The sequence below is a fragment of the Clostridium nigeriense genome (assembly GCF_900086595.1).
Classification (GTDB): Bacteria; Bacillota; Clostridia; order Clostridiales; family Clostridiaceae; genus Clostridium; species Clostridium nigeriense.
In genome coordinates this window covers 1,046,451-1,161,793 of sequence record NZ_LT575472.1, presented here as the reverse complement: position 1 = coordinate 1,161,793, position 115,343 = coordinate 1,046,451, and the positions used below count along the sequence as shown (strand labels likewise).

The window sequence follows — 115,343 nt, the reverse complement described above, 5'->3', positions numbered from 1 at the left end:
CTTAATAAGCTTACTATCAATTATATAATTTTCTTCACCAATAATTATCTCTATAGGTTCTTGCATTCCTATCCAGTGAGCTGGATAAATTAAATTTATATCATTACTAGAAATTCTAAGCTTATCTCTACTTAAGCTAACTAAAGGATCTTCTAAAATTGAATTTAAAGCATTTTTAATTTCATCATTCTCTCCATTGTATAAGCATATTATTTTATCTTTAAAATAAACTTGTTTGCTATTTCTTAATTCCTCCATATTTATCAAAATATAATCTGTAGCATAAGAAATTTCTCTATAATCATCTTCGTTAAGTAAAGAAATCTCACTTAAGGCAGCTCTTTCATCATTATATTCATAAACTTTCAGTTCTTCATCATTTACTTTTATAGTGTATCTTTTTGCAGAGTATCCATTATCCTTAGTAGTCAAAGTATTTTTACCAACTTCTTCAACTTTTAAGCCAAAATTACCGCCTAAATATTTTGTGAAATTTATATATGAAATCTCTTCTACTGTTTTTTCTACTACATTATTTTCTTGGTAATTTAAATCATTATATATCTTTTTAATATTTTCCATTGTCTTGTTATCGACTGTATATTGAATTCCATCAATATTAATAATATTTCCTACAAAGTAAATATTATATTCTTTATTACCTTTTAAAATAATACTAACTTCCCACCCATTATATATCCCTTGCTTTTTATCCTTTACTTTTATTGAATTAATGTAATCTATTATCTTCTTAATATCCTCAGTATTATCAATTACTTTTTCCTTAGGTGGCGATGGCATAACCCTTATAGTTACTTCTTTAACTTTTGAACTATCAACTAAATTTAATTTCTCACTTGTTAATTTATTTGTTAATAATACTGCTGATAAAATCACTATAGCTATAGCCCCTAAAATTGCAGTCTTATAAGTAAACTTTTTATTTTCTGCAATAAATTTAATTCTATCTTTAAGTGATTTTTTATTTGTAACCATAGAAGTAGTTCCTGGAACAGTACTCCTTATATTAATTAAATGAAGAACATTAAGTATTGTATTTCCATACTTAACATTTTCTTCGTTACTTAGTTTTGATAAAACCATTTCATCACAGGCTGCTTCACAATCGTATGTCATTGTATTTAATCCTATATAAATTATAGGATTAAACCAATTTATAGTTTTTGCAATATATCCTAACCATGATATTACTACATCTTTTCTTTTATAATGACAAAGTTCATGAAGTATTATATATCTCATTTCCTCATTATCAAGATTATTTACCATATTTAATGGAATTAAAATCTTAGGATTTATTATTCCACATAAACTAGGACTATTAATTTCATTAGTAATTCTAACCTGTATATTTTTATTTATATTTAGAATTTCTCTTTCCTTACTAATATCAATTTTGAGATCATAATTTTTATATTCTCTGTATTCTTTGCTTATCTTTAGTTTTAATTTTAAATATGAAATTAGTATTTTAGATGTTATTATAATTACTCCAATACCCCATATAATAAATAGGATTTCTTTATATAAAAAGTTTATATTTTCTTCCTTCAGATTATTGTTCACTTCATTATTTGAAATTAAGTTATTAGATTCTGTATTTAAATCAACTTTATTATCTGCAGGTGAATTTACAATATTAGAAATATTATTATTTAGTTCTTCGTTTTGTAATTTATAATTGTTAACTGATAGATTGGTTTCTTCTTTTGATGTGATACTTATTAAATTAAATAAACTAAACTTGCTTTCAGGTCCAAATGGGATTAATAATTTTATAATTAATATAAACCATAAATAATATATTATAGACTTTTTCATATGTTCTTTCAGTAGTAATCTAATTAATAAAATTAATCCTACTAATATGCTTCCAACTATGGAGGATTCTATAATAAAATTCATTATTTATCCTCCATATCTAACTTGTTATTTAATATATCTCTTAATTCGTTAATATCATCTTTAGTAAGTTTTTCACTTTTAACTAAATTAAGAACCATTTCATTTAGTGACCCATTAAATACTTTCTTTAAAAATGATTGACTTTCTTCTTTTATACATTCCTCTTCTGATATTAAAGGATAATAAAAATACTCTTTTCCATTTTTTCTAAAGCCTATTGCTTCTTTGTTTAAAAGTCTATTAATTAAGCTCTTTACTGTTGTATTTTTCCATTCTTGCTTCCCATTAAGACTTTCAATTATTTCATTAGCCGTTATTTCTTCTTTTGACCATACAATTTTCATTACTTCCCATTCTGCATCTGATATTTTAGGTAACTTACTCATAATACTCTCTCCTTTAATTACAAGTGTAATCTTTAATTAAAGTTTACACTTGTAATTAATAATAGTCAACCACTTTTTTCCATTAATTAAGTTTTCATATATATCTAAAGAATATTACTATTCCAAAGAAATAAGGAGCTGTATTTTACACAACTCCCCATAGTTAATTTTTTTATAATACTCCAAAAGCAAGTATTAACGCACCAAATACTATAGATACCATAGACATTAATTTTATTAAGATATTTATAGATGGCCCTGTTGTATCTTTAAATGGATCTCCAACTGTATCACCAACTACTGCTGCTTTATGACAATCAGATCCTTTTCCTCCTAAAACACCTGACTCAATGTATTTCTTCGCATTATCCCATGCTCCACCTGAATTTGACATCATAATTGCCATTGCAAAACCTGTTACAGTTGAACCTGCTAGTAATCCAGCTACACCATTTGGTCCTAAAATTAATCCTACAACTACAGGTGTTGCTATTGCTATTATTGCTATTGTAATAAGCTCTTTCTGAGATGATTTTGTACAAATATCTACACAAGCTTCATAATCTGGTTCTCCTTTTCCTTCCATAAGCCCTGGAATTTCTTTAAATTGTCTTCTTACTTCAACAACTATCTTAGATGCTGCTCTACCAACTGCATCCATTGTCTTTGCTGAAAAAAGGAAGGTTACCATTCCACCTATAAATAAACCTATTAAAACTTGTGGATTTAATATAGATAAGTTAAATTGAAAATTATACTCTCCGCCTTTAACTATATTTTCAATTGAATCTTTGTATGCTGCAATAAATGCAAGTGCTGTTAATGCTGCTGATCCTATGGCAAAACCTTTTCCCGTTGCTGCTGTTGTATTTCCTAATGAATCTAAAGCATCTGTTCTTTTTCTTACCTCTGGATCTAGTTCTGCCATTTCAGCTATACCTCCAGCATTATCTGCAATAGGTCCATAGGCATCTGTTGCAAGAGTAATTCCTAGAGTAGATAACATTCCAACTGCTGAAATTGCTATTCCATACAACCCTAAATTAAAATCACTACTTCCACCTGATAAATTGAAACTTATTAAAACAGATATAGCTACTATTACTACTGGAATTGCTGTAGATGCCATTCCTAAGGAAAGTCCCCCTATTATTATAGTTGCTGGACCAGTTTTACTCATATCAGCTAATTTCTTTGTAGGTTTATAATTATCTGAAGTATAGTATTCTGTAAAGAATCCTATTAACATTCCTGCAATAAGGCCTGATAATATACTAAAATATACCCCTATATTTTCTGATCCTAATAAGTACTTAACAATAAAAAAAGAGCCTACTGCAACAATTATTGAAGATATATAAGTTCCTCTTCTTAAAGCATTTAAAAGATTTTTTTGACTTGCATCTTCTTTAGCCTTAACAAAGAAACTAGAAAATATAGAAGCTACTACACCTAAAGTTGCAACTAATAAAGGAACAGCAACACCTTCAGTAGACAATCCTGCTGCTACTGCTAAAGCGCAAGAAGAAATTAATGATCCAACATAAGATTCATATAAATCTGCTCCCATCCCAGCTACATCGCCAACATTGTCTCCTACATTATCTGCAATAACCGCTGGATTTCTTGGATCATCCTCAGGTATACCAACTTCAACTTTACCAACTAAATCTGCTCCAACATCTGCAGCCTTTGTGAATATTCCTCCACCTACTCTAGCAAATAGCGCCATTGATGATGCTCCTATACCAAAAGTCAATATGTTAGTTGTAACTTGAAGTAATTTTTCTGCTTCTACTAATTCTCTGTAATACCAATCTAAAAATGAATATCCTAATGCTATATATAAAAGCCCTAAAGAAACTACTACTATTCCAATTATACATCCACTTTTAAAGGAAATTTTTAAAGCTCCATTTAAACTTTTTTTAGCTGCTGTTGTGGTTCTTGAGTTAGCATTAGTTGCTACTTTCATTCCTATAAAACCAGTAAGTCCTGATAAAAAACCTCCAATAACAAAAGAAAAAGGCACAAATATTGAAACATATCCAAAAAAGCTCATAATTAAAAATATAAGAAACATTATTGCAAAGAAAATCGCAACCCCCTTATATTGCCTTTTTAAATATGCATTTGCTCCTTTCCTAATTTTAAGAGAAATACTTTTTACCTTTTCTTCACCTTCATCAGCTTTCATTAGTATGTTTGCTTCGTATATAGAAAAAAGCAAACCTAAAATAGATCCAAGTAAAACTAAAAGAATGAAATTCATAATAATTCCCCCTATATTAAAATAAAATAATTTATTTTACTTTATTATACGTTTGAAATTTCAAGAAATTACCTTAGTCTACTTATTTTTATCTTAGATTTGCTTAACTTTATTATAATTCATATTTATTTCTTTAATGAATGTTCTATTATCATATCTATAAATTCAGTGTAGCTTATTCCCTTTTCTCCTGCACTTTGTGGGAAAAGGCTAGTGGATGTCATACCCGGTAAAGTATTTACTTCTAAAACATATGGTACTCCATCTTCAGTAATTATCATATCAATTCTAGAATAAACTGAACATTTTAAAGCCTTATAAGTTTCTAAAGCCATTTTCTTAACTTCTTCATACACTTTAGGCTCTAAATCTATAGCATAATGCTCTGCTCCATTTGCGGAATATTTTTGCTCATAATCATAAAAATCTGTTTTAGCTTTTATAGCAAGTACTGGGAATAATTCATTTTCAAATACAGGACAAGTTATTTCATCACCCTTTATAAACTCTTCAATCATAACTTCCCTATCCCACTTTAAACCTTCTACAACAGCAGCTTCAACATCTTCCTTCTTAGTTATCTTAAATGTTGCAACGCTTGACCCACCATTAGTTGGTTTAATAAATACTGGATATCCCATTTCTTCTATTGCATTATAATCTATTTCTTGAACTGAAGATACATTAATCCATCTTGCAGTCCTTATTCCCTTAGCTTTTAAAACACTTTTAGTTAAATCTTTATCCATACATAAAGAACTACTTAAGGTATCACATCCTGAATAAGGAACTCCTAAAGTCTCTAATACAGCTTGAACTTTTCCATCTTCCCCAAATTTTCCGTGTAGTGCTAGTAAAGCAAAATCTAATCCCTTAACTTTTTCTAAAACATCTTCTTTACTATCTATAATAACTGGAACTACTTCATATTTTTCTTTATTAATATGTTGTATGATAGAATTTCCACTACTTAAGGATACTTCTCTTTCTGAAGATATCCCTCCCATTAAAACTCCAACTTTCATATATTGCGCCTCCAAAATTACAAATTTGCTATAAAATTCTCAATAACAATTATATCACTATATAAAGTATGATAAAAGTAATAAAAAAGAGATAAATATTATATCCTTCAACCTTGGTAAACTCCAAGTCAGCCTAATATAATATTTATCTCTGTATGATAAAGTTACTAACTTCTCATAATTTAGAATTGTAAACTCTATTTCTTTTTCAACTCTTTATAGTATTTACAATATTGCGTTAAGTTGCAAATTTCACACTTAGGATTTCTAGCTATACAACATCTTCTTCCATGGAATATTAATAAATGGTGTGTTAAACTCCATTCTTTTTTAGGAAGTTCTTTTTGTAATTGTTTCTCAACTTCTAAAACATTGTCTGAATCAGCCATCCCTAATCTATTAGAAACCCTAAAAACATGTGTATCTACAGCTATTGAAGGAACGCCAAAGGCATTTGATAATACTACATTAGCAGTTTTTCTTCCTGCACCAGCTAGAGAAGTTATTTCTTCCATAGTTCTTGGTACTTCTCCATTAAAATTTTCCTTTAACTGATTACACATCATAATTAAATTTTTAGCCTTACTTCTATATAGTCCTATTTGTTTAATTCTCTCTTCTAATTCTTCAATTGAAAGATTTAAAAAAGCATCTAAATCTGGATAGTCCCTAAATAAAGTTTCAGTAACTTCATTTACCTTCTTATCTGTTGTTTGAGCAGAAAGTATAGTCGCTACTAAAAGCTGAAATGGAGACTCATGGTTAAGCTCACACTTAGCATCTGGATAATCCTCTTTTAAAATCTCTAAAATAGCTTTAGTTCTTTTTTTCATTAAATCACCTACTTATATACTCCTTTATATTTTTCAGGAAGTAAGTTTGCAATTGACTTCATTATGTATTCCATGCATCTATCATCATAGTCATGCTTATCTTCATCTTTTTCTTTTGTAGGTAATGATATAGGATCTCCAAATTTAATATTTACATCTGCATAATTAAATTTTTCTCCTCCCATATCTCCATTATCATTTATAGGAAGAAGTATTTCTGTACCTGTCATAGCAATAGGTACTATTGTTGCTTTAGTAAGTCTTGCAATTAATAAAATTCCTTTCTTACCTTCAATCATAGCACCTGTCCTACTTCTAGTTCCTTCTGGAAAAATCATAAGGTTTTCTCCACCTCTAACTAATTTTACTATGTTAGTTATTGCTTCTTTATCAGCTGAATTAGGTTTAATACCTACGTTTTTAACCATCATAGTTCCAAGCTTTGTTACTGGATCGTTTGATAATTTTATTCCAGCTACAAAGGTTGGATCATACTTTTCCTTCAGTACCTTATCTAAAATCAAACCATCTGCATTACTTAAATGATTGCATATAAATATTATAGGCCCTTTAGCATTTCCTACATTTTCAAATCCCTCTATTTTAATATTAGCATATTTTTTAAAATACTTATTTACAATAAATTTTGTTATCTTTACTACTACTGACTCTGGTAAAGCATTTATTACCTTTACTAATGTTGGTGATAACATTATTCTCCCTCACTTCCTCACTTTATATCTAATATTATATTTTATTCCTCTTTAAAAGTCTATTAACATAATCTTTCAAATAAGTGGAATCTGTTTTAATATTACTAATATCGCCATTATCATTATTAATTTTAATTAATGCATTTCTCTTTAAAACATTCTTCCCTCTCCAGCCACAAGAAGTTCTAAAAAAACTTTCCTTAAACTCCTTTGTACTTACATTTATTAAATCAATAGAATTATCTCTATTCATAAAATCATAGGGATAAAAATCTTTTATATTAGAGTACTCTATTTTTTCATTATATGGACAAGAAGTTTGGCAACTATCACATCCAAATACTCTACCTTTTAATAACTTTATATGTTTATCCTCTAGCTCTTTTTTTTGAGTAAAATAAGATACACAAATATTACTATTTTTCTTATAAGAATTAATAGCTTTACTTGGACATGCCTTATAGCAAAGTTCACATTCTCCACATTCCTTAAAGTTTTGAATTTCTCTATAATCTCTTTCCTCTGTTTCAATTTCTAAATTTGTTATAATTTCACCTAAAAAAACATATGAGCCATATTTTTCTGTAATTATTAAATTATTTTTCCCAACGAACCCCACTTTTCCTAAATATGCTATATACCTTTCAGGTAAAAAATTACTATCTACAAAGGATGATGCTTTTCCACCTTTACTTTCTATAAATTCACATATCTTTTCTAAATAAGATTTAACTACTCTATGGTAGTCAGTTCCTCTTGTGTAAACAGAAAATCCATTATCAAAATAATTAACATCATGAAGATAAGGGAAAGCTATTGAAATTATAGTTTTCCCCTCTTCCATATATATATAAGGATTTATTCTCTTTAAGACATCCTTTTCTTCAAATTCATTTTCAAGTCCTTTTTCTTTTCTTTCATAAAAGAAGGACTTTAACTCTGTAAATTCCCTACACTTTATAAATCCTAAAGTATCTAAGCCTAAACCTTCACAGAATTTTATAATTTCATCTTTAATCATAATAACCTCTATATCATCATGTTGTTATATATAGTTTTTCTATTTCCTTCTTTATCTATTACTTCAATTATATCATCTGCATTTTTAATTATATTTCTTCCTGCACAACCAACAACAGTAGCACCTTCTGGAACATCCTTTAAAACAACAGTATTTGCACCAACCCTACTACCTTTTTTTAAAACTATTGGTCCAAGAACCTTTGCTCCTGCTCCTATTATAACATTATCTTCAACAGTTGGATGCCTTTTACCTTTTTCTTTTCCAGTTCCTCCAAGGGTAACACCATGATAAATAGTGACATTATCTCCTATTTCAGTAGTTTCTCCAATAACTACTCCCATTCCATGATCTATAAATAATCCTTTTCCTATTTTTGCTCCTGGATGAATTTCTATTCCTGTAATAAATCTAGCAATTTGTGACACTAATCTAGCACAAAAAAATCTTTTATGATTATATAAAAAGTGTGCCATTCTATATGCTGTTAATGCATGAATACACGGATATAATAAAAACACTTCTATTTTACTTCTGGCTGCCGGATCATTTTCTAATATATTGTTTATATCATATTTTAATTTATTAAACACAACTTTTCCTCCTCTAATCGTATATTCCCATTGATATATACTTTTCTCCTCCATCTGGTGCCATTGCTAATATTTTTTTACCTTCACCTATTTTTTTTGCCATTTCTAAAGCTACATAGATAGCTGCCCCTGAAGATATTCCAAGTAATATGCCTTCCTTTTCAGCAACTAATTTAGTTATTTTAAAAGCATCATCATCCGAAACTTTTACTACTTCATCTATAACTTTAGGGTTATAAATTTCAGGTATAAACCCTGATCCTAGCCCTTGAATTTTATGAGCTCCAGCATTTCCTCCACTTAAAACAGGTGATTTTTTCGGTTCAACTGCTACTATTTTTATATTCTTTATTTTTTCCTTTAATTTATTTCCTACTCCAGTTACAGTTCCACCAGTTCCTACCCCTGCAATAAATACATCTAAATCCTTTAAATCAGAATATATTTCTTCGGCAGTTGTATAATAATGCTTTTCACTATTTGCTAAGTTTTCAAACTGCTGAGGCATAAAATAATTTTCCTTTTTAGAAAGCTCTTTAGCCTTTTCTATAGCTCCATTCATGCCTTCTGCTCCATCTGTTAATATAAGCTCCGCTCCATAAGCCTTAATTAAATCTCTTCTCTCCTTACTCATAGTATCCGGCATTACTATAATAACCTTATATCCCTTAAGCCTTCCTATCATAGCTAAAGCAATACCAGTATTTCCGCTTGTAGGTTCTACTATTATAGAGCCTTTCTTTAATTTACCTTCACTTTCTGCTTTTTCAATCATTCCTAAAGCAGCCCTATCTTTAACACTTCCACCTAAATTATATTTTTCTAATTTTACATAAACTTCAGCACTATCTTTATCCACCAAATTATTCAATTTTATAATTGGTGTGTTTCCTATTAAATCTAATATATTATTATAAATCATAACATCCTCCAAAATTAAATAACTCTTACTGGAGTTTTTTAATTAATTTTTCATTTTTCGACAGTCTCTTTATTCTTTATCTCCGTGTAATCTATATATGCTTTTTCATGCTAAAATCATCAATAATTTTACATTGTATAAACTTTTAAATAATAAAAAAACTTCGTCTCTAAGCCTTATAGAGACGAAGTAACCTCCGTGGTTCCACTCTAATTAGATTAAAAATTTAATCTCACTCTTAATGCAATTGCATTTCATTGTAACGGATGATTCCGGAAAGTTCTACTATTAGTTCAAACTTCAACTCCAAAGGGCACTTCATATAAATTCTAGGTGAAAAGTTCTCATCTACCTTTTCTCTCTGTAACCTTCCTTTATACTACTTTTCTTTTTCATAGTTTTTAATTCCGAGTAATTTACTAAATTTTATATTCTTATTATATGACTAAAATTTTAATTGTCAATATTTAACTTATCATCTTATCTTTTTCTTCCATATTGGATATAAGATTTCATCTATTATATCATGAGCATTTACAGCTCCTATTAACTTATTTTCTTCATCTATAACTGGTACAGTTAACAAATCATACTTTGCAATAAGTTCTATGGCTTCATCTACATCCACATCATTTCTTATAACATCTATATCTTCTACCATTATATCTTTAACTTTAACATCTGGCTTATTTAAAATTAAATCAGAAGGTGTGATAGAACCAATGACCTTTTCTTCTTCATCTGTTATATAAATTCTATAAAGCTCATCTTCTTCTACTTCTTCCATTTCCCTTAAAATATCTATTATTTCACCAACAGTTATATCTAAATTAAAGGAAATAAAATCTGTACTCATTATACTACCTACAGCTTCATCCTCATATTTTAATATTTCTTTTACCTCATCAGCATCTTCTTTTTCTAAATTTATAAGAATTTTTTCTCTTTCTTCATCATCTAGTTCATCTAATACGTCTGCTATTTCATCATTAGACATTATTTCTAAAAGCTCTGCTGCCTTAGCTTCACTTAATTCTTTTATTATACTTCCCTTATACTCTGGATCTATTTCTTCTAATGTATCTGCTGCTAAATCTTCATCTAAGGATTCAAAGATTTGCTTTCTTGAGCTTGCATCTAAATTTTCTAATATATCTGCTAAATCTGCTGGATGTAATGTTGAGAGTTTTTTATATGGAACAGAAATTTGTAAGTTGTTATTTACCATTTCTAAGGATTCAACATCATCCCACATCAATACTCTATCTTCATATTCCTTCCTTAAAACCTTATAAATAAAACTTCCTATCTTTGCACAATTAAGTCTTCTAAATCTAGCATAAGGACCTGTTTCAACTGCTATAACCCTATATTCTCCTGCAATTTCTGCTATCCTTAAATCATCAACTCTTACAACTTGTTTTCCATTTATATCTACAATTTTTTTGTCTAATAAATGTTGTGATAGTAAATAGGAATATGTCCTCGGTAGTATTTCCTTACTACCTCTTGTAACTATCTTTATCCTATTGCCTTCTTGTTGATAAAAATTAATAGTCCTAAACTCATAATGAAAAGTGGAACCATCTCTTTTTACCTTATAACCAATAACTCTAGGATAGCCATCCTCAGTAGTTACATAAATATCCTTAAGTTCTCCAATGCTTTCGTCAAACTCATCATATATCTTTCTTCCTAGGATATTTGTATATAGAAATACTGATAGTTTCTTCATATTTTTCATATATATTCCTCCTTCTTTTTAGAGGAGAAATATTTGAAGTTAATTCATAATGAAGTATATCTCCTCTAAAAATCTAATATTCAATTTTATTAAATCACTACTCTGAGGGACACCCTCCATTTTAAATTCACCCCTTATTTATCAAGAATTATTTTTAAATTTTACATATATTCTATCCAATATTATATTATATTAAAATTAAGTAAAAAGGCAACGTATAAATGAAAATTTAAGTAGAAAATTATAATTTAAATATAAAAAACTCAAGTTAATAACCTTGAGTTTTTATAATAATTATTAAATTAACAATTTTTAGCACCTAAAACTTTTAATCCACCCTTTATACATTTAATATTAAGTGGAAAATCTGGCCCCTTTTCTCCATCTATATCAGTAACAATATTTTCATTTGATTCTACATATAAATTATTTGTTTTAAAATAAATTACGTTATCTGAATCTAAGTGTTCTCCCTTTAGAACCTTTACGAATAAAGGAATTAATTCAATTATAGGAATAGCTTTAAATATTATTACGTCAAGTAATCCATCAGTTGCATTTGCTCTAGTTGCTAATTTAAAGTTTCCTGCTGTTTGTCCATTGAATACTAACATAAAATACATATTTCCTTCGTATTCCATTTCATCTGCTTTAATTTTTATTGCAAGTTTTCTAAAGTTAGGTAGTTCTTCAAGCCCTTTTAAGTAATAGGCTAATTTTCCTATAGTATTTTTTAAATTAACATCTGTTTTTTGAGATACGTCAGTAAATAAACCTGTGCTTGCTACATTAACAAAATATTTATCATTTATGCTACCTAAATCTACTGAGGTAACCTCTGATGATAATATTTGTCTACAAGCTTTGCTTATATCCGATGGCATTCCTAAAAATTTTCCAAAATCATTTGCTGTACCTACTGGTAAAATACCAATTGGAATAGAAATACCACATTTCGCCATAGCATTTACTACATTATCAATAGTTCCATCTCCACCTGCTATTAAAACATAGTAGTAATTGCTATCTTTAAAATCATTAAAAGCGTTTATTACATCTTCTTCCTTATCTATTCTATATGGGACAATAGTGTATCCTGCTTGTTGGTGTATTTTTATAACCTTATCAAGATGATCAAGTATTAAGTTTTCTCCAGAGTATGGGTTATAAATAAATTTAACCTTTTTCACATTACCCCTCCTGCATTATAAATTTTTAATAATTCCATATAATAAAATTATACTATATAGTATATTACTATATTTTACAAATAAATCAAATCAATTATTAGTCCTATTTCTTAAAAATATCTTAAATTATCTTAATAATTAATTTAATATTTAAATCTCTTATATTTCTTTATAAACTATGATATAATATTGATTTGATAATAAGGAAAAGGGAAAATAAATCCTTATAACTTTTAGACCAGGAGTGATTATATGAAAAAAAGTTGTATCCCTAATATTTTTACATTTATAAATTTATCATGTGGAATAATCTCTATTTTATATACTATGAGTGGAAACTACTTATTTGCATGCTTCTTTATTTTAATAGCTGCACTTGTAGATAGATATGATGGAAGAGTTGCAAGATGGTTAAATGTTTCTAGCGAACTTGGAAAGGAATTAGATTCTCTTGCAGACCTTGTATCCTTTGGAGTTGCACCATCAATTCTTACTTTTTTAATGTATGAATTAAAAAATGTAGGACCTGCTGGAATAATCGGAATCGCAGTTTTACTAGCCTTCCCTATTTGCGGAGCATATAGATTAGCTAGATATAATACATCAAGCTTTGATGGAGTATTTACTGGAGTACCTATAACAATTGCAGGAAGCTTTATAGCTATATTTGTATTCTTTACTTTAAATGTTAGGGTAAATCCATTTATTCCAATAATTTTATTAATATTAGGTTCTTATCTTATGGTAAGTACATTTAAATTGAAAAAAGTTTAAAGAGCTGTCCTATGGACGGCTCTTTATTCTTCTTCTTCGTCATCTTTATATTTATGAGGAGAATTTTTAAAATCTAATTCATAATTAATCTCTGTTAATATATTATCCTTTATTGCCTTTTCGTCTATAAAGCTTTTCTTTATCTTACAATACTTAACATAAGAAGTATTGCATTCATCTAAAGCTTTTATTATCTCATCAATAATTTCACCTACATCATCTGCTCTCTTAACAGCTTCCTTAACATCACTTTTCTTTGCTTCTGATATATTGTTAAGTTCATAAGCTCCTCCTATTAATAATCTATAGGAGTTAACTAAGGAATTTAAAAGTGTAGTTAAATTACTTATATCTGTATACTGATCTTTTATTAAATGCCTGTAAGCCAATTAATCACCTGCTTATTTAGCTATTTTTATTTCTCCTAAGAATTCTTCATCTATAAATTTATACATACTTTCACCTTCATTAAAGATATCTTCAACTTGTTTAGGCTTCTTACAAGTTACTTCTTTATTTACTAGTCTGCAATTAATATTTCTTATTTTCTCTTTTAATATTTCTCTAGCATCCTCAAGTAAATTATCTATAGTTTTCTCAACCATATCATAATTTAAATTTTTGCAATTTAATTCTCTTAAGTTTTCATTATATATATCTGCAAGTTTACCTATATACTTATCAATTAATCCGTCCTTGTCAGATGAAGATATTGGCATTCTTACATTAGATATCAATTTATTATAGTCTTCATATAAATCTCTAAAGCTTTTAGCATAATAATTTATTAATTTTATACTTTCAAATTTAGTTTTTCCTAAACAATTTGCATCCTTTAGTTCATCTATAAATCTTACAAAACTTATTATATATTTAATAGTTTGCTCCTCAACATCCTCATCTACTATGTTATTCTTATAATAAGCAATAAATTCTTCCTCTTGCCTAGTATCATTTATAGAATCTAGGTCCTGAAGTTTATCTCTATTAATAATAGCTTTTTCTTGTGTATCATATTCCATAGAATTATTTTCTGTATTATATCTAAAATCTTCACTAAATACTACTGGAACAAAAAACTCCTTTGGTATTGAAATAAACATAAGCAACCTCCTTAAGGGTTAGAAACTTTGCAATAAGGCTTATAGTATGCTCTTGGATATTTACATAAAGGACAAACTAAAGGTGCCTCTTCTCCCTCATGAATATAACCGCAGTTCATACATACCCATAAAGAATCCTTAGGTCCCTTAAACATAGTTCCATCTTCTATCTTATCGTAAAGTTCTTTAAATCTCTTTGCATGACTTTCCTCAACTTCAGCTAACTCTTTATAAAAATCTGCAACTTCAGTAAATCCCTCTGCCCTAGCTTCCTCTTCAAATTTTTTATAAACATTCTCTGTTTCGTTAGTTTCTCCTAAAATACAATCTAATAAATTGTTCTTAGTGCAACCTATTAAATTCAAATATGATCCATAAACTTCTCTTGCATGAGCTAATTCATTATGTGCAGTTTCATCAAAAACTTCAGCTACCCATTGATATCCATCAACTCTTGCCTTTTCTGCATATAAAGTATATTTATTTCTTGCCCTTGACTCACCTGCAAAGGTTCTATAAAGATTTTGTTCAGTTTTACTTCCCTTAAAATCCATACTATTCTCCTAAAAATTTATACACTTATACATTATGCAATGCTACATCCAATTGTGAAGGCAAAAGTTAGCAGAGAAATATTTTATAACGCTACCAATATATAATAAGAATTATCTTAATTTACAAAGATATTTCTATCTTCATTACAAACTAATTCTATAGACTTTTCATCTTTATTCTTAGTTATTAATTTTACCTTATGGCCCCATAAATCTTGTACATACTTTAAAGTTTCCTTAGCATAAGAAAGTTCTAATTCTCTACCATCAAAATAATGTTCTAAAGTAAGGGTTAAATCTCTTCTATTTAAATCAACCACTCTTATATATGGAATAGACGCTATTCCACAGGTATCTGATAAATAATTTCTTATTTCTCTCCATCCTTCCTCATCAGGAACTTCCTTAACTACATAATCAAAACTTTTCTTTGCATACTGAAATAAATTTAATTCCTCACAAAGTTCTCTAGTTAAATACCTTCTTAAGAAAGAACTATCTCTTTCATTTTTTCTAACTTCAAATATTTTTTCTCTACCATACCTTTTTTCTATATCCTCAAAGATCTTAAAGCCTATATAATAAGGATTTAAACCACCTAAAATAGGAGCTACTACATCATTATGTCTTTTTAAAAATTCAAAGTGAAGTCCATCGTCTAAGTTTAAGGACCTTAATATATTGTAATGCCAAAAACTTGCCCATCCTTCATTCATGATTTTAGTTTCAATTTGTGGCATAAAATATTGAGTTTCTCTTTTAACTATTCTTAATATATTTTTTTCCCATTCTTCTAAAGAGCTATATTTTATAATAAATCCTATTACATCATCACAAGGTTCTAAAGGAATCTTAGAAACATCAGGAAATTCAATTTCCTCATGAACATCTAATATACCTTTGTTTTCTTTCTTAGAATTGTAATCTGAAATTATTCTTTCTTTTATTTCTTCGTTAGATAACTCCTTTATTCCAACAACTCTAGGTATTTGGTATCTTATTGCATGAGCTGCATCTAATACCTTTTCAACCCTCTCATAACCTATACTAGGATCATTTATATAGTCTCTAATAATTTCAGCATCTAGCTTAAACATCTCTAAAACGCTTTTTGCTTTAGTACCTTCAGTAAATAATCTATTATTAGCAAAAAAATCGTTATGTCCATAAACATGAGCCATAGTTAATATTTGTAATAACAATGTATTTTCCCTCATTAAATAAGCTAAACATGGATTTGAGTTTATTACCATTTCATATGGCAATCCTGTCATATTTAATGAATACAGTGTTTTATTTTTATCATAGGCCTTACCATAACTCCAATGAGGATATTTTGAAGGCATACCTACATATGCCTCATATCCTAGCATCTCATTAAAACCTATTATTTCAAATTCTTGTGGATAAAAATTAAGTCCAAACTCCCTTGCTTTTTCTTCTATAATTTCATTCCACTCTTCTAAAGTGCTAACATTGTATTCCATAATTATTCCTCCTTTAGCTCTTTAGATAACATTATCTTTAAAGCCCCCCATAAGTCCTTCTTCTCCTTAACTATTACAGAGACAAAGTTCTTATTATTTATTTCCTTATTAAATCTATAATACATGGTAGTTGAATAGGTAGAAGGTAATAATTCCGCATATCCAAACATATTGCTTATATCACAAAGATCCCTAACAGATTTCATTGCACGTTCATTATCTTCACTCCAGTTATCCCCATCGCTAGCATAAACGGGATAAATATTCCACATTTCCGGTGGATATTTTTCTCTTATTAATTTTAAAGCTGTGTTTATACCACTAGATATATAGGTTCCACCAGATTCTGCCTTATGAAAAAATTCAAACTCATTTACTACCTTTGCAACGGTTGTATGAGATATAAATTCAAAAGCAATATTATTATATTTTCTTCTTATAAATCTAGATAAAACAAAGAATAGGGATCTTGCTAAATACTTTTTGCTACTATCCATGGAACCTGAAACGTCCATAATAAATATCATTACAGCATTACTTTCCTTTTTAGGTTTTTTCTTAACCTTGTGATATCTTAAATCCTCTTCCTTAAAAGGAAACCTTTCAATATTATTACTTAATCCTGCTTCTAATAATGCCCTCTTTTTTCCTTGCTTTCTAGCTATTTTTGAAGCAACTGTTTTCTTTTTTGCAAGTCTTGGATTTATTCCATATCTTTGATATCCACGCTTTCTTCCTGAGCTTTCTGTAATTATTTCAGAATACTTTTTCTTATCTAAATTTGGCAACTCTAAATCTTCAACAATATAATCTAAAAGCTCTTCTAAGGTAACTTCTGTCTCATATATATCTTCTCCTGGTGAATTACCTGCCCCTTTATTTCCTTCACTTCCAGAATTTTTTCCACCCTCTCCTATTTTATCTCCACGTTTTTCTTCTCCCGTCCCAGTTGCAACCCCCTTGTTGTTCTTACCAAAAACAAATTGATATTCTTTTATTCCTCTAATAGGAATCTTAAATTTCTTATTTTTACTTTCACCAATTATACTCTCTTCTGAAAGAATATCTCCTAAATTTTCTTTTATAGATTTCTCAACTAACTGCCTATGCCTTCTTCTATCTTCTATAGATCTATCATGCTCTAATGGATTATCAGCATTATCCCTAAAGATTGCCATTTTATCAATCCTTCCACAAGTTGTTTGCAGCATATTTAAGAATTACATCACAGCAGTGTAAGCAATATCCATTATTTTGCATTTCATTAACCATAGAATTATATTTTTCGGCCTGTTCTGAATCTCTAACTCTTGATTTAGTTATTATTCTTGAAAGATCTTTCACAGATGCCATAAGTTTCTTTTCTATCGCTTCTTTTAATGGTTCATAAGAAGTATAATCTATCTTGCTTCCATTTCTAACTAAATAGAACATATAAGAAGTTACATCTGCTCTAAAGCCCTTGCAGGAGTTTTCTGATACTCCAATTTGCTCTTCAATACTTCTCATAAATTCTTCATCTGGATTTAGCTCTTCTCCAGTAGATGTGTCCTTTATCTTACTCTTATTAACAAAGGCTTCTGCATTATCAATATAATTATCAAATAAACTTTCAGCTTGTTCCCTAAATGAATGTATAAATGCCTTAGTAATTTCCTTTTCTAAAATTTTATTATATTCTTTTCTTATAGTATCTTGAATAAATCCTAAGTACTTTTTCTTATCTTCTGAGGCTATATCTAACTCCTTAACGGATTTAACTATGCTTTCCATTATACTTAAAGGATTAATACAATTATGCTCTGAACTAGATAAAGCATTATCTATTGCCTTTATAATAAACCTTGTGCTTATTCCCTTCATTCCTTCATAAGAACCTGCTTCTTCCCTTAGCTCACTAATATCAATTCTCTTTGTTCCACCCTTTTCAACTATTTCTTCACCGTTATATATCTTAAGCTTAGTTATAGGATCAACCTTTGCTGAGGCTGATAATCTAGTAAGAATTGCAAACATAGCTGCTATCTTCATAGTATGTGGAGCAATATGTGCATTAAAATTACTCTTCTTTAATATTTTTTCATATATCTTAACTTCTTCATCTAGCTCTAAACAATAAGGTACTTCTATTTTAACTATTCTATCTAATATAGCTTCATTTGTATGATCTGATTTAAATTTATTCCATTCAGCTTCGTTAGAATGGGCTATTATTAGACCATCAAAATAAATCATTGAGCCTTTTCCTGGGGAAGGAATTGACTTTTCTTGAGTTGCAGTGATAATTGTATGAAGGTATTCAACATCATTTTTAAATACTTCTATAAATTCAACTAAGCCTCTATTACCAACATTAAATGCTCCATTTAGTGAAAATATTCTTGGATCATCTTCAGGGTACATATCCATTTTAGATATATCTATTGACCCCGTTAATATAGAGGTATCTTGATTATTTGGATCAACTGGTGGAACAACACCAATTCCCTTTCTTGATCTAATAGAAAACTCTTTTTTCTCTACTGGGAAATTTTCATACTCTCCATTATAATCATTTAATAATTTGTACTTGCATACTGGACATAGGTCTCCCTCTATTTTTACTCCTAATAATTTTTCAAAATCTGGCCTTAAATGAGTTGGTATTAAATGTAAAGGCTCTTCATGCATAGGGCAACCTTTTAATGAATAAATGGGTTCACATTCTACTAATGCCTTTTTCAATGCTTCAACTAAAGAAGATTTACCCGCACCAACTGGTCCAACTAAATATAATACTTGTCTAGCCTCTTCTCCATTCATAGATGCTGAATGGAAGTAATTTACTAGTTTCATAATTATCTTATCAATACCAAAGAAATCATCCTTAAAGAATCCATATTTTCTTATAGAATCATTGCCATATATTTTTTTAACCTTAGGATTTTCCTCACCCTTTAGCACTTCTACACCCTTACTAACTATCATGTCGTATATTCGACTATGAGAAAGTTTAGCTATATCTGGGTTTTCTCTAACTATTTCTAAATAATCTAAAAATGTTCCTTCAAATTTTTCCTTATTTCTGCTTTCTCTATCACTTTTTATAAATTCCTTGAAATTCAAAATGACTCCCCTCCTTTTTATAAAATATATTCATTGTCCTTGTTTATATATGACAAGTATTTTTACCATAAACAAACTCCTTTTAATTTTCTATAAGTATGTAAAAGAGTAAAAAATGTGAATATAATTTATTTAGTTTTTAATGATATAAAACCTGCATATATAATTTCATTTTGGAAATAATATATTTTATTAATCTAAATAATATTAAATATTACACTCATTGATAATCTAATAACTATCAAGCTTGACAAATTAATAACTATTATTAATTAGTAACTTTTGTTGATAATTTGATTATAATGTAGTATAATAACATTAAGAAAAACATAAAGGGGTGTTATACATGGATGGAATAGCATGCATGCTTAGCAAAAAGTGTAGAAGAGAAAAATCAGAGGAAATCGTAAAAAACATGAATGAAGAACAAAATTCATATGAAGAAATTTACGGTAAAGAAGAAAAGAAAAACTAAGCAGTGAATTAAAAATTAAATAAATATTAATTAATACTAAAAAATCCACGGCAAATATGTATCCGTGGATTTTTTAGTATTTTAAATTAAATATTATATTAATTTATTATGTTATTGTATTCTATATGGATATAAAGAATTATTTAAAAACTCAAAACCACCTTTTGTTGTAATACTTCCTGTAACAGCATTATTTTTTGTTTTATATTTTAAATACTCTATATTATAAGATATTATAATCCTATTTGTATCAAATACTTTTTCATCAAAACTTAATCCCTTTGGTATTTCAAAAAAATATATATTCTTATCATAAGGATTTAAAAAAGGACTGTATACTTCTTCTCCATCTTTATAATTATCAAAATACTCTCTAGACTTTAAATCGTATCCTTCAAATATAGGACCAGTATTATTAGAAAATCCATGTTTACTATCTCTTTGAAACTGTAACTTAGCTTCTCTTATAATTCCATAATACTTACTATTATTTTTAAAACTAATTTTTATTATATAATTTTCTTCATCTTCTTCAAAGCCTTCATATCTTATACTAGAATCTGGCACATTAACTATTCCATCACTATAAATTTTCTTATTACCAAAAATAAACTTAAAGCCTAATAAGGAAAATGCCAAAAACAAAAAAATTCCTAAACTTATTTTCATAAACCTTTTATTCATTTTCCATCCTCCTACTCTATATCTTTTTTCATATAAATCTTTAAAGATATAAATATTGAAGATAAAAATATAAGAACTATTACTAAAAATAAAAATATGCAATACATTTGTTTTGTTGTATTAGTAATATCATGGGTTATTAAATTAAAATGCTTAATTGAAAATATTACTATTTTATTAAATATATCTATCAAAAAATTTTCACCTAAATTATTTCCTAATATAATGTGCTCATATCTAAATCCAATTATATAGAAAATCATAAATACTATAATAGGCCCTATATTTCTTATAACTTTATATCCAAACTTAAATATTAAAGGTATTATTATTGAAAAACTAAATATAATACTATAAAAACTAACAACTACATCTTGTAATACCATTGTTCTTGATAAAGCCAAGAAATTTATACTAAATATAATATAAGTTAACACATTGGATAAAAATAATACTAGCAGTATTAAAATATACTTTGAATAAACTATATCTTCCCTTTTATTTGGAAGACTTAATATATAACTTTCACTTTTATTTAAACTATCATAATAAAAACTATTCATAACCACTACATAAGTTATTATTATGGGAATAATAGTGGGAAGTACATATGATAAAGTCCCCATAATTACTAATCCAATAGCAAATGTAAATATAATATTTTTTAAAGATTTTATTTTTAATGAAACTAATAAATCTTTTTTTATTAACTGAAGCATTGTTTTCCCCCTTATTACATAATATATTTACTTATTCTAAAGTATATGGAGCTATTGAATTATCTATAAATTCTGTTGCGCTGCTAGAAAAAGCACCACCAATTACAGTATTGTTATTAATTTTATACTTATAATATTGAACATTATATATAATAGTCATTTTATCAGTATCAAAACCTTCCTTATCAAAGCTTATTCCCTTAGAAATTTCAAATACATAATTTCTTTCTTCCTTAGGTCCAAAGTATGCACTGAAATTATATTTTTCACCTGGCTTTAAATTCAATATATATTCTCTTTCTGTATTATCATATCCACTAAAGGTAGGTGCCCCTTGCGATCTTCCAGCAAATTGTAAACTTAAATTATGAAAACTAGCATAATAATCCATCGTATTTTTTATACTTACTTTTATCTTATAAAAATTATCATCCTCTTCAAATCCAATATACTTTATTATTGGTTTACCTTGGTCAAAATTCATTGAATCCTCATATAAAACTTTATTATCTAAAATAAATTTAAATCCTAAAATAAAAATTAAACTTAATATAAAAATACTTAAACTCATATAAATAAACTTTTTATTCATTTTAGCAGCCCCCTATCCTATATCTCTTTTTGTATATATTTTCAAAGATATATAAATTGAAAATAAGAATATAATTACTGCTATCATGAATAATAAAATAATATATACAGTTGTTGCTACAACTTTATAATCATAATTATTAAATTTAAATAAATTGTAAAATAAAACCCCTATTTTTCTAGATAAGTTAATTAAAATTGTTTCTTTTCCATATTGAATAAAATTATTAATAGTATTATTTGTATAAGCCAAATATCCAATAAAAATAGTAATAAAAGGAGCTATTAATCTTCCAACTCTATATCTATACTTAAATATAATAGGCAGTGTTATTGAAAAACTTAATAATATTGTTAATGAACTTATAATTACATCCTGTAATACCATAACTCTAACTGAGTTTAAAATATTTAATCCAAACAATAGATACATAAATATATTTGATAAAAATAAAACTAAAAGTATTAAAATATATTTTGAATAAACTACATCTTCTCTCTTATTTGGAAGACTTAATATATAGCTTTCACTATTATTTAAACTATCATAATAAAAAGTATTCATAATTACCATATACGTAATTATAATTGGTAAAATAGTTGGAAATATATACGATAATCCACTTAATAAAAACAATCCAACTATACAAGTTAATATAATAGCTTTTAATGATCGTATTTTTAGTGATACTAATAAATCTTTTTTTATTAATTGAAGCATTACTTCTCCCCCCTTATATAGTGATACATTATATCTTCTAAGGTAGGAATACTTATATTCTCAGAGCTTAAACCATTTTTATTTATGAATAATCCTTCTTCATAATATTTATTTTTCTTATAAGATATAAAATTTAAATTACTATTTTCAAGTTCTTCCTTTGAACCTCTAAAAATTCTAAACCTTTCTTTTATCCATTCCATATCTTCACTAAAAACTAATTTTCCCTTATTAATAAATGTTATATAATCTGCAATTCCATCTAAGTCTGATGTTATATGTGTTGAAATAATCACACTTCTATTTCCATCCTCTATTGATTCTTGAAGAAGTTTTAAAATATCCTTTCTAACTATAGGATCTAATCCTGCCGTTGGCTCATCTAATATAATTAATTTTGCATCATGGGACAAAGCTCCAGCTAACATAACTTTAATAGCTTCACCTTTAGATAAATTTCCTATATAACTTTTACTTTTAATTCCAAAGCTTTCAATATACGAACTAAATAATTTCTCGTTAAACTTTGAATAGGAAGACTTTAATATTTTCTTGTAATCTTTAATATTTAAGTGTTGATAGAAGTTAAAGTTATCAAATACAAAACCAATATTTTCCTTAATATAAACTTCTTCCTGAAAAATATCCTTGTTAAAAATTTCAATTTTTCCTTCATCAGCTTTTATTAAGCCAAGAAGAAGTTTAATTAATGTTGTTTTACCCGATCCATTTGGTCCAACAAGTCCCATAATATATCCTTCTTTTAATTCAAAAGAAATATTTTCAAGCCTAAAATTTTCTCTAATCTTACTTAAATTCTCTACCCTAATCATACTATTCTCCTTCATAAAGCAAATCTATCATATTCTTAATATCACTCTTCTTTAACTTAATTGCTCTTGATATATTTAAAATATCTTCAAGTTTCTCTTCTATTTCCTTTAGTTTTTCTTCATAAACTAACTCCTTATTATAATAAGAAACATAGCATCCCTTTCCACCTACTGTTTCTATAAATCCTTGACTTTCAAGCTCATCATAAGCTCTTTTAGTGGTTATAACACTTATATTCAAGTCCTTTGCTAATGATCTTATAGATGGTAACTTTTCATTAGGCTCTAGATCCCCACTTATAATTGCTTCCTTAATAGAATTTACTATTTGCTCATAAATAGGAAGCTTGGAAGAATTACTAATTAATATTTTCACCTTCTCACCTCACAGACTGTAATTTCTGTAAATACCGTATATGTATACTATATACAGTACGTAGATATGTGTCAATACTTTCCAAATAAATATAAAAAATTAACGTTCTATAGTAAAATGAAAAAACTCCCTTAGGAGTTTTCAAAACTAAATTATTTATTATTAATTTTTCTCCATTCTAATAGTTTTTTCAACCATTCCCATAGATTTATAAAATTCTATTGCACTTTCATTAAATCCCCAAACTCCAAGCTCTAAGCTTTCAGCACCATTACTTTTAACCATTTCATATATCTTATTAAATAAGATTTTTCCAAATCCCATTCTTCTAAAGCCTTCCTTAATACATATTTCATCTATATAAGCAAAATATTTGTCCTTTAATAACTCCATATTATTAATCTCTATATATCTCACTATTGAATATCCCACTATTTTATCATCTAAAGTTACAACTAATATTTCTATTTCCTTATCCTTTAATAATTCATTAAAATATGTCCTATAGATAGTTTTTCTAGCTTCTTTATATATATCAGATCTATTTTTTAAATGATATAAATGTAATTCCTTAGAAATATTGCTTATATTCTTATAATCAGTTAACTTAGCATGTCTAACCTCTACCCCATAAAATCACTCCCAATTTTGATAAAAATAATACTTTAATATATGTAACATTCCTAAAAATTTTACCTATAATAAATTATAAAGTAGTATATTAGGAGTTTATTAATGAATTTTAATGATGATGATTCAATTCTATATCAAGATGACTCTAGCTTAAGACCTCCTCCATCAGAAAACTATAGGCAAATGTTTCCTAATCCTTTCCCAACTTTTCCGGGAACTCAGCCTCAAGGAAGTAATTTAAATATTGGACCTCCACCTAATTTTACTCCATCTAAAGATGCTCCTGGAGTTAAAAGTTTAAATCAAGAACCAAAAGGAAAATCTAAGAATAAGGGAAGTGGTCCTCAAACTAAAGCTGTAAGTCCTGGTTCAATTAGTTTTTGCTTATTTAAATTCACTTATATATGGGAAAGAGGTGGTAGAAATTATTGGGCCTTCTTATTAAATGTAGACAGACGAAGTGTTTCTGGACTCCGTTGGTTTAGAGGTACCTGGGTTTACTTTGGTGTAGACCTAAATAGGATAGATTCATTTATATGCTATAGAACTGAAGCAAGTGCTGATAATAACTTAAGAAAAGAGTCATTAGAACCTACAAAAAAAGAATTTACAACAGATAGTATCAAAAATACTTATTCAAAAGTTTTATCTTCTGTTGAAATTCCTGAAGAACGAAATGACTTTTTAGTTAATTACTTAGGTGAAGTTGATGGAAATGACTTAACTGTAAAAATACCATGCAAGCAAAGAAGAACTATAAGCTATAGAATAGTATTAGAAGTTAAATATCCAGAAAATTTCAATAAAAACTTAATAGAAGAAATTAATAAAATTGCACTTGAATCTTCAAATGAAGCAATTAAATATTTAGATGAATTTAGAGATAGTAATAAGTTTTTAACACCTCTTGAAATATTTAATACATCAACTAAAAATATAAGTAAGACTGTAAAGGTATTTTCTGAAGAGTTTACTGCAAAAATAAAAAAACTTAAGCTTCATAGAGATATTTCGAGACAAATAGAATATAGTATAACTCAAGAAAAAATAGAAGAACCTTGGAGAGTAGTGTAGTGCTTGCTTTGCTCCAACTATGGATAATTTATAATGAATATAAAATGGAGCTACCTTTTTGGTAGCTCCATTTTTTCTATTTTATTAATTTGGGAGAAATTACAATTAAACTTTTCAATTCTAAACAGATTGTTTTTTTTCATTATATATGGTTATTACAAAGGTTAATGCTAATCCTCCCCATAAAACAACTGCTCCTAAAGCAAAAAATCCTAATGCTACACCTGTCATTTTAAAGCCCCCTTTATTTTACTTCTATAAACAAACTCTTATTTTTCCATTTTCTTTTACTTATAATTAGTGCTAAAACTATACCAAAGCCAATTATACTCCATCCATAAGCAAATAAAGCTGATAGTTCATAACCACCGTAAGGTGTCTTTATTTCTGTTAATATACTTTGAACTAGCATAAATATCAATATAGTTGGTGTCACGAACTTAACACAAATATTCCACCATTTACCTATATTAAAATACGATATTTCGTTAGTATGCTCTCTTATTAATTCCGGACTTGCAATCCAACCAATTAAGAATACTTCTAGCAATCCAACAACAACTATTCCGTAATTATTTATAAAGTTATCAATAATATCTAATAAATATAGTCCTGCTCCCGTAGTATAAAGACTTCCTATTAAAATACCAATTAAACAAATAATTCCAACCACTTTATTTCTCGCCCATCCAAACTTATCAATAAAAGGTGCTGATACAGCTTCAATTAAAGATACCGAGGAGGTTATTCCAGCAAATAATAGACAAAGGAAAAATAATGTTCCTAATATATTTCCTAGTGTTCCCATTTCATTGAATACAGCTGGAAAAGCTACAAAAGCAAGTCCAACTCCGCTTGAAACAACTTCATTCATTGGAACACCTTTAATATTTGCCATAAACCCTAAAATAGAAAATACAGCAATAGCTGATAAAAATTCAAATCCACAATTTGCAAAAGCAGTCATAAAAGCACTATTATTAATATCAGTTTTCTTAGGTAAGTAGCTTGAATATGTGATCATTATTCCCATTGCTAAACTTAATGAAAAGAAAACTTGTCCATAAGCTGCTATCCATACCTTAGGGTCCCTAACCTTTGCCCAATCTGGAGTAAATAGTGTATTTAACCCTATAGATGCACCATCTAAATTTACTGCCCTTATTGCAATAATTATCATAATGACTACGAGAGTTGGTAAAAGTACTTTATTTGCCTTTTCTATTCCCGCTTTAATTCCCTTATAGCAAATAAACCAATTTATAATCCATACTAGTATTGTTCCAATTAATATTGGTGTTATAAACCCTCCAAATTCAAAAGGCGATTCTGTAAGTTTTATAAAGTTTACATGAAAAAAAGTATTACTATCATTTCCCCATGATTTTGTTAAGCTAAATTTTAAATAATTTATTGTCCAACTTAAAATCATAGAATAATATGTTAATATTATAAATGCATTTATAGTTGGCCACCATCCAAGCCATTCCCATCTTTTTCTTACCTTTGAAATTGCTAATGGCGTTGATCCCTTATATTTATGTCCAAGACCATATTCTAATATTAATAAAGGAATTCCAGCTGTAAAAATTGCAAAGAAATATGGTATTAAAAACGCTCCCCCACCATTTGTGTATGCTATATAAGGAAATCTCCATATATTCCCTAACCCTACTGCCGATCCTATTGCTGCTATAATAAAACCTAATTTTGAACCCCATTGCTCTCTGTTTTCTTCCATTGTTTTCTCCCCCTATATAATCTAAAGTTTAAATATATATTATATTAAAATGTTAATAAAATCAATATATTTTTAATATAATGTTATATTATAAAAATATTTTTTAATAATAAATAACTTTTTCTTATGTTTTTTTATTATATAATCAATTTATATATTGATTTTTACATAAAAAATAAGCATCTATTAATTTTAGATGCTTATTTTTATGAATATTAATATTTATCTATTATTTGATTTTTCTCTCTATTTTAAATTCTCTATATAGTTTCCAAGTTGAATCTTCCCATTTAAAAATACTTATATTATCAAAATGACAAGTAAAATCAAAGGTATACTGATTAACATAATCCCAAAGCTTACCAAAAATTGGTGGAACTTTCTTAGATGTCAAAGTTACATGAAAAATTTTATTTTTTCCATCTTTTTTATTAAACTTAATATATTCAAAACTACTAAGTAAATCTATTAGCCTATCATGAACTTCTTTTGCCTCTTTAGACATATTAACATCCATATAAATAACTCTATCATCAAAATGATTATATTTATTCATTATAAAAGAATACTTCTCTTCTTCCTTACTAAATTTATATAAGGCAGACTCTAAATCTCGTATGCTTCCTTCATATTCAAAAGGAGATTTAATAGTAAAATGTGCTGGAAGCTTAGATGATTTAGCATTAAACTTTTTAAAAATATCTTTTCTCATTTCATTATTGAACCTTCCAGCTTCTCCCTTTATTACACATACTATTACATATCTCACTATTACTCCTCCTTAAAAGCTATTTTTTATTTATAGGTAAATTTTCTATTCTATATCCAATTTCCTTATTTGCCATTCTATATCCTTCATTTATCATTTCACCAATGCTCATTTCATTACCTAGTAATGCATCTATAGTAAGCTGTGATCTATCTGGAAAATACTTATCTAGAACTCTTTCATCTATATAATCTTGATTTTTAATACTTAAATCATCTAAAATATGCATAACATTAAATCCAGCCTCTTTTAATGCCCTACCAACTAAAATACTCCTGTGACATCTTATGGGATCTTGCATAGCTCCAAGTAATGCAATTCTATACCCCTTATTACAACCATCTTTAAGCCTTTCTATTCCTTTAATAAAATCCTCTTCTTGTACTACTTTTTCAAAATCAGAATATCCTTCCTCATTATAAGAAATTTTATTTATTCTCTTTGCTGCTAGCTCTTTTGCCATATAAATGTATATAAATCCAGCTTTTGTTAAGCTATATTTTATTCTTTCCTTATCAAAGTGAACATTATATTTAGAATACGGAGTTCCTCTAATATCTACAACTGTATCAATATTATAGTATCTTAACATTTGTATTAACTTTTCCATTGAATAATTTGAATGACCTATAGTATATATATCCATATTATTTTACTAACTAAAAAGATTTAGTAATTCCTCCTCTGTAATTGAATTTAATTTATCACCATTTAGTGAATTTCCATCTATTACTTTGCTTATTAACTCCTTCTTTTCTTCTTGTAATCTAACAATCTTTTCTTCTATAGTATCCTTTGAAATTAATTTTATAACCTCTACTACATTTTTTTGACCTATTCTATAAGCTCTATCTGTAGCTTGATTTTCTACTGCTGGATTCCACCAAGGATCAAAATGTACAACTACATTTGCAGCTGTTAAATTAAGTCCTACTCCTCCAGCCTTTAGTGATATTAAAAATACTTTTTTATTACCTTCATTAAATTCTTTAGCTAGCTTTAATCTTTCTTTTGCACTAACACTTCCATCTAAATATAAATATTCTATGTTATTATTATCTAACTTATTTCCTATTTTATTTAAAACAGATGTAAATTGTGAAAATACAATTATCTTTTTATTAACTTCTAAAACTTCATTTATTATTTCTTCTAAAGCTTTTATTTTAGAACTCTCTTCTTTAAAATCTTCTATTAAAAGTGATGGATCTAAACATAATTGACGTAGCTTAGTTAAATAAGAAAATATAAGAATTTTACTTCTTTTACTTTCCTTTAGTTTCTTTTTAACTTCTCTTAAATATCCATTATAAACTTGCTTTTGTTTGCTTGACATTGGAATTATATATTCTTTTTCTATTTTTTCTGGTAATTCATCCAAAACATCTTCTTTTAATCTTCTTAAAATAAAAGGAGAAATAAGCATCTTTAACTCTTTTAAATCTTCATCACTACCTTTAGTAAATTTCATTTTAAAACTTTCTTCTGAATATAAATACATAGGCATTATAAAATCAAATATTGACCAAAGTTCTAATAAATTATTTTCAATTGGAGTTCCTGTTAATGCTATTTTACAGTTAGCCTTTACTAATTTAACTGCTTCTGAAACCTTTGAAGCTTTATTCTTAATATTTTGTCCTTCATCAATTATACAAAAATCAAAATCTTTATCTTCATATAAAGAAATATCTCTTCTTAAAGTTCCATATGTAGTTAATAAAACATCATAAGTATTAAACTCATCTAAAGTATTTATTCTTTCTTTTAAACTTCCATGAATAATTCCAACTTTTAAACTAGGCGCAAATTTTTCAAATTCACTTTTCCAATTATAAATAACCGCTGTTGGAGTAATTATTAAACTTCTTTTTCCTTCCCTGGATAATAATAAAGCTATAGTTTGAATAGTCTTTCCAAGGCCCATATCATCTGCAAGAATTCCTCCAAAGCCTAAATCTTCAATTGTTCTTAGCCAGTTATAACCTACCTTTTGATATTCTCTAAGCTTAGCATTTAAATTATCTGGAACAATATACTCCTTTTCTTTATTTTTTAACTTTTCTAATAAAATATTTATTTTTTCTTCTCCATATATAAAGGGAAGTTTTTTATTGTTTATTTTATTTTCTAAGTGAAGTAAATCAAATTTATTTACTTCTATTTCTTTTTCATATGTATCCTTAAATAAATTTAGTTCTTCTAAAACTCTAAAAAATCCTACTAGCTTTTCATCCTTTAAATCTAAAAAACTACTTCTTCTAGTTTTATAAAAAGGACTTCCTCTCCTAATAGTATTTAAAACTTCTGGAATTTCCTCATACTCTAATCCTTCGATTTTATAATCAAAATAAAATTTTTCTTTAAATTCTCTTAAATTACTAACAATATCAATAGAGTTTATTAAATTAATATCTTTAAAATCCCTAGATAAAATAACTCTTCCTATTTTATTTAAAAATTCTAACCCTTCTTTTAATAAGGTATATTTATCTTCTTCATTACCTATAAAAATAAATTTTTCATTTTTTCTTATAAACTTATATCTTTCAAGGGTCATTTCTAACTTTTCAATAAATCTATTATCTTTAATTCCATGTAAAGAATTAATATAATCTATTTTCAAATCACAAATAATATTAACCCCTTCTTTTTTAATATAAAACTTAGGAGTATTAATTTTATTTATTTCTTCTTTAATTGTTTCATCTATAATAATATCTTTAGATATTTCACCTAATATAAATAATATCTTTTTTAAATTTTCATCTGTACATTTATATAATAAATTTTCTTTGTCTCTTAATTTTTCATAAACACCTTTATAGTATTTTAATTGATTCTCAGATGGTAAATATATTTTCTTTTCATAAATCCATACATCTTTATCATAATTTAAAGGTATTAAATTTTTCTTTTGAGGTTTTACTAATATAGCATCCCCTTTTTTCTTTATAGTAAAAATTAAAGGAATATCTTCATTATAAATTTGAGATGTATAATTCATATAATCATAATTTAAAACAACTTCTTTCTTACTATCTATTAAACTTAAAAGCTCTTTAAGTTCATTATCATAAATCTTAAAGCTTCTTCCATTAACTATTCTCTCTTTATCTTCTTTAAACTTTTTTCTTAATAACTCTACAACTAAATAATCTTTATATTTAAAATTATTATCGTCATAAAATAAAAACTTTCCTAAAGCCTCAACTGCTATTGTATTTTCTTTTCCTGCTCTTAGCTCAAGATAATATTCATTTTTGTTGTTAATCTTAACTTCTTTTAATTTAATATCAATATTTAAAGCTTCTTTTAAATTTTTTGTATTTTTAATTTCTTGTTTTTGAACTTTATTTGAAGCTTCATAATAAAACTTATACATAGTTGCAAGTATATGACTGCAAGTATAATTTTTCACTTCTTTACTATTTTCCTCAAATTGATCACAAGTACATTTAACGTCTTTAACTTCATTATTAAAATTAAATTTTATATGGATACTATATTCATTTTTATTATCTAAAACTCTTCCATATACATGATAAATATCATCAATTTTTTTACTTATAATCTTTTTAACAAAACCTTTTTTAAATAAATTTTTCCCGTTATTTATAGAAATGCTAGAACTTAGCTTTAATAATGAGTTCATCATATTTCTTAAATTCATTCTATCCCTCCTTATAAAAGAGTACTTATTATTATACTACTAATCTTTTATAATTTCTAAAGAATAAAACAACTTAATTATTAGATACTATCATTAGGAGGTTGGTTTAATGAAAAAAATTTTTTTATTTATTTCTGCACTACTAATTTGTGTTTCTTGTTTTTCTTTTAATACTAAAGCCCTTACAATTCCTAAATCTGATGTCTATAAAGAAGGAATATATAGAATTAACGCTTCTGGAAAATACTATGCAACTATATCTCTTTTTTCAAAGGATAAAATGGCATCAGTTGTTGTTATAGATTCTCAAAACCGCGTTAGAATGTATAAAATATTTTTTCCTGATGTGATTAATGATTCATTAAATATTGGATATATTGAATCTACAGACACTATTATTGTAATTGGTCCTGGTGAATTAGCAATTAATTATTATACACAAGAGTCTTAATATATCTATAACTGAATATTTAGCTTCTTAAGCATAAAAGGTTATCTTAATAGGTATCCTTTTAACATTTTTTATATAAAATTAAATATTTTTTATACTCATTTTATAACTAAATAAACTCTTTTATTTAGTTATATTTAACTTAATTTTACATCATTTTTATTTTTTTCTTGATTTGAATATAAATACTTTTTATAATTTAATTTGAAGGGGGGTATTATGGATTATAAAATTAATCAAATTAGAAGCGAACTTGAAAAATTATATGAATCAAAAGGACTTACAAGCGAGGTTTTAAAATTAAGTAGGAAACTTGATAAAGAAATAAATGAAGCCCAAAAGAAAATATTAAAAAATAAATCAATAGATAAATTTTATGGGGATCAATAAAATAAAAAAGTACCTAATTCTAGGTACTTTTTCTACACATTCTTTAATCAGCTTGAATATATTCTACTTATATTTTTATCTTTTAAAAACTTCTTAACCTTTTTACTACTATCAATTCCCTCTGGACTTAGGGGTCTTATTAATTCATCTTTCACTGAAAAATCCGGCTTAGCATGTCTTACAAAATAAACTCTATTCATTTTAACCTCCTCTAATCTATCTTAGTTCCTCCCCATTCAATTACCGAAAAACCTTTTCTGTCAAACTGTGTAAGTTTTTGCTCTTTAATTTCAATAGGCTTGTCTAATGGTTTATATACCATCATTACTCTTAGAATAGAGTCTGGCTTAGGATTTATATTAAGCTTTGCATATTCATCATACTCTTCACCAGCAAAATAAATAAGATTATAATCATTTTCTTCAAGAATAGGTAGCCAATAAACAATAAATTCATTGTACTCTCTTGGAGTTAATCCCATATACTCTAACTTTTCTTGTAAAAAATCTTTAGTGTCTTCTTTTTTTATAACAAATCCCTCTGATATATTATAATCTAAATTTGATATTCCTTCCCAAAATAAGTAAGAATATTCCCTGTTATCATCAAGATTTATTAAAGTCCCATCTGGTTTAGCTGTTATTGTCCAACCATCCTTATACTCAGGATAAGTAAAAGTAAGCTTTCCCTTATAATCAAGTTTCACATCTACAACTTCTTCTTTCGTTGGATATAAATAAATTACAGGCTTAGCATCCTTCGCTTCCGATTTGCATGATACTAAAAATAAAGAAAATAAAATTCCAATACATAGTAAAAAACTTTTTTTATTCAATTTTCAATCCCTCTTTCCCATTATTTTATATATAATAAAGATATAATAAATAGATAATTTTAATATATTAAAATATATTGCTATTATGAAGGAATATAACAAAATGAAAAATAAGAAATGGCTTATAGCCTTTATAATATTTCTAGGAATAATAAGTATTGGTTTATTTAGAGTTTATACTATTTCTACTAATGAAATTATGATGGGTAAACCTACTATGACTAGTTCTTTTACATTTATAGCATATCTTTTTATCGTATCTTAGTATCAATTATATATTTAATAATACTAATGATTAATTCTATAAGTGAAAATATATTAAATAGAGTTGTAAAAAATATATTTATTATAACATTATTAATTATATTTATACCAATATTAATTGGAGTTTTAATAATTTTTCATTAAGGCTAATCAAATTTATTTTCTTAATAAATAATTGGCTTTATCATAATCATCCTTATGAACATAGATATAATACGTTTTTGAGTGCTCCATTTTTTCTCCAAAGGTACCTGTTCTTGCTCTTCTAGATGCTCCCAAAAGGCTTGGACTAGCGTTGTCAACCACTCTATATTTGTAATTAATTCCATTTACAGAAAGTATATCACGTACTTCATTAAATCTTTTTAAAGCAGCTCCCACAAAAACCTCTTTTTGATTCAAAATCATTATCATAGATTTCTCTCCTTCTTAATCCTTAATTTACACTCTTATGAAAATATATTTTTCCTATATAATTAATAGTCCTTTTCATATTTTAAGTTTGAACTCCATTTAGTCTCCAACTTCTTTTTGCATTTTTAAATAATAATTTTTTTATTCTTTACAATAAATATACTAAATACTATAAGGGAAATAACTGTAATTAAGCTTCCATATATTAAATAAATGTTAATATCACTTCTTGTAATGTTATCAGTAATTGAATTTAAATCTCCCTGAAAATAATCTATACAAGTAAGTATCCATGCAATGATATTATTAATAACATGAATTGCTATTGGAACTATAATATTTTCATATTTTTTGTATAATATACAGCAAGCTAATCCAAATATTACTGCACCTAATACTCCTAAAATATCATGTCCAATTCCAAATATTAAAGATGATAAAATAGCAGAAATAACTATTCCTAGTTTTTTTGAAAACTTTACAAACAAAACTTTTCTAAATACTAATTCTTCTATGATTGGAGCTAATATTATTACTGAAATACTCCACATTACTAACTCTATTAAGCTTTTTGGATTTCCAACATCACTATTTATTATAGATAAAGCTTTATCTAAGTTTACAATTGCAATAAAGCCTAGACTTAAGTAAGAAAATCCTATAGATAAAAATACTTGAGTTAATACTACACTAATAATTTCTTTTATATTTAGTTTATTTTTAAAATCTTTAAATCTTTCCTTTATTAACAAAATATTTATTTTCCCACTTTTTATAATTAATAATAACATTCCTAATGAAACTAATACTTCTAATGTAAAGTCACTAATTTCTAAATTAAATATTTCTAAAAATATTCCTACTAATATCCCTACTAATATTGGTGATAAAAACCAAATAAAAATAATCTTTCCTACTTTTATATCTTTCATAGTCTATATCTAACCTCAAAACTTGTTTTCTTAATTATTAATATTTACAATTATAACATATTATGTAATACTATAATATTTGTTTTTTTGTAAAAAATAAGATAGATTTTTTTGCTATATTTCCTTTTAATAGGGAAAATCACATACAAATCTATCTTGCTAACTTTAATTTTGAGATTTTTAATCACTATATTTTATCTATGCAATTAATTCTTTTTGTTAACTTTATTTTGGCATTAATACTGTATCAATAACATGTATTGTGCCATTACTAGCTTTAATATCAACAATAATTATCTTAGAATCATTAATAAAAACATCACCATTTTTTATAGTTATTTTTGCTGTTTTTCCATTCAATAAAGGTAATTCTTTTCCATCTAATTTTGCTACATCTTTTGAAGTTAAATTACCTTTTGCTACATGGTAAAGCAAAATATCCTTAAGTGTATCTTTATTTTCTGGTTTTAGTAAACTTTCTATTGTCCCTGCAGGTAATTTTTTAAAGGCATCATCTGTAGGTGCAAAAACAGTAAATGGTCCTTTTCCTTTTAGTGTATCTACTAAATCCGCTGCCTTTAATGCCTCTACCAATGTAGTAAATCTACCATCACTTACAGCTATATCTACTATATTTTTTTCTTCTTTTATGTATTTAGTATTACTAGCAAATACTTTTGATGTAAATAATATTGAAGCTACTAATATCATAACTGTTGATATAAAAAATTTAATTGTCTTTTTCATATTTTCTCTCCTTTTGTACTATTTTATTAGTTTTTCTTTTGTATTTTTTCTTAGCTAAAGCACTAATATTTTATGTATCTTAGAATTTTATATTCAGAAATTTTTATGTACATTTTTGGTAATAATCTATAAGAATATATATTATAAAAATACCTATACTATATTTGTGATTGTATATCACTATTAAAATATTTTGGAGGTAATATCATGCAACAAAATGCTAAGGATCAATTACAAAATGCTTGCTCACAATTACAAAATGCTCAAACAGCTTTAAATCAAGCTATGAGTTCTGTAGAAAAAGCTAATAATAAACAAGAAATTCAAAATACTTTAAATGCTGTACAAAATGCAGTATCAGTTGCTAATAATGCAATGACTAATTATACAGATTAATAATTATTAAACAAAAGAGGGCTGTTATTTTAACACCCCTCTTGTTTATAAACTTTTAATTACATCTTCTTTGAATTTTTTTATTCCTATTCTATCTATAAAGAAACCAAGCTTTTCACCTGCTTCTGCATTTTCTTTATAGTATTCAAAAATAATATCAACTAAATTTTCTGCATCTTTCTCTTCTAAATCAATTGCTATAATATCTGCCATTCTTGGATTATAACCTGCAGAACCTCCTACAGTTACCATAAATCCAGTTTTATCTGCTATTACTCCAACATCTTTACTATAAACACTACCACAAGCATTTCTACAACCAGCAACACCTATTTTAGTTCTACATGGCATTTCTGCCCAATGATATTTTTTTGAAAGTCTCATTCCTATTCCAATTGTATTATGCTTTGATCTTTTACAAAAACCCGCAGGACAAATTTCTACGTTCTTAACAGAATTTTGTGTTTTAACAGCTGGTACCATTCCAAGTTCTTCCCAAATAGCAACTAAATCACTTTCCTCTAAATTTGTAATCAATATTCTTTGACCTGATGTAATTTTTATAACCCCATTATATTTTTTAGCTACTTTAGCTATCTTTTCAAGGTTTTCAGGAGTTATAAACCCTCCTGGTATATGAGGAGTTATTCCAAATTTTCTTTTTCCATCTACAACCTTTTGCAAATTACCATAATTGCTCATGTGTTCCTCCTAAATTTAAAATATCATAATTATTCCTCAAAATTATTCTCATAGAAGTCAAAAAATTGACTTATTTTTCTACCTTGATTTTTAATTTCTTCATCTGCTTTTGTTAACTGCCATCCATAGGTTTTATATAGCTTCCAATTTAACTTATTTACTGGTAATAAATTAAATTCTTCTTTTATTGCTTCAAAGCCCTCAGAGTAGTCCTTACGAGCTTGTATTAATGCCTTATTTCTATCTTTGAAAATTATCCTATCTCCTTCAGTTACACCCATAGCATAAGCTTCATTATTTCCAAAGTAAATACTTCCATCATAGTCTTTTAATACTTTGCTCGAATAATTTCTACATACAAAAAATATTAATATTATACTTATTACAAAACAACCTAAAATAAAATATTTTTTCATTTAAATTACTCCTTAATAAAATGAAAATTCTTAATATAGTTCTTTTGTTCTTTTCTATTAATATATCCATGCTTTTCATAGAATCTATGGGCATTAACTCTATCTACTCCAGATACTAATCTTATGACATAATAATTATTTTCTTTTGCCTACTTTTCTAAATTATTTATCAAGATATTTCCTATACCAATTTTACGAAATTCTTCTTTTACTACAAATCCTAAAATATTAATTAATGAATACATAATAAAAAATTATTTTCATAAAATCTCTTTGAATTATTTAGTCCAATCTTTAATTATAGATACACTTTTATTTGTAGCATCAAGCCTAACCTTACATCCAATAGGCAAAGTTAACATAGGATGGGTATGACAACAATCAAAGTCTGCTAAAAATGGAATAGTGCTATTGCCTATAACTTCTAATAACATCTCATAAGGCTTTCTACCAGTACCATTATCATTAAATAACTCATGCTTTCCTAATATAATTCCTGAAACTTTATCAAAAATTCCACTTAATTTTAATAATGAAAAACTTCTTTCAATAGTTGCACAATCCTTTAATGAATCTTCTATAAATAATATATCTCCAGCTTTAATTTCAGGCATATATTCAGTTCCCCAAATCCCCATCATTGTATTTAAGTTTCCTCCAATTAACCTACCTTCAGAAACTCCTTCAGTAACAGTAACCCAATTATTATTAAAAGGCTTTTTAGATCTATCTTGTTCTTCCCAATTTATATATTCTTCAGTCCAAAATTTAGGCATTTCTAACTTACATGGATATTCTATTTTATCAATTAGTATCTTCTTAAAATTATTATAAGTTTCAGTTACAAAAGGTTCTAACTCTCCAAAAGATGATACTAAGGCAGGACCATAGTAAGTAGAAACTCCTGTTTTAGCATAAATACCAAGTAATATAGCTGTAACATCTGAATATCCTATTATTGGTTTAGGATTCTTTTTAAATTCTTCATAATCTATATATGGAAGAAGTGAATTAGAATTCATTCCTCCAATAGTTGACATAATACACTTAACCTCTGAATTTCTTATAAGATTATTTAATTCCTCAGCTCTTTCCTTTATGCTTCCTGATCTATAAAAATCACTTTTCCCAGTTAGACTACCTTTAATAATAATAAAACCTTTTTCCTCTAAATACTCTATAGCTCTTTCAGTTCTATTAGGACAAGTTTTAGTTATTGGTGATGAAGGGGAAAAAATACCTATTCCCTCACCTGCATTTATTTTAAATTTATTTTTCATAACCTCACCCCAAATTAATATAAGTATTACATATTATTTCTTGTTAAATAATAATTCTAAATCCCTTAATCCTTGTAGTACTTCTTCTCTTGAAAAATTATTTTCCATTAAATCTTCATCATTTTTTTCTAATAAATCCTCATAAAAATCAACTGCTATTTTATAATTTGCTTCTGATTTGTTTTTCTCAATTTCCTCAAAAAGAAAATTTTCTGCTTTATTATATTCTTTTTTATCTATAAGACTTTTTAAAATTATACGAAGAATCTCAGATGATCCTGAATCTTCTAAATTCATTACTAACATATTATCATCCTCTTTCTTAATTAGAACTTTATTTAATTTATATAGTTAATTATTTACTTTTTCTTTTATATCATTATTATCTCTTACCTAATTCTAATTATTAAACCTATAATACGTCCTTATAGATTTAACAACTTTTCAACTCTCCATTTTACTTCTTTAGGTAATTCTTCTTTTAATCCTCTTTCTAATAAAGTACTATTTTTAATTCCATCTATCATAAAGTAATCTTCTATAAGACTTACTTTATACTCTCTACCTGGTATTAATTGATAGATGATATACCAATCCTCTAAAGAGGAAAAAGGAATATTGACTCCATTTATATTAACAACTTTAGTAATTGACTCTTTATCAAAAGTGTAATTAAACTCTCCTTCATTATGCTTAATTATAAGACCTGCCATTACATCCACATCTATATTATTAACTTCATACTCATAAAAAAACTTTGTTGCATAAATTTTAGATTTTTCATAAATCTTCTTTTTTCCAATTTCTTTTAATATATCATTAACTTTATTAATATCTTTTAAATCTACTAGAATATCAATATCATTAGGACTATCAATAATTCCAAATTGATTTAATAATATTGACCCTCCTACTGCCCATCTTATATTTTCATTATTTAAAAATTCCCCTATATAACTTAAAATATTAAGCAATTAAACCACCCTCTTTTATTTTTATATTTAAAGAAACTCAGCTAATGCTGAGTTCCCTTATGTTTTTCTTATTTTGCGTAAGGCTATATTTAATTTTCAATTTGCATAAGCCTAAGGATTTCTTCCCCATACCTTTCATATTTTTTCTCTCCCATACCTCTTATGTTCAGAAGATCCTCCTTAGTCTTTGGAACTTTATTAGCTAATTCCATAAGGGTTGAGTCTGAAAAAATAATATATGGCTTAATTCCTTGTGAGTTCGCCTTATCTTTTCTCCATAATCTTAGTTTATTAAATAGTTCTTTATTAATTATCTTTTCTTCTGTATCTTCACTAAGCTTACATATAACTTTTTCTTGTGATTTTAAAACCTTAATTGACCTAGGATTTAGCTTTAACATAGAATATGTTCCATCCTTCAAACTCACATATCCTAAATCTATTAATGTTTTTATTAAATCTTTTATAAATTTGCTACTATAATCCTTCATTATTCCAAAGGTTGTTAGCTCATTTAACCTATTTTGTATTATTTTAGGACCTGTAAAACCTCTTAATACATCTATTAATACTGATGTTCCAAATCTCTCTCTACTTCTATATACACATGATAAAATCATTTGGGCTTCTGTTGTATAATCTCTAAGTTCATCATTATTTAAACAATTGCTACAGTTATTACAATAATCCCTTACATTTTTATCACCAAAATATTGTAGTATAAAACTTCTGTAGCATTTATCATATTCACAAAAATCAATCATACTTTGAAGTTTTTTTATTTCAATTTCTTTTCTTGTGTTTCCAGCTGTTGTATAAATTAAATATTCTAAGGTCCTTATATCATCTCTATTAAATAAAAGGTGACATTCTGTTTTTTCTCCATCTCTTCCGCCTCTACCTATTTCTTGATAATAGCTTTCAACATTTTTACAAAGACTAAAATGTAGTATATATCTTACATTTGATTTATCTATTCCCATTCCAAAGGCATTAGTTGCAATCATTACATTTAGATTATCTTTTAAAAATTCATCTTGATAATAATTTTTTTCTTCATCTTTAAGTCCACCGTGATATTTAGCTGAAAATATTCCTCTTTCCTTTAAATAATAATATAAAGCATCTACTTCTTTTCTAGTAGCACAATAAACAATTCCACTTTCTTCTTCATGCTCTCTTAAATAATCTTTAACAAATTCTAGTTTATCTTCTTCTTTATGAATAGATATAGCTAAATTTTCTCTATCAAAACTTCCTAAGTATGTATACGGATTTATTAAGCCTAATAAATATAAAATATCTTTTCTAACTTCTTTAGTTGCTGTTGCTGTAAATGCTGTAACAACAGGCCTAATTCTTAAGCTATTTATAAATGGTAATATATATCTATAGCTTTTTCTAAAATCATGTCCCCACATAGAAACGCAATGAGCTTCATCTACTGCAACTTGACTTACATTAAGTCTTCTTAGCATTTTATTAAAATATTCACTTTCTAACCTTTCAGGGGCTATGTATAAAAGCTTTATTTTACCTTCATAACATAAATTAATTATGTCTTTAATTTCATCTAAACTTTGAGTGCTATTTATATATGCCGCACTTATTCCAATATGATTTATTGAATCTACTTGATCCTTCATTAAAGATATTAAAGGAGAGATTACAATTGTTATTCCATTAAATATTACAGCAGGAATCTGGTAACAGACAGATTTTCCTCCCCCTGTTGGCATTATACAAAGAGTATCTTCTTTTCTTAAAATATTACTTATAATTTCATATTGCCCTTCCTTAAAGGAGTTATATCCATAATATTTTTGTAAAATTTCTATTGCTTTATTTAAAATGCTAATCACTCCTTTCTTCTTAAAATTTTACCATATTTTTTACATACTAAACTACTAATGATATAATTATAATAAATATTTCATTTTAATTTCTATCTTTTTTATTATTAACTTATTTAATAATTTCTGACATTCAATATACAATAAGAAAATAATTTAGGCAGTAAATATTAAATATATTTACTGCCTAAATAACAAGACTCTTAAGTTAACCTTTACAAAATTATTTATTTAAATTACTAATTAAGTTTTCAGTTTCTTTCTTACTTAAATTAAGCTTTTCAGTTACTCTTAATAAATTCCTATATAACTCTTCTTCCTTTACAACTCCTCTTAGATATCCACTTATATTATTACTAATTTCTAAAACTATTTGAAGAGCTTCAATCCTATCTTCCTCTTTTAGCTCATTATTCTCTATAGATCTATATAATATATATCCGCAAACAGAGCATAACTCAACATAATCAATAATGTTATTATCCTCTATTGTACTTAACATATATTCAATTTCCACAGATGAATATTTTTTATAAATATCATTATTTATATTAAAGTGAACTGAAGCATTAATAAACTCATCCTTTAGATCCACTGTTACTTTTTTGCTTAAGTAATTTAAAACTAGTCTGTATATCATAGAATCCATTTATATGTCCCCCTACTTTATTCCTATACTTATAATTTATCACAATATTTACATTTTTAAAATCACATTTTCTTATAATTTCGAAAATTTAAATAAAAGATTCATATTCCCTTTACTTCTACATATATTAGTTGTATAATGATTATTATAGAAAACAATTTAATATCGCGGGATGGAGCAGTCGGTAGCTCGTCGGGCTCATAACCCGAAGGTCGTAGGTTCAAGTCCTGCTCCCGCAACCAAAGTAAAAGATAATGTTAAAACTATTTAAGTTATACATTATCTTTTTTATTTTTGATTTTAATATAAAATAACTGGAGGAATTTAAATGAAAACTCTAATAGTTTATTCAAGCAAATATGGATGTACTAAAAAATGTTCAGAACTATTAAAAAAAGAACTTAAGGATGAAGTTAATGTAGTTAATTTAAATAATACTAAAGATATAGATCTTAATAAGTACCATAAAGTAATTATTGGTGGTTCAATTTATATAGGACAAATTCGAAAAGAAGTAAAAGAATTTTGTTCAAAAAATCTTGAAATTTTAAAAGGAAAGAAAATTGCTTTATTTATTTGTTGTATGCAAGAAGGGGAAGCAATAGACACTACATTTATTCAAAATTTCCCCAAAGAATTAATTGATACTGCTATAATCAAAGAATCCTTTGGTGGAGAGTTCAACTTCTTTAAAATGAATTTCTTTGAAAGGTTTATAGTAAAAAAAATTGCAAAAGTATCTTCTGACAAATCAAATATATTAACAGAAAATATTAGTAAGTTTGCTAGAACTATAAATTACAATTAAATATATATTATAAAAAACAGTATAAAATTTTTTAAAAATTTTATACTGTTTTTTATAATAAGAGTGCTTTAATAAGTATACTAGCTGAAAAAAATATATTTATTATTCCTATAATTTTAATTAATATATTATATATATCTGACATTTGATTCTTATCTATATTAGATATAGATAATATATGTGTAATAATAAAAACCTCTTCTGTAAATTTTATTAGAACTAATCCAATTATACTAAATAATGCTACTTCAAACACTAATTTATATGTAAGGGTTTTATTAATACAATTCAATAAAATCAATAATAGTAGCAACAGAATGGCAACTATGCAAAGAATTGTCCTTGTATATTTTTTTATTCTATTGCTCCTCTTAATATTTTTTTGACTTTTTAAAACTTCTTCATCATAATCTATAAAAAATTTATTAGATAAATTACATTTAGAGCAGATCAAATTATCGTTATTATTTACTTCCCCACACTTAGAACAAATCTTCACTTTATTTTCTCCAATCTTAATATATTTTTATATAAGTCTTATAAGTCAAAAATATCCGGCTAAGGTTATATTAACATTTTTTTAAAATTATTCCAAATAATATTTTGTATAGTTTTAAATAGTAAGATATTATATTATCTATTAGTAAAAATATAATATCTTACTATTATTTATCTCTTGAATAGATAGTAAACGTCTTGTAATTCCTTTAATTTCTTCGAATCTATATTTTTAATTTCATCTAATAAGCATTCCATTAATTTTATATTTTTACTATAAATTAAATTCTTTTGTTCAACCATTTTTTCACTTACTGCCATAGCAATAATAGCAACTAAGACGCCTCTAAAACTTTCTTCCGTATTACTTGCAGCTGCAACCCCAACAGAAATCAACCCACTTAATATACCTTCAATTCCTAATAAATCATTTTCTTCCTGTATATATCTTTTTATATAAACTTCACTAAAGCCATCTGTTAAATAATACTCATTACTTTTTACTATCAATATAGTTCTATATAGTTTTGAAAAGCTTCTTAAGCTCTTTCTAAATTCTATATCCTCTTTAATTTTATAGTTAGAAGAAATGCTTTTACTAAGTTTATCTTTTTTTAAAATTAGTACTTTAAATTCTTCAAGTTTACCTATTACTATATTTATATTGTATCTGTTAATAAATCTTAAAGCTATTTCCTTACTTAAAAAAGATATATTAACTCCTAATATATCCATTACTACTGGTATAGCTTTTCTTCTAGCAATTCTTATAGATTTTTCTATTGCTTCAATTTTTTCTTCGCTTAAATCATTAAGAGTTACCATTAGGGAATTGGCTTTAGATGTGATTTCTGCATATTCCTCTATAGAACTAGAAATTATAGGATTTCCATTATAATTAATCACACTTTTTTCTAAATTCCTAAAAAAAACTGAGTTAGAAATACAGTGTATAAGAGGTTCCTTTTTTTTCTGCAAGTTTAAGCTTTCGTCTAATGCTCTTATACCAATTTGCATTTTGTTTCCTCTCTTACATCCTAAAATAATTATGCTAATACAAATAGTATCTATACATATTATTCGACATTATTTTTATATGTGCACTTATTTTGCTCAATAGTTTTTTTATAAATATTGGTATATAATAATATTTAAATAATTCAACTTAAGGAGGATATTATGAATTGGATTGAAGAAATTAAAGAATATATACCATATAATGAGCAAGAAGCCGCTGATAAAGAAGCTATTATTTATGCAATTACAAATTTTAACAACTTACTTACTAGAGAAAATCCATTAGCTCATGTATCTAGTTCAGGCTATATTGTAAATAAAGATAGGACCAAAGTTCTTATGATTTATCATAATATATATAAGTCTTGGTCATGGACTGGTGGACATGCAGATGGAGATGAAGACTTACTTTATGTAGCAATTAAAGAAGCAAAGGAAGAAACAGGAATAAAGCATATTAAGCCAATATCAGATAAAATATTTTCACTAGATGTTCTTCCTGTACCAGCTCATATTAAAAGAGAAAAAAATATAGCTTCTCATCTTCATTTATCTGTAGCCTATCTTTTAGAGGCAGATGAAAATGATGAGCTTACTATTAAAGAAGATGAAAATAGCGGAGTAAAATGGATACCAATTAATGAAATTGCTAATTACTCTACTGAAGAAGATATGATAAAGCTTTACGAAAAGTTTAATCATAAAATTATAAATCTTTATTAAAAATTTATAATGTAAAATAAAAATATAAAATAAACAAAAAACTCCATAAGGAGTTTTTTTTAATCATTTTTAATTACTAATTTAAATCTATAGCTTTATAGTGTTTCCACTTTTATTCATAAGATCAATAATTTGATACATATTTCCTATTTCTCCAATTTTAAGTTCTTCCTTTAAATTATAGAAATCTAAACATGCACCACAGCTTATTATATTAACACCTTTTTCTTTCATTAAAGTTAAGCTATCTAATACATCTGAACCTGTACAAGTTAATTTAACTCCTCCATTTATAAACATTAAGTTCTCTGGAAGAATTTCAGCTTCAGCTAAGGTATTAATATATACCTTCATTAAAGTTTCACCTAATCTATCATCACCATTTCCAAGAAGATTTGATGAAACTAGTATAGTTGGTGCTAAAGTCCTATATTCTACTATTTCATCACTATTAGTAGCTTGTACATTACTAAATTCACCTTTTGATAATTGTATTTTATATAATCCATCTTCTTCAATAAAGCTACTATTTAAATTAATTCCTTTTGCCAGTCTTAATACATTATCTTTTGCTACTTCATTATCTACTATTACTAATGCTTCTTTTGCATCTTCTAAATCAAAATATTTTTTTGTTTTTATAACAGGCATAGGACAAGCCAAGCCTTTACAATCTATAACATTCACGCTAACACCTCTATACTAAATTATTTTTTCCATTTATCATTTCTATGGAAGACTTAATAATATCTAAAGAAAAATCTAAAGCCGGTATTATTAATTTTGTCGTTTCTGGTAAATTAACTATTAAAGTTTTATTTCTAATACCTGCAACACCTCTTGATAACATTATCTTCTTACTCAATTGTAAACAAAAACATCTAATTCCCTCTGCTATACCACTTGTTTCTTTATGTACAACATTTTTTGTGGCTTCCGGAGTAACATCCTCCTCATAACAATAAATCCCACCTACTGTAAATACTAAATCTAAATTTAAAATATCACTCATATACTTAAGTTCTTCTTCAATAACTTTTTGATTGTTCTCTATAGTTTTAGTACTAACTACTTTATACCCCTCATTCTCCAAATATTTCCTTACCACTTTTACTCTATGAGATTCCTCATTAGATAAAAGTTCTTCATTATTTTTAGCTATACTCAATATTCCAGCTTTTACCATTATCCCCACACCCTTTGACATCCTTTTTGTAATTAAGTAATCCACTATTTTTAATAAGTATTACTAATGAAATTTCTTCCCACATCCTCTTCTCCCCTTACAATCCTTTTATATTTTTCATCATTAATAAAGCTTCTAAAACTCCACCTCCTATATTTCTTGCCTTATCAGATATAGTGGTGTAATTTTCTACTTCTTTAAGTCTTGGATCTACATCTCCAATTTTTAATCCCTTTGTAACTTCTGTACCATCTTTTATTATTCCTCTAAGAAGGCCGCTAATTGGAGATAAAACTTTGATATCACCAATATAAGCTAAAATTTGATTTTTCTCCACAATATCTCCAATTTTACTTATATTTTTGATTTTTCCATTGGCTTCACTATAAATTACTCTTTCTTTAGAAAAACCACCAATTTCCCCAGGAACACCTGTATTTGGCATAGCATAACCTGAAAAAATTAATCTTCCTAAGTTATGCCCTCTCATGGTTTCTATTACAACATCTACATCTACACCTGCTTGAAAACCTGGACCTAAAGCTATAGTTATTGGAGCCATTTCTTTATTTGTTCCTAAATTTCTTTTTGCTAATATTGCATCTACCACTGCCAGAGGTTTTAATTTGTTAATAATATTTCCTTTTGGATCTACTATTATTGGTATAAATTTATTTTTATGGGCTTCCTTTATTTCATCTATATTGCTTGCTTTTATAGCTTTTATCCCCTCAACTTCAGTTTCTCCATTATATATAGCGTCACTAAAAGCAACATTTCTTCTTATTGCCGTAGGCTTTTCAACTTCTAAAACAATTATTTTAAATCCACTTCTATAAAGCTTTTGTATTGTTCCAGAGGCTATATCTCCACCACCTCTTACCACAATGTACTCTTGATCCATTTATCCCACCCCATTATTCCAAATTTATATATTCAAAAAAATTATATTTTAAGCTACCATAAATTATTTTATTTAAAATTTTTACTTCTTTATTTTTATTAGTTATCTTATCTAAAATTAAGGTTATTATATCTTCATCAACCTTATCTACTTTATTTAAAAATAGTATATTTTCTCCTGCTGAGCCCTTAAACAATCCTTTTTTATTAAATATTATTTCAATTAATATATCTAAATTAACTTTTTCACCTATTTTACTATTAGTTAAAGTTAAAAATTCTTCTACTCTATGAATATTTTTATTATTGATTTCTTTATTGATAGTAGCTAAACTCAATACCCCTACATACTTATCTGTTTTGCTACAAATAACAGGTTCAATTGTATTCCAAGCCTTTAAATCCTTTTTTTTAGATCCATCAGCTTCAATTAATATATAATCAAAGGTACCTTTTAAATCATCTATTAAATTAGCTTCTACTCCAATTAACTTATTTTCATCATTAATCCCTTCTCCATAGACATAAATTCCATGTTCTTTATTATTTTTAATAAAGTCATAATTTTCTTTTCCTATGGCTAGGTAATCTACTTCCTCTTTCTCTGGATTGTAAATTTTAGTTGTGGTTGTAACTAAAATCTTTCCTTTATTCTTTAATTCACTAGCTAAATAAAACATAAGAGTTGTCTTGCCACCAGCACCTACTATTGAAATTATATCTTCCCTTTTAATATCTAAAATTTCATATAGTTTCATATGTCTCCTAAATTATATTTATAGGCTTATTATCTTCTGTAGCTTTAACTACTCTACCTATAATTTCTGCTTTAATTTCACTTTTATTATTAATATTTTCTAATAAAGTTTTAGCTTTTTCTTCCCTTACAGAAATTAATAAACCACCTGAAGTTTGTGGATCAAAAAACGTCAATCTAGTTACATCATCAATATACTCACTGAAGCTTACCCATTTTTCAAAATGTTTTTCATTTGTATAAGCCCCACTTGGTAAGCAATATTCTTTTACTAAATCTTTTACCTTATCCATAATAGGTACTTTTTTACTATCAATTTCTAAAGCTACTCCACTTCCTACTGCCATTTCATAAGAGTGTCCAACAAAACCAAAGCCTGTTATATCTGTACAAGAGTTTACACCTATCTTTTGCATTTCTTCTGATGCAGTTTTATTCAAAGTAGCCATAACCTTAGCAGCTTCAGTAAATTCTTCATCATTTATAAATTCTATTTTTAAAGCTGTTGTTAAAACCCCTGAACCTAATGGTTTTGTTAATATAAGAACATCTCCTACCTTTGCTCCTGAATTGGATATAACCTTCGATATATCTACTATTCCTGTAACAGAAACCCCATATTTAACTTCTTCATCTGTAATAGTATGCCCACCTACTATAGTTGCTCCTGCTTCTCTTATTTTATCTGCTCCACCTTTTAAGATTTCTGCTAATATATCTGATCCTATACTTGCTGAAAAACATGATAAATTTAAGGCAGTTAAAGGTTTTCCCCCCATAGCATAAACATCACTTAAAGCATTAGCTGCTGCAATTTGACCAAAAGTGTATGGATCATTTGCAACTGGTGTAAAGAAATCAACAGTTTGTACTAATGCTAAATCATCTGTTATTTTATAAATCCCAGCATCATCTGACTTATCAAAGCCTACTATTAAATTAGGATCTCTATCTTCTTCTTTTACTTCTATATGCTTTAACACCTTTGCTAATTCATCTGGTGTAAACTTACCTGCACAACCACATCTTTTTGATAATTGCATAAGTTTCTTCTTTTCTATATTCATATTAGTTCCCCTTTTATTACTTTATATAATTTACTTATTACTTAAATTATACCACTAAATATAAATAAAAAAATATAGTAAAACTCTTATTTTTACAATGGATAATTGATAATGCATAATGCATTATCAATTTAGCTTTAGCTACTGCTTTCTCTCTTCTTCAGTGATATTTCTTATAGATTCTAAATCAGAACATTGGTTTTCACAATTAAATCCACTATGAATATTGTTAACTCCCAAATTAAAATTTAAAAACATTAGTTCTACTCCTTCCTCCCTAAGTATTCCTAATATCTCTATATTTATTTCTTCTTTAATCCCTTCATATTTAACATAATTTAATTCAGTTGTATAAAAATATACGAACACACCAAAACCATAAGTAGATAATTCATTAAAACTAACTATAATTAGTTCCTTATCTATTTTTTCATGATTATTTAATAAATCTTTAATTTTTTCTAAACACCTTTTTATACTTTCTAAAGGGGTATTAAATTTTATAGTGAACTTAAAATGTATTCTTCTTAGATCCCTTTGGCTCCAATTAATGATATTTTCATTAGCTAATTTAGAATTAGGTATAGTTGCAATAGCCATAGAAAAAGTCTTTATTTTAGTACTCCTAAAAGTTATCTCTTCTACTATCCCTTCTATATCAGACGTTTGTATCCAATCACCTATAGCAAAAGGCCTCTCCAAAACTATAATAAAACCACCGAAAAGATTAGAAAAAGCATCTTGAGCCATTAAAGCAAAAGCTATTCCACTTATACCAAGTCCTGTTATAAATCCAGCAAATCCAAATTCTTTAGCAATACAGCTTATTCCTATAATAACGATTACTAATCTTATTAATATTGAAACAAAAGGAAAAACAATATCTCTTTTTTTAATTTTTCTATAAATAAAAGAATTTTCTAAAGTTAAATTATAAAAAAAATAACATATAACTATAACTATAAATATTTTTTTTAGTCTATAACTTGTAATATTGTTAACATTCAGTCCATCAAAATCTATAAACTTTAATGAAAAATAGATACTATAAAAAGTTATATATAATTTAATAGGTTTTTCTAAAGCTCTAACTAAACTATCATCAACATAGTTTCTAGTTTTCTTTACAAATCTAATAGCATAATCAAATATTTTAGTTACTAAATACTTATTTATAAAAATAGAGATTATTATAACTATTAGAGCTACTATATATTTACTTATACTTATCTTTAATAATACTTTAATAATATCTTCTATCTTTTCCATACACACTCCATTAATATTTTTAATTTAATTCTTATTTTTAGTTATTTTCTGTTTTTTTATTCTATTTTATTTGAATTAAATCTATAATTAAAATATAAGAGAGGTATTATATGAAAAAATTATTAATTTATTTTTCTATCATATTCTTAAGTGTAATTATAGTTATCCTATATTCCAATAATAAAAAGAACACTATGATTGGTATATATTTAAAATCAACTAATAAAAATAATATTATTATTTCTGAAGAAGCTGGTCCTATTGTAATGTATAATAAAACTAATAAAGAAAATATTTTTGATACTTTAAAAAGCGGAGATAAAATTAAAATCACTTATGATTTAATTATGGAAACTTATCCTGCTAGAACTCAAATATATAATTGTAAACTTATTGAGAAAGGGAACTTAGATAATATTCCAAAAGAAACATTAGAGAAATTGAAAGATCTTGGATGGACTTTTAATTTATCCAACTAGTTTTTATTAATCTTAAAATTTAAATATCTATTTATGAATATTCTAAGGAGTGTTTAAAATGAAAACTAATAAATTAAGTTTAAAGCTATATATTTATACAGGTGCTTTAACTAGAATACTTTACATACTAGCTTCATTAATTATACTAATTCCAATTTGTGTTGTATTAATTGCTAATATTACACTCAGCTCGCTTTTTAGTAGCATTTCTATAAGCACTGCTTTTATACTTATTTTAATGGGAAAAGTTTTATCTATTCTAAAAAGTAAATTTGAAAATAAAAATATTTCTATTGATATAAGTGTTTTAATTGGAATTTTAACAGCATTTATATTATTTATATTTGATTAAAATAAATAATTAAGTAATCATAATTAAAATTTATTTAATTATAGAAGCAAAAAAGAAATGGAACTATTAATAAAATAGATCCATTTCTTTTTTGCTTTATTATTTTAATTCAAAAGAATTACAATCTGTACATTGAGGCTTAGTTGGATTACTTTCATGAGTTCCAACTTCAATTACTGATAATGTACAATATTTTTCTTGTGTATTATTATACTTACATTGTTCAACTGTACACTTTATATTTGGATTTTTATTCACTGAAATCACCACCTTACAACAATAGTATTTGCGTTAAAAATAATACTATTCAAAAGGTTAGGATTTTAAAATTGTTAATTTAATGTTGTATTAAAAGTCCTTAGCAATTTCTTTTGCTTCTTCTATAGTATCTGTAACTACTTTATCAACATCTATTCCCATTACATCTAAACTTTCAGCTGCTACACTCTTAATATCTTTTATTCCAAAGAATGAAAGTATAGCTCTTGTATATTTTTCTCCCATTTCAAATTGAGAAGTTATTGGATTACTATAATCCCCGCCTCTTCCAGAAACTATTAACGCTTTCTTGGCATTACATATTCCTACTGGACCCTCTGCTGTATATTTAAAAGTAATTCCTGTTACACTTACATAATCAAAATAAGCTTTTAATATTGCAGGTGCTCCTAAATTCCACATTGGTGCAGCAACTACTACCTTATCAACTTCAGCCATTTGATAAGCATATTTTAATATTGGATGATTTTTGCTTTCTTCAGTCTTTGGTCCAAATACTACTGCTAAATCTTCTGGTCTTAAAAAATCTATTCCTTCTTTATATAAATCTAAAGTAATAATTTCGTCTTCTGGATTTAATCTTCTATACTCTTCAATAAAACTATCTGATACTCTAAATGTTCTTGATTGTCCTTCTGGTTTAATGTTTGCTTTTATATATAATACTTTGCTCATTTTGCCCTCCATCTAGATACTTTCTAAATATGTATCTTTTTGTTATAATATAATAAAATAATAGTTTAAATATTATTAATTTTCAAGTAGACACTTTTTTTACACATAGTATATAAATTGATACTACTTCTCAATTATTTTTAAGGATTTTCTAAGGAGATATTATATGGAAAAATTTTCGATAGATCATAAAGATTGTTATATTAATGAAAGTACAAATAATCACGGTATTTGTCCAATGATATTAGTTCATAAACTTATATCAGGTAAATGGAAAATATTAATTCTTTGGTATTTATGTAAGGGGCCTTTAAGATTTAGTGATCTTAAACGTTGTCTTCCAAATGTTACACAAAAAATGTTAACTAATCAATTAAGAAGTTTAGAAGAAGATAAACTTATTTATAGAAAGGTTTATCCCGTTGTACCTCCTAAAGTTGAATATGGATTAACTGATATAGGAAATAAAATAATTCCTGTTTTAGAAGCCATGCATAGTTATGGTGAAGAATACATATTAGAAATTAATAATGTAGAATAACAAATGTAGAATTAAGTAAAAAACTCAAGCTATCTTGCTTGAGTTTTAGTATTAATTTTCATCGCTAAACACTTTTTTCTTTAGCATTAATCCTGCCTTTGTTGCTGCAACTCCTCCAAGTCCTGTTTCTCTTAAAGCTGCTGGTAAGCTTCTTCCTACCTTATACATTGCAGATAATGCATCATCAAAAGGTATTTTAGACTCTACTCCTGCCATAACTAAATCTGCTGTGCATAAAGCACTTACAGCTCCTGAAGAATTTCTTTTCGCACAAGGGATTTCAACTAATCCAGCAACTGGATCACAAACAAGCCCTAATATATTTTTAAATACTATCGCTGCTGCATCTAAAGACATTTTTGGAGTTCCCCCCATCATTTCAACTATTGCTGCTGCTGCCATTCCTGATGCAGATCCACATTCTGCTTGGCATCCACCCTCTGCACCTGCAAAAGTCGCATTTCTTCCTATTATCATTCCAACAGCTGCTGATGCAAATAAAGCTTTTATTAAATCATCATCACTTTTTCCAAGCTTCTCTCCTGCTGTCAAAATTACTGCTGGTAAAATCCCACAAGAACCCGCTGTAGGACAAGCTACTATTTTCCCCATAGATGCATTAACTTCTGATGAGGATAGTGCCATAGCCATTGCTAAAACCATAGTATCTCCTGTTAGTGATTTACCTTTTTTTAAATATTCTTGAAGCTTATAGGCATCTCCACCTATTAATCCGCTTACAGAATATACTTCCTTTTCTCTAGCCTCTGTTGCTCCACTTCTCATGGCATCTAGAGTTCTTTGCATCTTTGAAATTACTTCTTCTCTTGATACATCTCTATCTTCCATTTCTCTTCTTATAGCATATTCACTTAAAGGTATAGAATTTTCTTCACATATTTTAATAAGCTCTTCGCCTGATCTTGCTATGTCCATACTATTCACCGTCCTCTATCTTATTTATATATATTACTTTTTCTATTCCATTTACCTTCTTAATTTCTTCAATTAAATCCTCTGAAATTTTTCCATCAACTTCGAAGGTCATAGTTGCATTTTTTCCTTTTTGACTTCTACCTAAAGTTAAAAAAGCTATGTTAACATCACTATCATATAAAATATTAGTTACCTTTGCCACTGTTCCAGGTATATCTTTATGAGAAGTTATTATTGTTGAGTATGTACCAGTAAATTTAACCTGATTTCCGTTAATTTCAACGATTTCAATATTACCACCACCTATGGAACACCCTATAACTTCACACTCTCTACCATTTTTAAGCTTCATCAAAAACTTAACTGTATTAGGATGATAATCTCCTAAATCTACATCTTTAAATGTAATTTTAATTTTCTTTTCCTTTGCAATTTCAAGGGAATCTCTAAGTCTTTCATCTGAAGGATCCATTCCCATTATTCCTGCAACTAATGCTCTATCAGTACCATGTCCTTTATAGGTCTTTCCAAAGGAACCATGTAACAAAAAAGTAACTTCAACAACATCATCCCCAGCTATAATTCTTGCTACCTTTCCAAGTCTTGCAGCCCCTGCTGTATGTGAAGAAGATGGACCAATCATTATTGGGCCTAAAATATCAAAAACACCCATGCTACTCATGCTTTTTTCTCCTTTTACTGTTCTTTATTAACTTTTCCTATTGATATTATATATTTGCTATATTTAAATTTCTATACTACATCAAAAAGTTTTATTAAGGTTACATTATAATTTTTTTATTAAATAAGGTATATATCAAAATATTAAAAATCCTACTTTGTAAAATAAGTTGCAAAATAGGATTTTTTTATTTTATTGCTCATTATATATTAATATTTATAAAACACACTTCCACCTATAAATTCTCTTAATATACTATTAGATGGAACATAATCTTTATCAATATCCCTAAAAAATCCTAAAAATGATTTTAATCTACTAGCAAGTAAATATACTGGACTATCTGGAGATATTTTATCTAACTCCTCCAAAGCATATTTTTTCAATACACATAATTCATATACAAGAGTAGAATTAAACATAACATCTGCTTCTTCTTGATATATAAAAATATTTTTTTCTTCCCCTCGTCTTATTGATGGCCACATTTTTAAAGTTTCTTCTGCTCCATATCCTCTTGATAGATAATCTCTAACAATTCTTCTAACTCTTCTAATATCAGTGGTAGCAATTCTATTATGATTGTCTAAATTTAATTGTGTTAATGCAGAAATATATATTTTAAATTTTTGTTTATCTACAATTGATGTAGTTAGCATTGGATTTAATCCATGAATGCCTTCTATTAATATTATCCCATTATTAGGTAATTTAAGTTTTTTTCCAATCCATTCTCTTCCACCCTTTTTAAAATTAAAGTTTGGAATTTCTACTTCCTCACCTTTTAATAAACTACTTAAATGGGAATTAAATAACTCTAAATCTAAAGAATAAATACTTTCAAAATCATATTCCCCATTTTCGTCTCTTGGGGTTTTATCTCTATCAACAAAATAATCATCTAAAGAAATAGGAATTGGCACATAGCCATTTACTCTTAATTGAACAGATAATCTATTTGCAAAGGTCGTTTTTCCAGAAGAGCTAGGTCCTGCTATTAAAACTACCTTAGTTTCTTTTCTTTCCTTAATCATATCTGCTATTTGTGCAATTTTTTTTTCATGAAGAGCTTCACAAACCATTATTAAATCTCTTAATTCCTTATTCTCCACCTTCTTATTTAATGATCCAACTTCTCCTACGTCTAATATACTTAACCATTTTTCAGTTTCCATAAATATTTGAGATAACTTTCTATTCTCCTTAAATTCTGATACTACATTTAAATTATCTTTCTTAGAAGAAATCAATACAAATCCTGGGTCATAGTAAATTAAATCAAAAGCTTTTATTACTCCTGTAGATGCTGCCATTTGTCCATAAAAGTAATCATATCTACCATCTAATTCATATAAACTAACAGTTTCAAATGAAACTTGAGTTAATAATGATACTTTATCTTCCATACCATACTTTTCAAATATTTTTATTGCCTCTGTTCTTTTCATTTTAATTTTTTTAATTGGAATATCTTTATTTATTATCTCTAACATTTTTTCTTTTATCTTAAAAATATCCACTTCTTTTAAAGCTTCTTCTTTATGAATTTCTCCAAATACTCCATTACCAATGCTATGTTCAATAGTTATTATGGAATTATCAAATAAGTCTAGTACTGCCTTAATAAATATAAACTGTAAAGTCCTATTATATATTTTATATCCAATTTCACTTTGAAATTTAATAAGCTCTATTTCTCCACTTTCTTTGATGTTTTTAAATAGCTCATAGTAACTTCTATTTAATTTGCATAACGCTATATCATATGGGTTAACATTTAAATAATCCTCTAAAAACTCTTTATATGTGATTCCGCTTTCTAATAGATATTCTTCATTTTTATAATTTATTTTAACCTTACTCATGTCTTCCTCCTATTCATGTAAAACCATAAGTTTACAGTATTTTCAAAGTTCTTACCTATTATTATATACAGAATATTAAAATTTCTACACAATACTTGTATAATTTTGCAAATCAAAAGTATAAAAAATAAGTTTGGAGATATAATACTTATGCGAGGTGGTTATATGTTTATAGTATTATTAAGGACAGTGTTTCTTTATGCTTTAGTTATTTTAGTTATAAGATTAATGGGGAAAAGACAAATTGGAGAACTTCAGCCTTATGAATTTGTAATTACTATTATGATTTCAGACCTAGCAGCTCTACCAATGCAAGATACAAGGCTCCCCCTAATTTTAGGTGTAATACCTATAATAACCTTACTTTTTATAAAAACGCTACTTTCTATATTACAACTTAAAAGTCAAAAAGCTAGGAAAATTCTTGAGGGTGAACCATGTATATTAATTGCAAAAGGAAAGATCAAATTTGAAAATTTAAAAAAACAACAAATTAATTTAGATGAGCTTATGGAAGAAATACGACTTGCTGGGTACTTTGATTTAAGTGAAATAGAATATGGAATATTAGAAAACAATGGGCAAATGTCTTTTCTTACATCTAACAAAAATTCAAACACTTCTTCAAATAATTCTCAGGACTCTAATAGTTCAAATTCATCTAAACCACGACTACCTGTAATTTATATATTAGATGGAAATTTCAACAGAAATGCCTTAACCTCTTCTAATAAGGGAGATGAGTGGATAATAAATGAATTAAAAAAGCATAAAGTTAATTCAATTAAAGATGTTTTAATTGCTATGACAGATACCAATGGAAGGTTTATATATCAACTTCATAAAGATAAGGAGGCTAGATAATGAGAAATTCAATTATATCTGTTGCTCTTTTTATCGCATTACTTGTAGGTCTCTTTTTCTTAAATAACAAATTCGTAAAACTTTGTAATGAAATTATTTTAAAATGTGATTTAATAGAAGAATATTTAAATAATTATGAAGAGGATAAGGCTTACGAAGATGCCGTAGCTTTAATTGATATGATAATAGAAGAAGCTGATGTACCAGCTATTTACTTAAATCATGTAGATTATGATTTATTAAAAAATGATGCTTTAAAACTATCATTATATATAAGAGGAGAAGATAGAGCTGAATCTCTTGCTACTTTACACTCAGTTCGTTCAACTGCTGAGCATTTAAGAGATTTACAAACACCAAATCTTAAAAATCTCCTATAAGGGAAAGTTCGATATGATATTGCTTGTTCCGTCAGAAGCTCCAAGTCACAGCAATATCATATCTTCACTTTCTATAATTAACTTATCTTAATTATATAAAAGATTTTAAAATATTTTTACATTCGTAATAGTTGCTTATTTTTTAATTTCTTCACATACTAATTTTATAAAAATATTCACTTCATTTTCCTCAATTAATCTATCTAATTCTTCTTTTGATAATAATCCTAATCTTTCCATAGTTGAACAATGCCCACCATTGTTTCCATGAAATAAATATACTTCATCTCCTATATTTATTTTTCTAGTTCCATTAAAATAATAATTTGTTAATTTAGATATATCTTCTTCTATTTCTAAATTAGTATATGCTCCACCAGACATTAGTTTTATTTTATTTTCTTGTATATTTATTGATATATTAGTATCTTCTATCTTATCCTCTGTTGGCCCATATGCCATACCTAATATATTTTCTTCTTTTACTTTTTCTTTATCTTTATAAACTTCATATACTAATTTTAATTCATAACTTTTGTCATTAGGTAAGTTTTTTAAATCGTATTTAAATGCTCTATTTCCAGTTAGTGATAATATTTCACTTTGTTCATCTGTAAACTCTTTAAATTTAATTGTGAAATCTTTACTTTGAGTGCATCCACTAATAATTAAAACACTCAAAATTGCAATTAAAACCAAAACTTTTTTCATTTTTCACCTCTACCAATTTACATTTTACACTACATCATTTATAAAAATTTCTATATTATATCCGACGCAAGTTAATTATAGCATATTTTGTAAATTGATACTGTTTAATTTTTAAAGATTAAATCCTATTAACTATTTCTTATTATGTTCAATTTGCCTATTATATTTGAATTCTAACTAAAAAACAGCGTATTTTTAAAATAAAATTCCCATTATAAAAAAACCCAACCAATTGCATATTTATAACAACATTTTTCATAATATAAGTTATTATACATTATTTATGCGTAAATAATGTATCAATATAAAAATATTGTTGCATAAATATACCTATAGCTGTATAATTATAATCGTAGTTGAATTAAATACATTTCTTACTACTAAAAAAGGGGGCAATTAAATATGAAAAAATATAATAAAGTTGTACTAGCTTATTCTGGAGGTCTTGATACTTCTATTATTATCTCTTGGCTTAAGGAAAACTATGGCTGTGAGGTAATCGCAGTTGTTGGAAATGTTGGACAAAAGGATGAGCTTGTAGGATTAGAAGAAAAAGCACTTAAAACGGGGGCATCTAAGTGCTATATAGAAGATTTAAATAAAGAATTTGTAGAAGATTATATCTTCCCTACTATTCAGGCTAATGCAATTTATGAAGGTAAATATCTTCTTGGAACTTCTTTTGCAAGACCTATAATTGCAAAAAGATTAGTAGAAATTGCACTATCTGAAGGTGCTGATGCTATATGTCATGGTTGTACTGGAAAAGGAAATGATCAAGTTAGATTTGAACTTGCTGTTAAAGCCTTTGCACCTGATATGGATATTATAGCACCATGGAGAATTTGGGATATTAAATCTCGTGAAGAAGAAATTAAATATGCTTTAGATAGAGAAATTCCTATATCAATAAGTTATGAAACTAATTATAGCAAGGATAAAAACCTTTGGCATTTAAGTCATGAAGGCTTAGATTTAGAAGATCCAGCTAATGAACCTAATTATGAAAAAATATTAGAACTATCTAATACTTTAGAAAAAGCACCTAATGTACCAACTTATATTACTTTAAAATTTGAAAAAGGTATTCCAGTTGCTTTAAATGATGAATATTTAGATGGAACTACTTTAATAGAAAAACTTAATAAAATTGGTGGAGAAAATGCCATAGGAATAATGGATATGGTTGAAAACAGATTAGTTGGAATGAAATCAAGAGGTGTATATGAAACTCCTGGTGGAAGCATTTTATACAAGGCTCATAAAGATTTAGAAGAACTTTGTTTAGATAAAGATACTTCTCATTATAAAGAAATTATCGCCTTAAAATTTGCAGAACTTGTTTACAATGGACAATGGTTCACACCTCTTAGAGAAGCATTAACAGAGTTTGTTAATAAAACTCAAGAAACAGTTACTGGGGAAATTAAATTAAAATTATATAAAGGAAATATTGTTAATGCTGGAATGACTTCTCCTTACTCATTGTATAGTGAAGAATATGCTACCTTTGGAGAAGATGCTGTTTATAATCAAAAAGACTCTGCAGGATTTATTAATTTATTTGGACTACCTATCACAGTAAAATCAAAAATGAATGAAGCATTAAAGAAAGCTGGTAAGTAATTATGAAACTTTGGGGTGGACGTTTTGAAAAAGGAGTAAACTCTTTAGTTAATGATTTTAATTCATCTATAAGAGTTGACTCAAGAATGTATAAAGAAGATATTTTAGGTAGTTTAGCTCATGTAAAAATGCTTGGAGAACAAAATATAATTCCAAAAGAAGATAGCACTAAAATCGTTGCAGGTTTAGAAACAATATTAAAAAGAATTGAAAACGGAGTAATTAAAATCGATGAATCTTCTGAAGATATTCATAGCTTTATTGAATCTACTCTAACCTACTATATTGGTGATGAAGGAAAAAAACTTCATACAGGAAGAAGTAGAAATGACCAAGTAACTTTAGATACTAAGCTTTATTTAAAAAGTGCGTTAATAAGCTTATCTAATGATGTAATTAATCTTCAAGAAATTTTATATAAAAAGGCTTGTGAAAATATAGATACTATAATGCCTGGATACACTCATATGCAAAAGGCTCAGCCTATAACTTTTTCTCATCACCTTTTAGCTTACTCAGAAATGTTTAAAAGAGATCTTAGTAGGATTTTAGATTGCTATAAAAGATTAGATGAAATGCCTTTAGGTAGTGGTGCTTTAGCTACATCTACCTATAATTTAGATAGACATATGATTGCAAAAGATTTAGGCTTTGCACAAATTACAGTAAATAGTTTAGATTCAGTATCAGATAGAGACTATGCTATTGAAACACTTTCTGTTTTATCTATGATAATGATGCATTTATCAAGATTTTCTGAAGAAATTATTCTTTGGGCAACTAATGAATTTAGTTTTATAGAATTATCTGATGAATATAGTACAGGCAGTAGTATAATGCCTCAAAAGAAAAATCCTGATGTAGCTGAACTTGTTAGAGGGAAAACTGGAAGAGTTTATGGGGATTTAATTACTCTTCTTACAGTTATGAAGGGGTTACCACTAGCTTATAACAAGGATATGCAAGAAGATAAAGAGGCTTTATTTGATGCATTAGATACAGCAAGTCTTTCTCTTAAAACCTTCGCTGGTATGTTAGATACTTTAAAAGTAAATAAAGATAATATGAGAAAAGGAGCTTCCTTAGGCTTTACTAATGCTACTGATGTAGCGGATTACTTAGTAAAAAAAGGCTTAGCTTTTAGAGTAGCTCATGAAATAGTTGGTGCTATAGTTCTTCATTGTATAAAAGAAAATATAGTAATAGATGATTTAAGTTTAGAAGAATTTAAAAACTTCTCTCCTATATTTGAAGAAGATATATATGAAGCAATAGATTTAGTAAATTGTGTAGAAGAAAGAAAGGTTTTGGGTGGCCCTAGCTCATCTTCAGTTAAAACACAAATTGAATTACTATTAGAATCAATAACTAAAACTAAGGAGGCTATTAAATGCTTAAAGTAGGAATAATTGGGGCAACAGGCTATGTAGGTGCTGAACTTTTAAGACTTTTATTAAATCATCCAAAAGTTAAAATAGAAGCCATTAGCTCTGTTTCATATGAAGGTGAAGAAATTTCAAATATATATAAAAACTTCTATGGAGTAACTAATTTAATATGTGAAACTCAAGAAGAAGTAATAAAAAAATGTGATGTTATTTTTGCTGCTCTTCCCCATGGCTTAAGTGAGGAAATAGCAAAATTAGTTTATAAAGAAAATAAAATTTTAATCGATCTTGGGGCAGATTTTAGATTAGAAAAAGAAGAAGAATATAAAAAATGGTATGGCAAAGATTATAAATTTAAAGAACTCCATAAAGAAAGCATCTATGCCTTACCTGAATTTAATAGAGAAAAAATTAAGGAATATAAAATAATAGCAAATCCGGGCTGCTACCCTACATCAATAGAACTCGCCTTAATGCCCTTACTAAAAAAATCCTTAATTGATACTAATAATATAATTTGCGACTCAAAATCAGGAGCAACAGGAGCTGGTAGAGGTCTTACTTTAAAGTCCCACTACCCTGAACTTAACGAAAACTTCTCTCCTTACGGTATAGGAGCTCATAGACATACACCTGAAATAGAACAATGTCTATCAGAAATTGCAGAAGAAAAAGTTCAAATTACCTTTACTCCTCACCTACTACCAATAAATAGAGGAATAATATCAACAATCTACTGTAATCCAAAGAAAAATTCCAATGAAGAAATAAACCTACAAGAAATTTATGATTTATATAAAGACTTTTATAAAGATGAATTCTTTATAAATATACTACCCTTAGGGGATACAGCTTCAATTAAAGATGTTAAATACACAAACAACTGTAATATTTCTCTACATTTAAACCATAGAAAAGATGGAATTATTATAGTAAGCGCTATAGACAACATGATTAAAGGAGCTGCAGGACAAGCAATTCAAAATATGAATATAATATGGGGATTTGAAGAAAAAGAAGGGCTGTTCTTAGTGTCCGCAGGACACTAAGAAATTAAAAATTAAAAAAGGGGGACTTATCTTGAAATTATTATCTAATGAAGGTGTAACTGCACCTCAAGGATTTCTTGCATCTGGAATTCATTGTGGACTAAAAAAAAATAATTTGAAGCTAGACTTAGCACTTATATATTCAACTGTACCGGCTTCTTCTGCTGGTGTTTATACTAAAAATAAAGTTAAAGGAGCTCCTATTTATATAACAAAGGAGCATTTAATTAACAAAAAAGCTCAAGCAATAATTGTAAATAGTGGAAATGCTAATACATGTACTGGTGATGATGGTCTATTTAAAGCAAAAAGGATGACAGAGCTTATGGGGAAAGCTCTCAAACTTAAAACTACTGATGTTTTAGTAGCTTCTACCGGTGTTATTGGTGTTCCTTTAAATATAGATGCAATAAAGGATGGAATTCCTCTATTGTCTGAAAGATTATCTAAAGATGGTTTTGATGATGCTGCAAAAGCAATAATGACTACAGATACCTATAAAAAGCAACTTGCTTTTGAATTTTATATAGATAATAAAAAAATTAAAATTGGTGCCATGGCAAAGGGTTCTGGAATGATAGAACCTAATATGGGCACAATGCTTTCTTTTATAACTACCGACTTAAATATTTCCGGGGAAATGCTAAATGAAGCTTTAAAAGAAAGCACAAAATTAAGTTATAACAGGGTTAGCGTTGATGGTGATACTAGTACAAATGATATGGTACTAATTTTAGCTAACGGTCTTGCTAAAAATAATAAAATAAGTGAAAAGAATAAAAACTATTACGCTTTTCTTGAAGTTCTAAATGAAATGAATATTGCTTTAGCTAAGATGATTGCTAAAGATGGCGAAGGTGCTACTAAGCTTATAGAATGTATTGTTAGTAACTGCAAATGTGAAAAAGATGCTGAAATTTTATCTAAAAGTGTTATAAACTCTCCCTTAGTAAAAACTGCAATCTTTGGTAGTGATGCTAATTGGGGAAGAATATTATGTGCCTTAGGCTATGCTGGTGTAAATATTAATCCAAATAAAATAGATGTTTCTTTTGAAAGTTCTATTGGAGAAATTGAAATATGTAAAGATGGTATGCCTCTTCCCTTTGATGAAGTAAAGGCAAAAGAAATATTATTACAAGATGAAATAAAAATTCTAATTAATATGAATTCTGGTGAATGTTCATCTATAGCTTGGGGATGTGACCTTAGTTATGATTATGTAAAAATAAATGGCGATTATAGAAGTTAAAGGAGATGTAAAAATGAATCATTTAGAACATGCTAAAATATTAACTCAAGCACTTCCCTACATTCAAGCCCTTTCCGGAAAAATAGTAGTAATAAAATATGGTGGTAACGCAATGACTAGTGAAGAACTTAGAGAAAGCGTTGCAACTGATATCGTACTATTACAATGTGTTGGTATTAAGCCTGTAATAGTTCATGGTGGTGGACCTGATATATCTAGTTTCCTAAATAAAATAGGACAAGAAAGTAAGTTTATAAATGGTCTTAGATATACTGATAAAGAAACTATGGAAATTGTCCAAATGGTTCTTGGAGGAAAGGTAAATAAAAGCATTGTTTCTTTAATAGAAAGAGTAGGTGGAAAAGCTATTGGTCTATGCGGAATTGATGGAGCATTTATAAAAGCTAAGAAACTAGAAAGCAATGTTGATTTAGGATACGTTGGTGAAATAACTTCTATAAATACTGAAATTATAACTAATGCTTTAAATTCTGGATATATTCCTGTAATAGGTTCAATTGCTATAAGTGAAGATTGCTCTGAAACCTATAATATTAATGCAGATATTTGTGCATCAAAACTTGCCTCTGCATTAAAAGCTGAAAAATTATTACTTTTAACTAACGTACCAGGAGTTATGACAGATTCAAATGATCCATCAACCTTATTATCAATACTACATCCACATGAAATAAAAAAACTTCAAGCTGATAAAGTTATAAATGGAGGAATGATTCCTAAAATAGATTGCTGCGTTGAAGCTATTAGAATGGGAGTTAAAAAGACACATATAATCGATGGAACACTTCCCCACTCAATATTACTAGAACTACTATCAAACGAAGGAATCGGAACAATGATCTTTTAGTGTGCTATCGCACAATGTAAAATGAATAAAAAAAGAGACAAATATTATATTCCTTGCTCCGTCGCATGCGCTCCAAGTCGCCGTCATACAATATTTATCTCTTTGCAAACTAAAGGAAGGAAATTATAAAAACTATAATTCTTGCACTACGAATTTTACCACTCTCATAAAATTATCCACAGCTTTTTCATAGATATAATTTCCTAAATAATAAAAAAACTCCTAAAGGAGTTTATAAATTCATATATTTTCAGTAATTTGGAACAAATTACATCCATAATTCTACATTCTTAATTCTACATTCTTAATTTAAAAAGGGGGTTTTTAAAATGGGAAATAATTTACCTTTGATGTCAACTTATGCTTATCTTCCTGTTAATTTAGTTAAAGGGGAAGGCTCTTGTCTTTATGATGATAAAGGTGTTGAATATATAGATTTTACAAGTGGAATTGGTGTAAATAGTCTTGGATATGCTGATTCTAAATGGACTGAAGCTATAACTAATGCTGCATGTACTTTACAGCATACTTCAAATATATTTTTAAATCAAACTACTCTTGCTCTAGCAAAAAAGTTAACTGCTTTGGCTAATATGGATAAAGTATTTCTTTGTAATTCAGGAGCTGAAGCAAATGAAGGGGCTATAAAACTTGCTAGAAAATATAGTTTTGTTAAATATGGTGAAAATAGAAATAAGATTTTAACTTTAAAACAATCTTTTCATGGAAGAACTTTAGCAACATTGACCGCTACAGGTCAAGATAAGTTTCATAATTACTACTTCCCTTTTCCTGAAGGATTTGATTATTTTGAAGCTAATAATATAGAGGGTTTAAAAAACAAATTAACTTCTGATGTTTGTGCCATCATGATGGAAGCCATTCAAGGAGAAGGTGGTGTTAATACACTAAATTATGATTTTGTTAATACTGTTTATGAAACTTGTAGAGAAAAAGATATTATACTAATCTTTGATGAAGTCCAATGCGGAATAGGAAGAACAGGAAAACTCTTTGGATATGAACACTTTAACATTAAACCTGATATAGTTACAGTTGCTAAAGGACTTGGTGCTGGACTACCTATTGGAGGTTTCCTTTGCAATGAAAAACTATCAGAAACCTTTAATCCAGGTGACCACGGAACAACCTTTGGTGGTAATCCAGTTTCATGTGCAGGTGCTTTAGTAGTTTTAGATAAGATATGTGCTAAAGAAACACTAACCGAAATAGAAGAAAAAGGTGAATACTTAATATCATTATTAAAAAATATTAACTCACCTCTCATAAAAGAAATACGAGGCAAAGGCCTTATGATAGGAATTGAAATAGAAGGAAACTCATTAGAAATTCAAAAAGAAGCCTTAGAAAAAGGGTTATTAATATTAACGGCAGGAAAAAACGTCCTTAGACTACTTCCACCACTAGTAATAAGCAAAGAAGAAATAAAAAAAGGCGCAGAGATATTAAAACAATGTTTAAATTAAAAGTTAAGAATGTAAAATGTAGAATTTCGAAAAAAACTCCTTTAGGAGTTTTATAAATTAAATTTTAGTAATTTGGGACAAATTACTTCCATAATTCTTCATTCTTAATTTTTCATTATTAATTATAATTTTGGGGGTATTTATGAATAAAGATTTATTAAAAATGGAAAATCTATCTAAAGAAGAAATCTTGGATATTTTAAATTTAGCTGATCAGTTAAAATATGAGCTTAAACATGGAATAAAACATCATCATCTTGAAGGAAAAACCCTTGGAATGATATTTGAAAAATCTTCCACTAGAACAAGAGTATCTTTCGAAGCTGGAATGTATCAACTTGGAGGGTATCCACTCTTTTTAAGTTCTAGTGATTTACAAATAGGTCGTGGGGAACCTATACAAGATACTGCAAGAGTTTTATCTAGATATTTAAATGGAATTATGATAAGAACATTTTCTCAAAAGGAAGTTTCTGACCTTGCTGAATGTTCTAATATTCCTATAATAAATGGGCTTACTGATGATGAACATCCTTGCCAGGTCTTAGCTGATTTAATGACTATAAGAGAAAATAAAAATATTTTAGAAGGCTTAAAAGTTGCTTATATAGGCGATGGAAATAATATGGCTCAATCCTTATTAATAGGTTGTCTAACTTCTGGAATGGACATTTCTCTAGCTATTCCTGATAATTATATGATTAAAGAAGATTATATTAATAAAGGCATTGAAATATCTAAAAATAATAATCTTAATTTTAATATAGTTAATGATCCTAAAGAAGCTGCAATAGATGCTGATGTAATTATTACTGATGTATGGGCTAGTATGGGTCAAGAAAATGAAGCTTTAGAAAGAATGAAGGCTTTTAAAGGATATCAAGTAAATACTGAACTTATGAAACTTGCAAAAGATGATGCTATTGTCCTACATTGCCTTCCTGCTCATAGAGAAGAAGAAATCACTGAAGAAATTTTAGAAAAACATTCTGATGTAATCTTTGAAGAAGCTGAAAACAGACTTCATGTACAAAAATCTATTTTAGTAAAATTATTAAAGTAATAGGTTTTATTGATATATATAATATGTGATATATAAAGTCCAGCAGATAATTTGCTGGACTTTAATTCGTAATATATTAATATTAAAATTTTAATTTATATTTTTATCAATTAATCATTAACAAAATAACTACTATAAACGCAGATATGAATGCAATAAATACAATTAGCATTTCATAAATTGCACTCATTTGTGAATCATCCCTAAGTAATCTTGAAATCTTTGCATCTGTGTATTTTACATCAATTATTGTACTTTTTTCCTCCCCACCATCTGGTGAAATAATCGTGCCATGAACTACATAATCACCTAAAAAAACTGGGTCATTTACTACTCCATATGGTAGGTTTCCTGTTAATTCAATATAATATGGTTCTATATCTTTATCAGGGTATTTGTCCTTTAATATCTCCTTAAGTTTACTTTTATCTTTACCTACCTTAAAAACTGGTCCTGTATTTCCTCCAGACCTTTCTACTTTTACACTAATATCTTCGCTTGTTAAAGGAACCTTAGGGGTTATTCTCATGGGAATAAGATAGAATGCTAATATTCCTATACTAATAAATAAGATAGTGATTAAAACTTTTTTACTCTTTTTCATTTTATCAATCCTTTCAATATCCATTAAATGTATGAAACTATTCTTTAAATTCCTATTTATATTAGTGGCTTTCTAGAACTAATTAATAATTTAATGCAATCCTATTTATTTAATAATAACATATATTCTATAAAATTGTAGTTTTTTATAAATATCTACATAATCAATTTTTACAGACTCTTTAAGCTCTTTTTTTCTTAATATTATAATAAATTTTATTTACAAAATTAAACTCCTACTCTCATCCGTTCGTATGAGTAAGTTCCGCTGACTAAATCAAAGATTTAGAGCGTATAAGGAAACTCCTACTCTCATCCGTTCGTATGAGTAAGTTCCGCTGACTAAATCAAAGATTTAGAGCGTCACTTAACTTGATAATTATTAATATTTAGGGTAGTATATTGAATATATTTAATTTGACAACTTATATTTTATTGGAGGTGGGGATTTTTGAATAAAAGAACTTTGATTTCTGTAATTGCTACTTTACTTTTAACTTTTAATATTTCAAATATAGCTTTTGCAGAACCAAATTCTTCAGATACACAGACAATCCAAGAAAGTAAAGCTAAATATGAACAATTAGATAGTGAAACACTAAAGCTTAATTCAGAAATTACTAAACTTAATAATGAGATTGAAAGTATTAATATTGAACTTGAGAAAAATAATTCTGAGATAAAAGATACTGAAATAGAAATAGAAAATATCAACAAAAAGATAGATGATGCTAAAGTAGAAATAGAAGAACGAGAAAATACAATGGACAAAAGACTTCGCTCCATGTATAAAACTAATATGGCTTCTAGTATGATTGCCTACATAATAACATCTGATAATATATTTGACTTATTTTATAGAGTACAAGCTATGAGCAAATTGCTTTCTGTTGATAAAGAAATAATATCGGAAATTAACGATAAAAAAACTCAACTTGCAGAAGATGCTAAAGTTATAGAGGAAAAGCAAGAAAACTTAAAGAAACTTAGGACAAGCATTGAAAATGACTTAAATGAAGTTGATAAAAAGAAACAAGAGCAAGAATCTGTTTTATCTGATTTAAATGCTCGAAAAGAAGAAATTATGGATATAATTGAAGCGAATGAAGTAAACTTAATATCTCATTCTCTCTCTATAATTAATTCTGGATCTTCATCTATTTCGGATATTAAAAATGCATTAAATAACTTAAATTCTATGTTACCTCAACTTAATAGCACTTATGCAATTAACTTAGCTGAGGAAGCAATAGCTTCTGGTAATAATCAGATTTTAGAATATGAAGCTTTAATTGCTGAAGAAAATTCACAAAGTAATACAACACCTGAAACTAATGATAACTCAAATGAAAGCAATTTATCTACATTTACAATGTCTGCTACAGCATACACTGGTGGTGGTTTAACTGCTATGGGTATTAAACCAGTTCGTGATCCAAATGGATTAAGTACAGTTTCTGTTGATCCTAGTGTTATTCCTTTAGGATCAAAGGTATATGTAGAAGGCTATGGTTATGCAATTGCTTCAGATACTGGCGGAGCTATTAAAGGAAATAAAATAGATCTTTATATGAATACTCTACAAGATTGCTACGCTTTTGGTAGAAGAACTGTTACAGTTAATATAGTAGCCTATCCAAATGAGTGGTAAAACAAAGAAATAATTTTATAAATAAGAAGACTAAATAAATTAGGTTTTAATTTATTTAGTCTTTTTTATAAATATTATTACTCTTATTTAAGAACTAACTACAATTTAAAACCTCTATTGTTTCTTTAGCAATCATAAGCTCTTCATTAGTTGGAATTACAAAAACCTTTACCTTTGAAGTATCACCACTAATTTCTACTATTTCTCCTCTTATGTTATTTAGTTCCTCATCAATTTTAACTCCTAAAAATTCCATACCCTTTAAGCAAGCTTTTCTAGTTATGCTTGAATTTTCACCAATACCAGCTGTAAATATAATAGCATCTACTCCACCCATATGAGCAGCATAAGCAGCAATTTGTCCCCTTATTCTGTAGTAAAATATATCTAAAGCCAACTTAGCTCTTTTATTTCCTTCTAAAGCTGCTTTCTCTAAATCCCTAAAATCAGAACTAATACCAGATATACCTAACACTCCTGACTTTTTATTTAATGACTCATTAGTTTCTTCAACTGTATAGCCACATTCTTCAATTAAAAAAGTATAAATAGATGGATCTATATTTCCTGATCTAGTTCCCATTGCTATTCCTGCAAGTGGAGTAAATCCCATTGAAGTATCTATTGACTTACCTTCTTTTATAGCGCATATACTTGCTCCATTTCCTAAATGACAACTTATTATTTTCATATCTTCTATATCCCTATCTAATACTTCTCCTAACTTTTGAGATACATATTTATGAGATGTCCCATGGAACCCATATTTTCTAATTCCATGTTCTTCATATAAACTATATTCTATTGGATAAATATATGCTATATCTGGCATACTTTGATGAAATGCTGTATCAAATACTGCTATCATAGGAGTATCTTGCATTAGTTCTCTGCAAGCTTTTATTCCTATAATATTAGGTGGATTATGAATAGGGGCTAATTTTATACATTCTTCTAAGTATCTTATAACCTCATCATCTATAAGTACTGAATTAGAATATTTTTCTCCACCATGAACTACTCTATGTCCTACTGCATATATTTCATTAATATTACTAATTACTCCAAGCTTTTCATCTAATAGTATTTTTAATACTTTATCTATAGCATCCTTATGATTGGAAAAATTTTCTTTTATGCTATATTTTTCTTGAAATAAATTTTTATGAACTAATAATGAATTTTCTATTCCTATTCTCTCCACTAATCCTTGACATAAAACCTTATCATCATTCATTTCTATCAATTTATACTTTAAGGAGGAACTTCCACAATTAATTACTAATATCTTCATTACTTATTCCCCTTATTAAATATTTTGAGCTTGTACAGCAGTTAAAGCCACTACATTTACTATATCATCCACTGAACACCCTCTAGATAGATCATTAATTGGATTAGCAAAACCTTGACAAATTGGCCCTATAGCTTCTGCATTAGCAAATCTCTGCACTAATTTATATCCAATATTTCCCGATTGTAAATCTGGAAATATTAAAATATTTGCTCTTCCTGCTACTTTACTATTAGGAGCTTTAAGAGTTGCCACACTTTCAACAATAGCTGCATCTAATTGCATTTCTCCATCTATAAGTAAATCTGGTCTTAATTTTTTCGCTAATTCTGTGGCCATTCTTACTTTTTCTACTGTTTCATGATCAGCTGATCCCATAGTGGAAAAACTAAGCATAGCAACTCTCGGCTCAATTTTACATATATTTTTTGCTGTATCAGCAGTTGTAATTGCAATTTCTGCTAGTTGTTCATAAGTTGGATTAGGATTAACTGCACAATCTGCAAATAATAACATCCCTTCTTCTCCATAATCCGAACTTGGAATTCCCATTATAAAAAAACTTGAAACTACAGTTGCCCCTTTAGATGCCTTAATTATTTGAAGACCAGGCCTTAATAACTCTCCTGTAGTATGCACTGCTCCAGATACAAGTCCATCTGCATCCTTACATTTAATCATCATGGTTCCAAAATACAATGGATCTTGTATTATTTGTTTAGCTTTTTCTATTGTTATTCCCTTGTTCTTTCTTAATTCATAAAACTTATTTATATATTTATCTATATCTTTATATTTCTTAGTATCTATTATTTCTATATCATCACTTTTTTGTTTTAATCTTTTAATCTTTTGTTTTATTATTTCTTCATTTCCTATTAAAATTGGATGAGCTAGCTTTAAATTATTTATTTTTATTGCAGCTTCTATAGTCCTTCCCTCTTCTCCTTCAGGAAGAACTATTTTCTTTAAATCCTTTTTAGCTAGATTCCATATAACCTTTAATAGTTCCATTACTTTTCCCCCTCTATATAGTTACTTAGGTGGCATAACCATGGCTTTTCCCTTCACTACAACCTCTCCTCTTTGATTTACACAAATAGTTTCCAAAATTATTCTATTTTTTTCTTCTATTTTTTCTATAACCTCTACTGTTGCTGTTATTGTATCACCAAACTTTACTGGAGAAGTAAATTTTAAGTCCTGTGATAAATATATTGTTCCAGGTCCAGGTAAATTCATTCCTAAAACTGTAGAAATATAACTTGCCGAAAGCATTCCATGAGCTATTCTCCCTTTAAACATAGTCTCCTTAGAATACTCTTCATTAAAATGGGCTGGATTTAAGTCTCCACTTACTCCCCCAAATAAAATCACATCTGCTTCTGATACTGTTCTACTATAACTAGATTTATCCCCTATATTAATTTCTTTTATTGTTCTTCCTTTCATATATATCTCCCCCTTAAACTATTTCCTCTCAACTAATAAAGCTGTTCCCATTCCCCCACCAATACAAAGTGTAGCTAACCCCTTCTTTGCATCTCTTCTTTTCATTTCATAAAGTAATGTTACTAAGATTCTTGCTCCTGATGCTCCAATAGGATGTCCTAACGCAATAGCTCCTCCATTAACATTTACTTTTGATTCATCTACTTTCAAGTCCCTTAACACTGAAATAGACTGCGCAGCAAAAGCTTCATTGGCCTCTACTAAATCTAAGTCTTCTATATTCCAGTTGGCTCTATTTAAAGCTTTTTTAGTTGCTTGAACTGGACTATATCCCATTATTGATGGATCAATCCCTGCAGAACCATATGCTTTTATAGTTGCAAGGGGCTTAACTCCAAGTAAATCAGCCTTTTCTTTACTCATAACTATCACTATAGCAGCTCCATCATTTATACCTGAAGAATTTCCAGCCGTTACTGTTCCATCTGTTTTAAATGCCGGCTTCAACTTTTTTAACTTTTCTATAGTAATATTTGACTTAATATACTCATCTTCATTAATATTTATTGGGTTACCTTTTCTATGATTTATTTCTACTTCAACTATTTCCTCATTAAATTTTCCTAATCTCTTTGCTTCTTCTGCTTTATTTTGACTTCTAACTGCAAACTCATCCTGTTCTTCTCTAGATATTCCCCATTGGCTTGCTATATTCTCTGCAGTTATACCCATATGATATTTATTAAACGCATCTGTTAAACCATCCTCTATCATAGTATCTATTAGTTTACCATTGCCCATTCTTTGTCCAAATCTAGCAGTTGGAATTAAATATGGTGCATTAGACATACTTTCTGTTCCTCCACATAAAATTACATCTGCATCACCAAGCATTATTTCCTGTGCTGCTAGTGATATAGCTCTTAACCCTGATCCACATAATTTATTTAAAGTCATAGCAGGAACTTCTACTGGTATACCAGCTTTAATTGAAATTTGTCTTGAAATATTTTGACCAAGGCCGCTTCCTAAAACATTACCTATTAAAACCTCATTTATCTCTTTTGGCTCTATATTAGCTCTTTTGATAGCTTCTTTTGCTGCAATTACACCTAAATCTACGGCAGATAAAGATGATAGACAGCCTCCAAAGCTACCAATAGGAGTTCTTACTGCTGATACTATAACTACTTCCCTCATAATTACCTCCTATAACCTCATTCCACCATTAACTGATAAGTTATGTCCTGTTATATATGAAGATTCATCGCTAGCTAAGAATAATACTGCATTAGCAATTTCTTCTGGTTCACCTAGCCTTCCAAGCATAGTTTTACTTCTCATGTTATCAAGTACTTTTTCAGGTACAGTCTTCATCATATCTGTATTTATATATCCTGGTGATACTGAATTAACTCTTACTCTTGCTCCTTTTCTAGAGAATTCCTTAGCCCAAGTTTTTGTCATTCCTATTACTCCAGCCTTAGTTGCTGCATAATTAGTTTGCCCTACATTTCCAAATTCTCCAACTATTGATGCTATATTAATTATTGAACCTCCCCCATTTTCAACCATATTAGGTCCAACTAATTGAGTTATATTAAATAAACCCTTTAAATTCACATCAATAACTAAATCCCACATTTCTTCAGTCATTTTTTGAATCAATGCATCTCTAGTTATTCCTGCATTATTTACTAATACATCTATTTTCCCAAACTTTTCTGAAATCTTATCAAAAAATTCTTTTATACCTTTCCTATCAGTTACATTTACTTCATATCCATATATATTTTTATTTTCATAAGGTAGTTTATTAATATCTACACCAATTACCTTAGCTCCTTCTCTTGCAAAAGTTTCTGCAATACATCTTCCAATTCCTTGAGAAGCTCCTGTAACAATAGCTATTTTATTTTCTAATCTCAACATATTAAATCTCCTTTATATTTGTAAGTGCTTACTTACATATTTGTTAAAAAAAATTAATCTATCCATATTCAATGAATAAGATTAATTATTTATTTTGTTTTATAGCTTGTATAAAGATACAAATTGTTTTGTATGCTCCTTAACTAATTCTTCCCATTTTATATTACTTACTGTATTATCTCCTAGTATTTCAACAGTGAAAGCTCCTAAAAGGCTATTAACAAAAGTTACTGCCATTATTTCTGGCTCTCCACTTATAGTGCCCTTTTCTTTAAGCTCATTGAAGTAACCTATTAAAATACTTATTATTTTTCTTGAAAGCTTAAGCTTTACAAAGTCTTTCTCATTATCTGATAATTTCATTTGAACCTTATATAGTTTTGTATTTTGAATAAATAGCTTATATATTCTATTAGCTATTAATAACATACTTTCCTCAAAATTTAACTCATCTATATTTTTTAGGATATAATCCACTCTAGAATCAATTACATAGTGCTCCGTAGTTACTTGAAATAAATTACTCTTTGAACCGAAATGTCTAAATATAGTTAATTCATTTACACCTGCTTCTTCTGCAATTTGTTTTGTGGTGGTTGGGTAGTATCCCTGCTCTGAAAATAACTTTAAAGCCACCTTCATTATTTTTTCACTTGTTTCATTATTATACTTCATATCCTTGTCTCCTTTTTGTATTTTACAGCAAGTAACTCCTTACATTTCCACTGTTAATATTATACTATTTTCACATAATTCTCAATAGATAAGTATCCCTTTAAAATAGATAGAAATTCTTTAGGTTTTTCATACATAGATGCATGCCCTGAATCTTTTATCATTATATAACTTGAATTTTCTATTTTTTTATTAATATATTCTTGCTCATTTGATGGAGTTATAAAGTCGTATTCACTACTTACTAATAAAGTATCTACTTTTATTTTGTTTATTTCTTCTCTTACATCATAACCTTCTGCACTTTCAATTAATCTTATCATTGCTTTTAAAAATTCTTCATTAAATATTTCGTATAAAAAACCTTTTCTTTTATTCATCCAATTAATATTTTTAGTATAAAAGCTTGGAGAATAAATTATAGGTATAGTTACATTATAAAAAGCTTCTTTATTATTATCTTCTGCAGCATTAATCCATCCTCTTCCTATATCTTTTAACCATGGATTAGTATAACTTGTAGTATTAAATAATATAAGTTTATCTAATAGCTCCTCATATTTTAAAGCAAATTGTAACGCAACTTCTCCTCCATAGGAAATTCCAAATAAATTTATTTTACTTAAATTTAATTTATCTATTACTGCTTTTACAACTTCAACTTGTAAGTCTTGCTTATAGCTAACTTCCATTTTATCTGACTTTCCTTGATCAAAAAAATCTAGAAGTACTACTTTATTATCTTTAGAAAGTTCATCTATAAAAGGCTTCCAGCTACCATGAGACATCATTATTCCATTTAATATTATAAGAGGCCTTCCTGTACCATGAACTTCATAATAAATATTTTTATTTTTATAACTTACAAAGGACATATCTACACCTCAATTCTTAATAAACTAAATCAAGCTCTTTTGCCTTTTTTAATAACTCTTCTCTAAACTTTGGATGAGCTATATCAATTAATCTTTGTACTCTTTCCCTAATTGTTGTTCCCTTAAGCTCTGCAACACCATACTCTGTAACAACCATATCAACATCATTTCTAGATAGGCTTACTGCAGCACCTGGCTTTAAGAAAGGAACTATTTTAGAAATCTCTTCCCTTTCCCCAGTTTCCTTATTTTTTACCATAGTTGTAGAATATAATGCTATAAATGATCTTCCATTTTTAGATATTTGAGCTCCAATAGCTGTATCTGCTTGTCCACCAGTTCCGCTAAATTGCATTGTTCCTATAGATTCAGAAGCACATTGTCCTGTTAAATCAATTTCAATAGTAGTATTAATAGAAACTTGATTATCATTTTGTCCAATTATATATGGATCATTTGTCCAATATCCATCCATTATCATAATTGATGGGTTATCATCTATAAAGTCATATAATTCCTTTGTTCCAAGAGCAAAAGCTGCAATATGTTTTCCGTTATAAAAATTTTTCTTTTTTCCATTTATAACTCCAGCTTTTATAAGTTTCATCATTCCAGTTGTAAACATCTCTGTGTGAATTCCTAAATCTTTTTTATCCATTAATGAAGCTGCAACTGCGTTAGGTATTCCACCTATGCCTAATTGAATGCAATCACCATCATTAATTCTACTAGCAATAAACTTTCCAATTAGCAAATCTTTTTCATTAGGCTCTACATCTACAAGTTCTGGAACCTCATAATCAGTTTCAATAACATAATTAACATCATTTATATGGATTTCTACATCTCCGAAAGTTCTTGGATAATTTTTATTTATTTCTAATATTATTAAATCTGCTTCTTTCATCATTCTTTTTTCATAAACATTACTTAAAGATAGAGATAAATATCCATGCTTGTCCGGAGGAGTAGCAGTTCCAATATAAATATTAGTTTTTCTATGATTCATCCTCTTAATGGCAGCTAAGTGAAGATGATTTGGTATAAATGAAATATTACCATTTTTGTGACCTTTCCTCATTGCAGCTGTATAAAACCATCCATCCATTTTAAATATATCTTTATACTCTGGGTTAATAAAATATTCTGCCATTTCCATAGGTAAACAAGTAGTTACTGTTATATCATTAACCTTGTCTGCTATCTTATGAAGATTTCTTAATATTTCTCTTGGTTCTGCTGAAGCTAATCCTGAAACTATTACATCTCCACTTTTAATTAAACCTAAAGCATCATCTATAGTTATATATTTTTCGTTAATTAACTCTTTTGATTTAATTGTTTCTAACATATTAAACCTCCCATAAGTTTTTTGTGTAGCTAACCAAGATATCTTGGCTAGCTACCAATAAAGTCTTATTACTTACCTAATATATCATTAATACTCTTAAATCCAATATATGGAGACCATCCTGTTGGACTTGTTAAATCCATTTTTGCTAAAGACATTTCTTGAGTACCAAGCCTCTTTCCTCCTGCAAAATCTATATTTCCTCCAAATGGATTTTCAATTGGTTCTTTTTCCATTGCAGCAATATATTTTTCCCAAGTTAATTCTCCATCAACTCTCTCTAAGCCTCTTACAAAGAAATCTGCTGCTATCCATCCTGTCATAGCATAAGCATTCCCTGAAAAGTCTTCTGTTGTAACTTCTTTAACCCATTTTTGAAAATCTGCCATTGCTGGTTTAGTTACATCAACCCAAGCATTTCCATATATCTCATATTTATCTCCAACATCATTTTTAATAGATTCAACCATAGTTTTGTCTACATTTACATAAGTAGTTATTGCTGGTTTTGTGTTTCCTTGTTTTGCTAATTCTTTAGCTATTTGAGGAAAAGTTCCTTGAATTCCAGCTATAACTACAGCATCTACATCAGCATTTTTTATCTTAGTAACTGCTGATGAAACATCCTCAGCTCCTGGTGCCACTTGTTCACTTACTACTTCTATACCACCTATATTTTTAGCTTCTGTTTCAATTCCTTTAACTAAATCTTTTCCTGCATCATCGTTAGTATATATAACACCTATTTTATCTGCTTTAAATTCTCCTTTTGCCCAAGCTGTCATTATACGACCTTCCATTGGATATACAGGCTGTACTGGAAATATATTATCTCCTTCACCCTTAGTTGCATTTTCGTTATACAATATACCTGTTCCTGTTGCAAAGTAAACTGATGGTATTCCAATTTCCTTAAGATCATCTAAAGTTGCACCAACTACAGGAGTTCCGAAGTGACCAACTATAGCAAATACTTTATCATCATTTACAAGCTTATCTAGTACTGCCTTCCCCTTTTCAGGATTGAATTCATCATCTTGATGAACATATTCTATTTTTCTTCCATTTACACCACCAGCTTCATTTACCATTTTAAAATAAGCCTCAATACCAGCTTTAAATGGAACTCCAACTGGAGCAAAAGCTCCTGAAGTTGCAATACTATTTCCTACCTTTACAGTAGTGTCAGTAACCCCTTGGGCTGCTTCTTCTTTTTTTCCACAACCTGCAAATGCCATTGTTAATGTTAATGAAGCTAAAAGTAATGCAATTTTTTTTCTCATAAAATTCCCTCCAAATTATTATTTTATTTTTATATAAATTTTATTGTTTACCCTTTAGTAATTTATAAAAAATTACCCTAAAATAACTTTTTATAAATTCCTTCCTTTAATTTTAAGGAGATGAATATGATATTTATATCATCTTTAACCTCCAAGATAAGCTTTTAGTAATCTCTCATCTTGAATCAATTCACTTGCCTTTCCCTCCATACTTATTTCTCCTACTTCTAAAACGTAAGCATAGTCAGCAATTTTTAAAGTTTGAAGAGCATTTTGCTCTATTATAAGTACAGTTGTTCCTTCATCATTGATTTCCTTGATTATTTCAAATATAGTTTTTACTATAAGTGGTGCTAAACCTAAGGATGGTTCATCTAAAAGAAGCACTTTAGGGCTTGCCATTAAAGCTCTTGCAATTGCTAACATTTGTTGTTCTCCTCCACTTAATGTTCCTGCTAATTGCTTTTTTCGTTCTAATAAAATCGGAAAATATTTATAGACTCTTTCAAAGTTTCTATTGATTTCCTTCTTACTTTTTACCGTAAAGGCCCCTACCCTTAAATTCTCTTCTACTGTTATATCCGGAAATACTTGCCTTCCTTCTGGGGATTGTACTATTCCAAGAGAGGTTATTTTCTCTGGTGATAAATTAGTAATGCTTTTGTCATAAAAATCTATACTTCCGTATTCTTTAGCTACAATTCCTGAAAGTGCTTTTAAAGTTGTGGTTTTACCAGCTCCATTTGCACCTAAAAGAGCTACTATTTCTCCCTCTCTCACTTGAATATTTATTCCCTTTAGAGCTTTAATACTTCCATAAGAAACAGTAAGATTATCTATTTTTAATGAAATTTTTTTCATCTTACTCCTCCTTTCCTAAATAAGCTTCTTGGACATCTTTATTAGCTTGAATTTCTTTTGGAGTACCTTCTGCTAGTTTTTTACCAAAAGATATTGCACATATCCTATCACATATATCCATAACCAATCTCATATCATGTTCAACTAATAGAACATTACACTTGTACTCGTCTCTTATATTTTTTATTAACTTAGATAGCTCAACAGTTTCAGTATCATTTAATCCTGCAGCAGGTTCATCTAAAATAATTAATTTTGGATTGCTCATTAAAGTTCTTCCAAGCTCAATTTTTTTAAGAATCCCATAAGGTTGTCCACCTGCCAAATCATATTTTTTATTTTCTATCCCTAAGAACTTTAGTATATCTTCTGCTTTCTTAATATTTTCAGCTTCTTCTTTTCTAGATTTTTTCGTTCTAAAAGCATTAGAAAAAAGTCCTGTATTATAGGAGATATGAGCTCCTATAAGTAAGTTTTCTAGTAATGTCAAATCTTTAATTAACTCAACATTTTGGAAGGTTCTAACTAAGCCTAACTTTATGATATCGTGAGTTTCTTTATCAACTAAATTTACATCTTCACCAATTATTGATTTGAATATAACACTTCCAGTATTAGGTTTATAAAATTGAGTAATACAATTAAATACCGTTGTTTTACCTGCTCCATTTGGACCTATTAACCCATATATTTCTCCTTCATTAATATGAAAGTTTAAACTATCTACAGCCTTTAATCCTCCAAATGCTATAGACAAATTTTCTACCTTAAGTGTTTGTGTTAAGCTCATTTACCTTCACCTTCTTTTTCTTAAAATAATTCTTTATATCATGTCCTATATATATAAGTCCATTTGGATAGAATAAAATTACTACTATAATCAATATTCCTGTAAAAATATATGCTAACCCATCTATTGAACCTATTACAGGTAATTGCTTTAATATAATATCTGGAACCCCAAAAACTATAATAGATCCTATTATTGGTCCTGAAATAGTTCTAACTCCCCCTATGACAATTACTGCTAATATTTGAAGAGATAATAGTAAATTCCAAGTAGATGGATAGGAAAATCTTATAAAATGAACATATAGAACTCCTCCTAATGCTGCATATCCTGTTGCAAGTGCAAAGGCTGTTAACTTATATTTTAATAAATTAATTCCCATAGCCTGCGCTGCAGCCTCACTTACTCTCATTGTTAACAAAGCTCTACCTGTTGATGAATGAATAAAATTATCTGTTAGTATCATTACAATTACAAGTAATACTACAATTAATATAAAAGTTGTATCTCTTCCTAGTTCTAAGCCAAATAGGGATGGATAACCTCCCCTCTTACCAGAAAATCCTCCTGTAATTGCATCAAATTCAACAAATATCTTTTTTAAGATTTCAGATACAGCTAATGTTGCTATAGCTAAATACATACCTGAAATTCTTAAAGATACTAGCCCAACTAAAACTCCAATTATAAGAGGTATAGCAATAGAAATAATTATTGATATTATAAAGGGAAGCCCCATATCTTCTGTTAAATAGGCTGAAATATAAGCTCCTAGTCCCATAAACCCTGCCGTTCCTAGGGAAATTAACCCTGAGTATCCCAAAAGAACATTTAACCCAATTGAAACTATTGCGTAAAATAGTATTGTTCCAAAAGTCGTTATAGTTGAACTTTTTATAACACCTACTTGTTGAAGTAGAGGTAATAAAGACAAAACTATTCCAAATAAAATGTATTTACTATATCTGTTTTCTAAAAGTTTTTTCATCTTCATTCCTCCTAAACCTTCTTTATTATTTTCTTTCCTATTATTCCATTTGGTCTTAAAACTATAAATAACAGTATTAGTGTAAATAGTAGAGGTTCTCCCCATGTAGATGAAACATAATACATTAAAATATTTCTTCCTAATCCAATTATATAAGCTCCTATTACAGGTCCATAGAATGTTTGGAATCCACCTAATACACAAGCTATAAGAGCATTAGTTTGAACATTATCCATCATAGAAACGTTTACTGTTATAGCTGGTGCAAGCATTAAAGCTGATAAGGTTCCAAGTGCTGCTGCTATTGCCCAAGCTCCCATAGTTACAAGGGAAGTTGGAACTCCCATAAGCCTTGCTGTTTCCTCATTTGAAGCAGTAACTCTAACTGCCAGTCCCCATTTTGTATTTTGTAAGAAATAAAATAGAATTCCCATTATGATTAATCCAATTGTTATATTTAATAGAGCATTATAGGATATTGAAGCTCCAAATATATCGATAGCTCCTGTTTCAATGAACTTTGGAAAATTTAATGGAGTTGACCCAAATATCATTGGTGCTACCCCTAAAAAAAGCATTATAACTCCAAAAGTTATAATTTGCTTTGCTACTGGAGATGTTTTTTTAGCTCGTCTTATTATTACTAAATCAACTAAAACCCCTGATAAAAATGCTGCAACCATTCCTACTATTGCAGCTGCCCATGATGGAAGCCCAAAATGCATTAAAGCAAATGTAGCTGCAAAGGCATTAAACATTCCTATTGACCCTTGAGCAAAGTTTGTAGTTCTACTAGTTCTAAAAATTATTATTATCCCTAAAGCTGCTAAAGCATATACACTACCTGTTTCTAAACTACTAAATAATATTTGAAAAAAAGTATCCACTCTTTCAACACTCTCCCCATTTAATAACGTTAGCAGACCATACATATCCAATACCAGCAGCTATCATAAGCACTACAGATCCATCTTTAACTTTTTCTTCTTCTAGGGCAAGTTTTAATGAAAGTATTTGATCTACTTGTCCCATATGTCCATAGTTTGATAAATAAATTGCTTGATTTTCAGTAAGCCCTAATTCTTTTAACATATAATCATGCATAGATTTTTTAAAATGTAATACAGCTAAGTAATCTATATCTTCTCTCCTTAATCCCGATTTTTCTAAAGATTTATCTATACACTCAAACCAATTAGGCATAGATATAGAATTTAACCCATCCTTCATATGTTTTGCATTCATAAGTCTTAAAGACTTATATCCTTCTTCTATATTTTCCTTATTAAAAGGATTTGCTATTCCTCCTATTTCAACTCCTGCATCTCTTGAAAAATCTCCATTAGCTTTTATATAAGACCCCAACACAAGATTTTTATTAGTATTTTTCTTTAAAATTATAGCTCCTCCTCCTGCTGATAAATTAAACATCATAGACATATTTGGATCACTATAATCTACGAAATCCCCATTTCTATATCCACCAACAATCATTATTACATTTATATCTTCATCTGCAATTAGCATATCTTTAGCCATTTTTATAGCTGATACAGTAGTACAACATCTATTTTGTACATCAATTCCCCATGCATTTACAGCTCCAATTTTCCCTTGAATATATAAAGCTGATGTAGTTAAAGGATACTCCTTCCATTCTTCACCCATACATAAAATCACATCTATTTCTTCCGGATTCATATTTGCATCTTTTAATGCATCTAAAGCTGCTCTAACTCCCATTTCTTGGGTACCATCATCTTCTCCTGGGATAGTTTTTTCAACTATTCCTAATTTTTTAATAATTGCTTCTTCACTCCATATTCCATTTGTGGCTTCTGAAATTTCCTTTGCGGTCATTTTACTTTTTGGTATATATAGTCCTAATCCTACTACTCCAACATTAGTCATATTATTTACCTCCTAATCCTTTTAGTATGTAAGTATTTACTTTCATCTTGATTGTAAACCTTTTCCTGTTTGCCTGTCAATAAAATATTTTTATTAATTAAAATATTCTGAAAATAGTATTTTTTTCTTAACTCTATTAGTAAAAAATCATTTTCTCTATTATAAATTTCATAAATTAGTATTTATTGTAAAAAAGGATATTTACAACTATATTATGTAAATATCCGTTAAAATTTTATAGAAATTTATTTAATTCATCTAATAGTTGACTCATTGAATCAATCATAGGTGAATGACCAGAATCCTTAAGAACTATTACTTTAGAATTTTTAATATATTTATTTGTTTCCTCTGCCATACTCATAGGAACTACATAATCTCTATCACCTTGTAATATCAACACTGGTGCTTTTACAAGATTGTATTTATTACTTCCATCATTAACACCATTATTTTCATTTGTCATATTAAATGTAGCTAGTGCATAATCAACATCTACTAAATTTCTTTGAGTTAACATATCCTCAAGATACTCTTCATATAAATCATCTGCTGGTTTGTTATGTGTATAAATTGCGGCATTCCATAAAGTTCTATAAAACTCTTTATTATTTGTTTTTAAAGCTTCTAAGACTGGTTTAACTTGTATTGGATCCTCTGCTATTTCTTCTTTTGTCTTTAATAATTCATTTGTAGGCAAACCATTTTTGTCTTTTTTAGCTATTGGATATCCTTTAATTCCTACTGATTCTAACAAAACAACTTTTTCTATTTTCTCACTTATATTAGCAGCTAATTCTAATGCAACTCCTCCTCCAGTAGACCATCCAATTACTGAACAGTTTTCTATATTTATAATATTTAAAAACTCTTCAATATCCTTTGCAAAATCATTTAATGAGTTAATAGGCTTATTGTAGCTTGATCCTCCAAATCCTCTCATATCCACAGCAATAATTTTAAATTTATTTTTTATTTTATCTACAAGTATATCCCAATGTTTAGAAGATGACATATTACCATGAATTAATAATATAACCTTATTTCCTAAACCTTCCTCCCTATATGTTAATGTTTCACCATTAGATAAAGTTACACTTTTCAAATTATTAAAATTAACCATAACACCCTCCCACTAAAGTAATCGCTTACATTAATATTATATTTTATTTTCCATGTATTTACAATATAATCTTTTAAATAAAAAACAAGCGATAATCTAAATAATTCTTTAGCCTATCGCTTGTACTATTTATTTCTAATATATTATTCCTAATTCTTTAGCTTGTATTAATAGTTCTTCCCTAAACTTTGGATGAGCTATCTTTATTAATCTTTCAACTCTTTCCCTAATAGTTGTTCCTCTAAGTTCTGCAACTCCATATTCTGTTACAACCATATCTACGTCATTTCTGGATAAACTTACTGCAGCTCCTTGTTTTAAAAAAGGAACTATTTTAGAAATTTCTTCTTTCTCTCCAGTTTCTTTATTTTTAACCATTGCAGTGGAATATAGTGTAATAAATGAGCGACCATTTTTGGACATTTGAGAACCTATTGCTGTATCTGCTTGTCCACCAGTAGCGCTAAATTGAATTGGTCCTAAGGATTCAGAAGCACATTGTCCGGTTAAATCAACTTCTAATGTAGTATTGATAGATACTTGGTTATCATTTTGTGCTATTACATAAGGATCATTTGTCCAATATCCATCCATCATCATAATTGATGGATTATCATCTAAGAAATCATATAGTTCTTTCGTACCTAAGGCAAATCCTGCAACGTGCTTACCGTTGTTAAAGTTCTTTTTCTTTCCTGTTGCTACTCCTGCTTTTACTAGCTTCATCATTCCTGTAGTAAACATTTCTGTGTGAATTCCTAAATCCTTCTTTCCCATTAAAGAAGCTGCAACTGCATTAGGTATTCCACCTATTCCTAATTGAATACAATCCCCATCATTGATTCTATCTGCTACATACTTTCCAATTAACAAATCTTTTTCATTTGGCTCTACATCTGGAAGTACAGGCACATCATAATCTGTTTCAACAACATAATCTACATCACTTATATGAATTTCTACATCTCCTAAAGTTCTTGGATAATTTTTATTTATTTCTAATATAACCAAGTCTGCTTCCTTTAATATTCTCTTTTCATAAATATTGCTTAAAGAAAGAGATAAATACCCATGTTTATCTGGAAGTGTAGCTGTTCCCATATATATATTAGTCTTTTTATGGAACTGTCTCTTAAAAGCTGTTAAATGAAGATGATTTGGTATAAGAGATATATTCCCATTTTTTTGTGCCTTTCTCATAGGCCCTGTATAAAACCAACCATCCATATTAAAGGAATTTTTATATGCTTCATTCATAAAATATTCTGCTGGCTCCAATGGTAAACACGTAGTTACCGTTACATCTTTTACTCTTTCAGAAATTTTATGAAGATTTCTTAATATATCTCTTGGTTCAGCCCCTCCTAAACCCGTTACTATTACATCTCCAGTCTTAATTAATCCTAAAGCTTCATCAATAGTTATATACTTTCCTTTTGATAAATTTTTTTCTCCCATATTAATCCTCCCTAAAGTCATAGCTCTACAAAATAATGTATAACCATGAATAATCTACCCTAATATTTGTTATAAATGTGTATTATATGAATAAATAGTAAACCTTTTCTAATATCTTTGTCAATATTAATTATTATTTATTATAAATTCCTAATTAATATTTTTTATTATTTATTGATAAATATTAATTACTTTGTAAATTAAACCTATTTTAATATTTAGATATAATAAAATAGGTCTAATTTATTAGAAAAATTATAAAAAAATAGGATAAATATTATGTTAATTAAATAATCTAACAAAATATTTATCCTATATAAATTTCCTTTAATAAACTTTCAATCTATTTTTCTAAGTAGTTTATAACATGTTTTATTATCATGTTTATACTCCCATCACCATTTCTTTGAATCTCAAATCTACTACTATCATGATAAGCTTCTTCATTAATGTACAAATCAATATCCTTATCTATCTTTAATCTAACTCTTTTCAACTTTTTCTCAACCCATTGTTTATCTATTGCAATTTCATCTTCAAGACCATGACTTTTAACAAAATTAGAAAAATCATTTTTTACTTGTGGCTCTTCCTTAAAAAGTTCATTGGAAAGTTCATCTATATTTATCTTCTCCTCCTCTTTTAGTTTAGATTTAACTGCTGTTCTTATTCTTTCTGCTTTATCTGCATCTTCAACAATATTGCTTCTAGTCCAATTTTCTGCAGCTTTTAAAAAGGTTTTTGTCATATCTCTTTCATTACTAATAATTGAGCACCCTAAAAAATTACTTATAAAATAATTTGCGCCATACTCTTCTTCATCTTTGCTCTTCCTTTGTTTATCTATTACCATAAGATCAAATCTTTGATTTTCTCTTATTGGTTTTATGAAAGCAGCTTTTTGTATTCTTTGACTACTTGCAGGAAGACCTGCTGATTGAGGAACTATATCTATTCCTATTTTATTTTCAACAAAATCTACTTTATGAGTAAAATTTTTCACATAATCCATCTTTAATATTCCAATCATAGGTCCTTGGTCAGTAACTAAAGATACTATAATTAGATCACAAGAAGGAATATTTAAATTTCCCTTCATTATAATAAATAACTGCCTTGCAAGCTCTTGGGATAGTCCAATTAAATTATTATCTATTCCATTTAAATAATCTTGTACTGATTCCTTTACAATATTTCTTTCAGGATTAAATATTGCATACTTTAACTCCTCATCCTTAAAACATTTTTCAATATGTCTATGTATAAATTTATAAATATCTTCATTTAGTTCAAGACTATATTCATTTAATACAGGTTCATCAGCATTTGAATCTACTATATGAATTATAGCCTCTTGTATATTTATATCATTTATGTACTCCATATAAATTTATGCTATCACACATAATATATTAAAATTATGCGCTAGCATAAACTCACCACCTTTCACCTCTATAAGCTATACTTATTTTATGAATTTATATTTTCAATTTCATTATTAAACTTTTTTCAAACTTCAACCCAAGAAGCATAAGATAATTTTTCTCTATCAAAAATTAATCCATCCAATCAAATATTACTAGTTCCAATTTTCCATACTTCTTCCTCCAGAAATTTTTCTCTCTATATTGTATAATAACTTCTTATAAAAAAATAGGACTTATATTTGATTTTGGAGTTAAATCCTAAAATATAAGCCCTGTTATTTAATTTAATTATGCATTTTTAACATCCGATTCTTTTATAGCAAAATAAGTTATTATAAAACCTCCAATATAAGCTACAAGTAATCCAATAAAATAATTCAACATGCTACTTGGTTGCATTATTGGTATAGCAACTAATCCTGAAGGCCCCCATGCAGTAGCTAATACATGTGTTAACATAACATATGCTCCACCAAAGCCTGCTCCTAGTCCAGCTGTAATAAATGGTTTAAACATAGGAAGTGTAACTCCATAAATTAATGGTTCCCCAACTCCTAAGAACCCTGCTGGCAATGCACCTGTGATAACTTTTTGTAATCTTGTATTCTTAACTTTTCTAGCTATAAAATAAATAGCAATTGCTGCACCAACTTGTCCAGCACCAGCCATTGCTAGAACTGGGAATAACGAAACTCCTCCCATAGCTTCTAATTGAACTGCATAAATAGGTATTAACCCATGATGTAATCCAAATAAAACCATTGGCAAAAATAAAGCTGATAATAAATAACCACTTATTACACTAACTATAGGGTTTGAAGAATTAATAATCACACTTAATACTGAAACTAATCCATCAGATAAGAAGCCAGCTACTGGCATTATAATAAATACAAAAATAATTCCTGTTATGAGTAAAGTTAATAATGGAGTTAAAATTAAATCTAGAACATCTGGTATTTTCTTACGTATTGATTTTTCTATTTTTGCAAGAATATAAACACCAAAAATAACACCTATAATACCACCTTTTCCTGTTGTTAAAATAGAATTTAATGGAATTTCCTCATTAAATAATCCTAACATTGTAGCTAGTGCATTTATATTAGCACTAATTGAAATAGCACCAAGCATACCACCTAAAGCTTCTGTTGCTCCAAATTGTTTTGCTGAATTGATCCCTGTATAAATTGCAAAATATGATAAAAATCCTCCACCTATTAATGCAAACATTAATTGAATTGCTTTCCAAATTCCTTCTGCTGGTAATGTTCCTTGTCCTTGCAATGTAGATATTAAACTACCTAATCCATTAAATATGCCTGCTGCAATAATTGCCGGAATTAAAGGAATAAATATATTAGCAATTGTATTTACTAATTTTTTAAATTTATTTTCTTTTTGGCTAGCTTTAATTGCTTCTTTATTTTCCTTCCACCCTTCAGTTACAATGCCATCTCTAGGTAACCCTAGCTCTTCAACACATATATCTGTAACTTTCTTAGCTTTACCTGGTCCTAACACCACTTGAAGATAGTTTCCATTTTCGATAACCCCAAGTACTCCTTCTATATTTTTTAAACTATCAATATTTACTGTAGAGGTATCTTTTAATGTAAGTCTAAGCCTTGTCATACAATTTGCTGTTTTTATAACATTTTCCTTACCACCAATTAATTTAACAATAGCCTTAGCTAACTCTAAATTTGTCATAAACTCTCCTCTTTCATCTTAATAAATTTATATAAATGAATCTTACTCTTTTATCCTATACTTTTTATCTTAATTATATCTTTCTCCCTCCCTTCTCATTAAGATAATTTTTAATATATTTCATATTTATCATTAGTCTTTATAAGTTACAGCTCAACTTTTTCACATTTGTTTTTTTTTATTGAAATATTATTTCAGGTATTAATAATATTATGATATTAACTTAAAGATTATGAACTTTGATTTAAATTTATTTAAATCAATAAATAATTATTGATTTTTTATAAATTTATTATTATTTATTTCACTTTATTAAATAATATGGATAAATACTCATAATTTTTATTAGCTGGTAACTAATTTCTAATTTTTTTGTTTAAATTAAATCTATTTTGAGTTATAATAATAGTACTAAGGACAACTTTTTAGTTGTTTCTTTTTCTACAGTTAGCTATGTAGCTTAATTGTAACAAAATTTAAAGTTATGGAGGTTTTATACCATGTTAGTTTCAGCAAAGGAAATGTTAAACAAGGCTAAAGCGGGAAAATACGCTGTAGGTCAATTTAATATCAACAATTTAGAGTGGACTAAAGCAATATTATTAACAGCTCAAGAAAATAATTCACCAGTTATATTAGGAGTTTCTGAGGGAGCTGCTAAATACATGTGTGGATTCAAGACTGTAGTTGGAATGGTAAACGGAATGATGGAAGAATTAAACATCACTGTACCAGTTGCATTACACTTAGACCACGGTAGCTATGAAGGTGCATTAAAAGCTATTGAAGCTGGATTCTCATCAATTATGTTTGATGGATCTCACTATCCAATAGATGAAAATATAGCTAAGACAAAAGAAATGGTTAAATTAACTTCAGAAAAAGGATTATCTTTAGAAGCTGAAGTTGGATCAATCGGTGGAGAAGAAGACGGAGTTGTTGGCGCTGGAGAAATCGCTGATGCTGCTGAATGTAAAGCAATTGCTGATTTAGGAGTTACTATGTTAGCTGCTGGTATTGGTAATATCCACGGAGTATATCCTGCAAACTGGAAGGGATTAAGCTTTGAAGCTTTAGAAGCTATAAGCAATGCAACAAATAATGTTCCTCTAGTATTACATGGTGGTACTGGAATCCCTGAAGATATGATTAAGAGAGCTATTTCTCTTGGAGTATCTAAGATCAATGTTAACACTGAGTGTCAATTAGCATTTGCTGAAGGTACTAGAAAGTACATTGAATCAGGAAAAGATACACAAGGAAAAGGCTTTGACCCAAGAAAGCTTTTAGCTCCAGGATTTGAAGCTATTAAAGCTACAGTTAAAGAAAAGATGGAATTATTCGGATCAATTAACCAAGCATAATTCTATAAATTTTAAGAGTATTGCATAATGCAATACTCTTTTATTTTAATCTTATCTAAAAGTTTTAACCTAGTCTAAGATTTAATATATATTTATCCTAAAGCTACGTCTAAAACCATCATAACAATAAATCCTAAAATAAGCCCCAGTGTAGTTAATTTTTTATTTTCTAAAGAAGCTTCTGGCAAAAGCTCTGCTCCTACTACTGCAATCATAGCTCCTGCTGAAAATGATAATAAAAATGGTAATAAACTTCTAACAGTTAAAGCTGCAATAACGCCAATTACTCCTGCAATAGGCTCAACTAATCCGGATGCTTGACCATACATAAAACTTCTAGTTCTAGATAAACCTTCGCTTCTTAATGGTAAAGAAACTGCTGCACCTTCTGGGAAGTTTTGAAGTCCTATTCCTAAAGCTAATGCTAATGCTGCTGCTATGCTAGTTCCAGGTATTCCTGCTGCTACTCCGCCAAAAGCAACACCTACAGCTAATCCTTCCGGAATATTGTGAAGTGTAACAGCTAAGACTAGTAAAATACTTTTTCTGTATTTAGCTGCTTTAGAAATATTTTCTTCTTTATTTAAAACTACACCATAAGAATAAGTATCCATTAACTTATCCGCAAATATTAGAAAAACTCCTCCTAAGAAGAATCCAATAGCAGGAATAACAAACCCACTATATCCAAGTTCTTCTGAAAGCTCTATGGCTGGACTTAAAAGAGACCAAAAACTAGCTGCCACCATTACTCCAGCTCCAAAACCTAGCATTGTATTTAAAATTCTTTTATCAAACTTTTTAAAAAAGAATACTAGTGCTGCTCCTAAAGCAGTAATAAGCCAAGTAAATAAAGTAGCAAGTAATCCTTGAAAGATAGGACTTAATCCCATAAACCATTCCATAATATATCCTCCTTAGTATTTACATTAAATCCTTAATTATAATCTACTAAAGATGATTAATTTTGGTTACAAAATAATATAAATTTTTACATTATTATTTTTACATTCCCTTTCCTTCTCCTTTAGACAATCCTCTTTCTTCTAATAATTCATAAATTGTTTTAGATGTAGTATCTTTTAATGTGTATCCTAATAATTCTAAGGTTTCTTTCAACTTTTCTTCTGAAGAAGTTTCGATTTCTAAGTATGGAAATGGACAAAAACTCTTATCATTTATGTCTATTTCAATTAATGAATCTCCTAATCTATAACTTTCTCTATACTTTTTAATGGATTGCTTTAATGATAAGCCTAATGATAAAAATATTTTACTTGCAGCCTCCTTATCTTCTACTATAGTTTCATTTTCTTCCATTACTTTAAAAGTGTCTTGACTTAACATTTTCTTAGTTGTCATATATACTACTTCTTTATTGTTAAGTCTATCATCTGTAATTCTAATTCTTGCATATCCTTTAGCATTAAGTAACCTATTATCATCAAAATCATAAATATTATTAATTTGATATTCTTCCTTAACTTTTTCAGCCCCTAATTCTTTTAATTTTTTTCTAATATTATTAACATCTATATCTACTACTCTAGTTTCTAACTCTTTCATTAATGCCACTCCTTTAAATTTGATATTAATTATTATAGCATAAAAATATTGTATTAATAACTTCTCATATTTAGTTATATCATTTGTAATTTTAAAACTTCATACTATATTTTTTACAAAATCTTATAAAAAATTGATAGTTTATCATACAATTATACAATAATTTACTTTAACCCTAAATTTTCACTAAAACTGACCGATATATTATATAAATATTAATTTACATTAATATCCAATTATTTTGAGAATTTTTACTATAATTTTGTTTTAGGGGTATAAAGAGATGGGAAAGAAAAAAGAATTTATAGATTTTAGCCGATTAAAACCTGGTATGATTACAGCTGATGAAATTGACTATAACGGTACTGTATTAGTTGGAAAGAATATTATATTAACAGAACAAATGATTGAAAAATTAAAATCAATTTATAGCTTAGATAGTATTCAAATATATAACAATGAAAAGGAATCAAAGGAATTAGTAGCTTTAGAAGAAGCAGAAAACACTTTAAAAAATATATCAGAAAGTGTTAATTTTCTTTTTAGCAATTCTCAAAATCTTAAAACTGATACAACAAACGAAATAAATAAATACGCAAAAACCTTACTTAATTTCCTTAAAGTTGATAATAATATCTTTAAAAATATTATTTTACGAGGAAGTGGTGAGGATTGTATTTATAGACACTCCGTTAATGTAGCTTCCTTAAGTTATTTACTTGGAAAATGGGCAGGTTTAGAAGAAAATAAACTTCATTCATTAGTATATGCTTCAATTTTACATGATTTTGGGAAAACTAAAATAAGTAAGAAAATTATTAATAAAACAAAACCTCTTACTGAGGAAGAATATAATATTATAAAAGAACATCCAGTTATTACTTATAACGAAATTAAAGATATTCCCTTTATAAGTCATTCTGTATTATACGGTGTTCTAATGCATCATGAAAGATGTGATGGTAGTGGTTATCCTCTTAAGCTAATAGGAAATCAAATTCATGAATTTGCTAAAATAATAGCTATAACCGACACCTTTGATGCAATAAACTCTAATAGAATTTATAAAAAAAGAAAAAAGCCCCTTGAGGCTTTAAAGATTATTAAAGAGGAAAGCTTAAGTAAACTTGATTACTCTTTATGTAATATCTTCTTAAGAGGACTAGAAAGTTACTATATCGGTCAAAAAGCCTTATTAAGTAATAATTCAACCTGCAAAATTATTAAACTAGATTTAAATAATATAGATACACCTTTAGTTTTTAGTAATAATGAATTTATAGACCTTACTAAAACCAATGATCTATCTATTGTAAAACTTTTATAAAAATGTGAACATTTTTATAATGGATAATTGATAATGTTTTATCAATTATCCATTTATAATTTTGCTTTTCAAAATTATACTATAGTTTTTCTCTTCTTTTAGTTGATTTTATAAATAACTCTTTTAAATATTCTTCATTATTTTCATTTAAAGCCTTTTTTAAGTTGTTTATTTCTAATAAAAAGTTATCAATAACATCAATTAGATTATCCTTATTACTAAAAAATAATTCACTCCATAATTCTTCATTAATATTAGCTATTCTCGTTAAATCCCTATAACTATCTCCAATAAAGCTTCCAGTATCTCGTCCTTCCTCGTCACTGTTAATTAAAGCAACTGCAATTGCATGAGGTAACTGACTAGTAAAGGCAATCATTTTATCATGATATTCAGGATTAATTCTTTTTATCTTATTAAATCCCATTTCATAAATAATTTTTTCTAAAGTCTTTATATTATCTTCTTTATTTCTATCAGTTATGGTTATTAAATAATTAGCTCCATTAAAAACTTCTTTAGATGCATAATCTATGCCTCTTTTTTCTCTACCAGCCATAGGATGTCCAAAAATAAAATCCACTTTATTTGGTAATATATCTAAGATATCATCAATAAAGTGTCCCTTTATTCCAGTGGCATCTGTTATTATAGAACCTTCCTTAAATAACTTTTTATTGTCCTCTATAAAATCTTTAACTAACCTTGGATAAAGAGAAATAATAATTAAATCAGCTTCTTTTATAATATCCTTTCCACCTACATACCCTTTTTTAATTATTCCTAAACCTTCTGCTTTTTTTAATGTTTCCATATTACTGTCTATTCCATAAACATCTTCATAACCTGCTGCTTGAAGTGCCATTGCATAGCTACCGCCAATAACACCAAGCCCTACTATTAAAATTTTCATACAACACCCCAAATTGAATGTAAAATTAATAATGTAAAATGTAAAATTAATGTTGAAATTCAGCCTAAGCTGAATTTCCTCCATAATTTTTCATTCTTCATTTTTCATTATTAATTAAACTCTTTTCCCTTCCATTTGTGCTAATATTTTTACCTTATCCATAATATTCTTAAAGGATTCTGGTTTTACTGATTGTTGACCATCGCTTAATGCACATTGTGGATTGTTATGAACTTCTATCATAAGTCCATCAGCTCCTGCACTTATTGCTGCCTTTGCTAAAGGCTCTACAAGGTACCAGTATCCAGCTGCATGGCTTGGATCTACTATTACCGGCAAATGTGATTTTCTTTTAACTACTGGAATTGCACTTAAATCCAAAGTATTTCTTGTGTAGTTTTCAAAAGTTCTTATTCCTCTTTCACAAAGAATTACATTTTCATTTCCAGCAGCCATTATATATTCAGCTGACATAAGCCATTCTTCTATTGTTGCTGATAAACCTCTCTTTAATAAAATAGCTTTATTAGTTTTACCTAATTGCTTTAATAAATCGAAGTTTTGCATATTTCTTGCACCAACTTGAATTATATCAACATCTCTTTCAAAAACATCTATATAGTCAGTTGACATTATTTCCGTTACTATTGGTAGTCCTGTAGCTTCTCTTGCCTTCTTTAAAAGCTCTAATCCTTCTAATTCTAGCCCTTGAAAACTATATGGAGATGTTCTAGGTTTAAAAGCACCACCTCTTAAAAAGGTTGCTCCTGACTCTTTAACACTTTTAGCTATTTCTATTATTTGTTCTTCACTTTCAACTGAGCATGGTCCAGCCATAATAGCTAAATTATTTCCTCCAATTAAACTACCCTTTACATCTATAACAGTATCCTCTGGTTTAAATAATCTATTTGCTTTCTTATAAGGCTCTTCTACCTTAAGAATTTTATCTACACCAGAAAATCTTAGAAGTTTATTTGAATCAATAGCTCTAGTTTCTCCAACTACACCTATTATACAAAATGTTTCTCCTTGAGATAGATGAACACCTAACCCTCTACTCTCTAATTCCCTCTTAACCTTCAATACTTCACTTTCTGAACAATTTGCGTTCATTACAATTATCATTTTACTATCCCTCCATACTACGTTTTAAATTAATAATGAAAAATTTAAAATTAAAAATTATTGATATAACTCAGCATAGCTGAGTTATTAAACCTATAAATTGCTGTGCAATTTATTTTTTACCTTTCTAAACTCCGAAGGAGTTTACTCATTAATTCTTCATTATTCATTCTTCACTTTTCATTCTAACTATTGCTTCCATAGCCATAACATAACCAAATTCTTTAAAACCACAAATTTGACCTATACATGCTGGTGCAATAACTGATTTATGCCTAAACTCTTCCCTTGCGTGTATATTAGATAAGTGAACTTCCACAGTATTAATATTAACAGCCTTTATAGCATCAAAAATAGCATAGCTGTAGTGTGTAAAAGCTCCCGGATTAATAATTATTCCATCATACTTTTCATAATAAGCTTTATGAATTTCATTAATTATTTCACCTTCAATATTACTTTGATATAAGTCAATATCTATATTTCTTTTTTGCCCCTCTTTTTTAATATAGTTACAAATATCTTGAAAATCTCTAGTTCCATATATGCCTTTTTCTCTTATTCCAACCATATTTAAGTTAGGCCCATTTATAACTAGTATCTTCATAATTACCCCCTTTATTTATTACTTTTTATTATTTCTATAACTTTATTTATAGTATCTTCTATATCTTTATCATTAGTTATTTTGTATTGGCAATAATCATTATATAAATTATATCTTTCTGAATATAGGTTGTAAAGTTTAGTCTTTCCATCTTTTAATAAAGGTCTTGAAGATGTGTCAACATCACTTATAATATTTTCTATAGGTCTATCTATAAATATTATAACTCCTTTGTCCTTGAAAAAATCTATGTTTTCTTTTCTTTTTATAACTCCTCCCCCGCTAGAAATTATTGCTTTTTCATTTAAATCACTTAATTCCTTGCAAGCTCTGCTTTCATAATTTCTAAAAATTTCTTCACTTATATTAAATAACTCTTTAACAGTACTTTTAGATATTTCCTCTATATAACTATCCATATCACAAAAATTATAACTAATCTTCTTAGCTACTTCTTTACCTATTGTTGTCTTTCCACACCCAGGCATACCTATTAATAGAATTATATCCTTTTCCATCTTCTTCTCCTCAAGTTAAATAAAATTCTCTTTTACTATATTATAAACATTTCTTAGTATTTCTTCACTTATAGAGGTTTCTTGCCAAATTTCCTGAGCCTTAACAGCTTGCCCTACAAGCATATATAGTCCACCTACTGTTTTTTTATTTAACTCTCTTCCCAAAGATAAAAACTTAGTTTCCATTGGATTATAAATTAAATCTACTAAGGAATTAAAGTTATCTATAACTTTCTTAGAAACTGGAGAATTTTCTGTATTGGGATACATGCCAACTGGTGTAGAATTAATTAATATATCTCCCTTTAATTCTTTCAAATCTTCATAACTAATTACTTTCACATTATTATATTTAAATTCTTCGCTATTAGGATTCCTACTTACTATATAAATTTTATTAGCTCCATTATCTAATAAGTAATGAAGTACGGCTCTTGAAGCTCCTCCATTACCTAAAATAACTATAATCTTATTATTAACCTCTATATCACTTACCTGAAGCATATAACCAAATCCAAAATAATCTGTGTTATATCCATAAAGCTTATTTTCTTTTAAATAAATAGTATTTATTGCTCCTATTTTCTTAGCCTCTTCTGATAATACATCAACATATTTTATTATATCTTTCTTATAAGGTATAGTTACATTACATCCCTTTACCTTTAACAATTTTATTGCTTTTGTAAAGTTATTTAGATTATCTTTTTCTACTTCAAATAACTTATACGCCCCTGATTTATCTATTGCTTTTAAAATCTCACTATGAATTTCAGGTGATAAACTATGAGAAAGTTTTTCACCTAATAGTCCATAAAACTCCATATTATTGCCCCCTTGCTAAAAACATAATATTAATTATAACATATTGATAATTAAATATAATACTCCTTATTCCATGATAACAACTAAGCTATAACTATATGACATTTGTTTATTTCTGTGGTAATATTAGTTAATCACTAAAAATAATTTATTATGGAGGTACTAATGGCTAAAACCCAAACTACTAAAGGAAATTTTAATTATGATAATATAGAAAAAAAAGATAAGAACTTTATGTATCAAAATCTTGAAAGAAGCAACTGCTATAACTGTAATTTTTCCGGTTCAAATTTTGATTATGTAAATTTTAGAGGAGCACATTTTAAATCATCTAGCTTTTTAAAATGTAGCTTTAAATTTACTGAATTTATAGGTAGTAATTTTAAAAAAAGCAATTTTAAAAACGCAAACTTTGAAAATACTATATTTGATTCAGTAAGACTAGACAATGTTGATTTTAAAGATGCAAAATTTAAAAATACTATATTTGTTTCAACAGATATAAGCAAGGCAAAAAATATAAATATTAATGATCCTGAAATAAGAATTTATGATGAAATGCCTAAAATAGAAATAAGTAATGAACTTAAAGATGCAACTTTAAAGGCTTTAAACAATAAATATGTTAAATCTTCAAGAGTACTAGATACAAAGGAAGGAAATATAAATTCACTAAGTCTTATGATTTTACTTGAAAACTTTGATGAGGAAACATTAATTAAAGGATTGAATTTAATCAGTACTGACTTAGATAGAGATTTTTATACCTTAAGTTATTTAATAAAATTCATTAAAAATATATCAATATAATAATTATAAAATTTGAAGTAAAAATTTAATAAATAAAGGTAGCATAAATTAATTTAAACAATCAATTCATGCTACCTTATTTTTATTGAATATAATATTTTTTTTCATACCTCCTATCTATATTTAAATTAAATCCTTGTCTCTTGTAAAACATCACCTCTTCTTCTAAATAATTATTATTTAATACAACTAATGAAGTTATATTATAATCTTTAGCCATTTTTTCAGCTTCCACCATAAGTTGATGACCTACTCCTAATCCCCTATACTTTTCATCTACTAAAACTTCATTTATAGATAAAATTTTCTTGCAAGTTTCATCATTCAAAATTTCATATTTTATATATCCTATAATATCATCATTTAATTGGGCAACTAAAGTTCTATGTTCTTTATATTCATTTTGATAATTAATTACTGAAGAATCAAAACTATTATTTAGCCTAAATACCCCTTCCAAGTCCTCTTTTACTATATTTCTTATATCAAAACCTACCATATAAATGTCCCCCTTATTAGTAAACCTTTTCTTAAAATCTATTATCAATTTGATATAAAAATTTATCAAAATAATAATTTACCGAAAATTCTGAAAATTTATCTTACACTTATTATACACTTATACGTTTACAATTTCCACTATTTTTTATTAATTTTTAAAATATTTAATTCTGCAAATCAAAAGTTAAAATAAATAATAAAAACATTAGAAATGTAGATTTCAATTTAGAGAATATATTTAAAATATTATGAACTAAGGTCCAATGATTCTAAATCATTGGACCTTATAAAAATGTAATCATTTTTATTCCTATGTTCTTTTATAATTTCCTATAATCTTAAAGTATCCACTATTTTTTTCTATAAGATCTAAAGCATTTTTAACTAAATTATCTTTTAAATTACCTTCAAAATCAACATAAAGTAAGTACTTCCATGACTCATGTTTATTAGGCCTTGACTCTATCTTTATCATATTAATATTATTTTCTGCAAAATGTCTTAAAAGCTTGTATAAAGTTCCTGCTTTATCTTCTAAAGAAAATACTACACTAATCTTATTAAAATCATCACTATATTTTAATTTTTTACCTATAATTATAAATTTAGTATGATTGTCCTTTTTATCATTAATACCTTCTCTTAAAATACTTAATCCGTAGATTTCTGCTGCTCGCTTACTTCCAATAGCAGCCTTTTTTATATCCTTTAATTCTGATACTAACTTTGCACTTATGGCTGTATTATGATATGGAATAAGCTTAACACCTTCATACTTACTTAAAAAACTCTTACTTTGAGCAAAACCTTGTGGATGAGAATATATCTCTTCAATATTATTTATATTACTTCCTTCTAACCCCATAAGGTGTTGATCTATTTTTATACATTCTTCACCTATTATATAAAAATTGTATTTTACTAATAGGTCATAAACTTCAGTAATAGCTCCAGTATATGAATTTTCTATAGGCAATATAGCATACTCTATTTCATTATTTTCTAATGCCTTAAACACATCAATAAACTCTTCATAGTTTTTAGTTCCTATACTCTTATTAAAATACTTTATTAAAGCTTCTTCACTAAAAGAACCTTCTACCCCTTGATATCCTATCCTAACTTCTTCTGACAAATTTTCTCTTGAAACATTATTATTTTCTTTAAATAAATCAGCTTGAAGACACCTACTAAGTTCCATAATTTTTTCAAAAAAACTTCGAGTAATATCACTATAATCCTTATTTTTAAGAAGATTTATATTTTTTTCTATGACTTCCTCTTCTCTTTTACCATTAAATATTGGAAGATTTCTTTCCTTTTTATATTCCCCAACCTTAATAGCAATATTCATTCTCTTTTCAAATAATGATATTAATTCTTTATCTATAGAATCTATCTCTTTTCTATAGTCTTCTAGACTTACCATTAGTATCTCCCCTTTATTAAATCTAGTATACCTATTGCAGTAACAGCCTCTACTACAGGGACTGCTCTTTGTACTATACAAGGGTCATGTCTTCCTTCAATTCTAAATTTAACATCCTTTTTTTCTTTAATATCTATGGTATCTTGTTCTTTTAAAATAGATGCAGTTGGCTTAACGGCTACCTTAAATAATATTGGCATTCCATTGGTTATTCCTCCAAGAACTCCACCATTATTATTAGTCTTTGTTTTTACAAAACCTTCATTATAATAATACTCATCATTAGCTTCTGATCCATAAAGCTTAGTTATATCAAAGCCCTTTCCAAATTCAATTCCTTTAATTGCAGGAATTGAAAACATAAGATGAGCTAAAGTAGATTCTACTGAATCAAAAAATGGATTTCCAACTCCAGCCTCTATCCCTACAATTGCACATTCAATAGTTCCTCCTACTGAATTACCATCATATTTTGCTTGCATAATAGTATGTCTTATCTTATCTTCCAATGATCTATTTATTAAAGGTAGCTCCATAGCTCTTAAAGTATCTAATTCATCTTTAGATATACTTACTTCATTAAAAACTTCATCATTTATATCCTTTATAGATGAAATATGAGCTCCTATAAATATTCCTTGTGATTCTAGTATTTGCTTACAAATAGCCCCAGCAAATACTAGAGGTGCTGTAATTCTTCCTGAAAAATGTCCACCACCTCTATAATCATTAAAACCTAAGTATCTTTCATATCCAGTATAATCAGCATGACCTGGTCTCATAAAGTCCTTGGTTTTTGCATAATCCTTAGATCTAGTATCACTGTTTCTAATAATTGCACAAAGAGGAGTCCCTGTAGTTTTACCTTGGAAAAACCCACTTAGAATTTCTGGTAAATCTGCTTCTTTTCTAGCTGTTGACAACTGATTTTTTCCTGGTGCCCTTCTTTCCATTTCTAAAAGCACCTTATCCATATTTATTTCAAATCCTGATGGAAGTCCATCTATATTTACTCCTATAGCATTCCCATGAGATTCTCCAAATATGGATATCTTTATATTACTCCCCCATACTCCACTCATTTATAGCCCCTCCTAGTTTCTTGTAATCTTCAAAAAATTTAGGATAAGATTTAGCTACACAATCATAATCCTTAATAATAATAGGCCTTTTACACCTAGTTGCTGCTATTGCTAAAGTCATGGCTATTCTATGATCCTTCCAGCTCCAAACTTCTACTCCGCCTTCTAATTCTTGAACACCATGTATTACTAGCCCCTCTGATTTTTCTTCTATTTTAGCACCAAGCTTATTAAGCTCAGTTGCTACTGCCTTTAATCTATCACATTCTTTTATTCTTAATCTACCTGCATTAATAATTTCAGTTCTTCCCTTTGATAATGCTGCAACTAATGAAATTACAGGAATTATATCTGGACATTGGGATGCATCTATTAGAGTAGCCCCCAATTCATTGGAAACTTCACAAGTTACTTTATCTCCATAAGTGAAATTAACTCCCATTCTTTCTAAAATATCTATTACTTCCTTATCTCCTTGAAGGGAATCTTCTCTCAAATCAGTAACTTCAACATCAGAACCTAATGCATTTGCACAAAGATAAAATGCACCTTGAGAATAATCTCCTTCTACTCTATAATTTCTGGAAACATAGCCCTGATTTCCTTTAATTATAAACTCTTTATAATCTTTATTCTCTATTGAAATCCCAAAATCCCTCATACATGATAAAGTTAAGTCTATATAGCCCTTAGACTCAAGTTCTGTAGTAATTATTATTTTAGAATCACCATCTAATAAAGGTAATGTAAATAAAAGTCCTGTTATAAATTGAGAGCTTATATTTCCTGGCAATGAAAATTCTCCACTACTTAAAAGCCCCTTCACCATTAAGTTTAATTTACCATCTAAAGTACTATATTTAATTCCTTGCTCTTTAAAAATATCGTAATAGGTGTCTAGTGGTCTTTTTCCTAAATTCCCTCTTCCAACAAACTTTGTTATCCCAGAGAATAGTAACGATACAGGTACTAAAAATCTTAATGTTGATCCAGATTCATTACAGTCAATGACTCTAACTGTATTTTTATTACTTTCTTCATGAAAAGCTCCTCTAACAGTTAATTTATCATTATCTTTTTCAATAGATGCACCTAAAGATATCATTCCATCTATAGTTGCATTAATATCATCTGAATAATCAATATTTTCAATAATAGAAACACCACTTCCAAGAGCTGCACAAATTATAGCCCTATGTGCCATACTCTTTGATGGAGGAACTTTTACTATACCCTTTAATTTATTATTTTGAATTTCTATGGCCCTCATCAAATTCCTCCTTTCACTATTTTACTTTCTCCTATTTTACTGATAAATATTAGGTTAAGTTTTTTACCTAAATTCTTTTTATCTAAAGAAATTGCTTCTTTTATTTCACTTAAAGCTACATCTAATTTATAAGGTAGATTATACTTTACTAGTATATTCTTTATTATTTCCGATGTGCCAGCCTTAGTTTCTCCTAGGGACTCACTTATCTTAGTTATTTCATACATCCCTATAGCCACTGCTTCCCCATGAGTATATTTGTTATAGTTATAATACTGTTCTATTGCATGACCTATTGTATGACCAAAATTTAGAAGCATTCTTTCTCCAGTATCTCTCTCATCTTTTTCCACAACTTCTTTTTTAATTGTGCAACAATTGTGAATAATATACTCAATATTGTTCATAACTTCTTCTTTATTTTTATAATTTAGAAGATTATAAAAAAACTCTCCATCTTTAATACATCCATATTTAATAACTTCAGCCATTCCATCATTAAATACTCTTTCATTTAATGATTCTAAAACGTTAGTATCTATTATAACCTTTTTAGGTTGATAAAAACTTCCAACTAAGTTTTTTCCTTTATCTAAATCTACTCCAACCTTACCACCTACACTACTATCTACTTGAGCTAAAAGTGATGTTGGACATTGTATAAAGGGAATTCCCCTTAAATAAGTAGATGCAACAAAGCCACCTAAATCTCCAATTACTCCCCCACCTAATGTTAATAATAAATCACTTCTAGTTACTTTAAAATTTAAAAGTTCATCATAAACCTTTGGCAAAGTAAAAAAGGATTTAGTTTCCTCACCAGGTTCTAAAACCAATTTTCTAACTTCATACCCATCAGATTCTAAATTACTTACAACTTTCTCACCATAAAATCTATCAACATTTTTATCTGTTAAAACAAATATTTTATTCCCATTAAATACTTCTTTTATCTCACTAGATATATTATTAAGTACACCCTTTTCTATAATTATATCATAACTATTAGACTCCAAATCTACAGTTAACTTCATTAAAAACACCCCTTCTTCAATGGATAATTAGTAATTGATAATGCATAATTTAGGAAACAACTTAGCAAAACTAACTTGTTATAAATTTAATTCAGAAATTCAGCATAAGCTGAATTTCATCAAAATTATCCATTATGCATTATACATTATCAATTATTATAACTCTCTTCCAACCGCTCCTGCAATTGCTCTTAGTTCTTGAACTAGTGTTTCGTAATGATCTGGCCTTATTGATTGTGGTCCATCACAAAGAGCCTTTTCTGGGTTATTATGAACTTCAATTATAAGTCCATCAGCCCCTACTGCTATTGCTGCTTTGGCAAGAGGAGATATCATAAATCTCTTTCCTGTAGCATGACTTGGATCAACTATAACAGGTAAATGACTCAACTTTTTAATTGCTGGTATTGCACTTAAATCCAAGGTATTTCTTGTGTAAGTTTCAAAGGTTCTTATTCCTCTTTCACAAAGAATTACATTTTCATTTCCACCTGCCATTATATATTCTGCTGACATTAACCATTCTTCTATTGTAGCAGATAATCCTCTTTTTAATAGTATTGGCTTACTTGTTCTTCCTAATTCAGTTAATAAATCAAAGTTTTGCATATTTCTTGCACCAACTTGAATAACATCCACATCTTTTTCAAAGATTTCAACATCATATGGAGACATAATTTCCGTAACTATAGGTAATCCAGTTTTTTCTCTAGCAATTTTTAATAGTTCAAGTCCATCATGCTTTAAGCCTTGGAAACTATATGGTGAAGTTCTTGGTTTAAATGCACCACCTCTTAAGAAATTTGCCCCTAATTTCTTAACCTCTTCAGCAATAAAAGTTAATTGCTCTTCACTTTCAACAGAACAAGGCCCTGCTATCATAGAAATTTTATTTCCACCAATTTCTTGCCCTTTGACATTAACAATAGTATTATCTGGATGGAATAATCTATTAGCCTTTTTAAAAGGTTCTTGAACATGCATTACCCTTTCAACTATATCCTTTGCTTCAATCTTTAAAGGATCAATTTTGCTAGTATCACCTACAAGTCCTAATATAATTAAATCAGAACCAACTACAGGATTTACCTTTACACCTTCTTTTTCTAATTCCTCTGTTAATCTTTTAATTTCTTCTTCTTTAGTTCTTGGTTTTAAAATTATTACCATGAATAAAGCCCCCTCTTTTTCTATTATTATTTATTTTTATATTAAAAAAAGAGAACTCCAAGGAGTCCTCTTATAATAATCACCATATATTTATCATCAAAAAATATATAAATTTATATTAAAAACTCACTTGAAAAGAATTATTTTTTTTGCAAAAGAAATAGCCAGCGCTAAAGAAAAAGCCCCAGAATGTAAAGTAAAAAAAGCTATTAAATTTTGCTATTATACTTGCAATTCTTTTCATAAAGTCCTCCCATAAATTTGAATTCTTTCTCATAATTATACCAAAGCATATTTCAATGTCAATATTTTTTGAATATTTTCACACTTGTATAAGATTTCGAAGCAATCTTAAATAAAGAATGTAGAAGGAAGAAGGAAAATTTCATGGTGTTTTGCACAGCAAAAATTAATTTAAATTGGTGCAAAGCACCTTCTGTAAAAATCCGAAGGATTTTTTTCCTTAATTCTACATTCTTAATTTTTAATTTTTAATTATAAAAACGCTCGCATTTTTATAATATTGGTCCTATTAAACTTATCAAAGCTTCTTTTATTCTTATACTTTTTCCTCTATTACTATACTCTTCTAAAGTAACTAATTTACAGTTTTCTATATCATTTTCAAAAATTTTTTCTTGCTCTTTAGCAAAATCTTTATCAAATATGATTGCATTAATTTCAAAATTAAGTTGGAAGCTTCTTATATCTAAATTTGCTGTTCCAATACTTGAAACTTTCCCATCTGCAACTATAGTTTTGGAATGAATAAATCCTTTTTGATATCTATATATTTTAACTCCACATTCTAGAAGCTCTCCCATATTAGCACTTAAAATCCATTCCATAAAGAAATGATCTGGTTTTCCAGGAACCATAATTCTAACGTCTATTCCTGATAAAGCAGCAATTTTTATAGCTTCCTTCATTGGTTCATCTGGTACTAAATATGGTGTTTGAATATATACATTATTCTTAGCATTATTAATTATTTTCATATATGCATTTTTAATATATTCTTCCTTATGATCTGGACCTGAAGATATTATTTGAATTCCAATATCACCATACTCTTTTTCATTTACAAAATATTTACTATAATCTTTAAGTTCACCTTCTGAAGCATAATCCCAGTCTAATATAAATCTTTTATTTAATTCATTTACAGCTTCTCCTTGAACTCTTACATGAGTATCTCTCCAAAAATCAAACTGATTTCCCTTATTTACATACTCATTACCTACATTGAACCCTCCTACGTATCCTACCTTACCATCTATAACAACTATTTTTCTATGATTTCTAAAATTTAAACGAATATTTATATAAGGCAAAATTCCTGGAAAAAATACATGAAATTTTATTCCTAGACTTCTAATATATTTTATTTGTTTTCCCCTTAAACTTTTAGAGCCCATTCCATCTACTAAAAGTCTAACTTCTACACCTTCATCTACTTTCTTTTTAAGTTCTTCAATTATTGTTTTTCCTAAGGCGTCTAATCTAAATATGTAATATTCAATATGAATAAAATTCTTTGCTGCTTTTATGTCTCTTATCAATCTTTCGAATTTATCTTCACCATTTATAAAAGTTTCAATACTATTTCCTGTAGTATATAAAGCTCCTGAATGATTATAATTCATCTTAATAAGCTCCATAAACTCTTCTGATATATTACCATTTCGTTTTTCTTCTTTAAACTTATCTTGTAGTTCCCTTGACTTTCTTTCATCGCTTCCTTTTTTTTCTTTAAAAATCTTTTGTCTACTTAAATTTTGACCAAATAATAAATATAATATAAATCCTACTCCAGGTAATATTAATAAAATCAATAACCATGCCCATGTAGTAGTAGGCTCCTTACGTTCTATAAATATTAAGGATAAAGCAGATATAATATTAATAGCATAAGCTATTATTAACAAAACCGATGCATGCATTTATTTCACCTCAATCTTTATTTTTTAACAATTCTCTTATCATTTAATTATAATTGATTTTACCAATATTTAAAGTAAATAGTTTATTTTTAGTATTACATTAATGTTAATTTTTTGTATAAATTTAAAAAGTAGTGAACTTTTCTTTTAAATTCACTACTTTTTTCTAAATTAATATTCTAATATTAACACTTCATATGGTTTTAATTTCACCTTACCACTATAATATTTTCCGGTTACTACGTCTCTTAAAGTATATTTTTCAAAATCAACTTCTTTTTCTTCATCCAAATAATTTTGTAAAAAGAAGTACTTTTCATTACTATTTTCCCTTGTAGAAAGTGTTATTCCTCTTGGTAAATTTATTTTCAGTTTTTTATCTATTTCTAATTCATTTACTAAACTATGAAAAAACTCTTTGTTAAAATCTTCTTCCATCCTAGAACATATATAATAAGCCTTTCCCTTTCCAAAGGAATTTTTTGTTAAGGCTGCTCTTCCCTTGTAGAAATCTTCATTATACTCTGCTAAAACTTCTGCTTCTTTTACATGGATTAAATCACATATTTGTGTACAATTATATAATTTATTATTCTTATATAATTTAACTTCATTTTTTTCATATTCGTATAAAGCATCAACTTCTTCGCTTCTTATTCCAAATACATCCATAAGTTCTCCTGGGAACCCCCCAAGATAACAAAGATCAGTATCATTTACTATACTTGAGAAGTAAGTCATTACAAAGTTTCCACCATTTTTCACAAAATCTCTAATCTTATCTTGAAAATTATTTCTAGTCATATATAATAATGGTGCAATGACTAATTTATATTTATCAATGCTACATTCCATATCTACAAAATCAACATTTATACCTTGCTCCCAAAGTACCTTATAGTAATCCATAACTATATCATTATAATTTAAACCTATATTTCTTGGCCCTTGAGAATCATTTAAAGCCCACATATTTTCCCAATCATAAACTATAGCTACATCTGCTTTAACATTAGTATTAATTATTTTATTAATAGATTCTAATGTTATTCCAACCTCTTTTACATCATTAAATACTCTATTGTCTTCTTTTCCATAATGATCTACAACAGCTCCATGCAATTTTTCACTTGAACCTCTACTTTTTCTCCATTGAAAATATTGTACTGTATTTGATCCATGTGCTACTGCTTGCATTGAGGATAATTTATGCATGCCAGGCTTCTTTAATTTACTGACGCTTTGCCAATTAGTCATACTTGGAGTACTTTCCATAAGCATAAATGGCTTTCCTTTTATACTTCTCATAATATCAAAGTATGCAGCTACTCTATATGCAACTTCTATATTATCCTCACTATGCCATTCAGGATATGAATCATATGATACAACATCTACATAATCCTTAAACTTAAAATAGTTTAACCCTTCATAATAATACATAAAATTAGTAGTTGCTGGAATATTAGGATTATACTTTTTAACTGTATTTATTTCATGCTTCATAAAATCTATAGTCCTATCTGTTACGAATCTCTTCCAATCTATATTTAGAGCATGAACTTGATTTTCTCCTATTGGTGATGGACTTTCTATTTGATCCCAAGAATTAAAGGTATGACTCCAAAAGGTTGTCCACCAACTTTTATTTAAATTATCTAAAGTTTTATATTTTTCCTTAAGCCATTTTCTAAATTCATTTTGACAAAGATCACAGTGACATTCCCCTCCAAATTCATTAGAAATATGCCACATAATAACTGCTGGATTATTAGCATATCTTTCCGCTAACTTACTGTTTAAAATTTTAGTTTTTTCTCTATATACAGGAGAAGTATAGCAATGGTTATGCCTAAATCCATGAAAGTTTCTAACTCTAGTTTCTGATACTCTTAAAACCTCTGGATACTTTTGTGATAACCAGGCCGGTCTTGCTCCACTTGGAGTTGCAAGTATTGTACTTATTCCATTTTCATATAAAGTGTTTATAACTTTATCAAGCCATTCAAAATTAAAGACTCCCTCTTCTGGTTCAAGGGCTGCCCAAGAAAATATTCCAACAGACATAACATTACAATGTGCTTTTTTCATAAGTTCAATATCTCTTTGAAATATTTCTGGATAATCAAGCCATTGCTCTGGATTATAATCTGCTCCGTGTAAAAATTTATCAAATATATTTTCCATTAAACTTTCTCCTTTTACTACTTAACTGATCCAACAATACCTTCTACAAAGTTCTTTTGCATTAAGAAGAAAATTAAAGCCGATGGTAATGTTGTAATTATTATTGATACCATTATCATACCATAATCTGGACTATATGCTGTTGCTAATGATGATATAACAAGAGGTAGTGTTCTCTTACTAGGAGTTTGTATAGATATTAATGGCCATAAAAATGAATTCCAATAATTCATAAATGTTATTATAGCTGCTGCTGCATAAGTTGATTTCATGGTTGGAAGATAAATTTTGAAAAATGATCCGTACTCTCCTACTCCATCAACTCTTGCTGCTTCTAATATTTCACGAGGAAAGGCCTTTGTATTTTGTCTAAAGAAATAAATTAAAAATGCAGTAGATACTCCTGGTAAAATTAACGCTAGACTTGTATCTAAAAGTCCCATTCCACTAAAAAGCTTAAATAAAGGTACCATAATTGCTGCAAAAGGCATCATCATTGATAACATAACAAATCCCATTACTTTTTCACTTGTTTTAGTTTTAAATATTTCAAATCCATATCCAGCCATAGAACAAATAACAAGAGTTAATATAGTTCCTAAAAAAGCTACCTTAAGAGACATTATCACTCCAGCCATTACATCCACACTATTAAACAAATTAGTTATATTGTTTATAAACTCTCCACCAAAAGAAAGCTTTCCCTTTGTAATATCAACTGAAGAATTTGTTGCACCAATAATCATCCACAAAAATGGGAAAATTGATAATGCTGATGCAGTAATTAAAAATATATATGAAAAAACTTTATTTCTCTTACTCATTTCTATCACCTGCCACTTTACTTTGAATTATTGCTAAAATTGCCACCATAAATACTATTGCATAAGAAACTGTTGCTGCATATCCAAAGTTAGGAGTATATACAAAGGATAAATTATATATATATTGAGATATAGTCATAGTTGCATTTCCTGGCCCACCAGCAGTTATGTTCATAGCTTCATCAAATAACTGTAGTGTACCATTTGTAGATGTTATTGCTGTAAATAAAATTATTGGTTTTAACATTGGAACTGTTATTTTAAAGAATTGTTTAATTCCTGTAGCTCCATCTACCTTTGCAGCTTCATAAATGCTAGTATCTATATTTTGCATTGCTGCTAGATAAAACATCATATTATAGCCTGTCCATCTCCATGTTATAGCTATAATTATAACTACCTTTGCCCAGAAGGGATCTAGTAGCCAAGCAATAGGTTGATCTATTACATTTATAAACATTAAAAACTTATTTACAACTCCATCTACTGAAAATAAACTTTTAAATAATACTGAATAAGCTACTAAAGATGTTATACATGGTAAAAATATTGCTGTTCTAAAAAATCCCTTAAACTTTATATATTTATTGTTTAATAAATTAGCAATAATTAAACCTAAAATAAGCATAATTGGAACTTGTATTATTAAATAGATCACGGTATTAAATACAGATTGTTTAAAAACAGGATCTTTAAATAATCTAATATAATTGCTTAAACCACTAAATTGTGTAGCTAAACCTTTTCCTGATTGAAAAGATAAGATAAGAGCTTTTATCATAGGATAAAAACTAAATATTACTATTAATAATGTTGGGATTAATATAAATTTCCATGTATTTATATTAATTTTTCTTTTCTTTTTATAATTTAAATTATTCTCCATAAAGTACCACCATCCTAAACTGTCTTTTTATAAATGGGAGCTGCCTAAGACAACTCCCATTTATAATTAAAAATTAAGAATTAAGAATGTAAAATTAATGATGTAATTTGTTCCAAATTACTATTTATTTTTTTCAAAACTCCTTCAGGAGTTTTCTCCAAAATTCTTCATTTTACATTCTTCATTATTCATTCCTATTGTACTTGTTGCTCAAATAAGCTTTGCATAGCTTCTAAGGACTTGTTTATATCTCCACCATTTACTATATTAGAGAATTCTGTCTTTAAAGCATCCTTTGCTTCTTGAGTGTACATTCCTATAGTTATTCCTGGTACTTCCTTAGACCATTCTGAGAATATTTGATAAACCTTTTGTCCACCAAAGAATTCTATTTCCTTAGAATATGCTTCACTTGTAAATGCCTTTGTATATGATCCAACTCCACCATTATTAGTTAAGAATTCAGAATAGAAATCACTATTTCCTCCAATAGTCTTAGCTAAGAAATCTATAGCTAAATCTTTACTCTTTGATGAATCTAATACCATCCAGCTAGATCCACCTTCATTTGATGCATTTTTAGCACCATCTACATTACTTAATCTTGGGATAGGAGCAACTCCCCATTTGCCTGATTGATCCTTTGCATCCATTATAGTTGGAATTTGCCATACTGCAGAAATTACTGTAGCAACATCACCATTATTAAAGCTTCCAACAAATTCACTCCAACCAGTTACTGGTTTTGCAATTCCAGAAGTTGATAATTCTTTAAATACTTTCAATGCTTCTGTTAAAGCTTTATTACCAACAAAGTTAGGTTTATTATCTTCTGTAGTAAACCAAGAACCTGCTGAGTTTAAGATTATAGGAATTAATGTATCTTCATTTGGGTTAACTGTAAGCATATCCTTTCCAGTCTTTTCTTTAACTACCTTACCGATTTCAATATATCTTTCCCAAGTTATATTTTCTAAATCTTCTGGTTTGAATCCAGCAGCTTCTAAATAGTCACTTCTGTAGAACATACCTGCTGAACCTATATCAAAAGGTATTGCATATTGTTTTCCATTTATAGTAACACCATCAACTTTATACTTAGAAAAATCATCATAATTAATTTTTCCACTTAAATCAGCAAATGCACCATCATATGAATTAATATATTTAGCTATATTTATATCATTTGCTAAAATTATATCTGGAAGACCTGTTGTAACTCCTGATACTAAATTTGTATTAAGCTTTTGCTCTAAATCAATCTTTGACATATCTACTATTTCTAAAGTAAAATCTGGATTATCCTTTTTATAAAGCTCTTCAGCTATCTTTAAAGCAGCTCCATTAAAGGATTGATCCCAACACCAAGCAACTAATTTATTTCCTTCGCTGCTAGTGGCCTTATCCCCCTCAGACTTATTTCCACATCCAGCTAAAATTGTAGTTGTTACTGTAAGTGCCATAATTGTGCTTAACAATTTTTTGATTTTCATATTAATACCTCCAAACTCTCTTTATACATATATAATAACAACCGACTTATGAAAACGTTTAGTAAAGATTTTCGTTCTTTTGCTACTATTTTATAAGCATAAATTCTTATTAGTAATTTTTCATACAATTGATACTTTTTAACGAATTATTATATATCTTTTGTAATACCTAAAGAGGAGATAGTAAAATTTTACTATCTCCATTAACATATCTCTATAAAAACTATCATTTTAGTTAATAAATTTTATTTTTCTTTTTTATCTATTGGTATTTTTATAGATACAATAGTTCCATACTCTTTTTCGCTAACTATTTTTACCCCAAACTCTTCTCCATAAATCAGCTTTATTCTTTCATCTACATTTTTTATTCCTATTCCACCCTTTAGATTTTTCCTTCTAATCTTATTTATATCAGTCTCTTCCATTCCTATACCATTATCAATTATCTCAATAATTATAAAATTTCCATTTCTATTTATAAAAATATTAATTTCACCTTGAGATTTTCCAGTAAAAGCATGGAAAAAAGCATTTTCTATAAATGGCTGTATTATTAATTTAGGAATCAATATATCATTACAATCTTCACTAACCTTAAATGTTACATTAGTAGATGAACGAAATCTTAATTTATTAATATAAATATATTGTTCTAAATTTTCAATTTCAGATTTTATTGTAGCCATTTCTTCAGTAGTTCCTATAGTATTTCTTAGAATAGAAATTAATGCATCTATAGTTTTATCTACCTCATTTATTTTTTCACTTCTAGCTAAATATTTTATAGTACTTAAAGTATTATATAAAAAGTGTGGGTTTATTTGCATTTGAAGAGCATTAAGTTCAGCCTTTCTTCTTTCCTCTTCTTCTGAAATTAAGTTTTTTACATAATAATCTATCTTTTCTACCATATCATCATAAGCATTTGTAAGAACTCTTATCTCATAAGTTTCCTTCATCTTATTTTTATTATCTACTATTGGCTCTAAAGTTCCTTTAGACATTAAATCTACTAATGATAATAATGGTTTAGAAAATCTATAAGATATTATGTATGTAGCTATAATTATCAATAATAAACTAATACTGATTATAATAATCATATAATACTTTAAATTATTTAAAGTATTTGATACAGAGTTATGATTTATATCAGCAATAAAATACGCATCAAAAAATGGAATGTAATTTGATACTAAGGTATGATTATATTGTCCTTTTCTTATTTGAATAGGTTTACCATTTTCATTTACTTTACACTTCTCTAATAAATCATAATCATAGGTAGTTATCTTATCTATCTCATTGCTAGACATAACTTGTCCATCAGATGATATTAATATAAAAGTCATTCCATCAGTTAAATATTTTTCATACATATTATATATTGCTCTCTCATCAATAACTAGATACATATGTCCATATAATTTTGATTTATTATTCTTATCTATTAAGGGCTTAATTGCTAAAAGAGATTTTTTATATCTTACGGACTTAATATCAGAAGTATCTGCTATTTTATATCCTATATTATTTCCATTTTCTATATCTAACTTATCAAAAACATCCTTAAGTTCTATATCCCAATGTAATGAATTAGTAGAATAATACATAGAATTAGTTCCAACTGCAACAATATGTGAATTCTTAGGAGTTAGATACTCTTTGTTAGACTCCATATAATTGCCTAAGGAAACAACCATATTAAACTGCTTTACACTATCACCTATAGGTTCACTTAAGTATTCCTTAAATACTTCACTCTTACTTATTTTAGTTAAAGCTTGTATTATTTCATAATTGTAATCTACTAAATCTTTTTGAATATACTCATAATTTTTACTAAAATTTTTTATAGCTTGATCTACAATTATTTTCTTAGAAATATTTACAGCTAATAAAGTGAGTATAAAACAAATTATTGATATATAAATACTATTAATCCAAAGTAGTTTGTTAAAAATGCTATCTTTTCTTATCATTTATTTTTACCATCCTTCTATACTCTGTAGGAGTAAGAGAGGTATATTTCTTAAAGATTTTAGAAAAATAATTATGCTCTGAAAACCCAACCATTTCGCTAATATTCGCTATTGGAATTTTAAAATCTTCTAAATATATTTTTGCCTTTTCTACCCTTACCTTGCTTATGTAAGAGCTTAAATTTTCGCTAGTTTCATTTTTAAAACAATAAGATAAATAATTATAATTTATGCTTAAATCCTTTGAAATAGTGGCAACCGATATTTCATCCTTATAATTTTTATCAACATAATCTTTAACTATTTTTATTATATAACTATTATTTTTTGAGTTTAGGCTATTTTGTGATAAGTCATCTATATATTTAAAAGTGTCTATTACAATATTAACTAATTCATTAAAACTCCTAGCTATATCTATTTTTTTAAATAATACAATTTTCTTTTTAGATATATTAATTAATTCTGAATCATAATTTTCTAAGCTACTTAATGCATTATAAATTAAATTTTGACAAAACTTTTTTAAATCATACTCTTCCATATAAGTGTTTTCTTTTATTATATCTAAGTATTTTTTAATTATGTGTATACATCCATTAAAGTCTAATTTTCCAATCAGTGAATTAAATAAATCATAATCAAACTTTATTTTTATACTTCTTTCTTTTATATCACTTTTCCGTATTAAAGCTTTATCAAAATAAATAGATTTGTTTTTTATAATCAAAGCTTCTTCATAGGAATAATGAATATTACGTTTTATATCATTACCTTCAATTAAAATAAATGGACTAATCTCATAATTTTCAAATATATCTTTTGTAACCATTTCTATATCCTTTAACATTTTTAATTGAGCATGGTTATTATGATTAATTACTATAATTATTTTATTTTTAATAAAGGTAGTTATTTTTATATACTCTACTAAGGTCTCTTTAATACTATCCCTTATCTTCTCCTTAATAATTTCTAATCCTATATTATCATCATCTTCTTTATATATTTCAGAAATTAGTAAACAATAATTTTCTAAAGTAAAATATTTAAATAGCTTTTCTACAGACTCTTCATCTATTTCTTTTTCTAGTATTAAATCTAAAGTTAAATCTTCTAATGCCTTTTCTTCATTATATTTATTTTCATTTAAATCATCACTATCTATTTCTTTAACCATATTTTTTAAGATAGGTAACATACTTTCTGGACTTGCCTCTGTTTTGAGTAAATAATCATGAATCCCATATTTAAAACTTTCTTTTACATAATCGAATTCAGAAATATTACTTAAAACAAGAACCTTTATCCTTGGATATTCCTTTTTTATTATTTTGGCTAATTCTATACCATCAATTTCAGGCATAATTAAATCCGTTATTACTATATTAGGCTCTTTATCTTTAATCATTTCTAATGCTTCTTTACCATTAGCAGCTTCCCCTATTAACTTAAAGCCTTCATCCTCCCAATTACAAAGATGCTTTAACCCATTTCTAAGAATACTTTCATCATCTACAATTAAAACTTTATAAAAACTTTTCATAGAAATTGTTGATCCTCCTATAAATAGAAAATTTATCTAGTTATATAATATCATACTTTAAATTAATTTAGTTAATTGTTTACATTCTTTATATATATTTTTTTTTAATAAAAAAAGAAGCTATATGAAGTACTAATAACTTCTATATAGCTTCTTTAACTGGTTTTATTTATAAGTAATAGTTTTACTAGTTGTTACCAAAATATCTATCTAATAATCCCTTAAATGCTTGTCCGTGTCTAGCTTCATCTTTACACATTTCATGAACTGTATCATGGATTGCATCTAAGTTTAATTCTTTAGCTAATTTAGCTAAATCCATTTTTCCTTGGCAAGCTCCGTGCTCTGCATCAACTCTAGCTTGTAAGTTAGCTTTTGTATCAGCTACAACTACTTCTCCGATTAGTTCAGCAAATTTTGCAGCGTGTTCTGCTTCTTCAAATGCTATTCTCTTATATGCTTCTGCAACTTCTGGGAATCCTTCTCTATCAGCTTGTCTTGACATTGCTAAGTACATTCCTACTTCTGTACATTCTCCTACGAAGTTAGCTTGTAATCCTTCCATAATTCTTGGATCTACATC

120 protein-coding genes, 1 tRNA gene, 1 pseudogene and 1 other annotated feature (1 of these 123 only partly in view) are annotated in these 115,343 nt (G+C 27.7%); of the genes and pseudogenes, 26 read left to right on the top strand and 96 right to left on the bottom strand.

Features of this window, described 5'->3' with window-relative positions; all coding sequences use genetic code 11:
- The 11 genes from BN6774_RS05680 to BN6774_RS05630 all read right to left on the bottom strand — a co-directional run.
- Positions 1-1,926 carry the 5' portion of a M56 family metallopeptidase gene (locus BN6774_RS05680; RefSeq protein WP_066891107.1) on the bottom strand. It extends 561 nt beyond the left edge of the window, so the window shows 1,926 of its 2,487 coding nt (coding positions 1-1,926); it begins with the start codon at positions 1,924-1,926; its stop codon lies beyond the left edge, outside the window.
- Positions 1,926-2,312, bottom strand: coding sequence for a BlaI/MecI/CopY family transcriptional regulator (locus tag BN6774_RS05675; RefSeq protein WP_084766902.1), 387 nt, complete (start codon positions 2,310-2,312; stop codon positions 1,926-1,928). Before BN6774_RS05675 ends, BN6774_RS05680 begins: the two co-directional genes overlap by 1 nt.
- Positions 2,313-2,484: 172 nt before the next feature.
- The gene (locus tag BN6774_RS05670) at positions 2,485-4,584 is read right to left on the bottom strand and encodes a sodium-translocating pyrophosphatase (protein WP_066891102.1); all 2,100 of its coding nucleotides are present in this window, start codon (positions 4,582-4,584) and stop codon (positions 2,485-2,487) included.
- A gap of 125 nt (positions 4,585-4,709) precedes the next feature.
- Positions 4,710-5,609 carry a D-alanine--D-alanine ligase gene (locus BN6774_RS05665; RefSeq protein ID WP_066891100.1) on the bottom strand — a complete coding sequence of 300 codons (900 nt, stop codon included), beginning with the start codon at positions 5,607-5,609 and terminating at the stop codon, positions 4,710-4,712.
- A 197-nt stretch (positions 5,610-5,806) separates the two neighbouring features.
- Positions 5,807-6,442 (bottom strand): endonuclease III, encoded by a 636-nt coding sequence (gene nth, locus BN6774_RS05660; RefSeq protein WP_066891098.1) that lies wholly within the window; start codon positions 6,440-6,442, stop codon positions 5,807-5,809.
- A gap of 8 nt (positions 6,443-6,450) precedes the next feature.
- Positions 6,451-7,155 carry a lysophospholipid acyltransferase family protein gene (locus tag BN6774_RS05655; RefSeq protein WP_066891096.1) on the bottom strand — a complete coding sequence of 235 codons (705 nt, stop codon included), beginning with the start codon at positions 7,153-7,155 and terminating at the stop codon, positions 6,451-6,453.
- Between the two features lie 34 nt (positions 7,156-7,189).
- Positions 7,190-8,176, bottom strand: a complete 987-nt coding sequence (gene queG, locus BN6774_RS05650) for a tRNA epoxyqueuosine(34) reductase QueG (RefSeq protein WP_066891093.1) — start codon at positions 8,174-8,176, stop codon at positions 7,190-7,192.
- An 8-nt stretch (positions 8,177-8,184) separates the two neighbouring features.
- Complete coding sequence (gene epsC, locus BN6774_RS05645; protein WP_066891090.1) at positions 8,185-8,769, bottom strand: serine O-acetyltransferase EpsC; 585 nt, start codon at positions 8,767-8,769, stop codon at positions 8,185-8,187.
- Positions 8,770-8,782: 13 nt separating this feature from the next.
- Positions 8,783-9,691 carry a cysteine synthase A gene (cysK, locus tag BN6774_RS05640; RefSeq protein ID WP_066891087.1) on the bottom strand — a complete coding sequence of 303 codons (909 nt, stop codon included), beginning with the start codon at positions 9,689-9,691 and terminating at the stop codon, positions 8,783-8,785.
- 177 nt (positions 9,692-9,868) lie between these two features.
- Positions 9,869-10,096, bottom strand: a binding site (T-box leader).
- A 70-nt stretch (positions 10,097-10,166) separates the two neighbouring features.
- A complete protein-coding gene (locus BN6774_RS05635) occupies positions 10,167-11,426 on the bottom strand; it encodes a magnesium transporter (protein ID WP_066896454.1) in 1,260 nt (419 codons plus the stop codon).
- A gap of 311 nt (positions 11,427-11,737) precedes the next feature.
- Positions 11,738-12,625, bottom strand: a complete 888-nt coding sequence (locus BN6774_RS05630) for a YegS/Rv2252/BmrU family lipid kinase (RefSeq protein WP_066891084.1) — start codon at positions 12,623-12,625, stop codon at positions 11,738-11,740.
- 252 nt (positions 12,626-12,877) lie between these two features.
- On the opposite strand from BN6774_RS05630, the gene pssA reads away from it, so the two are divergent.
- Entirely contained in the window at positions 12,878-13,399 is a 522-nt protein-coding gene (gene pssA / locus BN6774_RS05625) for a CDP-diacylglycerol--serine O-phosphatidyltransferase (RefSeq protein WP_066891081.1), read from the top strand.
- A gap of 23 nt (positions 13,400-13,422) precedes the next feature.
- Here the strand turns inward: pssA and BN6774_RS05620 are convergent, their stop codons facing one another.
- The 6 genes from BN6774_RS05620 to BN6774_RS05595 form a co-directional block, all read right to left on the bottom strand.
- Positions 13,423-13,788 carry a hypothetical protein gene (locus BN6774_RS05620; protein ID WP_066891079.1) on the bottom strand — a complete coding sequence of 122 codons (366 nt, stop codon included), beginning with the start codon at positions 13,786-13,788 and terminating at the stop codon, positions 13,423-13,425.
- Between the two features lie 12 nt (positions 13,789-13,800).
- Positions 13,801-14,502 (bottom strand): hypothetical protein, encoded by a 702-nt coding sequence (locus BN6774_RS05615; RefSeq protein ID WP_066891077.1) that lies wholly within the window; start codon positions 14,500-14,502, stop codon positions 13,801-13,803.
- A gap of 11 nt (positions 14,503-14,513) precedes the next feature.
- Positions 14,514-15,056, bottom strand: a complete 543-nt coding sequence (locus BN6774_RS05610) for a rubrerythrin family protein (RefSeq protein WP_066891069.1) — start codon at positions 15,054-15,056, stop codon at positions 14,514-14,516.
- 116 nt (positions 15,057-15,172) lie between these two features.
- The gene (locus tag BN6774_RS05605) at positions 15,173-16,543 is read right to left on the bottom strand and encodes a SpoVR family protein (RefSeq protein ID WP_066891068.1); all 1,371 of its coding nucleotides are present in this window, start codon (positions 16,541-16,543) and stop codon (positions 15,173-15,175) included.
- Between the two features lie 2 nt (positions 16,544-16,545).
- Positions 16,546-17,721 (bottom strand): sporulation protein YhbH, encoded by a 1,176-nt coding sequence (gene yhbH / locus BN6774_RS05600; RefSeq protein WP_066891065.1) that lies wholly within the window; start codon positions 17,719-17,721, stop codon positions 16,546-16,548.
- Between the two features lie 4 nt (positions 17,722-17,725).
- Positions 17,726-19,648 carry a PrkA family serine protein kinase gene (locus BN6774_RS05595; RefSeq protein WP_066891063.1) on the bottom strand — a complete coding sequence of 641 codons (1,923 nt, stop codon included), beginning with the start codon at positions 19,646-19,648 and terminating at the stop codon, positions 17,726-17,728.
- 346 nt (positions 19,649-19,994) lie between these two features.
- Between BN6774_RS05595 and BN6774_RS18930 the strand changes: the two genes are divergently transcribed.
- Positions 19,995-20,123 (top strand): hypothetical protein, encoded by a 129-nt coding sequence (locus BN6774_RS18930; protein WP_268873130.1) that lies wholly within the window; start codon positions 19,995-19,997, stop codon positions 20,121-20,123.
- Positions 20,124-20,234: 111 nt separating this feature from the next.
- On the opposite strand, the gene BN6774_RS05590 is transcribed toward BN6774_RS18930, so the two are convergent.
- From BN6774_RS05590 to BN6774_RS05560, 7 genes and pseudogenes are all read right to left on the bottom strand, one after another.
- The gene (locus BN6774_RS05590; protein WP_066891062.1) at positions 20,235-20,807 is read right to left on the bottom strand and encodes a hypothetical protein; all 573 of its coding nucleotides are present in this window, start codon (positions 20,805-20,807) and stop codon (positions 20,235-20,237) included.
- An 11-nt stretch (positions 20,808-20,818) separates the two neighbouring features.
- A complete protein-coding gene (locus BN6774_RS05585; protein ID WP_066891059.1) occupies positions 20,819-21,526 on the bottom strand; it encodes an ABC-2 transporter permease in 708 nt (235 codons plus the stop codon).
- A 31-nt stretch (positions 21,527-21,557) separates the two neighbouring features.
- On the bottom strand, positions 21,558-22,118 hold the full coding sequence (locus BN6774_RS05580; RefSeq protein WP_066891057.1) for a hypothetical protein: 561 nt from the start codon (positions 22,116-22,118) through the stop codon (positions 21,558-21,560).
- A 12-nt stretch (positions 22,119-22,130) separates the two neighbouring features.
- Positions 22,131-22,838 carry an ABC-2 transporter permease gene (locus BN6774_RS05575; RefSeq protein ID WP_066891054.1) on the bottom strand — a complete coding sequence of 236 codons (708 nt, stop codon included), beginning with the start codon at positions 22,836-22,838 and terminating at the stop codon, positions 22,131-22,133.
- Complete coding sequence (locus BN6774_RS05570; RefSeq protein ID WP_235829584.1) at positions 22,838-23,686, bottom strand: ABC transporter ATP-binding protein; 849 nt, start codon at positions 23,684-23,686, stop codon at positions 22,838-22,840. Before BN6774_RS05570 ends, BN6774_RS05575 begins: the two co-directional genes overlap by 1 nt.
- Positions 23,673-24,047 (bottom strand): GntR family transcriptional regulator, encoded by a 375-nt coding sequence (locus BN6774_RS05565; RefSeq protein WP_066891048.1) that lies wholly within the window; start codon positions 24,045-24,047, stop codon positions 23,673-23,675. The genes BN6774_RS05570 and BN6774_RS05565 overlap by 14 nt, the downstream gene beginning before the upstream one ends.
- A 162-nt stretch (positions 24,048-24,209) precedes the next feature.
- Positions 24,210-24,653, bottom strand: a pseudogene (locus tag BN6774_RS05560) (GNAT family N-acetyltransferase); the annotation flags it as partial.
- Between the two features lie 129 nt (positions 24,654-24,782).
- Between BN6774_RS05560 and BN6774_RS05555 the strand changes: the two are divergent.
- Positions 24,783-25,754 (top strand): hypothetical protein, encoded by a 972-nt coding sequence (locus BN6774_RS05555; RefSeq protein ID WP_066891041.1) that lies wholly within the window; start codon positions 24,783-24,785, stop codon positions 25,752-25,754.
- A gap of 120 nt (positions 25,755-25,874) precedes the next feature.
- On the opposite strand, the gene BN6774_RS18270 is transcribed toward BN6774_RS05555, so the two are convergent.
- The 5 genes from BN6774_RS18270 to BN6774_RS05535 form a co-directional block, all read right to left on the bottom strand.
- Positions 25,875-25,985, bottom strand: a complete 111-nt coding sequence (locus BN6774_RS18270) for a MetS family NSS transporter small subunit (protein WP_106404259.1) — start codon at positions 25,983-25,985, stop codon at positions 25,875-25,877.
- Positions 25,986-25,998: 13 nt separating this feature from the next.
- Positions 25,999-27,495, bottom strand: coding sequence for a sodium-dependent transporter (locus tag BN6774_RS05550; RefSeq protein WP_066891038.1), 1,497 nt, complete (start codon positions 27,493-27,495; stop codon positions 25,999-26,001).
- 229 nt (positions 27,496-27,724) lie between these two features.
- Positions 27,725-28,264: a 2'-5' RNA ligase family protein gene (locus BN6774_RS05545; RefSeq protein WP_066891035.1), complete on the bottom strand. Its 540-nt coding sequence runs from the start codon at positions 28,262-28,264 to the stop codon at positions 27,725-27,727.
- A 19-nt stretch (positions 28,265-28,283) separates the two neighbouring features.
- Positions 28,284-28,910 carry a DUF488 domain-containing protein gene (locus BN6774_RS05540; protein ID WP_066891032.1) on the bottom strand — a complete coding sequence of 209 codons (627 nt, stop codon included), beginning with the start codon at positions 28,908-28,910 and terminating at the stop codon, positions 28,284-28,286.
- Between the two features lie 9 nt (positions 28,911-28,919).
- Entirely contained in the window at positions 28,920-31,937 is a 3,018-nt protein-coding gene (locus BN6774_RS05535; RefSeq protein WP_066891029.1) for a DEAD/DEAH box helicase, read from the bottom strand.
- 109 nt (positions 31,938-32,046) lie between these two features.
- Here BN6774_RS05535 and BN6774_RS05530 point away from each other — a divergent pair, with 109 nt between their 5' ends.
- Positions 32,047-32,388: a hypothetical protein gene (locus tag BN6774_RS05530; RefSeq protein ID WP_066891026.1), complete on the top strand. Its 342-nt coding sequence runs from the start codon at positions 32,047-32,049 to the stop codon at positions 32,386-32,388.
- A 219-nt stretch (positions 32,389-32,607) separates the two neighbouring features.
- The gene (locus tag BN6774_RS18080; RefSeq protein ID WP_084766900.1) at positions 32,608-32,778 is read left to right on the top strand and encodes an aspartyl-phosphate phosphatase Spo0E family protein; all 171 of its coding nucleotides are present in this window, start codon (positions 32,608-32,610) and stop codon (positions 32,776-32,778) included.
- 47 nt (positions 32,779-32,825) lie between these two features.
- Here the strand turns inward: BN6774_RS18080 and BN6774_RS18380 are convergent, their stop codons facing one another.
- On the bottom strand, positions 32,826-32,978 hold the full coding sequence (locus tag BN6774_RS18380) for a histidine phosphatase family protein (protein ID WP_122982998.1): 153 nt from the start codon (positions 32,976-32,978) through the stop codon (positions 32,826-32,828).
- Between the two features lie 11 nt (positions 32,979-32,989).
- Positions 32,990-33,613, bottom strand: coding sequence for a hypothetical protein (locus BN6774_RS18820; RefSeq protein ID WP_084766898.1), 624 nt, complete (start codon positions 33,611-33,613; stop codon positions 32,990-32,992).
- An 85-nt stretch (positions 33,614-33,698) separates the two neighbouring features.
- Between BN6774_RS18820 and BN6774_RS18480 the strand changes: the two genes are divergently transcribed.
- Positions 33,699-33,878 (top strand): hypothetical protein, encoded by a 180-nt coding sequence (locus BN6774_RS18480; RefSeq protein ID WP_207644564.1) that lies wholly within the window; start codon positions 33,699-33,701, stop codon positions 33,876-33,878.
- A gap of 155 nt (positions 33,879-34,033) precedes the next feature.
- Here the strand turns inward: BN6774_RS18480 and BN6774_RS05520 are convergent, their stop codons facing one another.
- From BN6774_RS05520 to BN6774_RS05510, 3 genes are all read right to left on the bottom strand, one after another.
- Positions 34,034-34,291: a hypothetical protein gene (locus BN6774_RS05520; protein ID WP_066891025.1), complete on the bottom strand. Its 258-nt coding sequence runs from the start codon at positions 34,289-34,291 to the stop codon at positions 34,034-34,036.
- Between the two features lie 125 nt (positions 34,292-34,416).
- Positions 34,417-35,223 (bottom strand): CPBP family intramembrane glutamic endopeptidase, encoded by an 807-nt coding sequence (locus BN6774_RS05515; RefSeq protein ID WP_066891022.1) that lies wholly within the window; start codon positions 35,221-35,223, stop codon positions 34,417-34,419.
- Positions 35,224-35,448: 225 nt separating this feature from the next.
- Positions 35,449-35,970 carry a fasciclin domain-containing protein gene (locus BN6774_RS05510; protein WP_066891019.1) on the bottom strand — a complete coding sequence of 174 codons (522 nt, stop codon included), beginning with the start codon at positions 35,968-35,970 and terminating at the stop codon, positions 35,449-35,451.
- A 207-nt stretch (positions 35,971-36,177) separates the two neighbouring features.
- Between BN6774_RS05510 and BN6774_RS05505 the strand changes: the two genes are divergently transcribed.
- The gene (locus BN6774_RS05505) at positions 36,178-36,366 is read left to right on the top strand and encodes an EscE/YscE/SsaE family type III secretion system needle protein co-chaperone (protein ID WP_066891016.1); all 189 of its coding nucleotides are present in this window, start codon (positions 36,178-36,180) and stop codon (positions 36,364-36,366) included.
- Between the two features lie 45 nt (positions 36,367-36,411).
- On the opposite strand, the gene BN6774_RS05500 is transcribed toward BN6774_RS05505, so the two are convergent.
- From BN6774_RS05500 to BN6774_RS05470, 7 genes are all read right to left on the bottom strand, one after another.
- Entirely contained in the window at positions 36,412-37,068 is a 657-nt protein-coding gene (locus BN6774_RS05500) for a nitrite/sulfite reductase domain-containing protein (protein WP_066891012.1), read from the bottom strand.
- A 29-nt stretch (positions 37,069-37,097) separates the two neighbouring features.
- Entirely contained in the window at positions 37,098-37,484 is a 387-nt protein-coding gene (locus BN6774_RS05495) for a hypothetical protein (protein ID WP_066891009.1), read from the bottom strand.
- Between the two features lie 278 nt (positions 37,485-37,762).
- The gene (locus BN6774_RS05490) at positions 37,763-38,764 is read right to left on the bottom strand and encodes a S66 family peptidase (protein WP_066891005.1); all 1,002 of its coding nucleotides are present in this window, start codon (positions 38,762-38,764) and stop codon (positions 37,763-37,765) included.
- 33 nt (positions 38,765-38,797) lie between these two features.
- Positions 38,798-39,091 carry a DUF6483 family protein gene (locus BN6774_RS05485; RefSeq protein WP_268873155.1) on the bottom strand — a complete coding sequence of 98 codons (294 nt, stop codon included), beginning with the start codon at positions 39,089-39,091 and terminating at the stop codon, positions 38,798-38,800.
- A gap of 98 nt (positions 39,092-39,189) precedes the next feature.
- Complete coding sequence (locus tag BN6774_RS05480) at positions 39,190-39,738, bottom strand: nucleotidyltransferase domain-containing protein (protein WP_066891003.1); 549 nt, start codon at positions 39,736-39,738, stop codon at positions 39,190-39,192.
- Between the two features lie 89 nt (positions 39,739-39,827).
- Positions 39,828-41,597 carry a DNA helicase RecQ gene (gene recQ / locus BN6774_RS05475; RefSeq protein WP_066896448.1) on the bottom strand — a complete coding sequence of 590 codons (1,770 nt, stop codon included), beginning with the start codon at positions 41,595-41,597 and terminating at the stop codon, positions 39,828-39,830.
- A gap of 217 nt (positions 41,598-41,814) precedes the next feature.
- Positions 41,815-42,240, bottom strand: a complete 426-nt coding sequence (locus BN6774_RS05470) for a hypothetical protein (RefSeq protein WP_066890999.1) — start codon at positions 42,238-42,240, stop codon at positions 41,815-41,817.
- 166 nt (positions 42,241-42,406) lie between these two features.
- Here BN6774_RS05470 and BN6774_RS05465 point away from each other — a divergent pair.
- Together BN6774_RS05465 and BN6774_RS05460 are read left to right on the top strand one after the other, a co-directional pair.
- Positions 42,407-42,482: transfer RNA gene (locus tag BN6774_RS05465), tRNA-Met, on the top strand.
- 86 nt (positions 42,483-42,568) lie between these two features.
- Positions 42,569-43,048: a flavodoxin domain-containing protein gene (locus BN6774_RS05460; RefSeq protein WP_066890996.1), complete on the top strand. Its 480-nt coding sequence runs from the start codon at positions 42,569-42,571 to the stop codon at positions 43,046-43,048.
- Positions 43,049-43,100: 52 nt separating this feature from the next.
- Here BN6774_RS05460 and BN6774_RS05455 read toward each other — a convergent pair whose 3' ends face one another.
- The gene (locus tag BN6774_RS05455; protein ID WP_066890993.1) at positions 43,101-43,547 is read right to left on the bottom strand and encodes a hypothetical protein; all 447 of its coding nucleotides are present in this window, start codon (positions 43,545-43,547) and stop codon (positions 43,101-43,103) included.
- A gap of 170 nt (positions 43,548-43,717) precedes the next feature.
- The gene (locus BN6774_RS05450) at positions 43,718-44,563 is read right to left on the bottom strand and encodes a hydroxyethylthiazole kinase (RefSeq protein WP_066890990.1); all 846 of its coding nucleotides are present in this window, start codon (positions 44,561-44,563) and stop codon (positions 43,718-43,720) included.
- 162 nt (positions 44,564-44,725) lie between these two features.
- On the opposite strand from BN6774_RS05450, the gene BN6774_RS05445 reads away from it, so the two are divergent.
- On the top strand, positions 44,726-45,286 hold the full coding sequence (locus tag BN6774_RS05445; RefSeq protein ID WP_066890987.1) for an NUDIX hydrolase: 561 nt from the start codon (positions 44,726-44,728) through the stop codon (positions 45,284-45,286).
- 87 nt (positions 45,287-45,373) lie between these two features.
- Here the strand turns inward: BN6774_RS05445 and yedF are convergent, their stop codons facing one another.
- The 6 genes from yedF to BN6774_RS05415 form a co-directional block, all read right to left on the bottom strand.
- Positions 45,374-45,973: a sulfurtransferase-like selenium metabolism protein YedF gene (yedF, locus tag BN6774_RS05440; protein WP_066890983.1), complete on the bottom strand. Its 600-nt coding sequence runs from the start codon at positions 45,971-45,973 to the stop codon at positions 45,374-45,376.
- Positions 45,974-45,983: 10 nt separating this feature from the next.
- On the bottom strand, positions 45,984-46,472 hold the full coding sequence (locus BN6774_RS05435; protein WP_066890980.1) for a MogA/MoaB family molybdenum cofactor biosynthesis protein: 489 nt from the start codon (positions 46,470-46,472) through the stop codon (positions 45,984-45,986).
- A 97-nt stretch (positions 46,473-46,569) separates the two neighbouring features.
- Positions 46,570-47,376 carry a selenium-dependent molybdenum cofactor biosynthesis protein YqeB gene (yqeB, locus tag BN6774_RS05430; RefSeq protein WP_066890977.1) on the bottom strand — a complete coding sequence of 269 codons (807 nt, stop codon included), beginning with the start codon at positions 47,374-47,376 and terminating at the stop codon, positions 46,570-46,572.
- A gap of 13 nt (positions 47,377-47,389) precedes the next feature.
- Positions 47,390-48,133, bottom strand: a complete 744-nt coding sequence (gene yqeC, locus BN6774_RS05425; protein WP_066890974.1) for a selenium cofactor biosynthesis protein YqeC — start codon at positions 48,131-48,133, stop codon at positions 47,390-47,392.
- A 7-nt stretch (positions 48,134-48,140) separates the two neighbouring features.
- Entirely contained in the window at positions 48,141-49,193 is a 1,053-nt protein-coding gene (gene selD / locus BN6774_RS05420) for a selenide, water dikinase SelD (RefSeq protein WP_374111499.1), read from the bottom strand.
- 147 nt (positions 49,194-49,340) lie between these two features.
- Positions 49,341-50,468, bottom strand: a complete 1,128-nt coding sequence (locus BN6774_RS05415) for a mechanosensitive ion channel family protein (protein WP_066890968.1) — start codon at positions 50,466-50,468, stop codon at positions 49,341-49,343.
- Between the two features lie 110 nt (positions 50,469-50,578).
- On the opposite strand from BN6774_RS05415, the gene BN6774_RS05410 reads away from it, so the two are divergent.
- The gene (locus tag BN6774_RS05410; RefSeq protein WP_066890965.1) at positions 50,579-50,947 is read left to right on the top strand and encodes a DUF3221 domain-containing protein; all 369 of its coding nucleotides are present in this window, start codon (positions 50,579-50,581) and stop codon (positions 50,945-50,947) included.
- Between the two features lie 58 nt (positions 50,948-51,005).
- Positions 51,006-51,299, top strand: a complete 294-nt coding sequence (locus BN6774_RS05405) for a hypothetical protein (protein ID WP_066890962.1) — start codon at positions 51,006-51,008, stop codon at positions 51,297-51,299.
- Between the two features lie 99 nt (positions 51,300-51,398).
- Here the strand turns inward: BN6774_RS05405 and BN6774_RS05400 are convergent, their stop codons facing one another.
- Positions 51,399-51,557 (bottom strand): DUF1540 domain-containing protein, encoded by a 159-nt coding sequence (locus BN6774_RS05400; RefSeq protein ID WP_066890959.1) that lies wholly within the window; start codon positions 51,555-51,557, stop codon positions 51,399-51,401.
- Positions 51,558-51,647: 90 nt separating this feature from the next.
- Positions 51,648-52,253 (bottom strand): FMN-dependent NADH-azoreductase, encoded by a 606-nt coding sequence (locus BN6774_RS05395; RefSeq protein ID WP_066890956.1) that lies wholly within the window; start codon positions 52,251-52,253, stop codon positions 51,648-51,650.
- A gap of 166 nt (positions 52,254-52,419) precedes the next feature.
- On the opposite strand from BN6774_RS05395, the gene BN6774_RS05390 reads away from it, so the two are divergent.
- Positions 52,420-52,794 carry a winged helix-turn-helix transcriptional regulator gene (locus BN6774_RS05390; RefSeq protein ID WP_066890947.1) on the top strand — a complete coding sequence of 125 codons (375 nt, stop codon included), beginning with the start codon at positions 52,420-52,422 and terminating at the stop codon, positions 52,792-52,794.
- 51 nt (positions 52,795-52,845) lie between these two features.
- On the opposite strand, the gene sdaAA is transcribed toward BN6774_RS05390, so the two are convergent.
- The 3 genes from sdaAA to BN6774_RS05375 form a co-directional block, all read right to left on the bottom strand.
- A complete protein-coding gene (sdaAA, locus tag BN6774_RS05385) occupies positions 52,846-53,730 on the bottom strand; it encodes an L-serine ammonia-lyase, iron-sulfur-dependent, subunit alpha (RefSeq protein WP_066890944.1) in 885 nt (294 codons plus the stop codon).
- Between the two features lies 1 nt (position 53,731).
- Entirely contained in the window at positions 53,732-54,412 is a 681-nt protein-coding gene (gene sdaAB / locus BN6774_RS05380; protein WP_066890941.1) for an L-serine ammonia-lyase, iron-sulfur-dependent subunit beta, read from the bottom strand.
- Positions 54,413-54,621: 209 nt separating this feature from the next.
- On the bottom strand, positions 54,622-56,277 hold the full coding sequence (locus tag BN6774_RS05375) for a nucleoside kinase (protein ID WP_066890938.1): 1,656 nt from the start codon (positions 56,275-56,277) through the stop codon (positions 54,622-54,624).
- Positions 56,278-56,442: 165 nt separating this feature from the next.
- On the opposite strand from BN6774_RS05375, the gene BN6774_RS05370 reads away from it, so the two are divergent.
- Together BN6774_RS05370 and BN6774_RS05365 are read left to right on the top strand one after the other, a co-directional pair.
- Entirely contained in the window at positions 56,443-57,141 is a 699-nt protein-coding gene (locus BN6774_RS05370) for a YetF domain-containing protein (RefSeq protein ID WP_066890935.1), read from the top strand.
- Complete coding sequence (locus tag BN6774_RS05365; RefSeq protein WP_066890932.1) at positions 57,141-57,521, top strand: DUF4363 family protein; 381 nt, start codon at positions 57,141-57,143, stop codon at positions 57,519-57,521. Before BN6774_RS05370 ends, BN6774_RS05365 begins: the two co-directional genes overlap by 1 nt.
- 135 nt (positions 57,522-57,656) lie before the next feature.
- Here the strand turns inward: BN6774_RS05365 and BN6774_RS05360 are convergent, their stop codons facing one another.
- Positions 57,657-58,232 (bottom strand): hypothetical protein, encoded by a 576-nt coding sequence (locus BN6774_RS05360; RefSeq protein ID WP_066890927.1) that lies wholly within the window; start codon positions 58,230-58,232, stop codon positions 57,657-57,659.
- A gap of 402 nt (positions 58,233-58,634) precedes the next feature.
- Here BN6774_RS05360 and BN6774_RS05355 point away from each other — a divergent pair, with 402 nt between their 5' ends.
- The 7 genes from BN6774_RS05355 (at position 58,635) to argF (ending at position 66,965) form a co-directional block, all read left to right on the top strand.
- Positions 58,635-59,858 carry an argininosuccinate synthase gene (locus BN6774_RS05355; protein ID WP_066890924.1) on the top strand — a complete coding sequence of 408 codons (1,224 nt, stop codon included), beginning with the start codon at positions 58,635-58,637 and terminating at the stop codon, positions 59,856-59,858.
- Between the two features lie 2 nt (positions 59,859-59,860).
- On the top strand, positions 59,861-61,261 hold the full coding sequence (gene argH / locus BN6774_RS05350) for an argininosuccinate lyase (protein ID WP_066890921.1): 1,401 nt from the start codon (positions 59,861-59,863) through the stop codon (positions 61,259-61,261).
- The gene (gene argC / locus BN6774_RS05345; RefSeq protein WP_066890918.1) at positions 61,249-62,295 is read left to right on the top strand and encodes an N-acetyl-gamma-glutamyl-phosphate reductase; all 1,047 of its coding nucleotides are present in this window, start codon (positions 61,249-61,251) and stop codon (positions 62,293-62,295) included. Before argH ends, argC begins: the two co-directional genes overlap by 13 nt.
- A 31-nt stretch (positions 62,296-62,326) precedes the next feature.
- Positions 62,327-63,547 (top strand): bifunctional glutamate N-acetyltransferase/amino-acid acetyltransferase ArgJ, encoded by a 1,221-nt coding sequence (gene argJ, locus BN6774_RS05340; RefSeq protein WP_084766892.1) that lies wholly within the window; start codon positions 62,327-62,329, stop codon positions 63,545-63,547.
- Between the two features lie 13 nt (positions 63,548-63,560).
- Positions 63,561-64,415, top strand: coding sequence for an acetylglutamate kinase (gene argB / locus BN6774_RS05335; RefSeq protein ID WP_066896445.1), 855 nt, complete (start codon positions 63,561-63,563; stop codon positions 64,413-64,415).
- Between the two features lie 329 nt (positions 64,416-64,744).
- Positions 64,745-65,902, top strand: coding sequence for an aspartate aminotransferase family protein (locus tag BN6774_RS05330; RefSeq protein WP_066890911.1), 1,158 nt, complete (start codon positions 64,745-64,747; stop codon positions 65,900-65,902).
- 142 nt (positions 65,903-66,044) lie between these two features.
- The gene (gene argF / locus BN6774_RS05325; RefSeq protein ID WP_066890908.1) at positions 66,045-66,965 is read left to right on the top strand and encodes an ornithine carbamoyltransferase; all 921 of its coding nucleotides are present in this window, start codon (positions 66,045-66,047) and stop codon (positions 66,963-66,965) included.
- A 106-nt stretch (positions 66,966-67,071) separates the two neighbouring features.
- Here argF and BN6774_RS05320 read toward each other — a convergent pair whose 3' ends face one another.
- Positions 67,072-67,569 carry a hypothetical protein gene (locus BN6774_RS05320; RefSeq protein ID WP_066890905.1) on the bottom strand — a complete coding sequence of 166 codons (498 nt, stop codon included), beginning with the start codon at positions 67,567-67,569 and terminating at the stop codon, positions 67,072-67,074.
- Positions 67,570-68,019: 450 nt separating this feature from the next.
- Between BN6774_RS05320 and BN6774_RS05315 the strand changes: the two genes are divergently transcribed.
- Positions 68,020-69,219: a 3D domain-containing protein gene (locus tag BN6774_RS05315; RefSeq protein ID WP_066890902.1), complete on the top strand. Its 1,200-nt coding sequence runs from the start codon at positions 68,020-68,022 to the stop codon at positions 69,217-69,219.
- Between the two features lie 94 nt (positions 69,220-69,313).
- Here the strand turns inward: BN6774_RS05315 and BN6774_RS05310 are convergent, their stop codons facing one another.
- The 18 genes from BN6774_RS05310 to BN6774_RS05225 all read right to left on the bottom strand — a co-directional run bounded on the left by BN6774_RS05310 (position 69,314) and on the right by BN6774_RS05225 (position 88,352).
- A complete protein-coding gene (locus BN6774_RS05310) occupies positions 69,314-70,513 on the bottom strand; it encodes an acetate/propionate family kinase (RefSeq protein ID WP_066890899.1) in 1,200 nt (399 codons plus the stop codon).
- Positions 70,514-70,528: 15 nt separating this feature from the next.
- Entirely contained in the window at positions 70,529-71,527 is a 999-nt protein-coding gene (gene pta, locus BN6774_RS05305; RefSeq protein ID WP_066890897.1) for a phosphate acetyltransferase, read from the bottom strand.
- A 21-nt stretch (positions 71,528-71,548) separates the two neighbouring features.
- The gene (locus BN6774_RS05300; protein ID WP_066890894.1) at positions 71,549-71,965 is read right to left on the bottom strand and encodes a MaoC family dehydratase; all 417 of its coding nucleotides are present in this window, start codon (positions 71,963-71,965) and stop codon (positions 71,549-71,551) included.
- Positions 71,966-71,983: 18 nt separating this feature from the next.
- The gene (locus BN6774_RS05295; protein ID WP_066890891.1) at positions 71,984-73,165 is read right to left on the bottom strand and encodes an acetyl-CoA C-acetyltransferase; all 1,182 of its coding nucleotides are present in this window, start codon (positions 73,163-73,165) and stop codon (positions 71,984-71,986) included.
- Between the two features lie 9 nt (positions 73,166-73,174).
- Positions 73,175-73,897, bottom strand: coding sequence for a beta-ketoacyl-ACP reductase (locus BN6774_RS05290; protein WP_066890886.1), 723 nt, complete (start codon positions 73,895-73,897; stop codon positions 73,175-73,177).
- Between the two features lie 99 nt (positions 73,898-73,996).
- Entirely contained in the window at positions 73,997-74,572 is a 576-nt protein-coding gene (locus BN6774_RS05285) for a TetR/AcrR family transcriptional regulator (RefSeq protein ID WP_066890883.1), read from the bottom strand.
- 59 nt (positions 74,573-74,631) lie between these two features.
- Positions 74,632-75,447 (bottom strand): alpha/beta fold hydrolase, encoded by an 816-nt coding sequence (locus tag BN6774_RS05280; RefSeq protein WP_066890879.1) that lies wholly within the window; start codon positions 75,445-75,447, stop codon positions 74,632-74,634.
- Between the two features lie 16 nt (positions 75,448-75,463).
- Complete coding sequence (locus BN6774_RS05275; RefSeq protein ID WP_066890876.1) at positions 75,464-76,798, bottom strand: acetyl-CoA hydrolase/transferase family protein; 1,335 nt, start codon at positions 76,796-76,798, stop codon at positions 75,464-75,466.
- Between the two features lie 68 nt (positions 76,799-76,866).
- Positions 76,867-78,081, bottom strand: a complete 1,215-nt coding sequence (locus BN6774_RS05270; RefSeq protein WP_066890873.1) for an ABC transporter substrate-binding protein — start codon at positions 78,079-78,081, stop codon at positions 76,867-76,869.
- Between the two features lie 144 nt (positions 78,082-78,225).
- On the bottom strand, positions 78,226-78,942 hold the full coding sequence (locus tag BN6774_RS05265; RefSeq protein ID WP_066890869.1) for an ABC transporter ATP-binding protein: 717 nt from the start codon (positions 78,940-78,942) through the stop codon (positions 78,226-78,228).
- A 1-nt stretch (position 78,943) separates the two neighbouring features.
- Positions 78,944-79,732 carry an ABC transporter ATP-binding protein gene (locus BN6774_RS05260; protein WP_066890866.1) on the bottom strand — a complete coding sequence of 263 codons (789 nt, stop codon included), beginning with the start codon at positions 79,730-79,732 and terminating at the stop codon, positions 78,944-78,946.
- Positions 79,710-80,720 (bottom strand): branched-chain amino acid ABC transporter permease, encoded by a 1,011-nt coding sequence (locus BN6774_RS05255; protein WP_066890863.1) that lies wholly within the window; start codon positions 80,718-80,720, stop codon positions 79,710-79,712. The genes BN6774_RS05260 and BN6774_RS05255 overlap by 23 nt, the downstream gene beginning before the upstream one ends.
- 11 nt (positions 80,721-80,731) lie before the next feature.
- A complete protein-coding gene (locus BN6774_RS05250; RefSeq protein WP_066890860.1) occupies positions 80,732-81,607 on the bottom strand; it encodes a branched-chain amino acid ABC transporter permease in 876 nt (291 codons plus the stop codon).
- 4 nt (positions 81,608-81,611) lie between these two features.
- Positions 81,612-82,631 (bottom strand): 3-oxoacyl-ACP synthase, encoded by a 1,020-nt coding sequence (locus BN6774_RS05245; RefSeq protein WP_066890857.1) that lies wholly within the window; start codon positions 82,629-82,631, stop codon positions 81,612-81,614.
- Between the two features lie 235 nt (positions 82,632-82,866).
- The gene (gene phaZ, locus BN6774_RS05240) at positions 82,867-83,754 is read right to left on the bottom strand and encodes an intracellular short-chain-length polyhydroxyalkanoate depolymerase (RefSeq protein ID WP_066890851.1); all 888 of its coding nucleotides are present in this window, start codon (positions 83,752-83,754) and stop codon (positions 82,867-82,869) included.
- A 135-nt stretch (positions 83,755-83,889) separates the two neighbouring features.
- Complete coding sequence (locus BN6774_RS05235) at positions 83,890-85,212, bottom strand: acetyl-CoA hydrolase/transferase family protein (RefSeq protein WP_066890849.1); 1,323 nt, start codon at positions 85,210-85,212, stop codon at positions 83,890-83,892.
- 343 nt (positions 85,213-85,555) lie between these two features.
- On the bottom strand, positions 85,556-86,596 hold the full coding sequence (locus BN6774_RS05230; RefSeq protein WP_066890846.1) for a nucleoid-associated protein: 1,041 nt from the start codon (positions 86,594-86,596) through the stop codon (positions 85,556-85,558).
- Between the two features lie 331 nt (positions 86,597-86,927).
- Positions 86,928-88,352 carry a PTS transporter subunit EIIC gene (locus tag BN6774_RS05225; RefSeq protein WP_066890843.1) on the bottom strand — a complete coding sequence of 475 codons (1,425 nt, stop codon included), beginning with the start codon at positions 88,350-88,352 and terminating at the stop codon, positions 86,928-86,930.
- Positions 88,353-88,852: 500 nt separating this feature from the next.
- Between BN6774_RS05225 and fba the strand changes: the two genes are divergently transcribed.
- Entirely contained in the window at positions 88,853-89,716 is an 864-nt protein-coding gene (gene fba, locus BN6774_RS05220; protein ID WP_066890840.1) for a class II fructose-1,6-bisphosphate aldolase, read from the top strand.
- Between the two features lie 92 nt (positions 89,717-89,808).
- Here fba and BN6774_RS05215 read toward each other — a convergent pair whose 3' ends face one another.
- Positions 89,809-90,621, bottom strand: a complete 813-nt coding sequence (locus tag BN6774_RS05215; protein ID WP_066890837.1) for a ZIP family metal transporter — start codon at positions 90,619-90,621, stop codon at positions 89,809-89,811.
- A 100-nt stretch (positions 90,622-90,721) separates the two neighbouring features.
- Positions 90,722-91,282 carry a class IV adenylate cyclase gene (locus tag BN6774_RS05210; RefSeq protein ID WP_066890834.1) on the bottom strand — a complete coding sequence of 187 codons (561 nt, stop codon included), beginning with the start codon at positions 91,280-91,282 and terminating at the stop codon, positions 90,722-90,724.
- A 283-nt stretch (positions 91,283-91,565) separates the two neighbouring features.
- Between BN6774_RS05210 and BN6774_RS05205 the strand changes: the two genes are divergently transcribed.
- A complete protein-coding gene (locus BN6774_RS05205; RefSeq protein ID WP_066890832.1) occupies positions 91,566-92,609 on the top strand; it encodes an HD-GYP domain-containing protein in 1,044 nt (347 codons plus the stop codon).
- 79 nt (positions 92,610-92,688) lie between these two features.
- Here BN6774_RS05205 and BN6774_RS05200 read toward each other — a convergent pair whose 3' ends face one another.
- The 5 genes from BN6774_RS05200 to aroE form a co-directional block, all read right to left on the bottom strand.
- Positions 92,689-93,522: a prephenate dehydrogenase gene (locus BN6774_RS05200; protein WP_066890829.1), complete on the bottom strand. Its 834-nt coding sequence runs from the start codon at positions 93,520-93,522 to the stop codon at positions 92,689-92,691.
- Between the two features lie 114 nt (positions 93,523-93,636).
- Positions 93,637-94,650, bottom strand: a complete 1,014-nt coding sequence (aroF, locus tag BN6774_RS05195; RefSeq protein WP_066890828.1) for a 3-deoxy-7-phosphoheptulonate synthase — start codon at positions 94,648-94,650, stop codon at positions 93,637-93,639.
- A gap of 166 nt (positions 94,651-94,816) precedes the next feature.
- Entirely contained in the window at positions 94,817-95,257 is a 441-nt protein-coding gene (aroQ, locus tag BN6774_RS05190) for a type II 3-dehydroquinate dehydratase (protein WP_066890825.1), read from the bottom strand.
- 11 nt (positions 95,258-95,268) lie between these two features.
- Complete coding sequence (locus BN6774_RS05185; protein WP_066890822.1) at positions 95,269-95,775, bottom strand: shikimate kinase; 507 nt, start codon at positions 95,773-95,775, stop codon at positions 95,269-95,271.
- 15 nt (positions 95,776-95,790) lie between these two features.
- Positions 95,791-96,600: a shikimate dehydrogenase gene (gene aroE, locus BN6774_RS05180; protein ID WP_066890819.1), complete on the bottom strand. Its 810-nt coding sequence runs from the start codon at positions 96,598-96,600 to the stop codon at positions 95,791-95,793.
- 165 nt (positions 96,601-96,765) lie between these two features.
- Between aroE and BN6774_RS05175 the strand changes: the two genes are divergently transcribed.
- The gene (locus BN6774_RS05175) at positions 96,766-97,410 is read left to right on the top strand and encodes a pentapeptide repeat-containing protein (protein WP_066890816.1); all 645 of its coding nucleotides are present in this window, start codon (positions 96,766-96,768) and stop codon (positions 97,408-97,410) included.
- 82 nt (positions 97,411-97,492) lie between these two features.
- On the opposite strand, the gene BN6774_RS05170 is transcribed toward BN6774_RS05175, so the two are convergent.
- From BN6774_RS05170 to BN6774_RS05105, 15 genes are all read right to left on the bottom strand, one after another.
- Positions 97,493-97,909: a GNAT family N-acetyltransferase gene (locus BN6774_RS05170; protein ID WP_066890813.1), complete on the bottom strand. Its 417-nt coding sequence runs from the start codon at positions 97,907-97,909 to the stop codon at positions 97,493-97,495.
- 312 nt (positions 97,910-98,221) lie between these two features.
- Positions 98,222-99,340: a prephenate dehydratase gene (gene pheA / locus BN6774_RS05165; RefSeq protein WP_066890809.1), complete on the bottom strand. Its 1,119-nt coding sequence runs from the start codon at positions 99,338-99,340 to the stop codon at positions 98,222-98,224.
- The gene (gene aroC, locus BN6774_RS05160; protein ID WP_066890806.1) at positions 99,340-100,422 is read right to left on the bottom strand and encodes a chorismate synthase; all 1,083 of its coding nucleotides are present in this window, start codon (positions 100,420-100,422) and stop codon (positions 99,340-99,342) included. The genes pheA and aroC overlap by 1 nt, the downstream gene beginning before the upstream one ends.
- Positions 100,400-101,692 carry a 3-phosphoshikimate 1-carboxyvinyltransferase gene (aroA, locus tag BN6774_RS05155; protein ID WP_066890803.1) on the bottom strand — a complete coding sequence of 431 codons (1,293 nt, stop codon included), beginning with the start codon at positions 101,690-101,692 and terminating at the stop codon, positions 100,400-100,402. Before aroA ends, aroC begins: the two co-directional genes overlap by 23 nt.
- Positions 101,692-102,726: a 3-dehydroquinate synthase gene (gene aroB, locus BN6774_RS05150; RefSeq protein WP_066890800.1), complete on the bottom strand. Its 1,035-nt coding sequence runs from the start codon at positions 102,724-102,726 to the stop codon at positions 101,692-101,694. The genes aroA and aroB overlap by 1 nt, the downstream gene beginning before the upstream one ends.
- 156 nt (positions 102,727-102,882) lie before the next feature.
- Positions 102,883-103,896 (bottom strand): 3-deoxy-7-phosphoheptulonate synthase, encoded by a 1,014-nt coding sequence (gene aroF / locus BN6774_RS05145; protein WP_066890797.1) that lies wholly within the window; start codon positions 103,894-103,896, stop codon positions 102,883-102,885.
- A 118-nt stretch (positions 103,897-104,014) separates the two neighbouring features.
- Positions 104,015-104,140: a hypothetical protein gene (locus BN6774_RS18925; RefSeq protein WP_268873129.1), complete on the bottom strand. Its 126-nt coding sequence runs from the start codon at positions 104,138-104,140 to the stop codon at positions 104,015-104,017.
- Positions 104,141-104,411: 271 nt separating this feature from the next.
- Complete coding sequence (gene cls, locus BN6774_RS05140; RefSeq protein WP_066890794.1) at positions 104,412-105,839, bottom strand: cardiolipin synthase; 1,428 nt, start codon at positions 105,837-105,839, stop codon at positions 104,412-104,414.
- 171 nt (positions 105,840-106,010) lie between these two features.
- Positions 106,011-108,026, bottom strand: coding sequence for a beta-galactosidase (locus tag BN6774_RS05135; protein ID WP_066890791.1), 2,016 nt, complete (start codon positions 108,024-108,026; stop codon positions 106,011-106,013).
- 17 nt (positions 108,027-108,043) lie between these two features.
- Positions 108,044-108,850 carry a carbohydrate ABC transporter permease gene (locus tag BN6774_RS05130; RefSeq protein ID WP_066890788.1) on the bottom strand — a complete coding sequence of 269 codons (807 nt, stop codon included), beginning with the start codon at positions 108,848-108,850 and terminating at the stop codon, positions 108,044-108,046.
- Positions 108,843-109,736 (bottom strand): carbohydrate ABC transporter permease, encoded by an 894-nt coding sequence (locus tag BN6774_RS05125; protein WP_066890785.1) that lies wholly within the window; start codon positions 109,734-109,736, stop codon positions 108,843-108,845. Before BN6774_RS05125 ends, BN6774_RS05130 begins: the two co-directional genes overlap by 8 nt.
- Positions 109,737-109,930: 194 nt before the next feature.
- Positions 109,931-111,229, bottom strand: a complete 1,299-nt coding sequence (locus BN6774_RS05120) for an ABC transporter substrate-binding protein (protein WP_207644563.1) — start codon at positions 111,227-111,229, stop codon at positions 109,931-109,933.
- Positions 111,230-111,474: 245 nt separating this feature from the next.
- Positions 111,475-113,214: a sensor histidine kinase gene (locus tag BN6774_RS05115; protein WP_066890782.1), complete on the bottom strand. Its 1,740-nt coding sequence runs from the start codon at positions 113,212-113,214 to the stop codon at positions 111,475-111,477.
- A complete protein-coding gene (locus tag BN6774_RS05110) occupies positions 113,198-114,760 on the bottom strand; it encodes a response regulator transcription factor (RefSeq protein WP_066890779.1) in 1,563 nt (520 codons plus the stop codon). Before BN6774_RS05110 ends, BN6774_RS05115 begins: the two co-directional genes overlap by 17 nt.
- Before the next feature lie 187 nt (positions 114,761-114,947).
- Positions 114,948-115,343: ferritin-like domain-containing protein (locus BN6774_RS05105; protein ID WP_066890776.1), on the bottom strand; the 396-nt coding region annotated here is incomplete at its 5' end.

Excerpts from the sequence above, each read along its gene's own strand:
- BN6774_RS05170 (WP_066890813.1), bottom strand. The coding sequence starts at position 97,909 with ATGGTAGGTTTTGATATAAGAAATATAGTAAAAGAGGACTTGGAAGGG.
- aroQ (WP_066890825.1), bottom strand. The coding sequence starts at position 95,257 with ATGAAGATACTAGTTATAAATGGGCCTAACTTAAATATGGTTGGAATA.
- BN6774_RS05295 (WP_066890891.1), bottom strand. The coding sequence starts at position 73,165 with ATGAGGGAAGTAGTTATAGTATCAGCAGTAAGAACTCCTATTGGTAGC.
- BN6774_RS05225 (WP_066890843.1), bottom strand. The coding sequence starts at position 88,352 with ATGACAAATTTAGAGTTAGCTAAGGCTATTGTTAAATTAATTGGTGGT.
- aroF (WP_066890828.1), bottom strand. The coding sequence starts at position 94,650 with ATGATAATTGTAATGAACGCAAATTGTTCAGAAAGTGAAGTATTGAAG.
- BN6774_RS05320 (WP_066890905.1), bottom strand. The coding sequence starts at position 67,569 with ATGAAAAAGAGTAAAAAAGTTTTAATCACTATCTTATTTATTAGTATA.
- BN6774_RS05665 (WP_066891100.1), bottom strand. The coding sequence starts at position 5,609 with ATGAAAGTTGGAGTTTTAATGGGAGGGATATCTTCAGAAAGAGAAGTA.
- BN6774_RS05500 (WP_066891012.1), bottom strand. The coding sequence starts at position 37,068 with ATGAGCAATTATGGTAATTTGCAAAAGGTTGTAGATGGAAAAAGAAAA.
- BN6774_RS05360 (WP_066890927.1), bottom strand. The coding sequence starts at position 58,232 with ATGAAAAAAGTTTTGGTTTTAATTGCAATTTTGAGTGTTTTAATTATT.
- yqeB (WP_066890977.1), bottom strand. The coding sequence starts at position 47,376 with ATGGATCAAGAGTACATTGTGGTAAGAGGTGGTGGAGATATAGCCTCT.
- BN6774_RS05520 (WP_066891025.1), bottom strand. The coding sequence starts at position 34,291 with ATGATAATGATTTTGAATCAAAAAGAGGTTTTTGTGGGAGCTGCTTTA.
- BN6774_RS18930 (WP_268873130.1), top strand. The coding sequence starts at position 19,995 with ATGGATGGAATAGCATGCATGCTTAGCAAAAAGTGTAGAAGAGAAAAA.
- aroA (WP_066890803.1), bottom strand. The coding sequence starts at position 101,692 with ATGAGGGCCATAGAAATTCAAAATAATAAATTAAAGGGTATAGTAAAA.
- BN6774_RS05365 (WP_066890932.1), top strand. The coding sequence starts at position 57,141 with ATGAGAAATTCAATTATATCTGTTGCTCTTTTTATCGCATTACTTGTA.
- BN6774_RS05635 (WP_066896454.1), bottom strand. The coding sequence starts at position 11,426 with ATGAAGAAACTATCAGTATTTCTATATACAAATATCCTAGGAAGAAAG.
- cysK (WP_066891087.1), bottom strand. The coding sequence starts at position 9,691 with ATGATTTATAATAATATATTAGATTTAATAGGAAACACACCAATTATA.
- sdaAB (WP_066890941.1), bottom strand. The coding sequence starts at position 54,412 with ATGAGTAGCATGGGTGTTTTTGATATTTTAGGCCCAATAATGATTGGT.
- BN6774_RS05450 (WP_066890990.1), bottom strand. The coding sequence starts at position 44,563 with ATGCAAATTGGTATAAGAGCATTAGACGAAAGCTTAAACTTGCAGAAA.
- BN6774_RS05375 (WP_066890938.1), bottom strand. The coding sequence starts at position 56,277 with ATGAGTAAGGTTAAAATAAATTATAAAAATGAAGAATATCTATTAGAA.
- fba (WP_066890840.1), top strand. The coding sequence starts at position 88,853 with ATGTTAGTTTCAGCAAAGGAAATGTTAAACAAGGCTAAAGCGGGAAAA.
- BN6774_RS05570 (WP_235829584.1), bottom strand. The coding sequence starts at position 23,686 with ATGAAGGAGAATAGTATGATTAGGGTAGAGAATTTAAGTAAGATTAGA.
- BN6774_RS05275 (WP_066890876.1), bottom strand. The coding sequence starts at position 76,798 with ATGTTAGAAACAATTAAATCAAAAGAGTTAATTAACGAAAAATATATA.
- BN6774_RS05445 (WP_066890987.1), top strand. The coding sequence starts at position 44,726 with ATGAATTGGATTGAAGAAATTAAAGAATATATACCATATAATGAGCAA.
- aroB (WP_066890800.1), bottom strand. The coding sequence starts at position 102,726 with ATGAAGTTAACTGTAGATTTGGAGTCTAATAGTTATGATATAATTATA.
- BN6774_RS05285 (WP_066890883.1), bottom strand. The coding sequence starts at position 74,572 with ATGAAGTATAATAATGAAACAAGTGAAAAAATAATGAAGGTGGCTTTA.
- pta (WP_066890897.1), bottom strand. The coding sequence starts at position 71,527 with ATGGAACTATTAAAGGTTATATGGAATCTAGCTAAAAAGGATTTAAAG.
- BN6774_RS05580 (WP_066891057.1), bottom strand. The coding sequence starts at position 22,118 with ATGAATAAAAAGTTTATTTATATGAGTTTAAGTATTTTTATATTAAGT.
- argH (WP_066890921.1), top strand. The coding sequence starts at position 59,861 with ATGAAACTTTGGGGTGGACGTTTTGAAAAAGGAGTAAACTCTTTAGTT.
- BN6774_RS05670 (WP_066891102.1), bottom strand. The coding sequence starts at position 4,584 with ATGAATTTCATTCTTTTAGTTTTACTTGGATCTATTTTAGGTTTGCTT.
- BN6774_RS05175 (WP_066890816.1), top strand. The coding sequence starts at position 96,766 with ATGGCTAAAACCCAAACTACTAAAGGAAATTTTAATTATGATAATATA.
- BN6774_RS05355 (WP_066890924.1), top strand. The coding sequence starts at position 58,635 with ATGAAAAAATATAATAAAGTTGTACTAGCTTATTCTGGAGGTCTTGAT.
- BN6774_RS05200 (WP_066890829.1), bottom strand. The coding sequence starts at position 93,522 with ATGAAAATTTTAATAGTAGGGCTTGGTGTTATTGGCGGTAGCTATGCA.
- BN6774_RS05390 (WP_066890947.1), top strand. The coding sequence starts at position 52,420 with ATGGAAAAATTTTCGATAGATCATAAAGATTGTTATATTAATGAAAGT.
- BN6774_RS05515 (WP_066891022.1), bottom strand. The coding sequence starts at position 35,223 with ATGAAAGATATAAAAGTAGGAAAGATTATTTTTATTTGGTTTTTATCA.
- BN6774_RS05415 (WP_066890968.1), bottom strand. The coding sequence starts at position 50,468 with ATGGAAAAGATAGAAGATATTATTAAAGTATTATTAAAGATAAGTATA.
- BN6774_RS05125 (WP_066890785.1), bottom strand. The coding sequence starts at position 109,736 with ATGGAGAATAATTTAAATTATAAAAAGAAAAGAAAAATTAATATAAAT.
- BN6774_RS05235 (WP_066890849.1), bottom strand. The coding sequence starts at position 85,212 with ATGGGAGAAAAAAATTTATCAAAAGGAAAGTATATAACTATTGATGAA.
- queG (WP_066891093.1), bottom strand. The coding sequence starts at position 8,176 with ATGATTAAAGATGAAATTATAAAATTCTGTGAAGGTTTAGGCTTAGAT.
- BN6774_RS05130 (WP_066890788.1), bottom strand. The coding sequence starts at position 108,850 with ATGAGTAAGAGAAATAAAGTTTTTTCATATATATTTTTAATTACTGCA.
- BN6774_RS05460 (WP_066890996.1), top strand. The coding sequence starts at position 42,569 with ATGAAAACTCTAATAGTTTATTCAAGCAAATATGGATGTACTAAAAAA.
- argC (WP_066890918.1), top strand. The coding sequence starts at position 61,249 with ATGCTTAAAGTAGGAATAATTGGGGCAACAGGCTATGTAGGTGCTGAA.
- BN6774_RS05575 (WP_066891054.1), bottom strand. The coding sequence starts at position 22,838 with ATGCTTCAATTAATAAAAAAAGATTTATTAGTATCACTAAAAATACGA.
- aroC (WP_066890806.1), bottom strand. The coding sequence starts at position 100,422 with ATGAGTGGAGTATGGGGGAGTAATATAAAGATATCCATATTTGGAGAA.
- BN6774_RS05300 (WP_066890894.1), bottom strand. The coding sequence starts at position 71,965 with ATGAAAGGAAGAACAATAAAAGAAATTAATATAGGGGATAAATCTAGT.
- BN6774_RS05555 (WP_066891041.1), top strand. The coding sequence starts at position 24,783 with ATGAATTTTAATGATGATGATTCAATTCTATATCAAGATGACTCTAGC.
- pssA (WP_066891081.1), top strand. The coding sequence starts at position 12,878 with ATGAAAAAAAGTTGTATCCCTAATATTTTTACATTTATAAATTTATCA.
- BN6774_RS05550 (WP_066891038.1), bottom strand. The coding sequence starts at position 27,495 with ATGGAAGAAAACAGAGAGCAATGGGGTTCAAAATTAGGTTTTATTATA.
- BN6774_RS05115 (WP_066890782.1), bottom strand. The coding sequence starts at position 113,214 with ATGATAAGAAAAGATAGCATTTTTAACAAACTACTTTGGATTAATAGT.
- yqeC (WP_066890974.1), bottom strand. The coding sequence starts at position 48,133 with ATGAAACTATATGAAATTTTAGATATTAAAAGGGAAGATATAATTTCA.
- BN6774_RS05655 (WP_066891096.1), bottom strand. The coding sequence starts at position 7,155 with ATGTTATCACCAACATTAGTAAAGGTAATAAATGCTTTACCAGAGTCA.
- BN6774_RS18925 (WP_268873129.1), bottom strand. The coding sequence starts at position 104,140 with ATGAAAAGAATTGCAAGTATAATAGCAAAATTTAATAGCTTTTTTTAC.
- BN6774_RS05535 (WP_066891029.1), bottom strand. The coding sequence starts at position 31,937 with ATGAATTTAAGAAATATGATGAACTCATTATTAAAGCTAAGTTCTAGC.
- sdaAA (WP_066890944.1), bottom strand. The coding sequence starts at position 53,730 with ATGGACATAGCAAGATCAGGCGAAGAGCTTATTAAAATATGTGAAGAA.
- BN6774_RS05610 (WP_066891069.1), bottom strand. The coding sequence starts at position 15,056 with ATGGATTTTAAGGGAAGTAAAACTGAACAAAATCTTTATAGAACCTTT.
- pheA (WP_066890809.1), bottom strand. The coding sequence starts at position 99,340 with ATGGTAAGTCTAGAAGACTATAGAAAAGAGATAGATTCTATAGATAAA.
- BN6774_RS05215 (WP_066890837.1), bottom strand. The coding sequence starts at position 90,621 with ATGGAATGGTTTATGGGATTAAGTCCTATCTTTCAAGGATTACTTGCT.
- BN6774_RS05410 (WP_066890965.1), top strand. The coding sequence starts at position 50,579 with ATGAAAAAATTATTAATTTATTTTTCTATCATATTCTTAAGTGTAATT.
- argB (WP_066896445.1), top strand. The coding sequence starts at position 63,561 with ATGAATCATTTAGAACATGCTAAAATATTAACTCAAGCACTTCCCTAC.
- yhbH (WP_066891065.1), bottom strand. The coding sequence starts at position 17,721 with ATGGCAATCTTTAGGGATAATGCTGATAATCCATTAGAGCATGATAGA.
- BN6774_RS05605 (WP_066891068.1), bottom strand. The coding sequence starts at position 16,543 with ATGGAATACAATGTTAGCACTTTAGAAGAGTGGAATGAAATTATAGAA.
- phaZ (WP_066890851.1), bottom strand. The coding sequence starts at position 83,754 with ATGGTTAATTTTAATAATTTGAAAAGTGTAACTTTATCTAATGGTGAA.
- BN6774_RS05585 (WP_066891059.1), bottom strand. The coding sequence starts at position 21,526 with ATGCTTCAGTTAATAAAAAAAGATTTATTAGTTTCATTAAAAATAAAA.
- BN6774_RS05495 (WP_066891009.1), bottom strand. The coding sequence starts at position 37,484 with ATGAAAAAATATTTTATTTTAGGTTGTTTTGTAATAAGTATAATATTA.
- BN6774_RS18080 (WP_084766900.1), top strand. The coding sequence starts at position 32,608 with ATGGATTATAAAATTAATCAAATTAGAAGCGAACTTGAAAAATTATAT.
- BN6774_RS05245 (WP_066890857.1), bottom strand. The coding sequence starts at position 82,631 with ATGACTAATGTTGGAGTAGTAGGATTAGGACTATATATACCAAAAAGT.
- BN6774_RS05230 (WP_066890846.1), bottom strand. The coding sequence starts at position 86,596 with ATGGAGTACATAAATGATATAAATATACAAGAGGCTATAATTCATATA.
- BN6774_RS05330 (WP_066890911.1), top strand. The coding sequence starts at position 64,745 with ATGGGAAATAATTTACCTTTGATGTCAACTTATGCTTATCTTCCTGTT.
- BN6774_RS05505 (WP_066891016.1), top strand. The coding sequence starts at position 36,178 with ATGCAACAAAATGCTAAGGATCAATTACAAAATGCTTGCTCACAATTA.
- BN6774_RS05530 (WP_066891026.1), top strand. The coding sequence starts at position 32,047 with ATGAAAAAAATTTTTTTATTTATTTCTGCACTACTAATTTGTGTTTCT.
- BN6774_RS05260 (WP_066890866.1), bottom strand. The coding sequence starts at position 79,732 with ATGAGCTTAACACAAACACTTAAGGTAGAAAATTTGTCTATAGCATTT.
- BN6774_RS05120 (WP_207644563.1), bottom strand. The coding sequence starts at position 111,229 with ATGAAAATCAAAAAATTGTTAAGCACAATTATGGCACTTACAGTAACA.
- BN6774_RS05435 (WP_066890980.1), bottom strand. The coding sequence starts at position 46,472 with ATGGTAAAAGCTGGAATATTGAGTATAGCTAAAAATAATGAAGAACTT.
- BN6774_RS05135 (WP_066890791.1), bottom strand. The coding sequence starts at position 108,026 with ATGGAAAATATATTTGATAAATTTTTACACGGAGCAGATTATAATCCA.
- BN6774_RS05470 (WP_066890999.1), bottom strand. The coding sequence starts at position 42,240 with ATGGATTCTATGATATACAGACTAGTTTTAAATTACTTAAGCAAAAAA.
- aroF (WP_066890797.1), bottom strand. The coding sequence starts at position 103,896 with ATGGTAATAATTTTAAAACCAAGAACTAAAGAAGAAGAAATTAAAAGA.
- BN6774_RS05615 (WP_066891077.1), bottom strand. The coding sequence starts at position 14,502 with ATGTTTATTTCAATACCAAAGGAGTTTTTTGTTCCAGTAGTATTTAGT.
- BN6774_RS05395 (WP_066890956.1), bottom strand. The coding sequence starts at position 52,253 with ATGAGCAAAGTATTATATATAAAAGCAAACATTAAACCAGAAGGACAA.
- BN6774_RS05490 (WP_066891005.1), bottom strand. The coding sequence starts at position 38,764 with ATGAAAAATAAATTTAAAATAAATGCAGGTGAGGGAATAGGTATTTTT.
- BN6774_RS18270 (WP_106404259.1), bottom strand. The coding sequence starts at position 25,985 with ATGACAGGTGTAGCATTAGGATTTTTTGCTTTAGGAGCAGTTGTTTTA.
- BN6774_RS05210 (WP_066890834.1), bottom strand. The coding sequence starts at position 91,282 with ATGAAAGAGTTAGAAACTAGAGTAGTAGATATAGATGTTAATAATATT.
- BN6774_RS18480 (WP_207644564.1), top strand. The coding sequence starts at position 33,699 with ATGAAGGAATATAACAAAATGAAAAATAAGAAATGGCTTATAGCCTTT.
- BN6774_RS05185 (WP_066890822.1), bottom strand. The coding sequence starts at position 95,775 with ATGGAAAAGGATATAATTCTATTAATAGGTATGCCTGGGTGTGGAAAG.
- BN6774_RS05270 (WP_066890873.1), bottom strand. The coding sequence starts at position 78,081 with ATGAGAAAAAAAATTGCATTACTTTTAGCTTCATTAACATTAACAATG.
- BN6774_RS05265 (WP_066890869.1), bottom strand. The coding sequence starts at position 78,942 with ATGAAAAAAATTTCATTAAAAATAGATAATCTTACTGTTTCTTATGGA.
- BN6774_RS05280 (WP_066890879.1), bottom strand. The coding sequence starts at position 75,447 with ATGTCCTTTGTAAGTTATAAAAATAAAAATATTTATTATGAAGTTCAT.
- aroE (WP_066890819.1), bottom strand. The coding sequence starts at position 96,600 with ATGGAGTTTTATGGACTATTAGGTGAAAAACTTTCTCATAGTTTATCA.
- nth (WP_066891098.1), bottom strand. The coding sequence starts at position 6,442 with ATGAAAAAAAGAACTAAAGCTATTTTAGAGATTTTAAAAGAGGATTAT.
- BN6774_RS05110 (WP_066890779.1), bottom strand. The coding sequence starts at position 114,760 with ATGAAAAGTTTTTATAAAGTTTTAATTGTAGATGATGAAAGTATTCTT.
- BN6774_RS18380 (WP_122982998.1), bottom strand. The coding sequence starts at position 32,978 with ATGAATAGAGTTTATTTTGTAAGACATGCTAAGCCGGATTTTTCAGTG.
- BN6774_RS05205 (WP_066890832.1), top strand. The coding sequence starts at position 91,566 with ATGGGAAAGAAAAAAGAATTTATAGATTTTAGCCGATTAAAACCTGGT.
- BN6774_RS05540 (WP_066891032.1), bottom strand. The coding sequence starts at position 28,910 with ATGGATATATATACTATAGGTCATTCAAATTATTCAATGGAAAAGTTA.
- BN6774_RS05510 (WP_066891019.1), bottom strand. The coding sequence starts at position 35,970 with ATGAAAAAGACAATTAAATTTTTTATATCAACAGTTATGATATTAGTA.
- BN6774_RS05405 (WP_066890962.1), top strand. The coding sequence starts at position 51,006 with ATGAAAACTAATAAATTAAGTTTAAAGCTATATATTTATACAGGTGCT.
- BN6774_RS05675 (WP_084766902.1), bottom strand. The coding sequence starts at position 2,312 with ATGAGTAAGTTACCTAAAATATCAGATGCAGAATGGGAAGTAATGAAA.
- BN6774_RS05310 (WP_066890899.1), bottom strand. The coding sequence starts at position 70,513 with ATGAAGATATTAGTAATTAATTGTGGAAGTTCCTCCTTAAAGTATAAA.
- argF (WP_066890908.1), top strand. The coding sequence starts at position 66,045 with ATGAATAAAGATTTATTAAAAATGGAAAATCTATCTAAAGAAGAAATC.
- BN6774_RS05370 (WP_066890935.1), top strand. The coding sequence starts at position 56,443 with ATGTTTATAGTATTATTAAGGACAGTGTTTCTTTATGCTTTAGTTATT.
- cls (WP_066890794.1), bottom strand. The coding sequence starts at position 105,839 with ATGCATGCATCGGTTTTGTTAATAATAGCTTATGCTATTAATATTATA.
- BN6774_RS05255 (WP_066890863.1), bottom strand. The coding sequence starts at position 80,720 with ATGAAAAAACTTTTAGAAAACAGATATAGTAAATACATTTTATTTGGA.
- BN6774_RS05290 (WP_066890886.1), bottom strand. The coding sequence starts at position 73,897 with ATGTTGAGATTAGAAAATAAAATAGCTATTGTTACAGGAGCTTCTCAA.
- BN6774_RS05590 (WP_066891062.1), bottom strand. The coding sequence starts at position 20,807 with ATGAATAAAAGGTTTATGAAAATAAGTTTAGGAATTTTTTTGTTTTTG.